The sequence below is a fragment of the Planomonospora parontospora genome, from assembly GCA_014647935.1.
Classification (GTDB): domain Bacteria; phylum Actinomycetota; class Actinomycetes; order Streptosporangiales; family Streptosporangiaceae; genus Planomonospora; species Planomonospora parontospora.
This window is the reverse complement of record BMQD01000010.1, coordinates 56,330-168,458: the sequence shown is the minus strand read 5'-3', so window position 1 is coordinate 168,458 and position 112,129 is coordinate 56,330. Positions and strand designations below refer to the sequence as shown.

Genomic DNA, 112,129 nt, shown 5'->3' with positions numbered 1-112,129 from the left:
CCCAGCCGCTGCTGACGCTGGTGTGGGCCGGGCTCCTGCTCGGCGAGGAGGTGGGGGCGGCGACGGTGGGGGCGGCGCTGGCCGTACTGGCGTGCGTCGCGCTGACGCAGCGGGCCCGCTCCTGAGGCGGCGCGGCGAGGAGGGTCATCCGGGTGCGCGGGTGCCCCGGACGAAGCGGGCGCCCCACTCCTGGACGTGCGCGGCGAACTCCGGTGGCCCCAGGACCTCGAACTCGGCGCCCGCATTGCCCAGCGCCTGGGTCGGCCAGTCGAGGGAGGCCGAGGTCATGGTGAGCCGGCAGCTGTCCTGATCGAGGGGGTCGACCGTGCCCCAGCGGCCGACCGCCTGCCGCACCCGCGAGGCGGGCGCGTGCACGAGGACCTCGACCGTGTACGGGACCGGGGCTCCGCTCGCCGCCTGGACGAAGGCCACGGCGTCCCCGGCCGGGAGCGTCCTCGGCCGGAAGCGCGTGCCGGTCGCCGTCGGCTCGGTCAGCCGGTCGAGACGGAAGCTACGCCAGTCGTGCCGGCCCAGGTCGTAGGCCACCAGGTACCAGCGTCCGCCGAGTGCGACGACGCGGTGCGGCTCGACCTCGCGCTCAGTCGGTGCCGAGCCTCTGGCCGTGTAGCCGAACCGCAGCCGCTCCTCGTCCCGGCAGGCCTGGGCGACCGCGGTGAGCACCCCCGCCGCGACGACCGGCCCGGACGCGGCAGCGGAGAGGGTCATCGCCCGCAGGGCGTCCACCCTCGCCCGCAGCCGGGGCGGCAGGACCCGTACCACTTTGGTGAGGGCGCGCAGCGACGCCTCCTCCATCCCCGCGATCCCGCTCTGCGCCGCGTCGCCGACGCCCACCGCGAGGGCCACCGCCTCCTCGTCGTCCAGCAGCAGCGGCGGCAGGACTGCGCCGGCCGCGAGCTGGTAACCGCCGTCGGTGCCCCGGGCCGCACCGATCGGGTAACCGAGCTCGCGCAGCCGCTCGATGTCGCGGCGCAGTGTCCGCTCGGAGACCCCGAGCCGGTCGGCCAGCTCCAGGCCGGACCAGTGCCGGTGGGTCTGCAGCAGCGAGAGCAGTCTGAGGGTCCGTGCGCTGGTGTTCGCCATACCGGCATCCTGCCTCGACTTCCGGTCGGAAACTGGCCGGAAGCCTTCCTAGAGTCGGTCTCGACGCCGTACCCGAGGTAAGGACAGAAAAATGATCAGCCGTGAGATCCAGCTGACCGCCCAGATCGCCGGCACCCCGACGCTCGGGCATTTCACCGTGGCCGAGACCGAGGTGGACGGCGAGGTCCTGGTGCGCACCGACCAGATCGGGCTCGCCGCGACCTACCTGGAGCTGATGCGGGCCGACTGCACCATCCCGGTCCCGGCCTGGCAGCCGGGGCAGCGGGTGGGAGCGGCCGCCATCGGTACCGTGGTCCGATCCGACAGCCCCGGACTCCAGGCCGGTGACCTGGTCCAGTCGATGACCGGCTGGAGCGAGTACTCGGCCGGTCCGGCCGGCTCGTACCTCAAGCTCGACCGGGGACTCTTCGCCGACCCGGGCTACCACCTCGGCCAGGGGCCGACCGCCTACCACGGGATGGCCGAGGTGGCGGCCGTCGGCGAAGGCGACGTGGTCTTCGTCTCCGGCGCGGCGGGCGGGGTCGGCTCGCTGGCCGGGCAGATCGCCAGGTGCCTCGGCGCGGCGCGGGTGATCGGCAGCGCCGGCAGCCCCGAGAAGGTCGACTACCTGGTGAACGAGCTCGGCTACGACGCCGCCTTCGACTACCACGACGGCTCCACGGCCGACCGGCTGCGGGAGCTCGCGCCCGAGGGCATCTCGGTCTTCTTCGACGTCGTGGGCGGCGAGCAGTACCAGGGCGCACTGCAGGCGGCCCGGCCCGGAGCACGCTTCGCCCTCTGCGGCTCACTGTCCAGCCAGCTCGGTGACGCGGCGGAGCGCTTTCCGCAGCCCGATCGCGCGGCGGCCGAGGCCAGGGGTGTCGAACTGCTGCCGTTCTCCTGCCACCACACGCCCGATCAGCTCGCGGCCTGGCGCGAGCACTTCAGCGGCTGGCTGGACGAGGGCCGCTTCGTCTACCCGCAGACGGTGGTCGAAGGCGGGATCGAGGACGTGCCGCAGGCGTTCCTCTCCCTGCTCCAGGGTTCCTACCGGGGCAACGTCTCGGTGCGCCTGCCGTGACCGCACTCTCCCTCCGGGCCCTGCACCGGGCGCTGCCGGACCGCCGGTTCCTGCCGGAGCGCACCGATCGCACCCCGTTGGAGTGATCGGGCGGCTGGTCGTACCGGAGCCGGTGCCGGGACCGTCCGGCCTGCGCGTGGACGAGGCCTCCGGCGGACGCGCCGAGCCTGGAGAGCGGTCAACCGGCGTCCCCGGCGGTGGCCCGGTCATGCCGTACGGCCTGCAGCCGGGCCGACAGTTCGCGGACGAACTCCCCGGGGCCGTCGGCGTGCAGGCGGACGAGCGAGGCCGTGCCGGTACGGCCCAGCGGCAGGATGACGGGGACGGGCTCGGACAGCTCGACGGTGACCGACGTCCGCGCCGAGACGACCACCTCCAGCCGGTCCCCGCCCAGCCGGACGGTGCCGCCGTCGTGGACGCGCCGGTCCAGCCGGACCCCGGTGATCAGGTGGAGCGGGATCCGCAGGTCGAAGGCGGCGCCGTACCGGACGCGCAGTTCCCCGGTCGAGACCACGTGCGGTCGGGTGACCCCGGCCGCGACGGAGCCCAGGACCTGCGCGACCAGGCAGACGTGCAGTACCAGCACGGCCAGGTGCACGACGGGCCAGGGGATGAGGAACGCCATGGCCGCGCCTTCGAGGACGAGGACGAAGAGCATCGCCAGCATCACCGGGACCTCGCCGCGCAGGTAGCCGAACACGCGGTCGCCCTCGCGCACGCCGTGCCTCCCGCCGGTCGGCCAGAGCAGCAGGCTCGTGATCGTCCGCCTCTGGTGGCGGACCAGCCCGCCCGCGGCGGTCAGGACGGCCTGCCGCGTCCATCGGTGTGTCATGTGGCGCTCCTGTCCGCCAGCAGGGCCATGACCTGGCGGACCACCTCGGCCTGGGCAGGCGGCAGGTCGGCGAGGAACGCCCGCGCGAACGCCTCCTGCTCCCCGGCCGGAGCCTCTCCGTCCGCGCCGCCGTCGGCGTCCGCGGGCCGCAGGGCCGGATCCAGCAGGCCGGAGCGGAGCATCTCCGGAGGTACGGCGTCGGCCAGCCGCTCGGCCAGTCCGGGGACCCGCGGATCACCGGGGTCGGCGTCGGCCAGCGCGTCCAGCTCCCGGTACAGATCCTCCACCTTGCCCATGCGGCCGGCGTCGGGGGCCGTCTCCAGCAGCAGGCGGTGCGTGTCCGGTCCGGCGGCGGTGTCCAGCAGGGCGAGCAGTTCGCGTTCCCTGGCCAGCATGCCCGTCTCCGCCTGCGGCAGGCGGCTCAGCAGGCCGGCCATCCCGGGGGAGACCGGGTCGTCGGGATGGAGGCTGTCCCGGGTGAGCAGTTCGGCCAGGCGGGCGCGTCTGAGCCGGATCCCCTGCTCCTGGCGGGCCAGGTCGGCGTCCAGCTCCGTGAGGATCTCCCGCAGGTCGCGGCCCCGGTCGTCGGCCAGCGCGTCGCCGACCTCGGCCAGGCTGAGGCCCAGCTCGGTCAGGCGCCTGATCCTGGCCAGCGTGACCGCGGCGCGCAGGCCGTACACGCGGTAGCCGTTGGCCCGCCGTTCCGGCTCGGGCAGCAGGCCCAGCCGGTGGTAGTGGCGCACGGTCCTGGTCGAAACGCCCGCCAGGGCGGCCAGCTCTCCGATTCGCATGCGCCCATTAGAGACGTTGACGCTGCGGCAAGGTCAACGTCTACGGACGATCAAGATCAGGCACCCGATGCCCTCGTGGGCGACGGTGAGTCACCGCCGCACGGGGCGGGGGCATCGTCACACCGGGGTGAAGCCGAGTGCCGCGGCCGCCTCGGACTGGGCGGTGCCACGGCTGGCGAAACCGAGCTTGTCTCCCGGACTCTCCAGCAGCGGGACGGCGGCCAGTTCGGCGGTCGCGAGATGGAGCGCGTCGAGGGCCCTCAGCCCGTGGGCGTACACGATCTGGGTGGCTCTGCGCTCCACGGTGTCGCGGGGTGCGGCGACCAGGGTGACCGGACCGTCCTCTCCGAGGTCCGACGCGAGGGTGGCGAGCGTCATGTCCAGCTCCAGTAGCCGATGGCAGCGAGAGGCGCGGACGAGCACTCCGGTCACCTCCACGACGGTCAAGGTGCCGGTGACGAGAAGATGATCGGAGCTCTGAAGCAGGGCTCGTGCCTTGTCGTGCCCGGGTTCGTCGAAGAGGTACGCGCAGGCCAGGATGGAAGAGTCGATATAGGTGAGCATTCGGCTCAGCGGCCTTCGGCCCAGAGGGTGTCGAGGATGGAGCCGAGACCTTTGGAACTGGAGAGCGCACGCTCACGTTCGGCCTCGGTGACCGGAGCGGAGGGAAGGGGATCGGCGAGGACGCCGAGTCGTCGGGCACGCGCGCGAAGCTCCGCCCGGGCGTCCAGCACTTCGTCGGACACGCCGCGGGCGAGGATCTCCCCGGCGGTGGCGTTGATGGAGCGGCCGGTCCGCTGGGCCCGTCGGGTGATGCGCTGGTGGAGATCGTCGTCGATGCGAAGGAGCAACTGCTTCATGGAGAGACGATATCAATAAAAAGAAATAAATGATATCACTTTCCTGGTGGTGATCCGTGTCCGCTCTCCCCGGGAGACCCTGCGGTCGGCGGGATGGACGAGAGCTCCGGGACGCCTCATCAACCGGTGGCCCGGCCGTACCGTCACGCCCCGGTATGCGGTGTCCGTGTGGGTGACGGCGTGACCGCGGCATGGGCGTGGGCGGGGACGAGGACCGGCCGCAGGAGGCGGCCGGTCCGGGACCGGGTCCGGGCGGGCGTTCTCACCCGGTCCGGTTCCTCCGTCTCACCCCGGCAGGAACTCCCTCAGCGCGGGGGCCAGCACCTCCCAGTCCACGTCGTGGCTCTGGCCCTCCAGGACGTGGGAGCGCGCGTCGGGCAGGGCGGCGGTGAGCGCCCGCGCCATCTCGCCGGTCCAGGACCCGGTCCCGGTGCCGTGCAGGACGAGCACCGGGGCCTTGACGGAGGAGACCAGGCCGGGCGGGAGCGTGCCGTCGCCCATGACGGCGGCGTCGTAGGCGAGCGTGTGGGCCAGCGCCTCCAGCTCCGGCCACATCGGCGCCCGGCGCATCGCCTCGACCATCTCCCCGGGCAGGCCCACGGTCGCCATGAACAGCGCCATGGCGTCGCCGCGACGGCCCGCGCCGAGCAGCTCGGCGAGCCGGGAGGCGTACTCCCACTGCCTGCGCGGGGCGTCCGGGTCGAGCATGAACGGCGGCTCCCAGAGCGCCAGCCGGGTGACGGGCAGACCGGCCGCCGCCGCGCGCAGGGCGAGGACCGCGCCGGAGGAGTTGCCGAAGAGCGCAGCCGACCCGCCGGCCGCGCCGATCAGCGCGTCGAGGTCCTCGATCTCCCGCTCGACCGCGTACGGCGCGGTGTCACCGCTCCCGCCCCGCCCCCGGCGGTCGTGGTTCAGCACCGTGAACTCCGCCGCCAGCAGTTCGGCCAGGGGCGCGTGGACCGTCCGGGTGCAGGAGGCGCCGCTCACCAGGACGACCGGGGGCCCGTCTCCCAGCCGGTCGAACGCGATCTCGGTGCCGTCGGCGGAACGTACCTTCTCCATGAGAACCTTCTTCCCTCGTATGCGGGTGTGTCCGACCTGCCGACGAACGGATCGGGGCCGGACGGACAGGTCCGCGGGAGGAATCCTCGGAGATCTCAGGGAGCCCGCGGTCCCGCCACCTCGGCGAGCCGCCGGGCGAGGTAGCGGCGCTCGGCGTCGGTGGGCGCCAGGCCGATCGCCGCGCGGTAGGCGGCCGCCGCCTCGTCCGCGCGGCCCAGGCGGCGCAGCAGGTCGGCGCGGGTGGCGGGCAGCAGGTGGTAGCCGCCCAGCTCTCCGGCCGCCTCCAGTCGCTCCACCAGCGCCAGCCCGGCGGCCGGGCCCTCGGCCATGCCCACGGCGACCGCCCGGTTCAGGCCCACCACCGCGGAGGGGACCAGCCGGGACAGCACGCCGTACAGCGCGGCGATCTGGGCCCAGTCGGTCTCGGCGGCGGTGGTCGCGGTGGCGTGGCACGCGGCGATGGCGGCCTGGACCTGGTAGGGCCCGGGCCGCCGCCGCAGCAGCGCGTCCTCCAGCACCCGCACGCCCTCGGCGATCGCGGCCGCGTCCCACCGCGTGCGGTCCTGCTCTTCCAGGGGCACCGGCTCGCCCGCCGCGTCGAGGCGTGCGGTACGGCGGGCGTCGTGCAGCAGCATCAGCGCGAGCAGGCCGCCGGCCTCGGGCTCGTCCGGCATCAGCCGGGCGAGGAGCCGGGCCAGCCGCACGGCCTCGGCGGTCAGGTCCCGGCGGAGCAGATCGGTGCCGGAGCCGGCCGCGTAGCCCTCGTTGAACAGCAGGTACAGCACACCGAGGACGGAGGCGGTGCGCTCCGGGAGCAGGTGGGCGGGCGGCATCCGGTACGGGACGCCCGCGTTGCGGATCTTGTTCTTGGCTCGGGTCAGCCGCTTGGACATGGTCTCCTCGGAGACCAGGAACGCCCGGGCGATCTCGGCGGTGGTCAGGCCCGCCAGGGTGCGCAGGGTGAGCGCGACCCTGGCCTCGAACGCCAGCGCCGGATGGCAGCAGGTGAACATCAACCGCAGCCGGTCGTCCGGCACGCCGGCGTCCGCCTCCCGGCCCTCCTCGTCCTCGCCGTCGCCGTGCCCGTCGGCCGTGCCGGCTCCGGAGCCCCGCCCGGACGCGGCCTCCAGCAGGGCCGCCTCGCGCAGCTTGGCCGCGCCCGCGGCCTGCCGGCGGAGCAGGTCGACGGCCCGGTTGCGGGCGGTGACGGTCAGCCAGGCCCCGGGGTTGCGCGGCACGCCGTCGTGCGGCCAGCGCTGGAGCGCCCGCGCGAAGGCGTCCTGCGCGCACTCCTCGGCCAGGTCCCAGTCGCCGGTCAGCCCGATGAGGGTCGCGACGATCCGCCCCCACTCCTCCCGGAAGACCCCGGCGACGGCCGCCTCGATCTCGCCGGAACCTCCTCCGGCCGTCACGGGGGACCGCCGGGTCGCGGGGGTCGGCCGGCCGGACAGGGGAGCGCGCTCACGCCGGAAGGAGCGGACGGACCTCGATCGTGCCGTGCCGGGCCACGGGGTGCCGGGCGGCCGCCTCCAGGGCCTCGTCGAGGTCGGCGCACTCGATCAGGGAGAAACCCGCGACGACCTCCTTGGTCTCGGCGAACGGCCCGTCGGTCAGCAGCACCTCGCCGCCGCGCACCCGGACCGTCGTGGCGTCGTCGGGCGGCCGCAGCCCTCCGGTCTCCACCAGCGCGCCGCGCCGCCGCATCTCGTCGGCCCAGGCACGGCAGTCCGGCAGGAAGGACCCGTCGGCCTGCATCGCCTCGTACGCCGGAAGATCACCGCAGACCAGCAGCATGTAACGCATGCCCCTCCTCCAGGACGACCGGACGCCGACCCTACTCGGAACCGAGGACAGAAGAAACGGCGCGGACCGCTCGTCCCCCTTCCCGCCATCGTCGGCATGCCTCTCCCGCTACAGGCCGCTGTTCCCCTCCGGCCACTCGCCGGGCGGGTTCACGTAGGTGCCGCGTTGAGGGACGGTGTAGACCCAGCCCTGCTCCCGCAGGAGTCCGACGGCACGCCGTACCGTTTCCCTGGCCACGCCGTGCCGCTGGACCAGCGCCGTCTCACTCGGGATGGGACGGCGTGGCTTGAGATCACCGCGTGTGATGCGAGTGGTCAGATCGTCGGCGATCTCCCGATACAGAGGAGTCGAGCGGTTCGCACGCCGAGGACCGCCCGGCGGGCCGACGAACGTCCCCTCTCCCGGGATCGCGTGGACGAGACCTTCGTCGCGGAGCACTCGGACGGCTCTCCGGGCTGTGGTGCGGGCGATGCCGAACTCCTTCCGGAGTTTCGACTCGCTGGGTACGGCGGAGCCGGGGCGGATCGCACCGTCGGAGATGCGCCGCCGGATGATCTCGGCCACCTGCAGATAGAGATGGGTGTCGCCTTCGTGGTCCAGCATGAGGTCACTGTAGTGACGGGATCGGATAGAAGCATCCGTCTACCTGACCTATGAATACGTCACTGGACTAGCAGATACTAGTTTGTGGTGATTGATCATTCTTTTGGCCAATCCTCGCGAGGTGAGACATATGTTCCTCGATAGGGCACGGTGAAGACCCATCCCTGATCGCGGAGGAACGCCATGGCCTGGCGCACGGTGGCCTTGGCGACGCCGTACTGCTTGATCAGCTCTTTCTCTCCGGGAATCCGCCGGTTCGGAACCAGCTCGCCACGCACGATGCGCTCCCGGACCTCCGCCGCGATCCGCTGGTAGACCGGAACGCGGTCGTCCGGGCGGGGCGTGCCCGGCTCGCCGACGAAGGTGCCCTCTCCCTGGACCGTATAGACGAGCCCCTGCTCGCGGAGCTCCCTCGCCACTCGGCGCGCCGTCGTGCGGGCGATGTCGTATTCGACCTCGAGTTCGGCCTCGCTCGGCACCGGCTCGCCGGGGCCGAGATCACCGGCCAGGATGCGTCCGCGAATCTCCTCGGCGATCTGTTTGTAGACCGGAACCGGCCCTTCACGGTCAAGCATGTCCGAATGATAGACCAAAAGGCACATGGAGGAATAAATGGTACATGCAGTAAACCATTGGATAGGTGCACTAGACCAGTAGGGGTGGAGTGGCCTATTGTCGGTGTGTGGAGGGCGGGGGAACGGCAGGGGTCATGGTGCTGGGAGAGGAGCTTCACGGTCGTCATGTGGGGGCGTTGCGGGAGAGGCATCAGCGGATCGACTGGCGGCCGGAGGTGCCGCGGGCCGATCGGATCCGAGTGAAGGAGCACACGTGTTGCTGCAAGGCGACGTTCTACGAGCTCTGCCAGGCGGGCGGGCTGATGTTCGTCCGGCGTACGCACCGCTTGGGAGGCGCGGTGGTGGTGCACGAGTCGCCGTGGGTGCGGGTGAAGGAGGCGGAGGAACTGTGGTTCCTGCTGTTGATGGGAAGCGCCCGCTGACGGGCTCGGCCGGGCCGTCCGTACCGAGGTCCGGCCGGTCGGCCGGGGCGACCGCGTTGACGGGCCGGGCCGAGGACCCCGGTCTGAAGACCACCGGGGCTTCCGTGCTGGAGGCGGCCGGTGAGAGGTCCGCGTCGATGGGCCGGTAGGCGCGTCCGGCGGCGCCGAGGGCACCGCCGGCATCGGAGAGCTCCCGGTCCTTCCGTGTGCCAGGGGTCACCGGAAGGGCCGGGCGGTGGCCCCGCGACCTTGAGGGGGGCGCGGGGCCACCGATCGAGAACCCCCGGCAGCAGTCCCTCACATCCCACCTGCTGCCGGGCTCAGGCCTGTCACGTCCCCTTTCGCTCGGTGCAGAGGAGGGCGCCCTTTCCTCGCGCAGAGGAAAGGGAAACCTGCGGCAGGTCCTCGGACGCCCGTCGGTGGAGCACCGGCCCGGCGGGTCCGGTGGCCCGGCCCCGGAGGGGGAGCCGGGCCACCACCATCGATTCCCGGCCGCCGTCGTGTTCCGGGTGCGGCGGCGGCCGGGGAGCACCCCGGCCGGGGCCGACCGCTGCGATCCGGCCGGTGGCGTGTCGACGGGGCGGTCAGTGGGACGGCCGGTGGGACGGCCGGTGGGCGGCGGGGTTACCCGGCGATGCGGCGCCAGGCCGTGTCGGTGACGATCACGTGGTCGAGGAAGCGCAGGCCGACGGTCTCGGCGGCCTCGCGGAGGCGGGCGGTGACGTCGAGGTCGGCGGGGCTGGGGTCGAGGGAGCCGCCGGGATGGTTGTGGGCGAGGCCGAAGGAGGAGCCGCCGGAGGTGAGGACGAGCGTGATGATCTCGCGGACGGGCGCCGGGGCGTGGTCGGCGCCGCCCTCGCTGACGATCGCCCTGCGGGTGACCGCGCCGGCGGAGTCGCAGACCACGGCGACCACCCGCTCGTGGCCGAGGTGCCGCAGGAGCGGGGAGGCGACGGCCGCCAGGTCGGCCGAGCCGGTGACGCGGCGGCGCTCCGGCTCCGACTGCGCCTGCCGTACGAGGTGGAAGGCGGCGATGATCCGGGCGGCCTTGGCCGGGCCGATGCCGCGGATGGTCATCAGCCGGTGCGCGTCGGAGCGGCCGAGGCCGCGCAGGTCGCCGCAGTGGGCGATCAGCTCGGAGGCCAGCTCGACCGCGTTGGTGCCCCGGCCGCCCGAGCCGAGCAGCAGGGCGAGGAGCTCCCGGTCGGCCAGGGCGGTGGCGCCGAGCGAGAGGAGCCGCTCGCGCGGCTGGTCGGTCGGGGGCATGTCCTTGACGCGCAATCGGCACCTCCGGCTCGGGAACCCGGGTCGGTTGTACCAGGCGGCACCGACATTCGTCCTGATCGCGGAGCCTGCGGCCGTGCCCCCCGGAGGCTCCGCGATCAGGCGCCCGCCGCGATCGCCGCGGTCAGGGACCGGTCAGGGGCCCTCCGCCGAGCAGGGCGGCGGCGAGCGCGGTCAGCTCGGCGTCCGTCGCGGCCGAGGCCTCCGCGGCGACGCCCGAGCGGAAGAGCGAGGCCCCCTCGATGAGCATGACGAACGTCTCGGCCCGCGCCCGGCACAGGTGCGGCGGGAGCCCGGGGTCCCGGCTGCGGACGAACTCGGCCACGTGCCCGGTGTAGTCCCGGTAGAAGGCCCGGACCTCGGCGGCGACGGATCCGTCGTGGGCGGCCAGCGCCCAGATCTCGGTGAACAGGCGGACGAGCCGGTCGTCCTCCTGCTGCGCCAGGAGGCTCCGCACCACCGGTTCCACGGCCCCGCCCGCCGAGGCCGTGACGTCGGCCACCTCCCGGAGGGAGCGGGCCAGCACGCGGGCCAGCACGGCCTGGACCAGGTCGGCCCGGGTGCGGAAGTAGTGCTGGAGATGACCCAGGCGCACCCCCGCCTCGGCGGCGACCGTGCGCAGGGACAGCTCCGCGTTCCCGCGCTCCACCAGGACGCGCTCGGTGACGTCGAGCAGTTCCTCCCGGCGGTTGCTCCCCTTGGCGGTCGGCCGTGACGGGCGGTCCGGTCTCGGGGCCGGTGCGGACGGGGCCCCGCGGTCCACTCCGGCCGGATGTTCCGTTCCGGCCGGATGTTCCGTTCCGACCGGGTGTTCCGTTCTGTCCGGGGGCTCGGATCCCGCCGGACGGTCCGTCGGAGGCGTCATGCGGCCCGCCGTGCCGCGGGACCGGCCTCCTCGGCGACGGCGACCCCTGCGGACTCCAGGAAACCGGGCACGTCCAGGGGGCGCGGGGTCGCCTCCGGGAACACCACGCCCTCCGGCGGGGCGGCGCCGTCGGCGCCCAGGATCCTGCGCAGCGCCATCAGCGCCCCGACCGCGGTCAGGTGCGCCTGCCCGCGGGGGTCGGTGACGGTCGCCGTACGGGTCCCGGCCGGGCCGGTGACGTCGATCCGGAGCCGGGCCTCCCCGCCCTCACCGGCGGAGTAGAGCAGGGAGCGGCGGAGCGGCGTCCAGCGCTCGCCGCGCCCCCACCGGAAGAACCCGGACCGCTTGACGGCCAGCAGCGCCGAGGTCAGGGCGGGGGAGCTGAAGCCGATCCGGGTGGCCGCCGTGCCCACGCCGAGGGTGATCGGCAGGGTGAACTGCTCCGGCGTGTCGATCCGCGCCACCCGGGTGCGCGAGGAGCCGATCATGACGGTGCGGGCGTCGGTGAGCGGCATGATCAGGCGTCGCCGCCCGGCCTCCACGATCTCGTACTCCAGACCGAGCCGGTCCATGAACTCCACGGAGTCCGCGCCCGCCCGGTCCCTCAGATCCCAGCGCACCGCGATCTCGACCGTGTCGGCTCCGCCGATCCGGGTGGCCAGCGTCGCGGCCACCAGGGCGCCCACGCCCCCCATCCAGCTGGAGGAGAGCAGCACGGGCGCGGCCGGGCGCAGCGTCGCGGCCACGGTCGCCGCCCGCTGCAGGCGGGCGGTCCACCGGGTGACGTCGGCGTAGGGGATCCCGGCCCGTACGGCGGCGCGCAGCACCCGGTCGTCGGGGTCGTTGACCACACCGACGACGGCGCGCACCGCCGCGGAGAACGGGGCGGGATCGGACAGGTCCCAGCGGCGGATCCCGGCGCCGGTCTCCTCGGCCAGGGACGCTCCTCCGGCAGGGGTGCGGCCGGTCAGCAGCAGGGGCCAGGAGGGCGCGGCGAGCCTGGCCAGCTCGGCGCCGACGACGCCGTACCCGCCCACCAGCAGCACGGGGCCGTCGGGATCGAACCGCAGATCATCATTCATGATTTCAATATAGGTCATATGACCTATAACGCGATCGGAGGGGCCCGCCTACGGGTGGAGCGAGTAGGAGTAGACCAGGCGGAAGCGGTCGCCGGGGATGACGATGTCGCTGGTCTCGACCGGGCGGTCGCCGGCCCAGTGGGTGCGCTCGACGTGCAGGACGTGCACGCCGGCGGGCAGGTCCAGGGCGTCGATCTCGGCGGGTTCGGGGACGCGGGAGGAGACCTGCTCGACGATCTCGGTGATCTTCACGCCGGAGGAGGACAGCCGGGCGATCAGGCCGCGCGGAGGGTCCTCGGGGGTCGTCTCGGCGAACTCGGCGGGCTCGTAGGAGACGGCGAGCTGGACGGGCCGGCCGTCGCCGCGGAAGACGTAGCGGGTGCGGGTGAGCGGGGTCGACTCGGCCAGGTGGAGGCGGTGGGCGATGCCGGCGGTGGCCTCGACCTGCTCGGCCCGCCAGTCCCAGGTGACGCGGGAGCCCTGTGTCTGCAGGTCGGCGCCGAAGGGGGCGGCGTGGTCCGGGAAGCGCCAGCGGTGCAGGGGGGTGAGCGCCGGCCGGGCGCGGACGTAGTGGCCGGAGCCGACCCGGCCGACGATGAGGCCTTCGGCGGCGAGCACGCGCAGCGCGTGGCGGGCGGCGGTCTCTCCGACGTTGTACTTCCGGGTCAGCTGGGCCCGGGAGGGGATCGGGGCGCCGGGGGGCAGCGAACCGTCGACGATCTGGCGGCGGATGTCGGCGACGACGCGCAGGTAGACAGGATCGGAACTTGCCACGTGTCCATCCCTGAGGGGTGAGGCGACGGTCCATCCTGCCGTATTCACCGGACAACTCAGGGTAATGACGGCAATTTGGAGCTCCAACTTTGGAGCACGTCCAAGATCTTTTGAAAGGGCGGAAAGTATCTTGGCGAATCCTGTAACGCTCCTGGGGGTGGGCCCGATTCAACGGTAGAGGTCGTCGATGTGTGTACCCCCGAGCACATATCGGCGGCCTCTTCTTTTCGTGTCCCTTTCGTGTCCCGGCCTCCGGCCGTCCTGGCTGCCTGGACAAAGTGGACATAAATATTATTACCTCCCGTGTGTGGATATTTGGTGCGACCCTTAACGGCTGCTCTCGCGGTCGTCCTCGTCGTCGCGACGGCGGCGGCACCGGCCGGGGCAGGGACCCGGGGGGACGCCCTCCCGGCCGTGGTGCCCGCGCCGGCCGGGTGGGCGGGCGGCGGCGAGGGGTCGTTCCGGCCCGGCCGGGACTCCCGTGTCCTGGCGGGGGCGGAGTCGAGGGAGGAGGCCGAGCGGCTCGCCGCGGACCTGCGCGAGGTGACGGGCCTGCCCGTGCCCGTGGTCGTCGGCGGGACCCCGGAACCGGTGGCCGGTGACGTGGTCCTGACCGGGCGGGACGGTCCCGGTAACCGGCCCGGTGACCGACCCGGTGACCAAGGGGCCGCCGGAGGCCGGCAGAACCCCGAGGGCCCGGAAACCGTCGAAGGCCCGCGGGTCCCCGACGGCCAAGGGACCGCCGAGGACCCGCAGAACCCCGAGGGCCAGGGGAGCGCCGAGGGCCGGCAGAGCTCCGGCGGAGCGGGGGGCGCCGAAGGGCTGGAGAGCGCCGGGGTTCCGGAGGGCTACCGCATGGAGCTCGGCGCACACGTCGAGATCACCGCGTCCACACCGGCCGGGCTCTTCTACGGCGGGCGCACGCTGCTCCAGCTCCTCAGGGCCGGGGGCGAGGCGCCGTACGGCAGGCTCGAGGACCGGCCCGAGGCGGGCAGCCGCATGGTCGTCCTCGACGTGCAGGGCGGGTTCTGGCCCGTCGCGCGGATCGAGGACCTCGTCCGCCGGATGTCCTGGCTGAAGCTGAACACGCTCTATCTGCGGCTCTCCGGGGACGCCGCGCTCCGGTTGCACGACCCCGCCTTCGCCGGGGCGGTCCCCGGGCTGAGGTACACCCGCTCCGACATGGAGGCGGTCCAGGCCACGGCCCGCCGCCACCACGTCACCGTGGTGCCGGAGATCGACGTGCTGGGGGACACGGCGGTGCTCACCCCGTCCCGGCGCTGTGCCGCCGAGCACGTGCCCGACCTGGCGGATCCCGGGGTGAGGCGGCGGCTCACCGCCGTGCTCGACGCCTTCACGGGATGGTTCGACGCGCCGCTCGTCGGCCTCGGCCGGATCGACGCCTGCGACGAGCCGGAGTGGCTGGAGGGGGCGGCCGAGCTGGCCGGGCACGTCGAGACCCCCGGCCGGAGGCCGGTCCTGCGGGTCCGCGACCGCCTCCCGGCGCTGGACGGCAGGCCGGTGATCCTCAACGAGGGCTCGCCGGAGACCGGGGCGATCGTGCGGAACGGTCAGCACGACGTCATCGACGCCTTCCCCGCCGCGGGCTCGCACGCCGGAGACCTCCTGGCGTGGACTCCCGAGGCCGAGGGCTTCGGCCGGGCCCTGATCGCCGACACCGCGGTCTTCGGCGACCCGGGGGCCGCCGAAGCGGTCCTGGCGGGCCTCAGGGCGGAGTTCGCCGAGCGGGCGTGGAACCGCCTGTCGCCCGCGGAGGGTTTCGCGGACAGACTGCACACGGTGGGGGACGCTCCGGGCCTCTCGCCGGAGGAGCCGCTCGTCCGGGCGGAGCACCGCTACACCTTCGACACGCTCCACGTGCCGGAGGGCGACACCCACGTCCCGGCCGCGTGGCGCGACGGACTGCTGGTCACGGCGGCCGACGAGACGGGCGGCGTGCACGCGACCGCCGCGGCGGACGGCGCGCCGCGGTTCCCGGTGCCCGGGCGGGTCGGCGGCGCGGCGCGGTTCGGCGAGGGCCGGCGGTTCGTGCTCGGCGCCGCGTCGAAGAGCCCGCCGTGGGCGGTCTCCATGTGGGTGCGGAGCGAGGACCGGGCACGCGGTGTCCTGCTCGGCCGCCTCGACCGGGCGATCGTCGTCGACGGCGGCGAGGTCGCGGTCTCGGGCGCCAGGGAGTTCTCCTTCGGTCACCGCCTCCCGCTGAACCGCTGGACCCACCTCGTCCTGGTCGCCGATCCCCGCGGCACCACCCTGTACGTGAACGGCCGCCGGACGGGCCGGGTGCCCGAGGTGATCGACCTGCCCACGGGCTCGATGGGCCCCTTCGGGGGCGCGCTGGACGAGGTCGTCATGTCGGGCAGGGCGCTGACGCCCGCACAGGTGGCGGCGGTCTACGCGGCCGTCCCCGACCCGGTGCCGGACCGTTCGGCCGGCTCCGGCCCGGAGCCCGACCGCCCGGCAGCCCCCGACCTGGCGCGGGGCCGCCCGGTGACCGCCTCGGGCGTCGAGGCGGCCGGCCTCGGCCCGGAGAAGGCCGTCGACGGCGACCCGGAGACCCGCTGGGCCTCGGCTCTGAAGGTCGACCCGCAGTGGATCCGGGTCGACCTCGGCGCACCCCGCGACATCGCGCGGGTGGTGCTCCGCTGGGAGCGGGCGTACGGTTCGCGCTACCGGGTCGAGGGCTCCGCCGACGGCGTCTCGTGGACGCGGATCCGCGAGGTCGCCGATGGGAACGGGGAGGTGGACGACCTGAAGGGCCTGTCCGCCACTGCCCGCTACATCCGTGTATACGGTATGAAACGGGGCACCAAATGGGGATATTCGCTCAAGGACCTGGCGGTGTACGGGGGGTGAGAGGGGTGGCGGGGTCCACCGCTTCTCCGGATCCGGGTACCGTTCGGTCTATGGCAGCGCCGACGACAACCTCCGACGCCCCCTTTGGCCGCATGCTGACCGCCATGGTCACGCCGTTCACCGACGACGGCGCGGTCGACTACGAGGGGGCGCAGCGACTGGCCACCTACCTGGTGGACGAGCAGCGCAACGACGGGCTCGTGGTGAGCGGTACGACGGGCGAGTCCCCGACCACCACCGACGAGGAGAAGGAGCGCCTGCTGCGCGCCGTACTGGAGGCGGTCGGCGACCGCGCCGTCGTGGTGGCCGGGGCGGGCACCAACGACACCCGCCACAGCGTCGTGCTGGCCCGCGCCGCCGAGCGCGCCGGGGCCCACGGCCTGCTCGTGGTGACGCCGTACTACAGCAAGCCGCCGCAGGAGGGGCTCTACCGGCACTTCGCGGCGGTGGCGGACGCCACCGGCCTGCCGGTGATGCTCTACGACATCCCCGGCCGCAGCGGCGTGCCGATCCAGATCGAGACCCTGGTCAGGCTGGCGCAGCACGAGCGCATCGTCGCGGTGAAGGACGCCAAGGCGGATCTGTTCACCGGTTCGCAGGTCATGGCCTTCACCGATCTGGTCTTCTACTCGGGTGACGACACGCTGAACCTGCCGTGGCTCTCCGTCGGGGCGGCCGGGTGCGTGAGCGTCGTGGGGCACGTCGTGGGCGCCGACATCGCCGAGATGATGCGGTTGCACCGCTCCGGCGACGTGGCGGGCGCGCTGGAGATCCACCGCAGGCTGCTCCCGGTGGTCTCGGGGATCATGATGCAGGCGGGCGGTGCGATCATGGCCAAGGCGGCGCTGGCGCTGGTGGGGCGCCCCGCGGGCCCCGTGCGTTCGCCCCTGGTGGAGGCCACGGAGCAGCAGGTGGCGAACCTGCGCGCGGAACTGGTCGCGGGCGGCGTGAAGCTGTCCGACTGAGATGTGGTGTGAGAAGGAACGTCGCGATCGGGAGCGGTCGCAGCTTGGAGGAAAACCGGTTTGAAGCAGAGAAGACACCAGGGCACGCAGGGGTCCGGAGCGTTCGGCGAGGGAGCGGTCCCGACGGCCCGCGGGCTGCACGACGCATGTGAGAGAGGTGTGGCCGGATGAGTCACCCCCATCCCGAACTCGGGCCGCCTCCGCCGCTGCCCGAGGGTGCGCTGCGCATCGTGGCGCTGGGCGGTCTCGGTGAGATCGGCCGCAACATGGCGGTGTTCGAGTTCGACGGGCGCCTGCTGGTCGTCGACTGCGGGGTGCTCTTCCCCGAGGCCGAGCAGCCGGGCATCGACCTGATCCTGCCCGACTTCGACTACATCCGGGACCGCCTGGACGACATCGAGGCGGTCATCCTCACGCACGGCCACGAGGACCACATCGGCGCCGTGCCGTACCTCCTGCGCGAGCGCCGGAACATCCCGGTGGTCGGCTCGAAGCTGACGCTGGCGCTGCTGGAGGCCAAGCTGACCGAGCACCGGATCCAGCCGGTCAAGGTCGAGGTGGCCGAGGAGCAGCGGCGCGCGTTCGGGCCGTTCGACTGCGAGTTCCTCGCGGTCAACCACTCGATCCCGGACGCGCTGGCGGTGGCGGTCCGCACGCCCGCGGGCATCGTCCTGCACACCGGCGACTTCCGGATGGACCAGCTGCCCAGCGACGGGCGCCTGACCGACCTGGGCGGCTTCGCCCGGCTCGGCCGCGAGGGCGTCGACCTGCTGATGTCCGACTCCACCAACGCCGAGGTGCCGGGCTTCGTCACCAGCGAGCGGGAGATCGGCCCGGTCATCGACGAGGTGGTCCGCACCTCGTCCAAGCGGGTGATCGTGGCGAGCTTCGCCTCGCACATCCACCGCGTGCAGCAGGTCATCGACGCCGCCGAGCGGCACGGCCGCAAGGTCGCCCTCATCGGCCGCTCCATGGTGCGCAACATGGGCGTGGCGCGCGACCTGGGCTACCTGCGGATCCCGCCGGGGCTGGTCGTCGACTCCAAGGAGATCGAGGGCTGGCCGCCGGACGAGGTGGTGCTGATCTGCACCGGTTCCCAGGGCGAGCCGATGGCGGCGCTGTCGCGCATGGCCAACCGCGACCACCCGATCCGGGTCGCCGAGGGCGACACCGTGCTGCTGGCCTCGTCGCTGGTGCCCGGCAACGAGACCGCGGTCACCAGGGTGATCAACGGGCTGACCCGCTGGGGCGCCCGGGTGGTGCACAAGGGCAACGCCAAGGTGCACGTCTCCGGCCACGCCGCCGCGGGCGAGCTGCTGTACGTGCTCAACCTGACCCGGCCGTCCAACTTCATGCCGGTGCACGGCGAGTGGCGGCACCTGCGGGCGCATGCCAAGCTCGCCGCGCTGACCGGCGTGCCCGACGACCACATCGTGATCGCCGAGGACGGCGTGGTGGTGGACCTGGTCGACGGGCGCGCGCGGATCACCGGCGCGGTCCAGGCCGGCTACGTCTACGTGGACGGCACCTCGGTGGGCGACGTCACCGAGTTCGCCCTCAAGGACCGGCGGATCCTGGGCGAGGAGGGCTTCATCTCGGTGGTCATCGTGGTCGACTCCAACACCGGCAAGGTGACCGCGGGCCCGGAGATCCACGCCCGCGGCTCCGGCATCGACCCCGACCGGTTCGACGAGGTCCTGCCGCAGGTGGAGAAGGCGCTACAGGAGAACGCCGCCGACGGGGTGGTCGACATCCAGCAGATCCGCCGCGTGGTCCGCAGGACCGTGGGGAGCTGGGTGAGCAACACCTACCGCCGCCGCCCGATGATCATCCCGGTGATCGTCGAGGTCTGACCGGTCCGCCGCGGTCCCGCCGTTCGCGACGGCGCCCCTCCCGGCGACACCCTTCCTGACGACGCCGCCTCCCGGTCGATGTACCGGGGGGCGGCGTCGTTGTATGCTCGGAGTGTTCCATATAGCGAATTTTAATTTCATGTAACAGAACAAGGAGGGTCGATGGAGGTACGGCACGCCACGGCGCCCGACCAGATCCCGGGCTCCACCACCGACTGGCTGCGCTCCCGGTTCCTGGTCGAAGACCTGTTCGCCCCCGGGGAGGTCCGCCTGGTCTACTCGCACGAGGACAGGATCGTGGTGGGCGGGGCACTGGGCCGGGCGGCCCTGCCGAACCCGGACGCGCTGCGCGCCGGGTACTTCCTGGAGCGCCGGGAGCTGGGCGCGGTCAACGTGGGGGACGGGCCGGGCACGGTGACCGTGGACGGCACGCCGTACGAGCTGGGGCCGAAGGAATGCCTCTACGTCGGCCGGGGGAGCCGCGAGGTGGCCTTCGACGGGGCCTTCTACCTCGTCTCCACCGCGGCGCACGCCGACCACCCGACGGCGCTGAGCACCCTGGCCGACGCCGAGCCGGTACGGCTGGGCGGTCCGGAGGGCTCCAACGATCGCACCATCTACAAGCACGTCCACGCCAAGGGCGTGCAGAGCTGCCAGCTGGTGCTCGGCGTGACCGTGCTGGAGCCCGGCAGCATGTGGAACACCATGCCCTGCCACACCCACGAGCGCAGGACCGAGGTCTACTTCTACTTCGGCCTCCCGGCCGGCCAGCGGGTGATCCACCTGATGGGCCGTCCCGACGAGACCCGCAACCTGGTGGTGGCCGACCGGCAGGCGGTCGTCTCGCCGCCCTGGTCGGTGCACTGCGGCTTCGGCACGCACGCCTACTCCTTCGTCTGGGCCATGGGCGGGGAGAACCAGGCCTACGACGACATGGAGCCGGTCGCGATCGGCGAGCTGCGCTGATGGCGGCGGCGGAGGGGATGTTCTCGCTGGCGGGCCGGACCGCCCTCGTCACCGGGGCGCGGACCGGCATCGGCCGGGCGGTGGCGCTGGCCCTGGCGGCCGCCGGGGCCGACCTGGTGCTGCACGGCCGCGACGACGACCTCGACGAGGTCGAGGCCGAGGTGCGCAAGACGGGCCGGCAGGCCTCCCGGTGGATCCTCGACCTGTCGGACCCCGCGCGGATCCCCGAGGCGGCGGCGCAGCTGGGCCCGGTCGACGTGCTGGTCAACAACGCCGGGATCATCCGCCGGGCGCCCGCGGCCGAGCACTCCTACGCCGACTTCCGCGGGGTGCTCGGCGTCAACCTCGACGCCGTCTTCCTGCTCAGCCAGGCGGTCGGGGCGGGCATGCTGGCCCGGGGCTCGGGGAAGATCATCATGATCGCCTCCATGCTCTCCTTCCAGGGCGGCGTCAACGTGCCCGGCTACACCGCGGCCAAGCACGGGGTCGCCGGGCTCACCCGGGCGCTGGCGTGCGAGTGGGCGCCGAAGGGGGTGCAGGTCAACGCGATCGCGCCGGGCTACATCGCGACCGCCAACACCGAGCGGCTCCGCGCGGACCCGGTGCGCGAGGCGGAGATCTCCGGGCGCATCCCCGCGGGCCGCTGGGGCGAGCCGGAGGACCTCGCGGGGGCGGCCGTCTTCCTGGCCTCCCGGGCCTCCGACTACGTCAACGGGCACGTGCTGGCGGTCGACGGAGGCTGGTTGGCGCGCTGACCAGTAGGATCACCACGTGGCCAGGGAAGGCAGTTCCATCGACAAGGCGCTGACGGTGCTGGAGGCGATCGCCGAGCACCACCGCGTCACCGACATCGCCGCGGAGACGGGGGTGTCGAAGTCGACCGTCCACCGCATCCTCCAGTCGCTGGTCGAGTGGGGGTTCGCCCGGACGGACGGGAACGGCGGTTACGAACCCGGCCCCCGCATCCTCACCCTGGCCGGCCGGGTCATGAACCGGTTCGACCCGGCCCGCCAGGCCGCCGGCGCGCTGAGCGCGCTGCACGAGCGGATCGGCTACACCACGCACTTCGCCGTCCGCAGCGGCGACGAGGCGGTCTACGTCTCCAAGCTGGAGGGCCGCCGGCCGTACCAGATGCCCTCGCGCGTCGGGATGAGCCTGCGGCTGCACTGCACCGCCATCGGCAAGGCCGTCCTGGCCTGGCTCCCCGCGGACGAGGTCCGCGCGATCTGCGCCCGGACCGGCCTGCCCCGGATGACCCCCGGCACGCTGACCGAGGTGGACGCCCTCCTGGCGCACCTCGCCGAGGTGCGCTCCCGGGGGTACGCGCTGGACGACGAGGAGAACCACCCGGAGGTCCTCTGCGTGGGCGCCCCGGTCTTCGACCACACCGGGCAGGTCCTGGGCGGCATCTCCATCTCCGCGCTCGCGATGGACATGGACCGCGAGGGCCTCGAGCGGCTGGCCCCCGAGGTCGTCGCCGCCGCGCGGGAGGTCTCGCTCGCGCTGGGCGCCCCGCTCCCCGCCGTCCGCGGCTGATGCCGCGGCCGGCGCGATCGGCGGCCGGACGGGCGCCACAGACGCCAGGACGCCCCGGGGGCCTCATACGGCCCGGCGGAACCGCCTGAACACGTCGCCCGCGGTCACCGCGAGCACGCCGAGCGCGGTGACGGTGTAGAAGGCCGGGGCCACCGTCACGTCGGCGAGGAAGGCCGGGTCGAAGAACTCGTGCCGGTACAGGATCCACGCCAGCGGGAGCGCGAAGACCGCGCCGGCGGCGGCGTACGCGGTGGCGAGCCTCAGGCTCCAGCCTCCCGCAGCGACCCGCACCAGCTCGAGCAGCGCCATTCCGGCCAGACCGGCCACGATCGGCCCCATCCAGCCCGACCACAGGAGGACCTCCACCCGCTCACCGCCGTCCGTGCGGTACGGCCTGGCGGTGTGCTGCCAGACGATCAGCGCCACCAGCAGCGCGTTCCAGGCCGCGGAGGCGCAGGCCCCCGCCGTCCCTCCGCCTGACGGCCCGCCGGACGGCGGCAGGTCGTCGGGCGTCCACGGGGCGGCGAGCGCGGCGCTCCGGCGCGACCGCTCGACCAGCGCGAACACCACGGTAGGCCAGGTGACGAGCTGGGCGCCGACGGCGAACAACGTGCCGATACCCGTCCCGATCGCCGAGCCGGCGTCGTCGTGGTCGAGGACGTCCAGCGCCACGGCCGCGGCGACGGTCAACGGCAGCACCGCGGCCAGAAGGACCGCCATCAGCCGCAGGTACGCCGGGTAGAGCTCGGGCCCGATCAGCGTGAGCGGCCGGTCGGCGTAGCGGGCGGCGAGCCTGATCGGATCGCCCATCTCGGCGAGCACGTCACGCTCGGCCTGAGGGGTGCCGCGTGCCTCCACCGTGTCGGCGATCGTGGCGTGCAGTTCGTCGGCCACCTCGGCGCGCTGGTCGCCCGGGATCCGCCGGACGACCTCGTGCACGTAACGTTCGGTGAGCGTGCTCAACGATTCTCCTCGATAAGTCGTCGGACCGTGGTGACGAGGTCCTCCCATTCGCGCGCCAGCAGCGCGCCCGTCCGGGAACCCTCTGCGCTGACCCGGTAGAACTTCCGCGGCCGGGACTCCTCGGTGTTCCACTCGCTGGTGAGCAGACCCTGCTTCTCCAGCCGACGCAGCAGCGGATAGAGGGTGTTGCCGTCGACGGCGATCCCGGCGCCGTTCAACGTCTCCAGCAGGGCGTAGCCGTACTGCGCCTGCCTGAGCAGCATCAGGCAGGCCAGCACGACCGTGCCGCGGCGCAACTCCTGCGCCTGACTCCGGAGCAGGTCTTCATCGGCCATGGTGACACAATAGTGTGTGCTACACAGTATTGTCGACGGCCCGCCCCGGAGGGCGGAAGCGCCGCACCTCGCGGCGGATCCCCTCGGCCCGGTGTCACCGGAGCCGTCCGCGGCGGCACCGGTGCCGGGCGCTGTGGGAGTCTCAGGGCCCGGGCCATGGAGAACGATTCGGGCCTCTGGGGCGCCGCCTGTAGGCAAGCGCTTTCCGTAGTGGTGGTGGATGGCATATTGTTTCATGTAGCGGGACTCAGTCTTATGTCATGCAACAAGGAGGCCGACATGCCCAACATCACCGTCGAACTGCTCTCCGGACGGACCCTCGACCAGCGCCGCGAGTTCGCGGCGGCGGTGACCGAGGCCGCGGTGAACGTCCTCAAGGCCCGCCGTGAGGCGGTGCGCATCCTCTTCACGGAGATCGAGAAGTCCGACGTGGCCAACGGCGGCGTCCTGGAGTCCGACAAGTAACCGCAGGGAGCGGACGTACGGGGAGGGGGCCGGACTGATGTCCGGCCCCCTCCTCCGCGTGGTCGGGCGTCTCCCGCGGGCTCAGGGGCTTCCGCGGGCGCCTCCCGCCGCGCGCTCAGGCGCCGGCGGCGGCCCGCTCGGGCTCCGGGTCGGTGTCGAGCGAGTCGACGAGCGCGTCCCGCTCCGGGGTGCCCTCCGGCTTCAGCAGCCCGATCGCCACGTAGAGGACCAGCGAGGTGACCAGCGGGACGCCGACCACCATCGCGGTGTCCTTGGACTCGAGGATCCACTTGACGTAGGCCCAGACGCCCAGCCCGGCGGCCCACGAGACGATCGCGGCGGTCGGCCCGCTCCGCTTGAACCAGGGGAGCATGCCCAGCATCAGCGGGATCGAGATCGGTCCCATGGTGGCCGCGACCAGGTCGACGACGATCTTCAGCACGACGCCCTGTCCCTCGGTGGAGATCGCGATCACCATGCTGATCAGTACGAAGGTGAACGTGGTCACCCGGGCGAAGGTCAGCTCGGCGTGCGCGGACAGCTCGCGCACCCGCCGGACGACCACCGGGGCGATGTCCCGGGTGATGACCGAGGAGATCACGTTGGCGTCGGAGGCGACCATGGCCATGGTGTGCGAGAAGAAGCCCGCCAGCACCAGCCCGATCAGGCCCTGCGGCAGCAGGGTCTGCGCCAGTTTGACGTAGGCCTCCTCGGCGTTGGCCAGGCCCGGCACGATCAGCGGGGCGGCGAACATCGGGACGAACAGGATCAGCGGCCAGATCAGCCAGAGCACGCTGGACAGCAGCGCCGAGCGCCTGGCCGCCGAGCCCGAGGGGGAGGCCATGTAGCGCTGGGCGAGGTTCCACATGCCGCCGTTGTACTCGAAGGTCTTGATGAACAGCATGGCCAGGAAGAAGGTCGTGGTGTACGGCCCGGCGAACGGGTCGCCGTGGCCCTCGGGGAGCTTGTCCCACATGGTCCAGAGCGTCGCGACGCCGTCCAGGTGGGACATGATCGCGACGAACATGGCGACGCCCGCGACGCCCTGGATGACGAACTGCCCGAAGTCGGTCAGCACGTCCGCCCAGAGGCCGCCGGCGGTGATGTAGACCAGCGTGACGGCCCCGGTGATCAGGATGCCCCAGAGGATGGGGATGCCGGCGAAGCCCTTGAGCAGCACCGCGATCGCCACCCATTTGGCGGCGATGTCCACCACCTTCAGCAGCGCGCCGCTGTAGGCGAGCACCTGCTGGGTGGGGAGGTCGTAGCGGCGGGCGAGGTACTCCAGCGGGGAGGCCACCCCGTGCTTGGAGCGCAGCCGGTTCCACCGGGCGGCCCAGACGAAGGCGCCGATGCCGACGCCGAGGCCGATGGTCAGCGCCCACCAGACGTACATGGCCAGGCCGTAGTTGTAGGCGACCGCCGCGAAGGCCACGAACATGATCGCGCTGTAGCCCGACATGTGATGGGAGATGCCGGACAGCCACCAGGGGATCCGGCCTCCCGCGGTGAAGAAGTCGATCACGTTCCTGATCCGGCTCCTGGACCACACGCCGATGGCGACCATCACAAGGAAGTACGCGCCCAGCACGGACCAGTCGAGTGCGGACATGGTCTCTCCTCCCAACGTCCTGTTTGGTGAGGAGGTTCTACTACATGGAACGTCATGTCAATACATAGGACGGAAGGCGCTTTCCTTAGGGGCTATTCCGTTATGTGGCGGCTACGGAAGGCGAGGAGGGTTCGTGTCGCGGGGCCGGGGCGATCCCTGACTCCCGGAACGGCCGTCGCCGCCGCGCGGGAGAGCGGGCGCCCGGCTCGTCCGGTTGCGGCGAGCCTCCGCGCGATCCGCCCGGTCGATCGTTAACCTCCCTAGCATGGCCACCCGTACGTCAAAAGGCGCCTCAGGCAAAACTCCGGCCAAGGGAGCCTCCAGCCGGTCGAGGTCCACCCCTGCCCGTACGGCTTCCGCCAGACGGCCCGCCGCCCGCCCGAAGGCCGCCGCGGCGCGCAGGCCGGCCTCCTCCCAGCCGGACCCGCTCGGCTGGCTCCTCACCATGGTCGCCAAGCTGTTCGTGGGGATCTGGATGCTCCTCGCGGGCGCCGTCGGCAGCGCGGCGCGCGCGCTGGGGCAGAACGCGCGGGAGCTGGACCCGGTGCACCGCCGCGACGGCCTCGGGCTCGCGGTGTTCTCCGGGGCGATCGTGCTGGCGGCCATGACGTGGCGGGCCCCCACGGGCGCGGTCACCGAGGTGGTCGACGCCGTCATGCGCGGCGTGTTCGGCTCGCTCACCTGGGTGATCCCCGTCATGCTGGCCCTGCTGGCCTGGCGGATCCTGCGCCACCCGGACCAGAGCCCCGACACCGGGCGGATGATGATCGGGTGGTCCGCCCTCATGACCGGGGTGCTCGGCATCGTGCACGTCGCGCACGGCACGCCGTACCCCTCGGGAGGGCCCGCCGACGGCATGGACAAGGTGTCGGCCGCCGGCGGCATGATCGGGTTCGTCATCTCGGCGCCCCCGGCGAGCATCCTGCCCGCGTTCATCACGATCCCGCTGCTGCTGATCCTGTCCGGCTTCGGCGTCCTGGTGATCACCGCGACCCCGGTGCACCGCGTCCCCGAGCGGCTGGGCGAGATCAGGCACATGCTCTTCAACCGGGAGGCCGCCCTGGCCGCCCGGGCGGCGGCACCGCCCAGGACGGCGGCGAAGCGGCCCGCCGGGAAGCGGCAGGGGCGCAGGGCGGACGGCGGGGAGCCGGGCACCGCCGAACCGGGCGACGGCGTCAAGCCGTACGACACGCCGGTGATCGCCGAGACGCCGGGCAGGCTCGCCGGGCACTCGCCGGAGATCGTGCCCGGCCTGGTGGACGACGAGGAGCCGGTGGACCCCGGGGCCGCCGGCGCCCCGGCGGCCCAGGTGACGGCCCTGCTGGAGCCGCCCGCCCCCACCCCGGCGCCGCGCAAGGTGGAGCAGCTGGTGCTCTCCCCGCAGGCCGGGCCGTACACCCTGCCCGACGCGCAGCTCCTGCACCCGGGCACCGCGCCCAAGCCGCAGACCAAGGCCAACACCGTCGTGGTCAACGCGCTGACCAGCGTGCTGGAGCAGTTCGGGATCGACGCCCAGGTGATCGGCTTCACCCGGGGGCCGACGGTGACGCGCTACGAGATCGAGCTCGGCCCCGCGGTCAAGGTCGAGAAGGTCACCGCGCTCACCAAGAACATCGCCTACGCGGTCAAGTCGGCCGACGTCCGGATCCTGTCGCCGATTCCCGGCAAGTCGGCGATCGGCGTGGAGATCCCGAACACCGACAAGGACCTCGTCTCGCTCGGCGACATCCTGCGCTCGCAGGTGGCCCAGGCCGATCACCACCCGATGATCGTGGGCCTCGGCAAGGACGTCGAGGGCCGGACGATAGTGGCCAACCTGGCCAAGATGCCGCACCTGCTCATCGCGGGTGCCACCGGCGCGGGCAAGTCGGTCTGCGTCAACGGCCTGATCTCCTCGATCCTGATGCGCGCCACCCCCGACGAGGTCCGGATGGTGCTGGTCGACCCCAAGCGGGTGGAGCTGTCCGTCTACGAGGGCATTCCGCACCTCATCACGCCGATCATCACCAACCCCAAGAAGGCCGCCGAGGCCCTGGAGTGGGTGGTGGGCGAGATGGACCGCCGCTACGACGACCTGGCCGCCAGCGGCTTCCGGCACGTGGACGACTTCAACAAGGCGGTGCGCGCGGGCAAGCTCGTGCCGCCGCCCGGCAGCGAGCGGGTCTACCAGCCCTACCCCTACCTGCTGGTCATCGTGGACGAGCTCGCCGACCTGATGATGGTGGCCCCGCGCGACGTCGAGGACTCCATCGTGCGCATCACCCAGCTCGCCCGCGCGGCCGGCATCCACCTGGTCATCGCCACCCAGCGCCCCTCGGTGGACGTCGTCACCGGCCTGATCAAGGCCAACGTGCCCTCCCGGCTGGCCTTCGCCACCTCCTCCCTCGCCGACAGCCGGGTCATCCTCGACCAGCCCGGCGCGGAGAAGCTGGTCGGCCAGGGTGACGCGCTCTTCCTGCCGATGGGCGCCAGCAAGCCCATGCGGCTGCAGAACGCCTTCGTCTCCGAGAAGGAGATCGCCGAGGTCGTCGCGCACTGCAAGGCCCAGATGCAGGCCGAGTACCGCCCCGACGTGATGGCCGCGGCCACCGTCAAGAAGGAGATCGACGAGGACATCGGCGACGACCTCGACCTGCTGGTGCAGGCGGCCGAGCTGATCGTGACCACCCAGTTCGGCTCGACCTCGATGCTCCAGCGCAAGCTGCGGGTGGGCTTCGCCAAAGCGGGCCGGCTGATGGACCTGCTGGAGAGCCGGAACGTCGTCGGCCCGAGCGAGGGGTCGAAGGCGCGGGAGGTCATGGTCAAGCCGGACGAGCTGCCCGGGCTCCTGGCCGACCTGCGGGGCCAGTGACCAGCGGCCCGGCGGCCCGGCGGACCGGCGGGCGGCGGTTTCGTGGGCGGCGCGCAGGTCGTCCGGGCGGCCCGCGGAGCTGCGGGACGGACAAGGACCCCGCTGTGTGACACTCTTCTCATCACTGCTTGAATGGGACTCGCTACTCAACGTCAAGAGTGGAGGAGCGTGTACCAGTGAACGAGGGGAACGAGGGGGCCGCCGGGCCGGGCACGGCTGCGGGCACCACCGCGGGGGCGGGCGCCGGAGCCCGGAGCGAGGTGGCGCCATGAGCATCGGAGAGGTCCTGGCCCAGGCCCGCCAGTCGGCGGGCCTGACCGTCGAGCAACTGAGCGCGCGCGCCTGCATCCGCGCGACGCTGATCCACGCCATCGAGCGGGACGACTTCTCGCTGTGCGGGGGCGACTTCTACGCGCGGGGCCACGTCCGCAACCTGGCCAGGATCCTGGGGCTGGACGCCGAGGCCCTGGTCCACGAGTTCGACGAGCTGCACGGCGGCGTGCCGCTGCCGGTGCGCGCGGCCAGCGTGTTCCAGGCGGACCGGCCCATCAAGATCCGCGAGCGCCGCTCGCCCAACTGGACGCTGGCCATGGCCGTCGCACTGACCGTCGTCGTCGTGTTCGGCGTGGTGCGGACGATGGGCGGGGCCGGGGACACCCCGACGGACACCCGGCCGGTGGCGGCGCCCTCGCTGCCCACCCTCCCGCCGCCCTCGGCGCCTCCCGCGCCCGGCGCGCCCGCCGTACCGGGAGCGCCGTCGGCGTCCTCCGCGGCCGTCGACCCGGCGCACGGGGCGGCCTCGGTCCGGCGCGGGGAGGAGGTCGTGCTCAAGGTCAGGGCGGAGCGCTCCTCGCGGCTCAGCGTCAAGGACGCGAAGGGGCGGCGGCTTTTCTCCGGCACGCTCAAGGCCGGCAAGACCGCGCAGTGGAAGGCGAAGGGCGGGATGAAGGTCGTCTTCGACGACGCGGGAGCGGTCCTGCTGCAGGTGAACGGCGAGAAGCTGGGGGCTCCCGGCCGCTCCGGGCAGAGCGTCGAGCGCTCCTACGGCGTTCCCGAGGCCAATCCGCGGTAGATCACCGGAGGCCGGGAATGGGGGAGGTGCATCGGGTAGTGGCCAACTCCCGATACCGTAGTGTTCACCATGTCATCCCGCCGAACCGCATCGCTGATCACACTGGGCTGCGCGCGCAACGAGGTCGACTCCGAGGAGCTCGCCGCGCGTCTTGAGGCTGCCGGCTGGCAGCTGGGCGACGACGACCCCGATGTCATCGTCGTCAACACCTGTGGCTTCATCGACTCAGCGAAAAAGGACTCCATCGACACGCTGCTCGCCGCGGCCGACTCCGGGGCCAAGGTGGTCGCTGCGGGCTGCATGGCCGAGCGGTACGGCGACCAGCTCGCCGACGCCCTGCCCGAAGCGGCCGCCGTCATCTCCTTCGACGACTACACCGAGATCGGCACGCGCCTGGACGACGTGCTGGCGGGCCGGCCGCTCGTCCCGCACAGCCCGCGCGACCGCAGGACGCTGCTGCCCATCTCGCCGGTCGAGCGGGCCGCCGCCCCCAAGACCGGCATCCCGGGCCACGGCGAGCTGCCCGACGGCCTGGCCCCGGCCAGCGGTCCGCGGCCGCTGCGCAGGCGCCTGGGCGACGGGCCGGTGGCCTCGCTGAAGCTCGCCTCCGGCTGCGACCGGCGCTGCACGTTCTGCGCCATCCCGGCCTTCCGCGGCTCCTACGTCTCGCGCGCTCCCGAGGAGCTCCTCGGCGAGGCCGCCTGGCTGGCCGAGCAGGGGGTCAAGGAGCTCGTGCTGGTCAGCGAGAACTCCACCTCCTACGGCAAGGACCTCGGAGACCTGCGGGCGCTGGAGAAGCTGCTGCCGCTGATCGCCGCGGTCGAGGGCATCGAGCGGGTCCGGGTCAGCTACCTGCAGCCCGCCGAGCTCCGCCCCGGCCTGCTGGAGGCGATCGCCGGGACCGACGGCGTCGCGCCGTACTTCGACCTGTCCTTCCAGCACGCGTCCGGTCCCGTGCTGCGCCGGATGCGGCGCTTCGGGGACCCCCGGCGGTTCCTGGACCTGCTGGAGGCCGTCCGGGCCGCCGCGCCCGAGGCGGGCGTGCGCTCCAACTTCATCGTGGGCTTCCCCGGCGAGACCGAGGAGGAGTTCGGCGAGCTGGTCGACTTCCTGCAGGAGGCCAGGCTCGACGTGATCGGCGTCTTCGGCTATTCCGACGAGGAGGGCACCGAGGCGGCGGACCTGCCCGGGAAACTGGACCAGGAGACCGTCGACGCCCGCGTGGCCGCCCTCACCGAGCTGGCCGAGGAGCTCATGGCCCAGCGGGCCGAGGAGCGGATCGGCACCGAGGTGGACGTCCTCATCGAGGAGGACCTCGGTGACGGCGGCTACGAGGGCCGGGCCGCGCACCAGGGCCCCGAGGTCGACGGCTGCGTCACGGTCCAGGGCATCGGCCTGGTCCCGGGGCAGATCGTCCGGGCCGTCGTGGTCGACTCCGAGGGGGTCGACCTGATCGCCCGCATCAAGGCCGCCCCGTGAGCGCGCCGCCGGGCCGGGAGAGCGTATGACCAACACGCCAGAGACCGGTACCGAAGCGACGTCGGCACCCGTGGGCCCCAGGAAGGTGAGCCTGTGGAACATCGCCAACGTCGTGACGGTGCTACGACTGGCGATGGTGCCGTTATTCGTGGTCTGCCTCTTCCTGAACGGCACCGGCTGGAGGATCACCGCGCTGGCGGTGTTCCTGGTGGCCTCGCTCACCGACCTGCTCGACGGCGAGCTGGCCCGCCGCTACGGGCTGGTCACCGACTTCGGGAAGATCGCCGACCCCATCGCCGACAAGGCGCTGACCGGGGCCGCGCTGGTCAGCCTCTCGATCCTGGGCGAGCTGCCCTGGTGGGTCACCGCGGTGATCCTGGGGCGGGAGGCCGGTGTCACCCTGCTGCGCTTCGCGGTCCTGCGGCACGGCGTCATCCCCGCCAGCTACGGCGGCAAGGTGAAGACGGCCCTGCAGATGCTCGCCATCACCTGCTACATCCTGCCGGGCGTGCCGGGGGCGGCCCGCTGGGCGGTCATGGGCGCGGCGGTCGTGGTGACCGTCGGGACAGGCCTGGACTACGTGATCAGGGCGGTCAAGCTCCGGCAGGTGGCCAAGCGGGCGAGGGCCTCCTCGTGACGGCCCCGGCGAGGCCTCCGGGGGCGGCTCCCGCGCGGTCCGCGGGAAAGTCTCCCGAGGCGTCCACGGCGTCCCCCGCGGCGCCGGAGCCGGCACTCTCCGCAGCAGCGGCGCCCGCGCCCGCGGCCCGGGTGATCGCACTGCTCGCCGGCCGGGGGGAGACGGTCGCGGTGGCCGAGTCCCTGACGGCGGGCCTGATCGGCGCCGCCCTGACGACTCCGCCCGGCGCCTCCGCCGCCTTCACCGGCGGGGTCCTGTCCTACGCCACCGAGCTCAAGCGGCGCCTGCTGGGCGTCCCCTCCGACCTGCTGGAACGCGAGGGGGCCGTGCATCCCGGGGTCGCGGCCGCCATGGCCGCCGGGGTGCGCGAGCTCACCGGTGCCACCTACGGGCTGGCCGCCACCGGCGTGGCCGGCCCCGACCCGCAGGACGGAAAGCCGGTCGGCACCGTCCACCTGGCTGTTAGCGGCCCCGCTGGGCGGGTATGGCACCGGGACCTGCACCTGAACGGGACGCGTGAGGAGATCCGGCGATGCACCGCGAACGAGGCCGTGGACCTGCTCAGGGCGGCGCTGGAGCCGAGCCCGGAGGAACATTCCGGGTGATTACCGTGTTACGTCCCCAGCGAACATGCTCACCGCGGTCTGCCGCGATGTCGGCCGATACGGGTACGGTGGAGCTGTGACTGAGGGCAGCGTCAAGCGATGACGACGGCGAGGCGAATGTACGAAGGGTCGCGTTCGAAGAACGAGCGGCACGAACCGATCGCGCGGAGCGTCGTGAAGACGTCCGCGCCGGGGAGGGAGCGACAGATGGTCCTGCTGCGTCAGCTGCTCGGTGACGTGCTGCGGCGGCTGCGGGTGCGGCAGGGTCGCACCTTGCGTGAGGTCTCCACACTGGCTCGGGTCTCCCTCGGCTATCTGTCCGAGGTGGAGCGCGGTCAGAAGGAGGCCTCCTCCGAGCTGCTCGCGTCGATCTGCGGCGCCCTCGGCGTGCCGCTCTCCCAGGTGCTCCGCGAGGTCTCCGACCAGTTCGCGCTGGCCGAGCTCCAGCACGCCCCGGTGCTCGCCGACGTTCCCGAGCGGGAGCGCCTGCCGATCCCCGAGACCGTGCCGGCCTCTCTGCCGGAGGACGCGTTCGAAGGCTTCCGGGCGGTCGTCCCGCCCATCGAGCACACTCCCGACGTGAAGGACATGGTCGCCGCCTAGGCGCGGCCGCCGGCCGGTTCAGTCCGGCTGGCAGCGCCGGCACCAGTAGATCAGCCGTTCCTGGGGCTGCGCCCCCATCTCTCCCCGGCTGATCCGGTTCCCGCAGCGCAGGCATGCCCGGCCCGCCCTGCCGTAGACCCACATGCCCCGTCCCGGACGGAGATCCCCGGTGGTCACCCGGTCCGCCCGGTCCCTGTTCGCGTCCATCAGCCTCTGCGCGATCTCCACGATCCCCGGCACGTCGCCGAGCGCACCCACCGGCTGCCACGGTGAGACCCCGGCGAGGAACAGCGTCTCCGCCCGGTAGATGGTGCCGATCCCGGCCAGGTTCCGCTGGTCGAGGAGGGCCTCGCCGATGCTCCGGTCAGGCTGCTCCGCCAGCCGCCGCGCCGCCTCCTGCGGATCCCAGCCGGGTCCGAGCGGGTCCGGGCCGAGGTGCCCGACGACCCGGTGCTCGGTCTCGGTCCTCAGCAGGTCCACCACGCCGAGCCGCACTCCCACGGCCTGCCAGTCGGCGTTGGCCAGCACCAGGCGGACCCGGTCTCCCGGAGGCGTCCGGCGACCGGCGGGGGAGACGAGCCACTCGCCGTCCATCCGCAGGTGGGTGTGGACGGTCAGGCCGCCCTCGACACGGGTGAGCAGGTGCTTGCCCCGGGCGGCGGTCTCCAGCACGGTCCTGCCGGTGAGGTCGGCCGTGGCGTGCCGGGGCACGCGGAAGTCGGAACGGGTCAGGACCCGGCCGTCGAGGGCCCGGCCGAGCCGCCCCGCGGCCCGGTGGACGACGTCGCCTTCGGGCATGGGCCCAGCGTATCCGCGCGGCGGGCGGCGGCGGAGACGGGAAGGCGCGTGACGCCATCCGGCCCCGTGGAGGCGTGCGGCCCGGCCCCGTACCGCGCCGCGCCGGTCTCGCGCGGGGTCGGGTCAGTCCCAGGCGGCGGGGTCGGCGGCGAGCTTGCGGACCCGCTCGGGGAGGGCGCCCGTGGCCACGCTCTCCAGCGTGACCTCCTCCAGGATGGCCCGCTCGCTGGCCCGCAGCGCGATCCAGACCTGCTGCAGCGACTCGGCGGGCCCGCGGTAGTCGACGTGCTCGGGGCGCTCGCCCCGCACGTTGGCCAGCGGGCCGTCCACCGCGCGGATCACGTCGGCGAGGGTGATCTCGGTGGCCGGGCGGGCCAGCACGTAGCCGCCCTCCGGGCCGCGCTGGCCCCGGACGAGCCCGGCCCGGCGCATCTGGAGGAGGATGTTCTCCAGATACTTGGGCGGCATTTCCTGCTCCTTGGCGAGCTCGCCCACGGTGGTTGGCCCCTCACCGGCGGCGGCGAGTTCGGCGGCGGCACGCAGGGCATAGTCGACACGAGCGGAAAGGCGCATGCGATCGATTATCCCGCCTGCGGAGGACCACTCATGCGTGAGGTCCCACGGAGCGGGCGCCGGCTGTGCCGGGGAGCGCTCCCACCTGTCGCCCTCCGGGACCGGCCCGCACGCTAAACTCTCGGAAGTCTCATTGACAACCGAATCCCCGTTCTCGCCGGCCGGAACAGCGACGGGAAACGCCGAAACAGAGAGCATGCGTATGGAGCGACGTCCTGGCGTGCCCAGGCTGCTGAGGGAGATCAACGACCGGGCCGCCCTGGAACTGCTGCTCACCTCCGGTCCGCTGACGCGCGGGCAGATCGGGGAGCTCACCGGGCTCTCCAAGGTGACGGCGTCGCAGACGCTCGCCCGCCTGGAGGAGCGCGGGCTGGTCGAGGTGGCCGGGGAGCAGGCCGGCGGGCGGGGGCCGAACGCGACGCTCTACGGGATCGTGCCCTCCTCCGCCTACGTCGCGGGCCTGGACGTCGGGCCGGAGTCCGTCACCACCGCCGTCGCCGACATCCGGGGCCGGATCGTCGGCGAGGTGACGGTGGCCCTCGAGGGGCGCGACGACCCGGTGGCGCTCGTGCACGAGGCGGTGGTCAAGGCGTGCCGCTCGGCGAAGGTGGCGCTCTCCCGGCTGCGGGCGGTGGTGATCGGCACCCCGGGTGTCGTCGATCCGCGCACCGGTGACGTGCGCTTCTCCTTCGACCTGCCCGACTGGCACGAGGGCGTCCACGAGGCGCTCGCCCGCGACCTGCGCCGCGAGGTGAAGATAGAGAACGACGTGAACCTCGTGGCCGTCGCCGAGCGCACCCTGGGCGCCGCCCGGGGCGTCGACGACTTCGTGCTGCTCTGGGTGGGCCGCGGCATCGGCCTGGGCGTCGTGCTCAACGGGCGGCTGCACCGGGGCCGTTCCGGCAGCGCGGGCGAGATCGGTTACCTGCCGGTGCCGGGCGTGCCGCTGGCCGCCGACGTGCGGGCGGTGCCCGGACGGCTGCCGTCGCTCGCGGGGGGCCTGCAGTCGCTGGTGAGCGCCGAGACGGTGGTCGGGCTGGCCGCCTCGTACGGCTTCGCCGGGCGGAGCGCGGCCGAGTGCGTGGCGGCGGCGGTCGGGGCGGGCGAGCGCGGGACGGCCCTGCTGGACGACATCGCCGGGCGGCTGGCGCTGGGCGTGGCGTCGGTGTGCGTCGTGCTGGATCCCGGCCTGGTGGTGATCGCGGGCGAGGTCGGCCAGGCCGGAGGGGACGCGCTCACCACGCGGATCGAGGAGGCGGTGGCCCGGATCTGCCCGGTCCGGCCGCAGGTGGCGGCCAGCGAGGTGGAGGGGAACCCGGTCCTGCGCGGGGCAGTGCTGGAGGCCCTGGAACAGGCCCGGGAGGAGATCTTCAGCGCCTGACGGAAGGATGCCGGGGCGGGAGACCCTGCCGGTGGTGGGAGGCCCTGCCGTGACGGAGCGCTGCCGGTGGCGGGAGACTCGGCCGGAGGCCGGCGGCAAGGCCGTTGGAAGAACGTGCGGCCCGCGTCCCGGGGGTCCGCCGGGGCGCGGGCCGCACGCGTGCGCGGCGGGACCGTGCGGGCAGGCCGGGGCCGGGCACGGCGGGGTGGAGCGGGTCCGGGCGAGGTCAGACCCCGAGCAGTTCGGCCGCGGCCTGCGCGTTGGCCCGGGCGGCCCCGTAGGTGGCCAGGTAGGTGACGCCCTCGGGCCGCCAGATCGGCAGGCCCATCTCCACCATGGTGGCGTCGGGGCGGGCGGCGAGCAGGGCGGAGACCACCGACCGGCTGGTCTCGTAGCGGTGCGCGTCCTTGACGACGACGATCAACGAGCGGTGGGCGGCGCTCTCCAGGAGGGCGGGGACGTCCGCGCTCTCCGGCTTCACCCGCACGACCTCGGCCTGCGACAGCCAGGGGTGGAAGCCCCAGGGCACCTCGCCGACCGCGATGGTGGGCGGGGTGTCGACCTCGACCACCAGCGGGTCGACCAGTTCCGGGGCGGGGCCGGTCAGCCTGACCGCGCGCCGGGCGGCGGTCAGGCCGATGGTGCTCTGCCCGGCCGCGGCCCGGCGGGGTTCACCGGACCAGGAGCGCAGGCGGGCCACCCGCTCGGCCGCCTCCTCCAGGCGGGCGACCGGCAGCCGCCCGTCCCCGGTCGCGGCGACGATCTCAGAGATGATCTTCTGGATGTCGGGCTCGGTGGGGATGGGGCCGAGGCAGAGCAGGTCGGAGCCGGCCGCCAGGGAGAGCACCGCGCCGCCGGCCAGGCCGTAGGCGTCGGTGATGGCCTTCATGTCGAGGGCGTCGGAGATCACCACACCGTCGTAGCCGAGCTCGCCGCGGAGCAGGCCGGTCAGCGCGGCCGGGGAGATCGTCGAGGGCAGCCCGCCGGTGAGCGCGGGGACCTGGACGTGCGCGGTCATGATGGACTTCGTCCCGGCCTCGATGGCGGCGCGGAAGGGGACCAGCTCGCGCTCGTGCAGCAGCTCCAGGGAGGCGTCGACGAGCGGGATCTCCAGGTGGGAGTCCTGGCGGGTGGCTCCGTGGCCGGGGAAGTGCTTGACGCAGGCGGCCACGCCCGCCGACTGCAGGCCGTGCACCGCGGCGACGGTGTGCCGGGCGACGAGCGCGGCGTCCGAACCGAACGAGCGGGTGCCGATCACCGGGTTGTCGTCGGCGGTGTTGACGTCGGCGTCCGGGGCCATGTCCAGGGTGACGCCGCAGCGGGCCAGGTCGTCGCCGATGGCGCGGTAGACGTCGCAGGTCAGCTCGACGTCGTCCACGGCCCCCAGGGCGGCGTTGCCGGGGTAGGGGCTGCCCACGTGGTAGGCGAGCCGGGTGACGTCGCCGCCCTCCTCGTCCAGGGAGACGACGGGGTCGCCGGCCGCGCGCAGGCGCTCGCTCAGCGCGCACAGCTGTTCGTGGTCGGCGACGTTGAAGCCGAAGAGGGTCACGCCGCCGAGGCCGTTCTCCAGCTCCCGGAGCACCCACTCCGGAGCGGTGGTCCCCTGGAAGGCGACGAGCAGGGTGCCTGCCGCGAGGCGGTACAGCCCCTGGTCTCTGGGACCCGCGATGAAGTCGGACATGGCGGTGGAAGACTCCTTGCCTGAGGTGGGGAGGTCACGTGGGGGCCGGTACGGCGCGGGCCCTGTCGTCGGGCGCGGGCCGTACCGGCGCTCTGCTGGGTGCGGGGCTGGGCGCGGAGATCAGCCCTTGACGGCGCCCGCGACGAGGCCGGAGACCATCCGCCGCTGCACCAGGAGGAAGAAGACGACGACCGGGATGGTCATCATCGTGGAACCGGCCATGATCGCTCCCCAGTCGGTGCCGCGCTGCCCGAAGAAGAACTGCAGGGCGACGGGCATGGTGTAGCCGGAGGAGTCCGACATGAGGATGAGGGCGAAGATCAGCTCGTTCCAGGCGGTGATGAACGAGAAGATGCTCGTCGCCACCAGGCCGGGGGCCACCAGCGGGAACAGGACCTTCCAGAAGGTCGTGAACCGGCTCGCGCCGTCGATCCAGGCGGCCTCCTCCAGGGACTTGGGCACCGCCGCGACGAACGTGCGCAGCATCCAGATGCCGAACGGGAGGGTCAGGCCGACGTTGATCACGATCAGGCCGAGCAGCTGGTCGTAGAGGCCGAGCCGCTTGACGTTGAGGAAGAGCGGGATGAGCAGCGCCTCGGCCGGGATCATCTGGACGATGAGCAGCAGGACCAGGAACGAGGTGCGGCCCCGGAAGCGGAACCGGGAGATGGCGGTGGCCGCCAGCAGGGCCAGGACGGCTCCGATCAGCACGGTGCCCAGGGCCACGATCGCGCTGTTGCGCATGTAGACCCAGATGGAGTTCCCGGCCACGCCCTCGGTGAGGATCCGCTCCACGTGGTCGAAGGTGATCTCCGTGGGGATCGGGATGAAGTCCGTGGTGAAGATCTGGTCGTTCGTCTTGAGGGCGGTGGACACCATCCAGTACACGGGGAACACCGCGAACAGGAAGACCAGCACGCCGGCGGCGTTGAGGCCCGCCCGGCCGAGCTGCCTGCGCCGCTTGAGCCTCCTGGCCTGCCCGGTCCGCCCGTCGAGCGGGGCGGGCGGGGCGGGCGTCTTCAGCGCGGTCATCACATCTCCTCCGTCTTGACGATCTGCCGGACGTAGAGGGACGTGACGACGAGCAGGAGCAGGGTCAGCACGACGGCGATGGCCGCGCCGGTGCCCATCTTCGGCGGGCTGCGGAACGCCTCGGCGAAGGAGAACATCGACAGGTTGAAGGCCTCGCGGTTGGTCGGTCCGTTCATGAGCACGTAGAGCTGGCTGAAGACCTTGAAGTTCCAGATGATCGACAGGATCGTCAGCACCGCGAAGACGGGCTTGAGCAGCGGGAACGTGATCTTCCTGAAGGTCCGCCAGGCGCTGGAGCCGTCCACCCGGGCCGCCTCGTACAGCTCGGCGGGGATGCCCTTGAGGCCGGCCAGCACCGAGACGGCGATGAACGGGAAGGACGCCCAGACGACGGTGATGATCAGCACCAGGTAGGTGGAGAGCGCGTCGTTCAGCCAGGGCTCCCCGGTCCAGTCGGCCCGGCCGAACAGCAGCCGGGAGAACCAGTCGGGCAGCAGGTTGAGCCCCCAGTTGATCATTCCGGCGTCGGCGTCGAAGAGCCAGCGCCAGATGACGCCCTGCGCGACCGGCGGCACCGCCCAGGCGGACATGATGCCGACGACCACGAACGTGGACATCCGCTTGCTGAGCCGGTTGAGCAGGGTGCCCACCGCGGTGCCCAGGATCAGGGTGAGGCTCACCGTGACGACGGCGAACCCGACGGTGTTGCGGAGCGAGGACCAGAAGATCTCGTTGTCGAAGATCTGGGTGTAGTTGTCCCAGCCCACCCACTCGGCGGGCACGCCGCGGATCTGGCGCAGCCCCACCTTCTGGAAGGACATGACGACCATCTGGAACAGCGGGTAGAGCAGCAGCGCGGCGATGACCAGCAGGCCGGGGACGAGCAGGACGTACGGCACGACCCAGGCGGGCAGCCCGCTCGCCTTGGCCGGGCGCTGGGAACTCTGGCGGCGCCGCCCCGGGGCGGGGGAGGCTCCCCCGCCCCGGGCGATCGTAGACGTGTTCGTCATGGTTACTGCTGGTTCAGAATCGCTTCGAGCTCGCCGTTGGCCTTGGCGAGGGCCTCGTCGATGCCGGCCTTGCCCTCGATGACGGACCGGGCGGCGTTCTGCAGCACGGCCTTGGTCTCACCGGCCTCGGTCCAGTTGGGGTCGGCGGGCAGGGCCTTGGCCTTGGCGAAGGCCTCGGCGAACGGGGCCTGGGCCGGGTCCTCGCTCAGCTTGGCCAGCGCGTCGGGGTAGACCGGCAGCAGGCCGCCCTCTGTGGCGTACCTGGTGGCCCACTCCTTGTTGGTGGCCAGCTTCACGAACTCGGTCGCGAGCTCCTTGTTCTTGGCGTCGTTCCAGACGGCGATGTCGTTGCCGCCGAAGAAGGACGGGGTGGCGCCGCCGGCCTTGGCGGGCAGCGCGAAGAACCCGAGCTTGTCGCCCTTGAGCTTGCCCTTGCTGTCCTCCTCGATCCCGGGGAGGTCCCAGCCGGCGGTCAGGTACATGCCGACCTTGTCGTTGGCGAAGCGCCGGCGGATGTCGACCGTGTTCTGGGTCAGGCGGGACTTGCCGGACAGGCCCTCGGTGACCAGGCCGGTGTAGGTGGTGAAGCCGTTCTTGAAGGCCGGTTCGGTCAGCTTGCCGACCCACTTGTCGCCCTCCTTGAGGGCATACTCGCCACCCTCGGACCAGGCGAGCGCCGCCAGCAGGTGGTTGGCGTCGGAGCCGCCGTTGAAGGCGAAGCCGTCGACGTCCTTGCCCTTCTCCGCCTGGATCTTCTTGGCGGCGGCGACGACCTCGTCCCAGGTCTTCGGGATCTCGATGCCCAGGTCGGCGAACCAGTCCTTGCGGTAGAGCACCGCGCGGGAGCCGGCGCCCCACGGCACGGCGTAGATCTCGTTGTCGATGGTCTCCAGGCCGAACAGGTTCTTCGGGATCTGCGCCTGGTCGCCGGTGCCGACGATCGGGGTGATCGGGTGCAGGGCGTCCTGGCTCTGCCAGAGCGGCACCTGGTCGTTGCCGATCTCGGTGACGTCCGGGCCCGCGCCGCCCGCGGCGGCCGCGGTGAACTTGTCGTTCACCTGGGGCCAAGGGATCCACTCCACCTTGACCTTGGCGCCGGTCTGCTGCTCGAAGGCGGCGACCAGCGCGTCGGTGTACTTCTGAGCGGCCGGGTTGCTGTCTCCGAGGCGCCACATGGTGAGCGTCTCGCCGGCGAACTTGGGACCCGCGGCGGAGGCCCCGGCCGTCGGGTCGGCGCTCTTGGCGGGCTCGCTGGAGCTACACGCGGCAAGGCCCAGGGCCAGGGCGGCGGTGGTGGCCGTCGTAACGGCGATCTTCATGATCTTCACTTGGGGGTTCTCCCTTCCCGGCTTCGCGTCGGGGTCGCGCTTCGGGCGGCGGCGCGGTCCCCATGCCGTGCCGTACCTGGTCGAAGACGCCCTCCATACGGTCGGCGCTCTGGCATCCCGAGGCGTTCTCCTGCACTTGCCTGCGGGCTGACTGCGGCTAAACTAACAAGAAACTTTCTTAAAAGAAACGATCGTTAGCGGATCGTGACGGGGGAGGCAGACCGTGCCCAGACGTCCGGGGACACCCCGGTTGCTGCGCCAGCTCAACGACCGGGCGGCACTCGAACTCCTGCTGTCCGGCGGTCCGCTCACCCGTGCCGAGCTGGGGGAGCGGACCGGCCTGTCCAAGGTGACCGCGGGCCAGCTGCTCTCCCGGCTCCAGGAGCGGGAGCTGGTCTCGGTGGTCGGCGAGCAGGCCGGGGGACGCGGCCCCAATGCCGCACTGTACGGCGTGGTGCCCTCGTGTGCCTACGTGGCCGGCCTGGACGTGCTGCCCGACCGGATCAGCGCGGGGATCGCCGACATCACCGGTGAGCTCGTCGCCGAGGTGACCGTGGACCTCCCCGGGGAGCCCGGCGGGGAGCAGGACCCGGTCCGGCTGGTGCGCGGCGCCGTCCGCAGGGCCTGCGCGGCGGCGGGCATCACCCGCTCCCGGCTGCGCTCCTTCGTGATCGGCACCAGGGGCGTCGTCGACCCGCGCAGCGGTGACGTGAGCTTCTCCCTCGACCTGCCGTCCTGGCACGGCGGCGTGCTCACCGAGCTTCGCCGGGGGCTGGGCATCCCGGTGGCGATCGAGAACGACGTGAACCTGGCCGCCCTGGCCGAGCGCGAGTGCGGCGCGGCCTTCGGGGTGGACGACTTCGTCCTGGTCTGGGCCGGGGTCGGGCAGGGCCTCGGCGTCATGCTCGGCGGGCGGCTGCACCGCGGCTTCACCGGGGGCGCCGGTGAGATCGGCTGGCTCCCGGTCCCCGGCGAGCCGCTCCCGACCGACGTGAGCGAGCCCCAGTCGGGCTCCTTCCAGCGCCTGGTCGGCGGGGACGCCATCACCGGCCTGGCGGGCGCGTACGGCCTCGACGGCGGCGGGGACGGCGGGGACGGCGGGAACTCGGTCGGCGGGTACGTCCGCACGGCCGTCGCCGAGGGGGCGGAGGGCTTCCTCGACGAGCTGGCGGGCCGGCTCGCGGTGGGCGTGGCGGCGGTGGCGGTGGTTCTGGATCCCGGCCTGATCGTGCTGGGCGGCGACGTCGGCAGGGCGGGCGGGCCGGCCCTGGCCTCACGGGTGGAGGAGGCCGTGGGCCGGGTCTGCCCGACCCGGCCCAGCGTCGTGGTGACGGAGGTCGAGGGCAACCCGGTGCTCCGCGGTGCCCTGGTCTCCGCTCTCCACCAGGCCCGCGAGGAGGTGTTCTCCGACACCGTCTGAACCCGGCCTGCGGCCTGTCCGCCTCCGGACGCCTGCCAGGCGCCCGCCGGATGATCGGCGGGTGTCCGGCGGACGATCAACGGGCGCCCGGCGGGCGATCGACGGGTGTCGGGCAGGCGATCGAGTCGCAGGCCCTCCCGGCCGGGGCCGGGGAAGCCGCTGCTCAGCCGAGGACGGGGAAGTTGCTGCGGAAGGTGCCGTGCGGGTCGTGGCGGCGCTTGACGTCGCGCAGGCGGTCCAGCGCGGCCGGGGCGAAGGCGTCGGCCGCGGTCTCGCCGGGGCAGAGGAAGGTGAAGGGCTTGCGGCCGCTCACCGGGAGGGCGCCGGAGAGCTCTCGCTGCCGGGCGGTGACCGCCCCGGCCGTCGCCGGGTCGGCCGGCACGCCGAACAGGTAGAGCGCGTACGGTTCGGTCAGCGGGCCGTGCGGGCTGTCGGACGGGCGGGCGAACGCGCCGCCCAGGTGGCGCAGTTGCACGCTCATCAACGGGGCGATGGGACCGGCCAGCAGCGTCTTGGCCGCCGCGTCGTCCAGGCCGGTGAGCAGTTCGCCGCGGGAGGAGCCCGCACCGGGGTCGGTGGGCTCGGCGGTGATGGTGCCGAGTTCGGCGACGGTCATCGTCCGCCTGCCGTCGGCGAGCGGGCGGGGGAGGCGGTCCAGCGGGCTCAGCAGGGCGCGGGCCTCGGCGGCCGCGCCGAGGTGGGCGGCGTCCACCGCGATCATCGGGTCGGAGCCGGGGAAGTGCAGCAGGTCCAGCCAGAGGGTCAGCTCGTCGGGGGCGGTGGCGGTGATCTGCCGGTACGCCTCCAGCACGGCCTCGCCGTGCTCGATCCGCCACAGGATCCGCCCGCCGTACAGGTCCGGCGCGCGGTGCAGGGAGAGCTCCGCGGCGGTGACGAGCGCGAAGTCGCCGCCGCCGCCCCGCATCGCCCAGAACAGGTCGGGATCGGCGCCGGCGGTGACGCGCCGCTCCCGTCCCTCGGCGTCCACGATGTCGAACGCGGTGACGCTGTCGGCGACCCAGCCGTGGGCGCGGCCGAACCAGCTCAGCCCGCCGCCGAGGGCGACGCCGGTGACGCTGACGACCGGCGAGCTGCCGGGCAGGCCGGTCAGTCCGTACGGCGCGGCGGCCGCCTGGAGGCGGCCCGAGGACAGCCCCGCGCCGACGCGGGCGCGCCGGGCCTCCGGGTCGATCTCCAGGGAGTCCAGCCGGCGGGTGCGCAGCAGGATCGCGCCGTCCAGGTCTCCGGTGGCGCCATGGCCGTTGGGCTGGGCCGAGACGGTCAGGCCGCGCGCACGGGCGAAGCGGACCAGCGCCGCGACGTCGGCGGCGTCGGCGGCCTCGACCACGGCGGGGACGGACTGCTCGACGGCCAGGTTCCAGGGGCGCCGGGCCTGGTCGAAGCCGTCGTCCCCGGGCAGCAGGACCCGTCCGCGGACCTGGGTGCGCAGGTCGCTCAGCTTGTCGATCATTTCTCTCCGATCCGGGTGGTGGGTTCGGGACGGCGGGCAGGTGCGGGCCTGGGCCGAACCGGTACAGCGTGTCCAGGAGCTCGGCGCGGTCCCGCGGCTCCCGGACGACCGCGTCCGCCTCGGCGGCCGGAGCGGCCGGGGCGTACTCGCCGGTGACGTGCGTCGCCGCTTCCGTTCGGGTCGCAGGGGGTCCGAGCGGTTCCACCATCCTCCGGGGCGACCGGCCGATCAATGGAGGCCTGTGCAAGGATCGTGAAGCCTGAATTAACGATCCGGAGGGGCGCATGCTGGAGCGGCACGAGGTGGAGGCGTTCCTCACCCTCGCCGAGGAACTGCACTTCGGCCGTACCGCCGACCGCCTGCACGTGTCCACCGCCCGGATCAGCCAGATCATCGCCAGGCTGGAACGCCGCATCGGGGTTCCGCTGTTCAACCGCACCAGCCGCCGGGTGGAGCTGACCGCGGTGGGACGGCGGCTGCACGAGGAGGTCCGCCCGGCCTGGGACCGGATCACCACCGCGTTCGAGCGCGCGGTCGAGACCGGCCGCGGCCTGACCGGGACCCTCCGGGTCGCCTTCGTCGGCGCGGCGGGCGGGCAGCTCCTGGCCGGGGCCGCGGAACTGTTCCGCCGGCGCCGCCCCGACTGCGACGTCCTGCTCCGCGAGGCGCAGATGGCCGATCTCATGCCCTGGCTGCGCGATGGGCGCGTCGACCTCGCGCTCGGCACCTTCCCCATCGACGAACCGGACATCGCCACCGGACCGGTCCTGGTCTCCGAGCCCCGCATGCTCGCCGTGCCCGCCCGGCACCCCTTCGCCCGCCGCGCGTCGGTCTCCCTCGAAGACCTGGCCGCGGTGAAGCTGCTCCAGCTGCCGGACACCCTGCCCGGCTCGCTGCGCGCGGACCGCACCCCGCGCACCACCCCCGGGGGGCGGCCGATCGAGCCCGGTCCGTCGGCCTCGACGTTCACCGAGATGCTCACCCTCATCGGCGCCGGCCACGGCGTCTTCCCGGTCGGCGCCCACGCCAGGCGCTACTACGCCCGCCCCGACGTCGCCTACGTCCCCATCGGCGACGCCCCGCCGCTGCGCTGGGGGCTGCTGTGGCGGGCCGACGGCGCCACCGCCCGCGTCCGCGCCTTCGCCCAGGCCGCGCAGGACCTGGTCGACGGGACCGCGGCCGCGACCTGACCGGTGGCCGCGGGGCCGCCGGACGGTCTGTCGACGGCGCACCGGTCGAAGATCGGGAAAGGGCGGCCGGGCGGCCTCCCGGCGGCGGCGCACGGGTCGAAGATCGAGAAGGAGTGGATGGGAGAATCGCGGCTATGCGCGACATCGTTCTGATCTCCGACTCCCGCGTCGCCGCGATCCCGGTCGAGGAGATCGGCGAGCCGCTGGTTGACGTGCGAGGGCGGCTGCTGGTCGACGGGCGGCCCGTCGATCCGGACGGGGCCTTCGCCCACCTCCGGCGGGGGCTGCTGCTCCGGCTGGAGGAGGCGCAGGCGCAGCTGCCCGCGGGCCACCGCCTGCTGGTGGTGGAGGGGTACCGGCCGATCGCGGCGCAGCGACGGATCTTCGAGGACTACTCGGCATTCCTTGAGATGAAATTTCCGGATATGTCGCCTGGGTGGATCCGATCCGCGGCGAGCCGCTACGTCTCACCGGTGGAGGTCGCCCCGCACACCGCGGGCGCGGCGGTGGACCTGACCCTGTGCACCGAGGACGGCGTCGAGCTCGACCTGGGCACACCGCTCAACGCCACCCCGGAGCAGAGCGACGGGGCGTGCTACACCGAGGCCCCCGGCCTGTCCGCCGAGGCCCGCCACCACCGCAAGCTGCTCGGCGCCGCGCTGGAGTCGGCGGGTCTGGTCAACTACCCCACCGAGTGGTGGCACTGGTCCTACGGCGACCGCTACTGGGCGATGGCGACCGGCGCCCGCGCCGCCCTCTACGGCCCCCGGCCGCTCTGAGCCGCCGGGCCCGCACCGGGACCCGCGCGGCCGCTCCTCTCCCGCGCGGATCAGCCCGGCCGGGGAGCCCGGTTCAGCCGGGGAGCGCGGCGCGCCAGCGCAGGGGGAGGTCGGGGGCGGCGGCGACCAGCCGGCCGGCGTGCGCCGCCAGCGCGGTGGCCCCGCCGGAATCGCACAGGTCGGTCCACTCGGCGGGGGCCGCGAACGGCAGGCGGGTGCGGATCCGGCCGTCCGCGCAGGCGGCGTAGAGGCGGCCGTTCATGCCGGTGAGGGCGACGACGCCGGGTGCGGGGCCGACGGGCCGCCAGGAGCCGCCGTCGGCGGGACCCGAGTGCCACAGGAGCTCCGCGGCGGCCGTGAACAGGCCGCCGTTCACCATGGCCAGGCCGACCGCGCCGGCGGGCGCCCCGCCGAGCGCGGTCCACGAGCCGTCGGGCTCGCGCCGGACGAGGCGGTCGCCCGAGGCCAGGCCGTACAGGGCGATGGGATGGGCGGCGGTCGCCTCGCGGGGGACGGCCAGGGCGGTCACCCCGGGCGCGGGGCCGGCCTCGCGCCAGCGGAGGTTCTGGCCGCAGACGTCCCGGGTGAGCAGCGAGCCGTCCGGCGCGACGCCGTACAGCGCCGGGCCGGCGCCGTACACCGGCGAGCCGGCGGCGGTCAGCGCGCGCAGCGAGCGGGCCGGGCCGATCGCCTCCCAGCCGCCCGCCGGCCCCGACAGCCGGTCCAGCACGTTGCGGGTGATGCGCTCCACGACGGGATCGTGCAGGGTGTTGCCCCAGTTCACGGTGGCGGCGGTGAACACCGTGCCCGCGCCCAGGCGCAGGGCGCCCATGGTGGCCATGCCACCCTGGCCGTACCGGGCCCAGTGGCGCAGGTCCGCGGTGGCCAGGACGACGAAGGAGGGCGGTGTGCCGTCCCGGCCGGTCGCCAGCGGCACCCCGTCGACCTCGGTGAAGTCGCACGCGTCGGTCTCGTAGCCGATCGCGCCCTGGCCGAACTTGTCGCCCTCGCCCAGGCCCGTCCCCTCGAACGCCCAGTGCTCGGGGAACCGGACGGTGTAGGACTCGTCGTGCATCCGCTGCATGTACGGCCCCCAGGTCCCGGCGCCGCGCCGGAAGCTGACGCCGATCAGGGCGTTCTCCGGCCGGCCGACCGGGTCGGCGGACCACTCGACCGTGGTCAGGGCGGGGTCCGTCGCGGCCACCGGGTCGGTCACGGCGTCGCGGTGGCAGACCATGGTCCGCCCGCCGTCCTCCAGCCGGAACTGCCACCAGCAGGTGTTGCCGGAGAACACCGCGAGGTTGCCGCCGCGCCGGACGAACTCCTCGACGCTGTCGCGCATGCCCGCCGACCAGTACTCGTCGTGGCCGCTGACCACCAGCAGGCGGTAGCCGGACAGCAGGTCGCCGCCGTCGTGCAGGTCGAGCGCCGAGCAGTAGTCCACGTCGTACCCGGCGGGCCCGAGCCAGCGGATCATGCCCTCCTCCCAGCGCTCGGGCGGCGGGCCGCCGCCCGGCCGGTCGAAGGAGACGCGCGCGGCGCGGGCCGGCTCCTCGGCCCAGTAGAGCGACTCGCCGGGGATCCCGGCCCGGTTGTAGGCCTGCCAGGTCGGGAACGGGATCGACAGCAGGATCGGTGAGCGCGGCCGGGCGGCCCGGACCGCGAAGTACACCTCGGACTCGCCCTCCCCGGTGGTGAAGACGGCCCGGTAGAGCGAGCTCGCCCAGCCGGCCGGCACCTCGAGGGTCCAGTGCGGGCCGTCGAACGCCCCGTCGAGCACGTTCCGGCCGGAGGCGGTGTCCTCGACGGACACCGAACCGCGCAGCGGCGCCCGCGAGGTGTGGGACAGGTGGAAGCGGAGCCGCTCGCCCTGGGCGCGGGAGGTGGACTCGGCGTAGGCGCAGATCGTCATCCGACGGGCTCCAGGACGTCGCGGAAGGCCGCCTCCACCAGCAGCGACTCCAGGCCGAGCAGGTAGCGCTCCATCGCCGGGCGGGGCAGGAAGCGGGTGTCGGCGGTGAGCGAGACGCCCAGCCCGCCGGGCTCGTCGGTCACGTGCAGGCAGAACCGGCAGTTGAGCCGCTCCTGGCGCAGCGGCCAGGACAGCGCCGTGTCGGCGAGCGCCCGCCGTACCTCCGCCTCGCCGGGGGAGGCGTCCGGCCGGTCGGCGAAGCGCAGGTCGTTGAAGCAGCAGTAGGGGTGGACCGGCGTGCCGCGCTCCCGGCTCGCCTCGGCCGTCAGGCGGTCGCGGTCGCGCGGGTCGTGGTAGGCCGAGCGGTAGGCGCGCAGCGCGGCGGGCCCGGCCGCCCTCAGCAGCTCGGTGAAGGGGCCCCGGTCCAGGTCGAGCACGAACAGTCCCTCCTGGGAGAGGGTGGTGACCGCGTTCACGGTGTCGCCGCGGAAGCGGTTGCCCACGATCGGCAGCATCGCGCAGACGCCGTGCCCGGTCACCGCGCCGACCATCGCGGACGCGGCGGCCAGCAGCACGGTCGAGGTGCTCGCGGAGTGCACGGCCGCGATCCGCCGGGCGGCCAGGTCCATCGCCCGGGAGACGATCTGCGCCCGCCAGATCGGCGGGTCGGCGGCGTCACCGGCCGGGCGGCCGAACATGGTCGGCGGGACGCGCCGGTACTCCTGCTCCCAGTGCCCGGCCGCGATCCCGGCGACCCGCCGCCCGGCCCCGGACTCCTGCCAGCGGGCCAGGTCCAGCGGCTGCGGCGGGGGAGGTCCGGGGACCGAGCCGCGGAGCAGCAGCAGCCGCAGGTCGCGCAGGACCACCTCGGCGCCGAGCCCGTCGGCGGCCAGGTGGCAGAAGACCAGCACGATGTGGGTCACCTCGCCGCCGTCGACGACGAGCCCGGCCCGGAGCGGCCACTCGGCGGCGTAGTCGAACGCGGTGGCCGCCAGCTCGTCGAGGAACCGGTCGGGGTCGCCGGCCGCCACCGCGACCGGGAGCACGCCCGCCGCCTCCAGCACCTGGTACGGCCCGGCCGCCCGGGACGGGTCACCGTGCTCTCCCGCCGGGTGCGGTCCGGCGGTCCGGTACGGTTCCGCGGATCCTCCGGCGGCGTGCGAGGGCGGCCCGGATCGGCCCGGCCCGGTCTCGTCCCCGCCCAGGCGGGTCCGCAGCGACTCGTGCCGGGCCACCAGCGCGCCGAGCGCTCCGGCCGCCCGCGCGGGGGTGAGCGGCCGGGCCCGCCCGGGGACCGCGAGCACCCGGCCGAAGTTGAAGTAGCGGTCGTCCGGGGCGGTCTTCACGATCGTGTCCCAGATGGCCCGCTGGCCCCAGGTGAGCGGAGCCGTCCCCGCCCGGCCCCCCGCGAACCGGATCTCCATCAGCGGATCCCGGCGAGGTGGCGCTCCAGCGCGTCCAGGTCGTCCAGCGCGCCGATCCCGGCGGAGGACAGGTCGAACTCGATGCCGAACTCGCTCTCCACCGCGTCGATGAGCCGCATCTGCGCCAGGGAGGTGAAGCCGAGCGCGGTCAGCGGCACCTCGGCGGCCAGCGCCTCCCCGGCGGTGATCGCGCCGTCGGAGGCCGAGGCCACCATCTCGGCCAGGCGCTCCCTGGTCACGCCGGTCACGCGCCGCGCCGTCGTGCGGTCGTCCGCCACGGCGTCGTCCGTCGTGCCGTCACCGGTCACGCGCCGCGCCGTCGTGCCGTCACCGGTCACGGCGTCGTGGGCCGTGCGGCCGTCGTCCACCGTCCGGGTCGTCTCCTCAGGCACCGCCGGCTCCTCTCACGCTGAGCGGTCGCAGGTCCGTCCAGACCCGCTCGATGTGGGCCAGGCACTCCTCCCGGTCACCGGAGAAGCCCTCCGCACGCCAGCCGTCCGGCAGCTCCCGGCCGGACGGCCAGATCGAATACTGTTCCTCGTGGTTGACCACGACGAGATGACTCATGCCTGGTTCCCCGCTTCCATGAGGCGTCGCGCCTCCTCTTCCGGCAGTGCGGCCAGCTCGGCGACCAGCAGCTCCTCCACCTCGGCGGCGAGCCCGTCCACCGTGCTCCGCGCGAACAGCGTGCGGATCGGCACGTCCACCTCGGCGAGCGCGCGGATCCTGGAGACGACCCGGGCGGCGCTCAGCGAGTGGCCGCCCAGGGCGAAGAAGTCGTCGAAGGCGCCGATCCCGGTGACGCCCAGGACCTCGGCGAAGACCTCGGCCACCAGCTCCTCGGCGTCGCCGCGCGGGGCGACGTGCTCGCGGACCGGGGCGGGCGGCTCGGGCAGCGCGGAGCGGTCGACCTTCCCATTGGGCGTCAGCGGGAGCGCGTCCACCACCGTGAGCACGCCGGGCACCATGTAGCCGGGCAGTTCCCGGGCCAGGCGCTCCCGGAGGAGGTCCGGCAGGTCCCGGTACGGGTCCGCGGCGTCCGCGGCGTCCGAGGTCTCCGCGGCGTGCCCGGTCGCCCCGGTGCCCGCGGCGGCTCCGGCTCCGGGGGCTGAGATGGTCCCGGCGTGCCCGGCGTGCCCGGCGGCTCGGGCGGTCCCGGCACCGGCGCCGGCGCCGCCCCCGTCTCCGGTGCCCGGCACCGGGACCACGTACGCGACCAGGAGGTCGCCGCGGACGGCCACGACGGACTGCCGGACCCCCGGGCAGGAGTCCAGCACGGCCTCGATCTCGCCCGGCTCGATCCGGTGGCCGCGCAACTTGACCTGGTGGTCGGTGCGCCCGAGGAACTCCAGGGTCCCGTCGCGGAGCAGCCGGACCCGGTCGCCCGTCCGGTAGCGGCGGGAGCCGCCCGGGCCGGGGACGAACCGCTCGGCGGTCAGCGCGGGGCGGCCCAGGTAGCCGGTCGCCACCCCGGCGCCGCCGATGAGCAGCTCGCCCGGGGACCCGATCGGGACCGTCTCGCCGGCCGCGTCCACGACGTGGACCGTGGTGTTGGCGATCGGCCGGCCGATCACGATCCCGCCGGGGTCGGCGGGCACCTCCCAGGCTGTGGACCAGACCGTCGTCTCCGTCGGGCCGTACACGTTGACCAGGCGCTCCACGCGCGGGCGCAGCTCGCGGGCGAGCCGGGGCGGCAGCGGCTCGCCGCCGGTGAGCGCCGTCACCCGGGGCAGGTCGCCGGTCAGCAGCACCCGCCAGCCCGACGGCGTCGCCTGCACGTGGGTGACCCCGGTCTCGCGGACCAGCCGGGCGGCCTCCGCGCCGTCGACGGCGGTCCCGGCGTCCGCGACCACCACCCGGCCGCCGGTGACCAGCGGCAGGTACAGCTCCAGGGCGGAGATGTCGAACGAGAGGGAGGTCAGCGCGAGCCACACGTCGCGCGGGGTGGAACCGACCAGGGAGCGCATCGCCAGCAGGAAGTTCACCAGCGCCCGGTGCGGGACCGCCACTCCCTTCGGCCGCCCGGTGGACCCCGAGGTGTACAGCACGTACGCGGTGTCGCCGGGGCGGGGCGGGTCGGCCGCCCCGGGGGCGGCCGGAGCGGGGGGCAGGTCGTCCAGGGAGGTCAGCACCAGGGCGGCGGCCGAGTCCTCGAGCACGTACGCGATGCGGGCCTCGGGATAGCCGGGGTCGACCGGCAGGTAGGCCGCGCCGCTCATCGCCGTGCCCAGCAGGGCGGGGAGCAGGTCCGGGCCGCGCTCCATCCGGATCGCGACCAGGGAGCCTCGGCCGACGCCCGCGGCGGCCAGCCGGGCGGCGACCCGCGCCGCCCGCGCGGTCAGCTCCGCGTAGGTCAGCGTCTGCGCGCCGCAGACGACCGCCACCGCGCCGGGGGTGGCCTCGGCCTGCGCCAGCACCAGGTCCGCCAGCGTCGCCTCGGGCAGCTCCGCGCCGGTCGCGTTCCAGGCGTCCAGCAGGCCCAGCTCCGCCTCCGGCAGCATGCGCAGCGCGCCCACCGGCAGGTCGGGCTCGGCGATGGCCGACGCGAGCAGCTCCTGGAAACGCTCGACGAGCATGACCACGGTCCCGCGGTCGAACAGCTCGGTGCTGTAGATGACGGTGCCGTCGAGGGCCCCGTCGGGGGTGGGGGCGATGTCCACCGACAGGTCGTGGCGCGCCGGGTGCCAGCCGTTCGGGAACGGGACCGCCGCCAGGCCGGGCAGCGGGTCGGCGTCCTCGCCGTGGGTGTGCAGGGCGAACATCGTCTGGAAGACCGGGGTGCGGCCGAGGTCGCGCGGCACGTCCAGCTCGCTCACCAGGCGCTCGAACGGCACGTCCTGGCGGGCGAGTGCGTCCAGCACCGAGCGCCGGGTGCGCCGGAGCAGCTCGGTGAAGGAGGGGCCGCCGGACAGGTCGCAGCGGACGGGCAGCGTGCTCGACAGGAAGCCGATCATGGGTTCCAGCTCGACGCGGTCGCGGCCGGCCGACGGGGTGCCCACGCAGAAGTCGTCCTGCCCGGTGTGCCGGGCCAGGAGCACCTGGTAGGCGGCGAACAGCACCATGTACGGCGTGCAGCGCGCCCGCCGGGCCAGCGCGGCGATCGCGGCGGCCCGCTCCGGGGCGATCCGGAAGCCGAGCGCGTCCCCCGCCCAGGAGCGCCGGGCCGGGCGCGGCCGGTCGGTGGGCAGGTCGAGCGGGGGGACCCCGGCCAGGCGGGCGGTCCACCAGCGCAGGTCGTCGTCCGTCCAGCGCCGTTCGCGGGCGTGCTCGCCGTACTGCAGGGGGAGGGCGGGCAGCGGTGCGGCGCCGCGGCTGCCGTAGTGGGCGGCGACCTCGGCGCGCAGCACGTTGAGCGACCAGCCGTCGCTGTTGATGTGGTGCACGACCACGCAGAGCACGTGGTCGTCCGGGCCCAGTTCGATCAGCGTGACCCGGAACGGCGGCGCGGCGGTCAGGTCGAAGGCGGTGTTGGTCAGCGAGGCCACCAGGTCGCGGGCCTCCTGCTCGTCCCGGGCGGCCAGGCGGTGGACCGCCACGGGCGCGGGCGGGTCGACGACCGCCACCGGCTCCCCGTCCACCTCGCGGAAGCGGGTGCGCAGGCTCTCGTGCCGGGCCGCGACCGCGGTGAACGCGGCGGCCAGAGCGCCCTTGTCAAGAAAACCTTTCAGACGGTAAACATAGGAGGTGTTGTAGCTCGGATCGCCGGGATCGAACCGGTGCAGGAACCAGAGCCGTTGCTGGCCGTGCGAGAGCGGACGCTCCGCGGCCGGTTCGGCGGAGAGGTCGCCGGGGGAGGCGGTCTCTGGCTGGGGCACGGGGGGCTCCTTCGGCGAAGTCGGGCTCGCGTCCGCCCGGGTGCGTGGAGGAGCGGGAACGCTGACGCCCGCTCTGCGGCTGTTTGCCCAGTTCTCCTGGGTTACCGGCGGGTCACCTTTTGGAAAGAAACTTTCCGGTTAGATATGGCTCGCCAGTTTTACACCTCCGTTCCGGGTCCGCAAGACCCTCCGGGGCAAGGGTTCGCGGTTTCGCGGGCACTCCGGAGATGGGGTCTTGTGCGGCCCTCCCGATCATGTAAGACTGTCGCCCGGATTTAAATAGTAAAGATTCTTTTCTGTTGTGGCCGCGACGTTGGTGCGCATCTGGGTCACACACATCCGACCTTTATGGGGAGGTTCACATGGTGAACCTGACCGTCACCCAGCTGCTCGGAGACCGGGCGCTGGCCGACCCCGACGGGGTCGCGCTGATCGTCCAGGGCTCGGCGCCGCTGACCTACGGGCAGTGGCACGAACGGTCCACCGCCGTCGCGAACGGCCTGGTGGAGCGCGGCGTGGCCCGCGGCGACCGGGTGGGGCTGGTCTTCGGGAACGCCGACTGGGCCGACTACGCCGTGGCGTTCTTCGGCGTGCTCAAGGCCGGGGCCGCGGCCGTGCCGCTGTCCGACCGGTCCGCCGCCGCCGACCTGCGCTTCATGCTCGGGCACTGCGGCGCGGCCGGAGTGGTCCACGCGGAGGGGGCCGAGGTCCCCGGCGACGGCCGCTGGACCGTGACACTGGACGGCCTGCGCGCGCAGACATCCCACGAGTCGGCGGACTCCGCCTCCGGCGGTCCCGTCCCGGCGCTCCCCGGGCCGCCGGGTTCCTCGCCCGGCGGCCCCGCGCGGACCCGCGGCCGGCTCCCCGAGCCCGAGCCCGGCGACCTCGCGCAGATCCTCTACACCTCGGGCACCACCGGCCGGCCCAAGGGCGTCTCGGCCACCCACGCCAACCTGGCGCACGGCTGCGGCGCGAGACGCCGTTCGTTCGCGCACTCCCGCCACCTGGCGCACGCCTTCCCGATCGGCACCAACGCCGGCCAGACCATGCTGGTCAACGCGCTGGACGCCTGCCCGGCCGTGGTGACCCCGCCCCGCTTCACCCCCGCCCGCTTCGCCGCGCTGATCGAGGAGTACCGGGCCGGGACGGTCTTCCTCGTCCCGGCGATGGCGATCGAGCTGCTCAACGCGGGCGTCGCGGAGCGGTACGACCTGTCCAGCGTGCTGCTGCTCGGCTCCGCCGCCGCACCGCTGCCCGCGGCGGTAGCCGAGGCGCTGACCCGGGCCTTCCCCAAGGCGGCGATCGCCAACTACTACACCTCCACCGAGGCGGCCCCGGCGCAGACGATCATGATGTTCGACCCGGAGCGGCCCGGCAGCGTGGGCCGGGCGGTGGCCGGGGGACGGGTCAGGATCGCCACCCCGGACGGGGAGCCGCTCCCGCAGGGCGAGACCGGCGAGGTGTGGATGCGCTCCGCGGCGGCCCCGCGCTCCTACTACGGGGACCCGGGCAGTGGGACCTTCCGCGACGGCTGGATCCGGATGGGCGACCTCGGGCGCCTGGACCCGGACGGCTACCTCTACCTCGTCGACCGGGAGGGCGACGTGGTGAAGTCCGGCGCCTACAAGGTCTCCACGATCCACGTCGAGGAGGCGGTGTTCGGACACCCGGCCGTGGTCGAGGCGGCCGCATTCGGGGTGCCGCACCCGGTCCTGGGAACCGTCGTCGCCGTCGCCGTGGTGGTCCGCGAGCCCCTGACCGCCGGAGAGCTGCGCCTCTTCCTCGCCGACCGGCTCGCACCGCAGGAACTGCCCGCCCACGTGGCCGAGGTCGCCGCGCTGCCCCGCAACGCGGGCGGCAAGGTCGACAAGCGGGCGCTGCGCGAGAGCCTGGGGTTCGCGGAACGGGCCCCCGCGTGAGCGCCGCCCGGCCGGACCCGCCGCCCCGGACCGCACCGGGGGAAGCCGAGGCCACCTTCCTCCAGCAGGGCATGTGGGTGACCGAGCAGACCACGGGGGCGGGCACGGCCTACCACATGCCGCTCCTCGTCCACCTCCGCGGCGACCTGGACGCGGACGCCCTCACGGCGGCCTGCGCCGCGGTCGTGGAGCGGCACCCGGCGCTGGGCTCCGTCGTGGCCGAGACGGGCGGCGGGCTCCGGCTCGTCCCCGGCGCCCCGGTGCCGGTACGGCGCCGGCCCGCGGACGGGCCGATCGAAGGGGAACCGGACGACTGGCCCGAGGCCGTACGCGAGGAGGTCTTCGCCCCGTTCGACGTGGACGGCGGGCCGCTGGCCCGTTTCACCCTGTACCGGACCGGCCCCGGACGGCACACCCTGGCGTTCGTCGCCCACCACCTGGTCTTCGACGGGCACTCCAAGGACGTCCTGGCAGCCGATCTCGCCGCGCTGTACAACGGCGGGCGCCCCGCGCCGCCGCCCGCGCTCGACCACGGCCGGGCCGAACGCGAGCGGGTCGCCGCGGAGCTGCCGGCCGCCCGGGAGTTCTGGGCCGGGCACTGGCGCGAGCCCGGTGAGACGGTGGTGCGCGGCCGGGCGCTGCGCTCCCGGCGGGCGGCCGCGGGCCGTACGCTCCGCTTCCGCGCGGACCTCGCGCCCGTCGCCGGGCTGACCCGGTTCGAGACGCTGCTCGCCGCGCTGCACACCCTGCTGGCCGGGTACGGCAACGACGGCGTCACCACGGCGGTCGACCTGTCCACCCGGCCCGCCGAGGCCGCCGGGCACGTCGGCGTGTTCGTCAACGAGCTGCCGGTCGCCTCGCGGCCGGGACCGGAGGAGACCTTCGGCGGGTTCGCCGCAAGGCTGCGCGCCGGGCTGCGGGAGGTCTACCGGTTCCGCCGGGTCCCGCTGAGCCGGGCCCTGCCCCGCCTGCGGCCGCACGCCGCGCTGGCGCCGGTCTCGGTCAGCTACCGCGCCCGGACCCTCCCGGACCCGGTCTTCGCCGGCCTGGACTGCGCGGTGGACCGGACGGTCCCCAACGGCTCCGTCCGGGGGGCGCTCCACCTGCAGTGCGCGGACGGGCCGGACGGCCTGGCCGTCGCCCTGCGCCACGACCCCGCAGAGCTGCCGGAGGCCCGCCCGGTCGCCGACGACCTGCGCCTGCTGCTGGAACGGGCCGGCCGCGACCCCGGCCTGCGCCTGCGCGACCTGGCGGCCCCCCGCTGAACGCCCGCCGCCGACCCCCGCGCCCCGCCGGACCGCCGGCGGGGCGCCGTACGACCACCTGGAGAACGAGATGGCTTCCGTCACCACCCTCAACGAGCAGATCCGGGAGATCTGGGAGGAGGTCCTGGGCATCTCGCCGATCGACGACCACGACGACGTCTTCGACCTCGGCGGGCACTCCCTGACCATCACCCAGATCATCGTCCGGATGCGCAAGCGCCTCGGCGTCGACGTCGAGCTGGACGACTTCTTCGACAACCCCACCATCGCCGGGATCGTCGCGATCCTCGGCGGCGACCGAGACCGATGACCGGGACCGATGACTGAGACCGATGACTGAGACCCTCGCCCCCGCCCCGGCGACGAGCCCGGCACGGCTCTCCCGGCTGGCCGACGACGACCTCGCGCTGCTCCTGCTGATCCGGCACTTCGAGCTGGAGCTGCTCCGGCTGTACGGCGCCGGCGAGCTGAACGGCACCACCCACACCTGCCTGGGCCAGGAGTACGTGCCGGTGGCGCTGCGCCCCCTGCTGGGACCCGGCGACTTCGTGTTCAGCAACCACCGCGGCCACGGCCACTACCTGGCCCGGTTCGGCGACGCGCACGGGCTGCTGGCGGAGATCATGGGCAGGGAGGGCGCGGTCTGCGGCGGCGTGGGCGGCAGCCAGCACCTGCACCGCGACCGCTACCTGTCCACGGGCGTGCAGGGGGAGAGCCTGCCGGTCGCCGCCGGGGTGGCCCTGCACCTGCGGCGCACCGAGCCGGGGACGCTGGCCTGCGTCCACATCGGCGACGGCACCTGGGGCGAGGGCGCGGTCTACGAGGCGCTGAACCTGGCCGCGCTCTGGGACCTGCCGCTGCTGGTGGTGGTGGAGAACAACGGCATCGCCCAGTCCACGCCCACCGGCGCGCAGCTCGCCGGGACCATCGCCGGGCGGGCCGCGGCGTTCGGGATCGGCCACCACCTGGTCGTCTCCGCCGACGTCAACGAGATCCGCCCCGCCCTGGAGCCGCTGGTCGCCGGAGTGCGGAGCGGCCGGCCGCTGGTGGTGGAGTTCCGTACCCACCGGCTCGGCCCGCACAGCAAGGGCGACGACACCCGCCCGCCCGAGGCGGTCCGCGCGGCCCGGGAGCACGACTGGTACGACCGCTACGCCCACGACCATCCCGACCACTTCCACCCGCTCGACGCCCGCGCCAGGGCGCTGGTCGAGGGCGTCGTCGCGGAGGTCTCCGCCCGGCCGCCGTCGAGGTGGTCGCCGTGCGCGTAGCCGAGAACCTCAACGCCGCCCTGCACGGGCTGCTCGCCGACGATCCCGCGGCGTACGTGCTGGGCGAGGACGTCCTCGACCCGTACGGCGGCGCCTTCAAGATCACCAAAGGTCTGTCCACCCGCTTCCCCGGCAGGGTGATCACCACCCCGATCAGCGAGGGCGCGCTCACCGGCGTCGCGGCCGGGCTCGCGCTGACCGGCAACACCGCGGTGGCCGAGATCATGTTCGGTGACTTCGCCGCGCTCGCCTTCGACCAGCTGTGCAACTTCGCCGCCAAGTCGGTGTCGATGTACGGCTCGCGCCTGCCGCTGCGGATGGTCGTGCGCTGCCCCACCGGCGGCGGCCGGGGCTACGGCCCCACGCACAGCCAGAGCCTGCAGAAGCACTTCGTCGGCATGCCGGGCCTGGCGCTGTACGAGATGTCGCCCTTCCACGACAACCGCGAGGTGCTCGCGGCCATGGTGGACCGGGGCGAACCGTGCCTGTTCTTCGAGGACAAGATCCTCTACACCCGCCCGACGGGACTGGCCGACCCGCTGTTCCGGGTGCGCCGCGACGGCGACCTGGCCGTGGTGGACCCGGACGTGCCCGAACTCGCCGCCCGCCCCGACTGCGTGATCGTCGCGCCGGGCGGGACGGCGCACCGGGCGCTGGGGGCGATGCGGTCGCTGCTGCTGGAGGAGGAGGTCTCCTGCCGGCTGCTGGTGCCGTCCCGGCTGTACCCGCTGGACGTCGAGGCGCTGCTGCCGCACCTCGGCGGGGTCGTGCTGGTCGCCGAGGAGGGCACCGCCGGCGGCACCTGGGGGAGCGAGGTCGCCCACCTGGTCCACCAGCGGGTCTGGGACCGGCTGCGGGGACCCGTCCGGCTGGTCTGCTCCCGGGCCTCGGTGATCCCCACCGCCGCCCACCTGGAGCGGGAGGTCCTGCTCAGCGAGTCCGCGATCCACCGCGCCGTACGGGAGGCCCTGCGTGGCTGACGTCCTCGTTCCCAAGCTGAACAACCAGGACACCGAGTACCTGGTCGTGGAGTGGCTCGTCGGCGACGGCGAGCCGGTGCGCGCCGGTGAGGCGGTGGCGGTGCTGGAGACCTCCAAGGCCGCCGACGAGATCGAGGCGGCCGTCTCCGGTCGGCTGGTCCACGTCGCGGCCAAGGACGCCTGGGTCGCCCCGGGCGCCGTGCTGGCCCGCGTCGTCTCTGGGGATCCGGCGGGAACCGGCGGGTCCCCATCTGCGCCGTCCGCCGGGACCGCCGGATCCTCGTCTGCGCCGTCCGCCGGGACCGCGGAGACCCCCGCCGTGCCGGGGGCGGCCGGTGTCGCGGTCGGGGCGTTCGCGGGCTCTCCGGCCGGGGACGGGCCGCCGGGTACGGTCGCCGCCTCCCTGATCACCGGCCCGGCCCGGGCCGCCATGGAGGAACTGGGCGTCCCCGAGGAACAGGTGCTGGCGCTGGGACTGCCCCTGGTCCGCCGGGTGGACGTCGAACGCCTCGCCGGTACGCGTGATCCCGGGGACGGGAAGGACACCGGGGACGCCCGTGATCGCGCGGAGGGGAAGGACACCGGGAACACGCGTGCTCCCGGGGACGGGAACGTCCCGGGCACCGCGCGCCCCGGTGGGGAGGAGGACGCGGCCGGGCGGCACGAGCTGTCGAAGGTGCAGCGGGCCGTGGCGCGCGCCGTCACCCTCTCCCACCGGACGGTCCCGGCCGCGTACACCGTGATGCGCTTCGACGTCGGCCGGGCCCTGGAGCGGGCGGGCGCGCTCACCCGCGAGGTGCGCAGGCCGGTCGGGCTGCCCGAGCTGTTCGTGCAGGCGGTGGCCGGGCTGCACGGGAGGTTCCCGCTGCTGTTCGCCTCGGTGGACGACACGGCCGAGAACGCCGGAGGCACGGCCGGGGGCCCGCCCGGCCCGGCGGGGCCGGTCGTCCGGCTCTCCGCCGCCCCCCGCGTCGGGGTCACCTTCGACCTGGGCGAGGGCCTGTACGTGCCGGTCGTCCGTGAGACCGGCACCCTGCGGGAGATCGCCGCGACGCTGATGCGCCACCGGCTGGCCGCCGCGTCCGGCGGCTTCCGGGAGCAGGACCTGACCGGGGCGAACATCACGGTCACCCTGCACACCGACGCCGACGTGATCCTCGCCGTCCCGATCGTCCTGCCCGGCACGTCCGCCGCCCTCGCGGTGACCTCCCCGCGGCCGGAGACCGTCCTGGCCGCCGACGGCTCGGTGACGGTGCGGACCGTCGCCGACATCGGCCTGGCCTATGACCACCGCCTCGTCAACGGCCGGGACGCCGCACTGTTCCTGGCCGCCCTCCGCCGGGAGATCGAATGACCGAGACCACCTCGACCACGCCGGCCGCATCGGCCCCGACACCGTCCGCGCAGGCCGTACCGGCTCCGTCCGTGCAGGCCGTACCGGCCCCGGCACCGCCTGCGCCCGCCGCGCCGCCTGTGCCCTCCGCGCCGTCCGCGCCACCGGAACTGTCGGACGCCAAGCGGGTGCTGCTCGCCCGGCGGCTGCGGCGGCGGGAGGAGACCCGCGCCGTCGTCCCGCGCCCGCCCGGCACGGTCCCGCCGCTCTCCCACGCCCAGGAGCGCCTGTGGTTCCTGGAGCAGTACCGGCCGGGCCTGACCGCCTACACCGTCCCCGCCGTGGTGCGGCTGCGCTGCGCGCTGGACGAAGCGGCCCTGCGCCGGGCCCTGGCGGCGGTCGCCGCCCGCCACGAGGCGCTGCGGATGCGCTTCCCCACCACCGAGGACGGCGTCCCCGAGCTGGTGATCGACGACTCCGGTCCGGTCCGGCTGGACGTCGCCGAGGTCGCGGACCAGGACGCGGCGCTGGAGCTGTTCGACGCCGAGCTGGCCGTGCCGTTCGACCTGGAGCGCGGTCCGCTGCTCCGCGCGGTCCTGGCCCGGATCGCCCCGGACGACCACGTGCTGCTGGTGGCCGCGCACCACGCGGTCGTCGACGGCTGGTCCTACGACATCGTCCTCCGGGAACTGCTCGCCCTGTACGACGGCGAGGCCCTCCCGCCCCCGCCGGTCGGCTACGGCGACTACGCCGTCTGGCAGCGCGGGCGGGACCTGCGCCGCGAGACCGACCACTGGCGCGAGCGGCTGGCCGGGCTGCCCGCGCTCGACCTGCCGACCGACCGGCCGCGCCCGGCCGAGCAGGGCCACGACGGCGCCTCGCTCGCGGTCCGGATCGACGCCGAGCTCACCCGCCGCCTCGCCGACGTGGGCCGGGAGGCGAACGCGACGCCGTACATGACGCTGCTGGCGGCCTTCCAGGTGCTGCTGGCCCGCCACTCGGGGCAGACGGACTTCGGGGTCGGCTCCCCGGTGGCCGGGCGGAGCCTGCCCGAGCTGGAGGGCGTCGTCGGCATGTTCGTCAACACGCTGGTGCTCCGCGCGGACCTGGACGGCGACCCGCCGTTCACCGCGTTCCTGGGCCGCGTCAGGGAGCGTGCGCTGGACGCGTTCGCCCACGCCGAGCTGCCGTTCGACCGCCTGGTCACCGAGCTGAACGTGGAGCGCGACGTCAGCCGCGCCCCGCTGGCCCAGGTCGCCTTCGCCCTGCAGAACTACGCCGACGGAGTGGACGACCCGCGGCTGTCCTACCTGTCCCCGCCGGTCAGGACCACCCGCCACGACCTGGCGCTGTACCTGTTCGAGACCCCCGAGGGGCTGGCCGGGCACTTCACCTACAGCACCGCGCTGTTCGACGCGGAGACCGTGGAACGGCTGGCCGCCCGGTTCGAGACGCTGCTGCGCTCGATCGTCGCGGCCCCGGACACCCCGGTGGGGGAGCTGTCGCTGCTCTCGGACGCCGAGCGGGACCTCGTGCTGGGCTTCGGGTCGGCCGCGGACCCGGAGCCGGCCGGCCACCGCCTGCTCGGCGACATCGTGGCCGCGCAGGCCGTGCTGACCCCGGACGCGACCGCCGTGGTCTGCGCACCGGCCGCCGGCAGCGCACCGGCCGGCGGCGGCACTCCGGCCGCGGCTCCGGACGGTTCCCCGGGCGGGGTCCCGCCGGGCGGGGACGCCCCCGGCTCCCTCACCTACGCAGAGCTGGACCACCGGTCGAGGGCGATCGCCGCGCTGCTGCGCGGGCGGTACGGCGTCGGCCCCGACGTCCGGGTGGGCGTCCTGCTCGACCGCTCCACCGACCTGGCCGCCGCCGTCCTCGGCGTGCTGGCCGCGGGCGGCGCCTACGTCCCGCTCGACCCCAAGCAGCCGCGCGACCGGCTGGCCCACATGCTCGCCGACTCCGGGGCGGTCGCCGTCCTGACCTCCTCGGCCGGGCGCGGTCTGGTCCCGGACGGCCACCCGGTGGTCTGCCTGGACGCCGAGGAGCTGACGGAGACCGCGTTCGACGACCCCGGCACCACCCCCGACCACCTGGCCTACGTGATCTACACCTCGGGCACCACCGGGCGGCCCAAGGGCGTCGGGGTGCAGCACCGGCAGGTGCTGAACTACCTGGCCGGGGTCCGGGAGCGCTTCGCCGTCGAGCCCGGGTCGGTCTTCACCCTGCTCCAGTCGCTCTCCTTCGACTTCGGCGTGACGGTCTTCTACCTGTCGCTGCTCACCGGGGGAGAGCTGCACCTGCTCGACCCGCAGGCCCCGGTCGAGGAGCTCGCCGGGACGCTGGGCCGTACCGACTACCTGAAGATGACCCCCTCCCACCTCGCCTCCCTGCTCGCCGGAGCCGACCCCCGCGAGCTGCTCCCGCGCAGGCTGCTCATCCTCGGCGGCGAGGCCTCCACCTGGTCGTGGGCCAGGGAGCTGGCCGGGCACACCGAGGTGGCCAACCACTACGGGCCCACCGAGGCCACCGTCGGCGTGGCCACGTACGCCGTCGCCGCCGCTTCCGGGACAGCCTCAGGGACCGCGCTGGCCCTGCCGGTCGGCGGGCCGCTGCCCGGCGTCCGGCTGTACGTGCTGGACGAGCACCTGCGCCCGGTCCCGCCCGGCATGACCGGGGAGATCCACATCGGCGGCGACCGCCTGGCCCGCGGCTACCTCGGGCAGCCGGGCCTGACCGCCGACCGCTTCCTGCCCGACCCGTACGGCGCGCCCGGCGCCCGCATGTACCGCACCGGCGACCTCGGCCGCTGGCTGCCCACGGGGGAGCTGTGCTTCCTGGGCCGCCGCGACCTGCAGGTCAAGGTCCGCGGCTACCGCGTGGAGCTGCCGGAGATCGAATCCGTCCTCACCGGCCTGGCGGGGATCGAGCAGGCCGTCGTGGAGCTGCGCGCAGACCGGCTGGTCGGCTATCTCGTCGGGGAGCGGACCCCCGTCGGGGAGCTGCGCGCCCGGCTCGCCGACCGCCTCCCCGAGTACATGGTCCCGGGGCGCTTCGTCTGGCTGGACGAGCTGCCGCTGAAGTCGCACGGCAAGGTCGACCGGGCCCTGCTCCCCGATCCCGGCGACGAGCGCCCGGACCAGGAGGGCGGGTTCACGCCGCCGCAGACCCCGCTGGAGGAGGGCATCGCGCAGGTGTGGGCCGAGGTCCTGGGGCTGACCCGGGTCGGCGCGCTGGACGACTTCTTCGACCTGGGCGGGCACTCGCTGCTCGCCGCCCAGGTGGTCGCCCGCCTGCGCCGGGTCCTGCCCGACGGCGGGCGCCGCATCGGCATCCTCGACCTGTTCAAGCACCGGACCGTCCGCGGGCTGGCCGGGCTCGCCGAGACCGCCGCCGGCGGGCCGCGGGCCCTCCTGCACCGCCTCACCCCGGCCCGGAACGCCACCACGACGCTGGTCTGCGTGCCGTACAACGGCGGGAGCGCGGCCGTCTACCAGCCGCTGGCCGACGCGCTGCCGCAGGACTGGGCGCTGCACGCGGTGGCCGTCCCGGGTCAGGAGCTGGGGCTCGCCGAGGAGACCAGGCCGGTCGCCGAGGTGGCCGAGGGCTGCGCGGCGGAGATCCTCGCCGGGATCCGGGGCCCGGTCGTGCTGTACGGCCACTGCGGGCTCGGCGTCATGCTCACCGTGGAGATCGCCCGGCGGCTGGAGGCCGCGGGGCGGCCCGTCGAGGCCGTCTACCTGGGCGGGATCTTCCCCTTCGCCCGGCCCTCCTCCCTGCTGGGCCGGATCACCGACCTGGCCGACCGGTTCCGCAGCGACCAGGCGTGGGCCAACGCGCTGCGGGCCGCCGGGCTCGACGTCGACGAGCTCAGCCGCGAAGAGCTCAAAATGATCATCGACAACCGGCGGGAGGGCACCCGGGAGACCGAGCGCTACTTCACCCGGCTCCTCGCCGAGGGCGTCGAACCGCTCCGGGCGCCGATCGTCTCCGTCGTGGGCGAACGCGACCCGGCGACGGAGTTCTACCAGGAGCGCTACCCCGAGTGGCACCTGCTGTCCGGCTCCGCCGCGCTGGTCGTCCTCGACGAGGCGGGGCACTTCTACCTGAAGTACCGCGCCGGAGAGCTGGCCGCCATCGTCACCGCCGTCCACCCGGCGGTCGCCTCCGGCGACACCGCGGCGCTGGGCCGTACCGACCACTCGACCTGGTGGCTGGAGGGCGTCTCCCGGCGGTCCCCGGTCGTCCCGGACGGTCCGATCGCCTCGGCTTCCCCGGCCGTCTCGGCCGGTTCGGCGCCGAGCATGAAGCGGTTCGGCGCGGTGGCCGCCGGACAGCTCGTGTCGATCATCGGATCCTCGCTGACCGAGTTCGCGGTCCCGCTGTGGATCTACGTCACCACCGGGTCGCTCGTGGACTTCGCGCTCTTCTCGGTCCTGGCGCTGCTGCCCGGCATGCTGGTCTCCCCGCTCGCGGGCGCGCTCGTCGACCGCCACGACCGGCGGCGCGTCATGCTCGCCGGGGACGTCGGCGCGTTCGGCACGCAGCTCGCCCTCGGTGTGCTGCTGTGGACCGGCAACCTGCAGATATGGCACGTCTACCCGCTGCTGGCGGTGCTCTCCGTCGCGCTCGCCTTCCAGCGGCTGGCCTACAACTCGGCCATCCCGCAGCTCGTCCCCAAGCGCTTCCTCGGCCACGCCAACGGCGTGGTCCAGATGGTCACCGGTACGGCGCAGCTCGTCGTCCCGCTGGTCGCGGTCGGGCTGATGGCGGTGATCGGCCTGGAGGGCATCCTCGTCGTGGACGTCGTCTCCTACGTGTTCGCGATCACGGTCCTGCTCCTGGTCCGCTTCCCGAAGACGATGGCGTGGCGGCGCCGCGAGTCGCTGACCGCCGAGATGGTCGAGGGCTGGCGCTTCTCCTGGGGGAACCCGTGGTTCCGCGGGATGCTCCTCTTCTTCGTGGTGCTGAACGTCTTCCTGTCCCCGCTGTTCCTGCTCGTCTCACCGCTCGTGCTGGGCTTCGCCACCCTCGACGACGTGGGGCGCGTCGCGTTCTGCGGCGGGCTGGGCGTGCTGCTCGGCGGCCTGGTGATGACGGTGTGGGGCGGCCCGCGCCGCCTGCGGATGCGCGGCGTCCTGCTGGCCACCCTCGCCCTCGGCGCCTTCTGCCTGCTCACCGGTGTGCGGGAGGATCTGGTGGTCATCGCGGTGGGCGCGTTCGGCATGTCGTTCTGGCTGACCGTGCTCAACGGCGTCTACGCCACGATCGTCCAGGTCAAGGTGCCGCAGCGGTTCCACGGCCGGGTCATGGCGCTCAACCAGCTCGTCGCCTGGTCCACGCTGCCGATCGGCTTCGGCTTGGTCGCGCCGTACGGCACCGCCCTGTTCGAACCGCTGCTGCTGCCCGGCGGTCCGCTGGCCGGCACCGTCGGCGCGGTCATCGGTACCGGTGAGGGCCGCGGCATCGGCCTGATGTACGTCCTGTTCGCGGTCGCGATCGCGGTCACCGCGCTGGTCGCCATGCGGACCCGGACCCTGTCCCGGTTCGACTCCGACATGCCGGACGCGCTCCCGGACGACCTGGTCGGCCTCCAGGCGGTCCGGGGGCGGGTGGAGCCTGCCGGCGCGGTGGAACCCGCGGAGCGCGCTCCGGCGGTGAGCGCGCTCCGGCGGTGAGCGCGCTCCGGCGGTGAGCCCGCCGCTCAGGTGAGCCCACCCCGGGACGATCACGCCCCGGGGTGGTCACGTCCCGGGGTGATCACGCACCGGGGCGGTCGTGTCCCGGGACGGCCGTGCCCGAGGTGGGCCCGCCGCGGAGGTGGGCACGCCTTGGCGGTCCGCGGGCGGAGGCGGACGATCACCGGGACGTTCCGAGGACCCCGTCCGCCAGCCGGGCCAGGGCGGATGCGATCTGCTCGGCGGTCAGACCGCGGTCGTGGCGCTGGAAGCCGTACACCTCGGGGGCGAGCGGGGCCAGGAGGGGCTCCACCAGCGCGTCGGGGTCCGGCGCGTCCGCGGCGACGAGCAGGGACCTCACGTGCGCACGCCAGAAGCCGTACGCCCCCGTCGTGAACCGCGAGCGGCCGGTCTCGGCGCCGAGGACCAGATGGGCGTGGTCCTCCAGCAGCCGCACCATGGCGGCGTAGAACGCGGCCAGCCGGGCCGCCGGCGGTGCGCCCGGCCCCAGCGGGGGATCGCCGCGCAGCAGTTCCTCCTGCAGGGCGCGTTCGTGCTCGTCGAGAAGGGCCAGGGCGATCGCCGCCCGGTCCGGGTAGCGCCGGTAGAGGGTTCCGCGGCCCACCCCGGCGGCGCGGGCGATGTCGTCCATGGTGACGTTCGGCGCGCCCTCGGCGGCGAACAGGCGCCCGGCCGCTTCCAGGATCCGGGCGCGGTTGCGTGCGGCGTCGGCTCTCTCCATGACCCCGAGCATATTTGGACACGATGTCCACTTCCTTGGTAGCGTCAAATGGACACGATGTCCACTTATTGGAGTGATCATGGCTCGCCTGCTGCATCTGGACGCCGCCGCCCGGCGCCGCTCGATCTCCCGGGAGCTCTCCGCGGCGTTCGCCCGGGCCTGGCGCGCGGCGCACCCGGACGGCGGTTACACCTACCGAGACCTGGCGGCCGATCCCGTCCCGCACATCGGCGAGGCGTGGACCGAGCTCTGCGACCACGTGCTGGCGCACGGCATCACCGACGTCCGCCGCTACCGGGAGGCCGTGCGGACCCCCCGGCAGGAGGAGGCCTGGGCGACCCTCGCCCCGCTGCTGGACGAGCTGGTGGCCGCCGACGTGGTGCTCATCGGCACGCCGATGTACAACTACTCGATCCCCTCGGCGCTCAAGGCCTGGATCGACCAGGTGACCTTCCCGAGGATGTCGCTGTCCGGGCGCCGGTTCGTGGTGACCGGCGCCCGCGGCGGCGCCTACGGCCCCGGCACCCCGCGCGAGCCGGTCGACCACCAGGAGCGCTACCTGCGGGACTTCTTCAAGGGGCACTTCGGCGTCGAGGACGTCGCGTTCGTCCACGCCGAGCTGACCAACGCCCTGGTCGACCCGGTCCTGGCGCACCTGCGCGATGCGCAGGAGGCCTCGCACGCCGAGGCCCGCGTGCGGATCCTCGCGGAGGCCCGGAGATGAGCTGGGTCCTCCTGCTGCTCGCCGGGCTGGTGGAGATCGCCTGGTCGCAGAGCATCAGACCGACGGAGAACTTCACCCGGCCGGTGCCGACCCTGGTCTGCTTCGCCCTGGCCGCCGGCGCCGTCTGGCTGCTGTCCAAGGCGATGGACGACATCCCGGTCGGTACGGCCTACGCGGTCTTCACCGGCATCGGAGCGGTCGGTGCGATCACCTTGGGCGTCGTGCTGAACGGCGACCCGCTCGGCGCGGGCCGCGTCACCGCTCTCGCCCTGATCGTCGGCGGCATCGTCCTCGCCAGGCTCGCCTGACGCGCCGCCGGCGGTCCGCAGGACCGGAGCGTGCCCCGGCCCGCAGACCGTCCGGACGAACGAGTCCGAGGCGTGGCCGCGGAGTCAGGCCAGGATGCTCGGGGACGTCGTAGCCTGAGCGGGTGGGGCGTTTGCGCGGCGACGGCGGTGAGGCGGGCGGCGACGGGCTGCGGCGCCACCTGGCCGGGGGGACGGGCGGTCACCGGCTGAGGTTCGGTTCCGGCGCCGCGGGGATCGAGCGTCTGGAGGCGTCGCTGATCGGCGAGGGGTTCGCGCCGCACCGGCACGACACCTACGCGATCGGGGTGACCCTGGCGGGCGTGCAGACGTTCCGCTACCGGGGCGAGCTGCGGCACTGCCTGCCCGGCGACTGGCACGTCCTGCACCCCGACGAGGTGCACGACGGCATGCCGGGCACGGACGAGGGCTTCGGCTACCGGATCCTCTACGTCGATCCGTTCCTCGTGCAGCAGGCGCTGGGCGGGCGGCCGCTGCCGTTCGTCGCCGACCCGGTCGTGCGGCGCCGCGACGTGCGCCCGCCGCTGTCGGCGTGCCTGCGGCGCATCGACGAGCCGCTCGACGACCTCGAGAGACTCGACGTGGCGCTGCTGGTCGCGGACCTGCTGGAAAGGCACTCCGCCCCCCGTCCGGGCGGGCGGGCCGGGCTGGCGCTGGAAGCGCTGTCGCGCGTGCGCGAGCTGATCACCGAAGATCCGGCGACCAGGCGTTCCGTGGAGGAGCTCGAGCGGATCTCGGGGCTGGACCGGTGGACGCTCGCCCGCCAGTTCCGCGCCGCGTTCGGCACCAGCCCGACCCGCTTCCGCACGATGCGGCAGCTGGACCGGGTGCGCCGGCTGCTGCGCGGCGGCATGCCGCCCCGCGAGGCCGCGCTGGAGGCGGGCTTCGCCGACCAGAGCCACATGACCAGGATGTTCAAGCGGGCGTACGGCATGACGCCGGGGGCGTGGACCGCGGCGCTCGTCGGGCTGTGATCCCGGGGGCGTGGACCGCGGTGTTCGCCGGGCCGTCCCCGCTCGGCGGGCTCCCGCGAGCCGGGCCGGGGCGGCGCCGGACAGGGCGGCCGTCACCGTGCCCCTTCCGCCTCCGGTCCCTCCGTCCGGGAGGTCCTGGCCTCGATGGCATGGATGACGGCTGCCATGTCCGATCCGCCGTGTCCCAGCGTGAGCGTCTCACCGAACAGGGCCAGGCAGACGTCCAGCAGGGGCGAGGCCGTCCCCGAACCGCGGGCGGCCTCCGCGATCAGCCGGTTGTTCTTCAGCACGTCGGCGATCGCCGCCTGAGGGCTGAAATCGCGTCCGGCGAGCTTGGCGGCCTTCGTCCGGGAGACGGTGCTGGCCATCGGCCCGGAGCCGAGCACGTGCAGGAACACCTCCGGGTCGAGGTCGTGCCGGTCGGCGAAGTGCACGGCTTCGGCGAGGCCGGTCACCATCGTGATCAGGAACAGGTTGACCGCGAGCTTCATCAGCGACGCCGACGGGACGGCGCCGCACACGACCGTCTCGTGGCACATCGGCCGGAGCAGCGGCCGGACCTCCCCGACGGCGTCCGGTTCGCCGGCGAGCATCGCCACCAGCCGCCCGGCCTCGGCGGGTCCGCGCGACCCCGAGACCGGAGCCTCGACGTAGTCCCCTCCGGCGGCGCGGACGTCGGCCTCCAGCGCGGCCGAGTAGCCGGGCGCGGTCGTTCCCATGTGGACGACGACGTGCCCGGCGACCTTCGCCGCGAACCGGGGCGTCCCGCGCTCCAGCACGGCGTCGATCGCAGCCTCGTCCGCCAGCATCAGCACCACCACGCGGGCCCGTTCGAACACCTCGGCAGGGCTCGCCGCCACTCCCGCGCCGGCTGCGCGCAGGACGTCGCACCGGCCGGGGGAGCGGTTCCAGACGACGAGGCGCGTGCCCGCGCGGACCAGATTGAGCGCCATGGGCCGGCCCATGAGCCCGAGACCGAGGAAACCCACGTCCATCCACGTACACCTCCGCCGCGCCCCGCGGCGGGGCGCCGACGGGAACAGTTGTAGCGGAGGGCGGCGGCACCGGTCTTGAACGGTTGTGCAGACATTCCCTTCCGCGACCGCGCCCGCCGGGGGACCGGAACACGCGCCGCCCGCCGGTGCGTCACGGCGGAATCGCCTCGACGGTCCGCCGCAGGCGGTGCAGGACGGACGCGAGCTCGTCCAGCGGCGGAGTGCCCAGCGCCAGCCGGAGTGCCCGGGGACGGCGAGGGCCGGTGGCGAACGCATCGGAGGTGGACACCAGGATCCCCTCCTCCGCGAGCGCGGCGGCGACGTGATCGGGACGCTGGTGGGGTTCCAGGCCGAGCCACACGATGTAGGACGCCGGGTGCGCCACGACGTCCATGCCGGCGAGCGCGTTCCGGGCGATGTCCTGCCGGGCGGCGGCGTCCTCGCGGCGCGCCCGCTCCAGCTGCTCGACCGTGCCGTCGGTGATCCAGCCGGTGGCGAGCGCGGCGACGAGGGCGGGCACGCTCCAGGCCGCCGCGCGCAGGCTCCTGGTGACGGCTCGGACGTGCCGGTCGGGGACCACGGCGAAGCCGAACCGGAGCCCGGTCGCCACGTTCTTGGACAGGCCGGCGACGTAGCAGGTGCGTTCGGGGGCCAGGGCCTGGAGCGGCGGGGGCGGTGCGGCCTCGAGGAAGGCGTACGTGCCGTCCTCGACGATCACGCAGTCGGCGGCGCGGGCGACGGCGGCGAGGCCGGCGCGCCGCTCCCGGTCGAGCACCCAGCCGAGCGGGTTGTGCACGGTGGGGATCGTGTAGATCGCACGGACCGGCCGGGTACGGCACAGCCGATCGAGGGCGGCGAGGTCGGGGCCGGCCGCGGTCACCGGGACCGGGGCGAGGTCGAGGCCCTGCGCCGCGGCGAGGAGCCTGATGCCGGGGTAGCTGAGCGCGTCGACGGCCAGGACGTCGCCGGGCCGGGTGAGGGCCCGCAGCGTGACGTCGAGCGCCTGCTGGGTGCCGCCCGTCAGCAGGACGTTCGCCGGCGCGACGTCGATCCCGCGGCCGAGCAGGTAGGCGGCCACGACCGCGCGGTCGCCGCTGCGCCCGCCCGGTGGGTGCTGGCGCAGCAGCGACTCGACCTCACCCGACGTGGAGAGGGTCCGCAGGGCCGTACGCAACCGGTCGCCCTGGTCCGGGGCCAGGGGCTGGTTGAACGACAGGTCGGCCACCCGCGGCACCGGCAGGGCACGCGACGGCTCCGGCCCGTCGTAGCCGGACCGGTGCCGGACGAACGTCCCGCGTCCCGGCTCTCCCGTGACCAGCCCCATCGCGGCCAGCTCGGCGTAGACCCGGGTGGCCGTGGCCAGGGCGATCCGGCGCTCGCGGGCGAGGCCGCGGTGTGTCGGGAGCCGGGTGCCCGCCGGGATCGCGCCGGTGCGGATCGCCGCGGCGAGCTCGTCGGCGATGCGCCGGTAGGAAGGTGGCCGCATGCCGGACCTTGTATCTAGGACGATTAATGGATCGTCCTAGATTACGCCTCCTAGGCTCGGTGCGACTCGCCTCACCGAACGGAGCGCCGGGCATGACCGTCCACATCGACCGGAACGACCACCTGATCACGATCACCATCGATCGGGAGCGGAAACTCAACGCGCTCGACTACCCGACGATCGACGCGCTGCTCGCCGCACTCGACCGCATCGACTCCGACGACTCGGCCCGCGCGGTCATCGTGACCGGCGCCGGCTGCAGGGCGTTCAGCGCGGGCGCGGACATCCCGTCCGTCGCGGCGAGCATCGCGGGCGGGACCGAGCGCGCCCTGCGCGAGGTGGTCCGGCGGGGCCACGCGCTGACCCGGAGGATCGAGGAGTTCCCGAAGCCGGTGATCGTCGCCGTCAACGGTCTCGCCTACGGCGGCGGCTGCGAGATCGCCGAGGCCGCCCCGCTCGCGATCGCCGCCGAGCACGCGACGTTCGCCAAGCCGGAGATCGCCCTCGGCTTCCCCCCGCCGTTCGGCGGCTCCCAGCGGCTGCCGCGCCACGTCGGCCGCAAGCGAGGCCTCGAGATGATCCTGACCGGGGACCCGATCCCCGCCGCGCGGGCCGCCGACATCGGCCTGGTCAACGCCGTCGTACCGGCCGACGACCTCCTCGACGCCGCGCGGGACCTGGCCGCCCGGATCGTACGGCATGCGCCGACGGCCGTGGCGGCCTGCCTGCGCGCGGTCACGCGCGGCGTCAACCTGCCGATCGACGAAGGACTGGCCGTCGAGGCCGGCTGCTTCGCCGGCACCGTGCCCACCGACGGCGTGCGGGACGGCCTGCGGCGGTTCCTCGGCCGCTCGGCCGCCTCCGCCTGAAGCCTGTCCTGCGGAGCCCTGCGGATCCTCCTCCATGAGCCACGGGACAGGCCTCAGGAACGCAGGCGCAGCCCGCGGGGGGTCGGGTGGAATCCGGCGGCCTCCAGCGCGGCGGCCAGCGGGGAGTCGTTGATCGCGGCCCCGTCGGCGCGCTCCACCGTGAGCCTGCCGAGCGCGCCGTCCCGTACGGCCAGCGCCAGGGCGTCGACGGCGGGCCGGACGCGGTCGTCGTCGGCGAACGACAGCAGGGTCTTGCCGCCGCGCTCGACGTAGAGCACCAGGTGCCCGTCGACCAGCACCACCAGGGCGCCCGCCTTCCGCCCGGGCTTGTGGGACACGTCCCCCGGATGCGCGGGCCACGGCAGCGCCGCGCCGTAGGGGTTGGCCGGATCGGCGGCGGAGAGCACCACGGCCCGCCGCCCGTCACCGTCACCGCCGCCGTCGCGGCGGGAGGGGGCGGCCCACGGGACGGGCCCGGGCCCGCGCGGGGCGGAGGCATCCCATGGACCGGCCGCTCCCCGCCCGCGGTCGGCGGGCGGACCGGGGACGCTCCACGGATCGGTCGTCCCCGGCGGCGCGGGCGCGTCCCAGGGCGCCGGAGGCGGCGGGGCGGAGGCCGCGCGCATGCGGTCGACGGCCCCCGGCAGGGCGAACTGGGCGCCGCCCAGGCCCTCGACGAAGTAGCCGCGGCGGCACCGGCCGCTCTCCTCGAACGCGCGCAGCACCTGGTAGACCGCGGAGAACCCGCCCGGCAGGCGCTCGGCCGCGACCGCTCCCCGGGTCACCACGCCGTGCCGTTCCAGCAGCACCTCCGCCTGGGCGTGCGCCCGCTGGGTGCCGTCCTCGGCCGGGGCGGGCAGCAGCCACCAGCGCCCGCCCACGGTCGGCGGGCCGCTCCGGGTGGGCAGCACCGCCCGCCGCCTGCGGGTGGCCGCCGGACGGTGCGCGGGCCGCCCGGTGCCGAGCACCGCCCGCAACGGGGCCAGGGTGTCGCCGGTGACCCGTCCCGCCCACACCAGGTCCCACACCGCCGCCACCAGGGCCCTGTCGTCGGGGATCTCCCCGGACAGGGTGCCGGTCCGGCCCGCCAGCTCGCGGAAGAACAGCGCGCCCCCGCCGGCGAGGACCTCCAGGACCGCCTCGTGCAGCGGGGTCGTGGTGATCTCCAGAGGGGAGGGGAGCAGCAGCGGGGCGGTGTCGGCGAAGTAGAGGGAGACCCAGCCGTCCCCGCCGGGCAGCGAGCCCTGCCCGGCCCAGACCACCTCGCCAGAGGAGGTCAGCCCGTCCAGCAGGGACGGGTCGTAACCCGGCACCCGGGAGGGCAGGACCAGCGTCTCCAGCGCCGAGGCGGGCACCGCCGCGCCCTGGAGCCGCTCTATGGCGTCCACCAGCGCGTCGACCGGCGGCCTGCCCCGGCGCGCGGCGCCGGTGATCCCGTGCCAGGCGGGGGAGAACGCGGCCAGCGCCTCCGGCGGGACCGGCTCGACCTCCTTGCGGAGCCGCGCCAGCGACCTGCGGCGCAGCATGCGCAGCACGCCCGCGTCGCACCACTCCTCGCCCCGGCCGCCGGGCCGGAACTCGCCGCTCACCACGCGGCTGGCGGCCGCCAGGCGGCGCAGCGCGTCGGCGACGACGGCCGGGCCCAGCCCGAACCTGGCCGCGGCCGCGGCGGCGGAGAAGGGTGCGCGCGTGCGGGCGTGCCGGGACAGGAGGTCGCCGAGCGGGTCGTCCACCGGCTCCAGGAAGGCGTGCGGCAGGCCCACCGGGAGCGGCGTGCCGAGCGCGTCGCGCAGCCGGGCGGCGTCCTCGACCGCGGCCCACTGCTCCTGCCCCGCCACCCGTACCCGGATCGCCCGCCGGGCCGCCTCCAGACCGTCCAGCCAGGCCGGGTCGCCCCCGCGCAGGCTCACGTCGGCGGAGAGCAGGGGACCGTGGGAGCGGAGCAGGTCGGCGACGTCCTCGGCGTCGCGGAGCGGCCGGTCCAGCCGGGCCAGCTCGCGCTCGGTGTCGGCGATCACGTCGGGGTCGAGCAGCTCGCGCAGGTCGGCCTGGCCGAGCAGCTCGGCCAGCAGGCTCGTGTCGAGCGCGAGCGCCTGCGCGCGGCGCTCGGCCAGCGGGGCGTCCCCCTCGTACATGAACGCGCCGACGTAATTGAAGAGCAGGGACGCCGCGAACGGCGACGCCTGGGACGTCTCCACCTCGACCAGGCGCACCCGCCGTGCCGCGACGTCCCGCATGAGGCGGACCAGCCCCGGCACGTCGAACACGTCCTGCAGGCACTCGCGCATGGTCTCCAGCACGACCGGGAACGAGCCGTAGCGGCCGGCCACGCCCAGCAGGTGGGAGGCCCGCTGCCGCTGCTGCCAGAGCGGGGTCCGCCTCCCCGGGCTGCGGCGCGGCAGCAGCAGGGACCGCCCGGCGCACTCGCGGAACCGGGAGGCGAACAGCGCCGAGCCGCCGAGCTCCTCGGTGACGATCCGCTCGATCTCCTCGGGGTCGAAGACCGCGACGTCCGAGGGCGGATCGGAGAGCGTGTCGGGGATGCGCAGCACGATCCCGTCGTCGGAGTGCACGGCCTGCACGTCGACTCCGTATCGCTCGCGCAGCCGCCGCCCGATCGCCAGCGCCCACGGGGCGTGCACCCGCGCGCCGTACGGCGAGTGCACCACCACGCGCCAGTCGCCCAGCTCGTCGTGGAACCGCTCGACCACGAGGGTGCGGTCGTCCGGCACGTATCCGGTGGCCTCGCGCTGCTCGGCCAGGTAGGACAGCAGGTTGGCCGCGGCGAAGGCGTCCAGGCCGGCCGCCCTGACCCGGGCCGGCGCGGCCTCGGCGTCCGCCGCGGACAGCTCGCGCAGGAAGGCGCCGATCGCCCGGCCCAGCTCGGCCGGGCGGCCCGGGGTGTCGCCGTGCCAGAAGGGCAGCTTGCCGGGCTGCCCGGGGGCGGGGGAGACCAGCACCCGGTCGGCCGTGATGTCCTCGATCCGCCAGGAGGTCGCGCCCAGCACGAAGACGTCACCCGCCCGGGACTCGTAGACCATCTCCTCGTCCAGCTCACCCACCCGGGAGGCCTTCTCCCCGACGAGGAACACGCCGTACAGGCCCCGGTCGGGGATCGTGCCGCCGCTGGTGACGGCCAGCCGCTGGGCGCCGGGCCGCCCCTGCAGGACGCCGGTGACCCGGTCCCAGACGACGCGCGGGCGCAGCTCGGCGAACTCCTCGCTGGGGTAGCGCCCGGCGAGCATGTCGAGCGTCGCCTCCAGCGCGCTGCGGGGCAGCGTCCGGTACGGCGCGGCGCGGCGGACCACCGCCTCCAGCTCGTCGACGGTCCACTCCTCCAGCGCGGTCATCGCGACGATCTGCTGGGCGAGCACGTCGAGCGGGTTGCGCGGGTAGCGCAGCTCCTCGATCTCGCCCCGCTTCATCCGCTCGGCGACCACGGCCGTCTGGACCAGGTCGCCGCGGTACTTGGGGAAGATCACCCCGCGTGAGACCGCGCCCACCTGGTGCCCGGCCCGGCCGATGCGCTGCAGGCCGCTCGCCACGCTCGGCGGCGCCTCCACGCACGCGACCAGGTCGACCGAGCCCATGTCGATGCCGAGCTCCAGGCTGGAGGTCGCCACCACGGCGGGCAGCCGCCCGGACTTGAGCGCCTCCTCGATCTGGGCGCGCTCCTCCTTCGACACCGAGCCGTGGTGGGCCCGCACGATCTCCGGCGGCGCTCCCGCGCCCGCCCCGGCCTGGGCCATCATCTCGGCCGGGGTGGAGATCGGGGCAGGGGGCCGGGGGAAGCCCGCGGACCAGTGGACCGGCTCCTGGCCGGGCGTCCGCCCGCCGGGATCCTCGGCGGGACGCCGGGCGGGACCGGGACCTCCGGGGAGGCCTTCGGCGGCACGCCCGGCGGGGCCTCCGGGGTGGTGATCGGCGGGACGCCCGGCGGAGCCGTCCGGGGAGCGCCCCGCGGCGGCGTCCGCCGGACCGGCGGGGGAGGCGTCGCTCCCGGCGGCGGACCGCTCGGCGGCCAGTTCGTTGAGACGGGCGCAGAGCCGTTCGGCGAGCCGGCGGGAGTTGGCGAACACGATCGTCGAGCGGTGACCGCCGATCAGATCGAGGAGCCGCTCCTCGACGTGCGGCCAGATCGTCCGCCGGGCCGGTCGCCGCTCCGGCCACGCGTCGTCGCCGGCGTCCGGCCGGGGCGCGGTGTCGAGCTCGGTCATGTCCTCGACCGGGACGACGACCTCGACCTCGACGACCTTCTCCGAAGGCGGCTGCACCACGGTCGCGGGGCGGGGCCCGCCGAGGAACGCGGCCACCTCGCTCACCGGCCGCACGGTGGCCGACAGGCCGATGCGCTGCGCGGGGCGCCGGAGCAGGGCGTCGAGCCGCTCCAGGCTGAGGGCCAGGTGCGCGCCGCGTTTGGTGGCCGCCACCGCGTGGACCTCGTCGACGATGACGGTCTCCACACCGCGCAGCGCCTCGCGGGCTTGGCTCGTCAGCAGCAGGAACAGCGACTCCGGGGTGGTGATGAGGATGTCGGAGGGCCTGGCCGCGAACCTGCGGCGCTCCTCGGCGGAGGTGTCGCCGGACCGGATCGCCACCGAGATCTCCGGCACCGGCAGGCCGAGCCGCCGGGCGGTCTGCTCGAGCCCGGCCAGCGGCGCGCGCAGGTTGCGCTCGACGTCCACCGCCAGGGCCTTGAGCGGCGAGACGTAGAGCACCCGGCACCGCGGGGGAGCCCCGTCGTCCTCCGCCGCGCCTTTCGCGCCACCGGCCTTCGCCCGGGAGCGCCGCCGCCCGGCCGGGGCGGTCGCCGTCTCCCCGGCTGCGGCGTCCCGAGCGGCGGCCGGGGTCTCCGCGCCGATCGCGGCCCGCCGGCCCGCCGGGGCCTGTGGATCGGCCGGGGCCTGTGCGCGCGGGCCCGCCGTGCGCTCGACGGCCAGGCGGTCGAGGGACCACAGGAACGCGGCGAGGGTCTTGCCGGACCCGGTCGGCGCGACCACCAGCGTGTTGTCCCCCCGGGCGATCGACTCCCACGCCCCCTGCTGGGCGGCGGTCGGCGCGGCGAAGGCCCCGGCGAACCATTCCCTGGTCACCTGGGTGAAGTGGTCGAGCGCTGATCCGGTCACGTTCCCATACTGCCGGGCGGCACCGACAGAACCGACGCCGCCCGGCAACCGTACGAGACGGAGAAAAACCCCTGTTGCGGTGTCCATAATGGCTATTGGTTGTTTTAACTGTTTTGTCTCCATACTTCTCGGGTGCACAGCTACGACGAGCGCCTGACGAACCTGGTCTTCGACTACATGAGGGACCGGCTCTCCCTCGATCCCGTCCCCCTCGACCACCCCGGGATCAAGGACAAGCTCGACGCGGCGCTGGACGGGATCATCACCGCCGCGGGCACCGACCCCGAGAAGGTCCTGGACGTCTACGCCACGCAGCTGGCCCCGGCGGTCATCTCCGCCGACAGCCCGCGCTTCCTGTCCTTCATCCCGGCCGCGCCGACCAAGGCCGCGCTCCTGTTCGACATGGTCGTCTCCTGCGCCTCGCTGCAGGGCATCTCCTGGCTGGAGGCCTCCGGCGCGATCGCCGCGGAGAACCAGGTCCTGCGCCTGCTCGCGGACCGGGCCGGGATGCCCGCCGGAGCGGGCGGCTGCTTCGTCTCCGGCGGCTCGGCGGGCAACCTCTCCGCCCTCGTCGTGGCCCGCGACACCGCCCGGCGCACCCGTCCCGGAGGACGCCTGCGCGTCGCCGTCAGCGACCAGGCGCACTCCTCGATCTCCAACACCCTGCGCATCATCGACGTGGACGCCCTCGTCGTCCCCTCCCTCGACCACCGTCTGACCGGCGACGCCCTGCGCGCCGCCCTGGCCGCCGATCCCGACCCGTCGGACGTGATGGCCGTGGTCGCCACCTCCGGCACCACCAACGCCGGGATCATCGACGACCTCGCCGGGGTCGCCGAGGTCGCCCGCGAGCGCGGTCTCTGGTTCCACGTGGACGGCGCGTACGGCGGCGCGGGCCTGTTCGCCCCCTCCGTCCGCCACCGCTACGCCGGGATCGAGCACGCCGACTCCTTCGTCGTGGACCCGCACAAGTGGCTGTTCGCGCCCTTCGACTGCGCGGCGCTGCTCTACCGCGAGCCCCGCCTGGCCCGCGCCGTGCACACCCAGGACGCCTCCTACCTCGACGTCCTGCACACCGGGGGCGACGAGTGGAACCCGACCGACTACGCCTACCACCTGACGCGCCGCGCCCGGGGCCTGCCGCTCTGGTTCTCCCTGGCCGTCAACGGCACGGACGCCTACACCGAGGCCGTCGAGAAGGGCCTCTCCCTGGCCCGCGAGACCGCGCGGCTGATCGGCGGGACCCCGTGCCTGGAACTGATCCGCGAACCGGAGCTGTCGGCGGTGCTGTTCCGCCGGACCGGGTGGACCGCGCGGGACTACCACGAGTGGTCCGAGCGGCTGCTCGCCGGGCAGATCGGCTTCGTGACCCCGACCGGCTGGGAGGGCGAGACCGTCGCCCGGTTCGCGTTCCTGCACCCGGGAACGTCCATGGAGATCGTGCAGGAGATCCTCGCCACCATGGCGTGACGGCGTGACGGCGTGACGGCGTGACGGCGTGACGGCGTGACGGCCTGCGGCGCGACGGCCTGCGGCGCGACGGGCGGACGGGCGCGGGGCCGGACGGGCGGCGGCCCGCGCGGTGTGACGGCCGGGATCCGCCGGGACGGGACGGCCCGGAGTGACGGGCGGGAGTGACGGTGGCATGACGGTCCGGAAAGGTTGAGTCACTCCCGGCACGGAGAGATAGCTCAGACACGGCACGCGGGCAACCGGCACACGGAGATGATGGGTCAGGCGATGAGCATCGACTATCCGGCCATCGAGACGGCGCGCGAGCGGATCAGGGCCGAGCACCTGCGGGCGCACCGCCCGCCCAGCAGCGCCCGGGGGCTGCACCACTTCGCCCTGATCTGCTCCGACATCGAGCGGACGATCGCCTTCTACCAGGACCTCCTGGAGTTCCCCCTCACCGAGATATTCGAGAACCGCGACTACCGGGGTTCCAACCACTTCTTCTTCGACGTCGGCAACGGCAACCTGCTGGCCTTCTTCGACTTCCCCGGCCTGGACCTCGCCCCCTACGCCGAGGTCCTCGGCGGCCTCCACCACATCGCGATCTCGGTCGACCCGTCGACCTGGGAGCGGCTGCGGGGCAGGCTGGAGGCCGCGGGCGTGCCGCACCAGATAGAGAGCGGCGCCTCGATCTACTTCCGCGACCCCGACGGGACGCGCCTGGAACTGCTCGCCGACCCCCTCGGCGAGATGTACGGCTCCCACGTCATCTGAGAGCGGATCGTCCGAGGGATCCGAGAGCGGATCATCTGAGGGCGGATCCCGTCGCAGCCCGGTCACGTTCCCCGGGGACCCATACTGGAGGGATGCGCCTGTCGGATTTCTGGAACCGGATGAAGCTGCACTTCGGCGATCCCTACGCCGAGTCGTGGGCCCGCGACTACGTCATCGCGGAGCTGGGCGGCCGGACGGTGACCCAGGCGCTGGCCGACGGCATCGCGGCCAAGGAGGTCTGGCACGCGGTCTGCGGAGTGGTGAGCGTCGACTCCCGGCTGCGGTAGGGCGACGGCACATCCCCGTCCGCACCCGCAGCCACGGGATCACCGCCTCCGAGCATGCGGCCGACCAGGCCCCGTCCGGGAGGCTCCGCGGCCGGGGACCCGAGGCGGGCCGGGCGTCGCCGGCTGGACGCATCCGTCAGGCGGAGCACCTTCCGGCCCGGTTCCGCTCCAGGATTCCCCCAGGTCGGCCGGGTCGCAACAGGTCTGACGGAATGCCCGGGAACGTCACCGGAGGGAGCGGGCGGCCGCGCGGCGGGGGATCGCGGCCCGGTGGCACGGGTGATGCGGTTGATCCTCGATCGAACAGCCGTTCGGCTATATTGGACGGGTCAGCCCTAGTGGCGTGCTCTCCGGAAAATGTCGGTGGCACCCCGTAGCTTTCTGGCAACACCGATCCGACCCACAACCCTCCAGGGGGCTCCCAGTGGCAGCTAACGACCGCGAGAAGGCGCTCGAGACCGCGCTCGCTCAGATCGAGCGGCAGTTCGGCAAGGGCTCCGTCATGCGTCTCGGCGACGAGACCCGCGCACCCATCGAAGTGATCCCGACCGGGTCCATCTCCCTCGACGTCGCCCTCGGCATCGGCGGGCTCCCGCGCGGTCGCATCGTCGAGATCTACGGCCCGGAGTCCTCCGGTAAGACCACCGTCGCGCTGCACGCGGTGGCCAACGCCCAGCGCGCGGGCGGCATCGCCGCGTTCATCGACGCCGAGCACGCCCTCGACCCGGAATACGCCAAGAAGCTGGGCGTCGACACCGACGCGCTGCTCGTCTCCCAGCCCGACACCGGTGAGCAGGCGCTGGAGATCGCCGACATGCTGATCCGTTCGGGCGCCGTCGACCTGCTGGTCATCGACTCGGTCGCGGCCCTGGTGCCGAAGGCCGAGATCGAGGGCGAGATGGGTGACAGCCACGTCGGCCTCCAGGCCCGCCTGATGTCGCAGGCCCTGCGCAAGGTCGCCGGCGCGCTCAACAGCACCGGCACCACCGCGATCTTCATCAACCAGCTCCGCGAGAAGATCGGCGTCATGTTCGGCTCGCCCGAGACCACGACCGGTGGAAAGGCGCTGAAGTTCTACGCCTCGGTCCGTCTCGACATCCGCCGCATCGAGACGCTGAAGGACGGCACCGAGGCGGTCGGCAACCGCACCCGGGTGAAGGTCGTCAAGAACAAGATGGCCCCGCCCTTCCGGGTGGCCGACTTCGACATCCTGTACGGCGTCGGCATCTCCCGCGAGGGCGGCCTGATCGACATGGGCGTCGAGCACGGCTTCGTCCGCAAGTCCGGCGCCTGGTACACCTACGAGGGCGACCAGCTCGGTCAGGGCAAGGAGAACGCCCGCAACTTCCTGCGCAACCACCCCGACACGGCGAACGAGATCGAGAAGAAGATCAAGGAGAAGCTCGGCGTCGGCCCGCGGGTGGACGCCCCCGCCACCCCGCCGCCCGCCGCCCCCGCGGCTCCCGCCGCCTCCGGCCGGGGCTCCAAGGCGGCCGCCGCGGCCAAGCCCGGTGACGCCTGATCCGGGCCGAGGGATGGTCAAGGATCCCGGTCTGAAGACCGGAGCCGCCACGCTGGAGGCGTTCGGTGACGGGACCTGACCCCGGTCCGGCCGGTGAGACCGGACCGGGAGACTGGGGAGCCTGGCCTGACCGGCCCGAGCCCGGTCCCGCCCGGACGGGCCGGCGCGGCGGCCGGAGGCGGCGCGGCGTGCCGGAGGGCGGCGGGGGGAGCGGGGCCCGGGACGAAGGCAGAGGGTTCCCCCCCGACGGCCCCGCCGAGGGCTCTCCGGAGGGTCAGGGGCCTCCGGCGGATCCACAGGCGGTGGCGCGGGCGATCTGCCTGCGCCTGCTGACCATGGCGCCGCGCACCCGGGCGCAGCTCGCGGAGGCCCTGCGCAAACGCGAGGTCCCCGAGGACGCGGCCGAGGCCGTGCTGGAGAGGTTCTCCGAGGTCGGCCTCATCGACGACGAGGCGTTCGCGGCGGCGTGGGTGAGCTCGCGCCACACCGGGCGGGGGCTGGCCCGGCGCGCACTGGCCTCGGAGCTCCGGCACCGCGGGGTGGACGAGGACACCGTCAAGGAGGCGGTCGAGCAGCTCGACCCCGAGCAGGAGGCCGAGACCGCCCGCCGTCTCGTGGCGCGCAAGCTCCGCGCCACCCGGGGGCTGGAGCCCGCCGTCCGGACGCGGCGGCTGGCGGGCATGCTCGCCCGCAAGGGATACGGCCCCGGTCTGGCCTTCCGTGTCATCCGGGAGGTGCTGGAGAGCGAGGAGGCGGATGATCCGGTCGTTCCCGACGATCCGGATCTTCCGTTCGCGTGAGGAGAACACGCGGGCCAGCGGGTCTTTGCTTGCCCGTTACCTCTTCGACGCTTAATCTCGACTCCAGTGAGGAGTTACTCCGCGCAGTGCGGATTGTCATAACGGTGAACTACGGACGTGTGAGCTTGACGGCACGGGCGGGCGAGGTGTCGGCGAGAGGAGCCGGCGCGGTGCCGGTCCTGGGTTGATACCTGTCCTGGTGGCTGTACCGCTGGGCTCTCCGTGCCGTGCGTGTGACCCCTCGTGTGCTTGGCTGAAGCGAGGAGGGCGGGGCGCGCATGGAGCCAGTTGTGGTCGTCATGTTGGCGGGGACGCTTGTGGTTCTTGCCGGGGCGACGATAACCCTGCTGGTCCTGCTGCTCCGCCGCACCGGGGCCGGGTTCGGCAAGGCGGCGGGGCCCTCTCCCGAGCAGCTCGAGGAGGTCCACGCCGAGCTGGAGGAGGTCCGGCGCGAGGCGGAGGAGCTCCGCAGCCGGGCCGAGCGGGAGGCCGGGGAGATCCTCCGCCGCTCCGAGGCGGCGGCCGAGAGCGCCTCCCAGATGCGCAGGGAGGTCGAGGCCGAGACCAAGGTGCTCAAGTTCGAGCTCAAGGAGCTCCGCGCCGACCTGGAGCGCAGGGAGAACCGCCTGGCGGAGCGGGAGCAGCGGCTCGACGAGGAGGCCAGGCGCCAGGCCGAGCGGGCCCGCAAGCTCGCCGAGACGGAGACCGAGCTGGCCGACCGCCGTGCGGATCTCGACAGGGTCGCCGAGGAGCGCAGGGCGGTCCTGGAGCGGGTGGCCGGGCTGACCGGCGCGCAGGCGAAGGCCGAGCTGGTCATGGAGATCGAGAACCAGGCCAAGCGCGAGGCCGCGCTGATCGTCCGGGAGATCGAGAGCGAGGCGCGCAGGGAGGGCGAGAAGCGCGCCACCAAGATCGTCACCCTGGCGGTCCAGCGGGTGGCCACCGAGCAGACCGCCGAGTCCGTGGTGAGCGTGCTGCACCTGCCCGGCGACGAGATGAAGGGCCGCATCATCGGCCGCGAGGGCCGCAACATCCGCGCCTTCGAGTCGACCACCGGCGTCAATCTGATCATCGACGACACGCCCGAGGCGGTGCTGCTGTCCTGCTTCGACCCGGTGCGGCGGGAGACGGCCCGGCTCACGCTGGAGAAGCTCGTGCTGGACGGGCGCATCCACCCCCAGCGCATCGAGGACGCCTACGAGCGCAGCCGGGCGGAGGTGCAGGAGCTGTGCGTGCGCGCGGGCGAGGACGCCCTGGTGGAGCTCGGCATCACCGACATGCACCCCGAGCTGGTCACCCTGCTCGGCCAGCTGCGCTACCGCACCTCCTACGGGCAGAACGTCCTCGGCCATCTCGTCGAGTCCGCCCACATCGCCGGGATCATGGCCGCCGAGCTCAAGCTGGACCAGATGCTGCTCAAGCGCTGCACGGTGCTGCACGACATCGGCAAGGCCCTCACCCACGAGGTCGAGGGCAGCCACGCGCTGATCGGCGCGGAGATCGCCCGCCGGTACGGCGAGCACGAGGACGTCGTCCACGCCATCGAGGCGCACCACAACGAGGTCGAGGTCCGCACGGTCGAGGCGGTCCTGACGCAGGCCGCCGACGCGATCAGCGGCGGCCGTCCGGGTGCGCGGCGCGAGTCGCTGGAGGCCTACGTCAAGCGGCTGGAGCGGCTGGAGGAGATCGCCCAGTCCTACGAGGGCGTGGAGAAGGTCTTCGCCATGCAGGCGGGCCGGGAGATCCGGGTCATGGTCAAGCCGGACGCGGTGGACGACATCCAGGCGTCGGTCATCGCCCGGGACGTGGCCAAGCAGATCGAGGAGGAGCTGACCTACCCGGGGCAGATCCGCATCACCGTGGTCCGCGAGTCCCGGGCGACCGAGTTCGCCCGCTGACGTCCCGCTCCACCGGGTCCGCCCGTCGGAGACGCGCCGTGGGGGAGGAGCGGTCGGGCCCCTCCCCGCTAGCGGTTGCGCAGCGGCACGTCGCGGATGATCGCCCAGGTCGCCGCGAGGCCGAACACGAAGACGCCCAGGCCCACGCCGAGTGCCAGGCCCGTCGACTGTGGCAGATCCGCGGAGAGGCCGGAGAGGCGGTCCCCGATGAAAGGCAGCCGCAGTTCCTTGCCGATCGCTCCTTCGACGAGGATCCACAGGCCGACGCCGACCGGGATCAGCAGCAGCCCGCCGCCCTGCCAGCGGTAGAAGCCGGCCGCGATGAAGGCGCCGGCCACGATCCAGGCGACGAACTCGACCAGGTACTCGGCGAAGACGAGCGGCACCTGGGTCGGCTCGGTGAACAGGTGAACCCGGTCGATCACCTGCGGGCGGCCGGCCAGGCCGTAGAGCAGGGTCTCCAGCAGGTAGCCGACCGTGATCAGGGCGGACAGGAACGGGGCGAACAGGGCGATGGTGACGGCGGCCTGCGCGCCGAACTGGCGGCGCGTCTGCCCGTGCGCGAGGTAGAGCGGCAGGTACTCCCGGATCAGGGCCACCCCGACGAACAGGGCATACCACCGGGGCAGCTGGACGGCGGCCTCCCATGCGCTCCGGTTGAGCGTGCCGAAGACGTCGACGCCGACCGCGATCACGGCGACGACCACGACGTAGGCGGCGAACAGCAGCAGGGCGAAGTAGGAGTGGGCGGCGAGGAGCCGGGTGGGGAATCTCATCGGGTCTCTCCGGTGCGGAGCTCTGCGGCGGGGGGTGCTTCGGCCCCGGAGGTTCCGGAGCCTCCGGTCAGGTGGATGAACAGGTCCTGCAGGTCGATCGGGCCGAGCTCGAGCCCGGACGCGGCGGCCTCCCCGCGCCGGGCGTCGTCGAGGTCGCCGTAGAGCATCGCCGACTTCGTCGGCCCGAGCTGCCTGGCGCCGAGCACGGTCAGCCCGGCGGTGAAGGCGTCGACCTGCGCGGTGGGCCCGGTCACGGCCGTCCCCCTGGAGAGCAGGGCCTGGCTCTCCTCGTGCACGACCAGCCGGCCCCTGTCGATGATCACGACTTCCTCGAAGAGCGAGCTCACCTCCTCGATGAGGTGGGTGGAGAGGACGATCGTGCGGGGGTGGGCGATGTAGTCGGCGAGCAGCGCGTCGTAGAACGCCTGCCGGGAGGGGGCGTCCATGCCCAGGTAGGACTCGTCGAACATGGTCAGCGGCGCCCGGCCGGCCAGGCCGATCACCACGCCCACCGCCGAGCGCTGCCCCTTGGACATCTCCTTGACGTTCTTCTTCGGGTCGATCCCGAACAGGTCCAGCAGCGAGCGGGCGTAATCGCCGTCCCAGTCCGGGCGGAGCCACTCGGCGAAGAAGATCGCGTCTTCGGCGCTGCCGATGTCGACGGTCTCGCCGGTGTCCCGGATCAGGCTGATCCGGCCGGTGACGGACCCGTTCTCGAACACCGGCCGCCCGTCGATCCGCACGTCGCCCGCCGTCTGCCTGCGGAAGCCGGCCAGCACCGAGAGCAGGCTCGTCTTGCCCGAGCCGTTGCGGCCGAGCAGCCCGTAGATCTTCCCGGGTTCCAGGCTGAGCGTCAGCCCGTCCAGCGCCGTGACGTCGCCGTAGCGCAGCACCAGGCCCTCGACGTCGATCCTCATCGCTCCTCCAGCTGCTTGATGCGCTCGATCACGTCGCCGAGCGGGATGCCGACGGTCTTGGCCTGGGCGACCATCGGGTCGACCACGTCGGTGAAGAAGTTCTCCCTGCGCTCTGCCCTGAGCGCGTCCCGGGCGTCCGGGCTGACGAACATGCCGATACCTCGTTTCTTGTAGAGGACGCCTTCCTCGACCAGTTGCTGGAACGCCTTGGCCGCCGTGGCCGGGTTGATCCGGTAGAAGGCGGCGTACTGGTTGGTGGACATGACCTGCTCGTCGCCCTTGAGCGCCTCGCTCAGCACGTCCGCCTTGATGCGGTCGGCTATCTGCCGATAGATCGGGCTCCGGTCATCGAACATGGCACCTGCTTCTATGGTTCATTACTTCACTAATGAACCATAGAAGGCATGCGGGAACGAGTCAACCGCCCCGGGCGCCGGGGCGGTGTGCGGAGGGGCCGCCCCGACGTGACCGCCGCAGGACCGTTCGGGCGGAAGGGCTGGGGGCGGCTCAGGTGGTAAGGCTTCGGGGCCGTCCGGATGAAGAGGGTCGGGGCGGCTCAGGCGGGGAGACTCCGGGGCCGTCCGGGTGGAGAGGCCCGGGACGGGACCGGAGCGGGGATCGGGTGGAGGGTGGAAGGGGCCGGAGCGGGGATCGGGTGGAGGGTGGAAGGGGTCGGGGGAGTCAAGGAGGCGAGGGCCGTCAGGCGAAGAAGATCTGCTGGTAGAAGGCCAGCTCGGCGGCGAGCGCCGCACTGCGGGTCTCGGCGCGGCGGAAGCCGTGGGACTCGCCTTCGAAGGTGAGGTACGTGCAGGGCACCCCGCGTTCGGCGAGGGCGTCGGCGAACGCCTCCGACTGGGCCGGCGGGACCACGGGATCGGAGAGGCCCTGCAGCAGCAGCATGGGGCAGGTCACCCCGGCGACCTGCCCCAGGGGCTCGCGGGAGCCGTACAGGGCGGGGTCGGAGGGGCCGACCAGCCACTCGATGTAGCGGGACTCGAAGTCGTGGGTGGTCTCAGCGAACGGGCCGAGGGCGCTCACCCCGTAGTATGAGACGCCCCCGGCGAAGGCGCCGGAGCGCGCGCAGGCCGCCATGACCGTCCAGCCGCCCGCGCTGCCGCCCCGGATCGCGATGCGCGCCGGATCCGCCAGGCCCTCCTCGGCCAGCCACTCGGCCGCCGCGATCGCGTCCTCCACGTCGACCACGCCCCACTGGCCGCGCAGCCGCTCGCGGTAGGCGCGGCCGTACCCTGTGGAGCCGCCGTAGTTGACGTCGATGACGCCGATGCCGCGGCTGGTGAAGAACGCCTTCTTCAGGTCGAGCGCCGTCGAGCCGTAACCCGTGGGGCCGCCGTGGACGAACACGACGTACGGCGGCGGGCCGTCGCCGCGGGCCTCCGGGTTGGACGGCGGGTAGACGTGGGCGTGCACCCGGCGGCCGAACCGCCCCTCGATCTCCACGGTGCGCGGGACCGGCAGGTAGGCGATGTCGGGCAGTTCGTCGACGTCGCGCCGGAGCCCCTCCACCCGACCGGTCACGGTGTCCACCCGGACGACCGACTGGGGAATCGCCGGGCCGTACCCGATCCCGGCGAGCGTGCGCCCGTCGGCGGCCAGGGCGGGCAGCCAGCCGTCGTAGGGCACGTCGAGGTCGGTCAGCGTGCCGTCGGCCGGGTCGAGGAGGCCCAGCCGCAGCTCCCCCTGTCCGTGCAGGACCGCGAGCCGCCCGTCGTCCAGCACGGCGTACGGCGAGCCGCCGAGCTGCCACAGCGGTCCGGCGAACTCCTCCTCGGCGGGGTGGATCGCCTGCGGGGAGGTGCCGAATATCCCGACCTGGTAGAGATTCCACCAGCCCGACCAGTCGGAAACCAGGTAGAGGTGCCGGTCGTCGCGCCACTGCGGGGCGAGCACGGACTCGGTGACACCGCCCTTGACGGTCCAGGAGGCGCCGTCGGCCAGCCGGGTGATCCGCAGCTCGGTGCCGTTCCACGGCATGAGCGGGTGGTTCCAGCAGATGTAGGCCAGGTGCTCGCCGTCGGGGGACAGCACGGGGGAGGCGTAGAAGTCGCTCCCGGAGACCCGCTCGCGGGGCTCGGCGCCGCCGTGCAGCGGGACGGAGACGATCGACCGGCTGACCTTGCCGTCGCCGTCACCGCTGTCGGAGCCGCCGTCGTGCCGTTCCTGGACGCACCACACCTGCCCGTCGCGGACGGTCAGGTCGGCGTAGCGCAGCCCCGCCTCCCGCTCCGGCTCCGGCGTGATCGGCCGCGGCTCGGCGCCGGGGGTCAGCAGGTAGAGGCGCTGGTCGGCCAGGTTGGCGAAGACGACGCTCCGGCCTGTGCCTTCACCGGGGTCCCCGCCGGGGCCCTCGCCGGGGACCACCGCGTAGGACCGCCCGCCGTACTCGTGGACGCGGGTCCTGGCGCTCCACGGCGCGGGCAGCAGCTCCCGGCGGACGCCGTCGGCGCCCCGGTGCATGATCGTGGTCCGCCCGCCCTCGGCGGGGCGGTCCTCGGTCCACCACACCTCGTCACCGAGCACGGCGGGGAAGGCGAGCTGCAGCCCGGAGCGGGCGACGTCGGCGGTGGAGACGGGGGAGGGCCAGGCGGCGTACGGCAGGAGATCACGCTCTGCGGGCATGCCGTAATCCTGCCCGATAACACGTCGCGTGTCGCCGGTATGACGTTCGGACGTTCCCGGATCCGCCGTCCCGTCCGGATGGGGAGCCGGAGGCGAGGGGCGGAAGACCGCGGGGAGAGGCGGGACGCGTCCGGGCCGGAGATCGCGGTGAGGCGGGACGCGTCCGGATGGGGAGCCGGAGGCGAGGGGGCGGCGGAGACCGCGGGGAGGCGTCCGACCGGAGGCGGGGGGCGGGCGGCCTGATCGGCCGCCCGCCCTCGGCCGGGTCAGTCCACCGCGGAGACGCCGCCTCCGGGCACGCCCACCGCGCCGGGCGGGGCGACCGGGGCGGCGGAGGTCTTCCGGCTGCGCCGGCTGCGCTTCTCCAGCCAGGTCGCCAGGGCGCTGAGCGCCATGTTGAGCCCGACGTAGATGACCCCGACGACGATCGCCGCGGGGATGAGGGACCCGAAGAAGACCGCCGGAAGGATCTTGAAGCCCGTGTTGAGCAGGTCCACGTAGGCGATGATGTAGCCCAGCGCGGTGTCCTTGAGCAGCACGACGAGCTGGCTCACGATCGCCGGCATCATCGCGGTCACCGCCTGGGGCAGCAGGACCATCCGCATGACCTGGTTCTTGCGCAGGCCGATGGCGTAGGCCGCCTCGGACTGGCCCCGGGGCACCGACAGCACGCCCGCCCTGACCACCTCGGCCAGCACCGACCCGTTGTAGAGGGTGAGTCCGGCGACCACCGCCATGAAGGCGTAGTCGCCGCCGCCCATCACGCTGGGCGCCAGGTAGAAGATGAAGAAGATCAGCAGCAGCAGCGGGATGGCCCGGAAGACCTCCACGACCACGCCCGCGGGGATCCTGATCCATGCGTGGTCGGAGAGCCGGGCCAGGCCGAACACGGCGCCGAAGACGAGCGCGAGGACCGCTGCCAGCCCCGCCGCCTTCAACGTGCCGAGCAGGCCCGGCAGGATGTGCGTCGTCCAGGTCTCCGGCCGCAGGAATGGCTCCCAGATCCTGCCCTCCCACTGGCCCTTCTCGTCGAACTTGGCGTAGACGAAGTACAGCAGCGCGGCGATCGCGGCCAGGGCGGCGACCGTGTAGACGGCGTTGCGCGCGCGGGCCCGGGGGCCCGGCACGTCGAAGAGGACCGAGGTGCTCATCGGGCCACCGCCAGCCGCCGGCCCAGCCAGCCGGTCAGGAAGCCGATCGGCAGGGTGAACGCCATGAAGGCCACCGCGAGGCCGAGGAAGATGGGGATCGACGCTCCGGTGTCGTCGAAGGTGTCCTTCATGACGAACGCCGACTCGGCAAGGTAGCCTCCCGCGACCGCGACCGTGGTGTTCTTGATCATGGCGATGATCACGCTGCCGAGCGGGGCGATCACCGTGCGGAACGCCTGCGGCAGGATGATCAGCCGGAGCGACTGCAGGAAGGTGAGCCCGATGGCGCGCGCCGCCTCGGCCTGCCCGAGCGGGACCGTGTTGATGCCCGAGCGCAGCGCCTCGCAGACGAATGAGGCGGTGTAGATCGACAGGCCCAGCACGACCAGCCAGAACGAGTTGGTGCTAGGCGTCTGGGAGAGGGTCAGCCCCAGGGTGTCGCTGAGCCCGAGCGCGGAGAAGGCCAGCACGAGGGTGAGCGGGGTGTTCCGCACGATGTTGACGTAGAGGGTCCCGGCCGCGCGCAGGACGGGCGTCGGTGAGACGCGCATCGACACCAGGACCGTGCCGAGGATGAGCGAGAGGACCCCGCACATCACGGAGAGCTTCACGTTCTCCAGGAAGCCCTCGGCGAGGGCCGGGCCGTACTTGATCAGGTCATTCATGGTGCTCCACAGCGAAGACGGCGGCGGCCGGTGCCCCCAGCGGGGTCACCGGCCGCCACGTGAGGCCGGACTACGCGCAGGGCTCGAACTGCGGGGCGGCCGTCGGGGGCTTGAGGCCCTGGGCTCCCGCGAACCACTTGTCGAACAGCTTCTGCGCGGTGCCGTCCTGGTACATCTTGGTGATCGCCGCGTTGACGGCCTCACACGTCTTGGTGTCGCCCTTCTTCAGGCCGACGCCGTACTTCTCGTCGGTGAACGGCTGGCCGAGGATCTTGAAGCCGCCGCCGGCCTGCTTGGCGAAGCCCGCCAGGATCAGGTCGTCGGTCGTCACCGCGTCCAGGTTGTTGCCGCCGAGCTTCTGCACGCACTCGGAATAGGTCGCGGCGCCCACCAGCTGGGCGTCCAGGTCCAGCTCGCCGTCCGGCGGCGGGTCGGTGATCCGCTTGTAGGAGTTGGAGCCGGCCGCCTGGCAGATGCGCTTGCCCGCCAGGTCCTGCGGCTTGGTGATCTTGGTGTCGTCGGCGCGGACCATGACGTCCTGGTGGGCCACGATGTACGGCCCGCCGAAGGTCACCTTCTCCTTGCGGCTGTCGGTGATCGAGTAGGTCGCGAAGATGATGTCCACGGTGCCGTTGGCGAGGAAGGCCTCGCGGTTGGACGACGCGGACTCCTTCCACTCGATCTCGACGTCGGCGCCGCCCGCGAGCTCCTTGACGACGTACTTGGCGACCTCGACGTCGAAGCCCTCCGGCTCGGCGCCGGTCTTCAGGCCCAGGCTCGGCTGGTCCCACTTGGTGCCGACGACCAGCTTCTTGGCGCCCTTGGCCTTGTCGACGACCGTGGTGTAGGCCGTGGTGTCGCCACCGCCGCCGCCGCTGTCGCTCCCGCAGGCCGCGAGGCCCAGGGTGAGCGCACCCGCCGCGGCGATCGCCGCACCGATACGCATTACTCGCATGTTCCGTTTCCTCTTCTTCGTCGTCGTCGGAATGAACAGCCTGCCCGGGAGACGGTCAGTGCGTCAGGATCTTGGAGAGGAAGTCCTTGGCCCGGTCGGTCCTGGGGGCGGTGAAGAACTCGTCGGGGGTGTTCTCCTCGACGATCTGCCCCTCGGCCATGAACACCACGCGGTTGGCCGCGCGCCGCGCGAAGCCCATCTCGTGGGTGACGACCATCATCGTCATGCCGTCACGGGCGAGGCCGACCATGACGTCGAGCACCTCCTGGACCATCTCCGGGTCCAGCGCCGAGGTCGGCTCGTCGAACAGGATCATCTTGGGGTCCATGGCCAGCGCGCGGGCGATGGCCACGCGCTGCTGCTGGCCGCCGGACAGCTGCGCCGGGTACTTCGACGCCTGGCTGCCGATGCCGACCCGCTCCAGCAGCTCCATGCCGCGCTGCTCGGCCTGCGCCCTGGCGACGCCCCGGACCCGGATCGGCCCGAGCGTGACGTTCTCCAGGATCGTCTTGTGGGCGAACAGGTTGAAGGACTGGAACACCATGCCGACCTCGGAGCGGAGCCTGGCCAGCGCCTTCCCCTCGGCGGGCAGCGGCTGCCCGTCGAACGTGATCGTCCCGCCGTCGACGGTCTCCAGCCGGTTGATCGCCCGGCACAGCGTGGACTTGCCCCCTCCGGAGGGGCCGATGACGACCAGCACCTCGCCGCGCGAGATCGTGAGGTTGATGTCACGCAGCACGTGGAGGCTGCCGAAGTGCTTGTTGACCCCTTCGAGCACGACAAGAGGAGTCGCGTCCCCGTTCTCCGTCATGGAGGACAACGTAATTCGGTGAAGGGCACCCCGTGCTAACCCTGCGGTACCGATCCGGTCACGACCTGCCCGAACACCCCCGCGAGACGGGTGGAGCGGGCATGATCGGGGGCTCCGCGAGGTCGGAGAAGCGCCTACCCTTGTGTATTGAGATGACTGTCACCGTGGAGAGCGCCCGCACGTACGAGGTTCGTACCTACGGGTGCCAGATGAACGTGCACGACTCCGAGCGCCTGTCGGGCCTGCTGGAGGACGCGGGATACGTCCCCGCGGCCGAGGGGGAGACGGCCGACGTGGTCGTGTTCAACACCTGCGCCGTCCGGGAGAACGCCGACAACCGCCTCTACGGCAACCTCGGCCACCTGCGACCGGCGAAGACCGACAACCCCGGCATGCAGATCGCCGTGGGCGGCTGCCTGGCGCAGAAGGACCAAGGCGAGATCGTCCGCCGGGCGCCCTGGGTCGACGTGGTGTTCGGCACGCACAACATCGGCTCGCTGCCGGTCCTCCTCGAGCGCGCGCGCATCGCGCAGGAGGCCCAGGTCGAGATCAAGGAGTCCCTGGAGACCTTCCCGAGCACGCTGCCGACCAAGCGCGAGTCCGCCTACGCCGCCTGGGTCTCGGTCTCGGTCGGGTGCAACAACACCTGCACCTTCTGCATCGTGCCCTCGCTGCGCGGCAAGGAGAAGGACCGCCGTCCCGGAGACGTCCTGGCCGAGGTCCGGACCCTGGTCGGCCAGGGCGTCCTGGAGATCACCCTGCTGGGCCAGAACGTCAACACCTACGGCGTCGAGTTCGGCGACCGGCTCGCCTTCGGCAAGCTCCTGCGGGCCTGCGGCGACGTCGAGGGCCTGGAGCGGGTCCGCTTCACCAGCCCGCACCCGGCGGCCTTCACCGACGACGTCATCGCGGCCATGGCCGAGACGCCCAACGTGATGCACCAGCTGCACATGCCGCTGCAGTCCGGCTCCGACCGGGTCCTGAAGGCGATGCGCCGCTCCTACCGGGCCGAGCGCTACCTGGGCATCATCGAGCGGGTGCGCGCGGCCATGCCGGACGCGGCCATCTCCACCGACATCATCGTGGGCTTCCCCGGCGAGACCGAGGAGGACTTCCAGGCCACGCTGGACGTGGTGCGGGAGTCGCGCTTCGCCAACGCCTTCACCTTCCAGTACTCCATCCGGCCGGGCACGCCCGCCGCCACGATGGACGGCCAGATCCCCAAGGAGGTCGTGCAGGAGCGCTACGACCGGCTGGTCGAGCTGCAGAACGAGATCTCCTGGGCGGAGAACAAGAAGCAGGTCGGCCGGACTCTCGAGGTGCTGGTGGCCGAGGGCGAGGGCCGCAAGGACGAGGCGACCCGCCGCCTGTCCGGCCGGGCCCCCGACAACCGCCTGGTGCACTTCGTCCCGGGTGACGAGGTCCCGCGCCCGGGTGACATGGTCCGCGTCGAGGTCACCTATGCCGCACCGCACCACCTGGTGGCCGACGGGCCCGCGCTGAGCCTCCGCCGGACCCGCGCGGGCGACGCCTGGGAGGCCCGCCGGTCCGCGCCCGCGGGCGCCGCCTCCGGCGTCATGCTGGGCATGCCGTCGATCGGTCGGCCCGCCCCCGTCGCGCAGGAGACCCCGGGCTGCTCCATCGGCTCCTGAGGCTGTACGGGCCCGCCTTCGCCTCCCGTGGGCCGGTACGGCCCCGGTTCCGGGAGCGGAGGTGCGGGCCCGCCTCCGCCTCCCAGGGGCCGGTACGGGTCCGCCTCGCGGGCGGGTTCGGGCGGGTCCGCGGAAAAGATGACAAGTCGTGATCATTGTGTGGTTGCGGCGCGAGCATTTCCCTGCTGTGGCTAGTGTGATTCGGCACCCGCGGAAGCCGTGGAGGTTTCCCCGAGAACCGCAGGGAGTTGTCGAATGCACGTCCCCTCCACCCCCGACCGTCCCGAACAGCGGGAGGAAGCGGAGACCCTCACCGGTCCCGGCCGCGGATCCCGGCGCGGATCCGGCCGCGGACGGGCCCCGGCCCCCGGGGGGAGGCGCGGCCTGGCCATAGCCGCCGCCTCCGCCGCGGCCGTGCTCCTGGTGGGCGGCGTCGCCGCCTACACCTTCGCCTCCTCCGGCGACGAGGGCGGCTCCGTCTCGGTGCCGCAGTCGCCCGGGGCCGGAAAGGACGAGCGGCAGGAGCCCGCCGGCGAGGACGGCGCGCCGGCCGGTGAGGACCAGGACCAGAACGCCTCCGGCGGATCGGAGGAGGACGCCTCCGGTGGGACGGAGGAGGACGCCTCCGGCGGATCGTCCGGCGGGTCCTCCGGTGATTCCTCCGCCGGCTCCGCCGGGTCGGGCTCGGGCGGCTCGACCGCGAGCACCTCCGGCGGGGACTCCGGCGCCTCGCGCGCCAAGCCCTCCACCCCGGCCCGGGAGAAGCAGAGCGGCACGCCGTCCCAGCAGGGCGAGGAGGGCTACACCGACCCGCGCTCCGACGGCGCCCCCGGCTTCGTCGCCCCGCAGGGCCCCACGGGCTGAACCGGCGCGGGTCCCGCGGGCGATCAGGTGCGCGCTCCGCGGGCTGGACCGGCGCGGATCCCGCCGGTCGCGCCCTGCGGGGCTCAACGGGCGAACCGCTGTGGGCTAGTCTGGCGGCGTGCTCGTCGCCGCCGCCGTCTGCCCGCACCCCCCGCTGCTGGTCCCCGAACTGGCCGGGGCCGCCGCCGGTGAGCTGGACGGGCTCCGGGAGGCCTGCGCGGTCGCCGTGGACGGCCTGCGGGACGCGCGGCCCGACGCCGTCGTGGTCGTCGGCGGAGCCGACGAGGCCGCGGACCACGGGCCCGACGCCGCCGGGGGCCTCGCCCCCTGGGGAGTGGACGTCCGGACCGGTGCGGGCGAGCCGGTCCTGCCGCTCTCGCTGACGATCGGCCGCCGGCTGCTGGAGGCGGGCGGCCTGGCCGCCGCCGCGTTCCACGCGGTGCCCTTCGACGCCTCCCGCCAGGAGTGCGCGGCCCTGGGCAGGCGTCTGGCGGACCGGGCCGGGCGAGTGGCGATGCTGGTCATGGGCGACGGCTCGGCCCGCCTGACCGAGAAGTCGCCGGGCTACCTCGACACCCGCGCGCGGCCGTACGACGAGGAGATCGCCGGCGCGTTCGCCCGGGGAGAGGCGCCGGACCTCGACCCCGCCGAGGCCGCGGAGCTCTGGGTCGCGGGCCGGGCGGCCTTCCACGTCCTCGCCGCCGCAGCCGGGACAGGGGGCCCGTTCAGCGGGGAGGTCCTCTACCACGACGCCCCCTACGGCGTCGGTTACATCGTGGCCGGGCTCCGGTCGCGGGGCGCCTGACGCCCGGCGCCGGACGGGAGGGTCAGGCGCGCCCGGGCACGGGCACCCGCAGCAGGTCGTGGGCCAGGACGACGTCACCGCCGAAGGCCGCGCGGGCCTCGTCCAGGAAACGGGGTTCGTCGTCCGTGCCGTAGCGCTCGGAGACATGGGTCAGGACCAGGCGGCGGACCCCGCACTCGGCCGCCACCCGGCCGGCCTGCCCGGCGGTGAGGTGGCCGTACCGCGCGGCCAGCTCCGACTCCGCCGACAGGAACGTCGACTCGATCACCAGCAGGTCCGTCCCCTCGGCGAGCGCGAACACCCCGTCGCACAGGCGGGTGTCCATGACGAACGCGGCGCTCTGCCCGCGGCGGACCTCGCTGCACTCATCCAGCCGCACGGTGGAGCCGTCCGGCGCGGTCACCGCACCGGTTCTCTGGAGCTCGCCGACGGCGGGGCCGTGGACGCCCCGCTCCCGCAGCCGCTCGGGGAGCATCCGGCGGCCGTCCGGCTCGTCGACGCGGTAGCCGTACGACTCGACGGGATGGGAGAGCGGGCGCGCGGTGAGGGTGACCGGGCCCGCGTCGAAGGACGCGGACGGTCCGGAGACGGGACGCTCGGCGATCACGGAGGTGTCGGCGAAGACGGCGGCGTGGCGCAGCCGGCGCCAGTAGGTCTCTCCGCTCGCCGGGTAGGCGGCCTGGACGGGATGCTCGACGCCGTCCCTGGCGATGCGCTGGACGATCCCGGGCACGCCCAGGCAGTGGTCGCCGTGGAAGTGGGTGACGCAGATCCAGGTGATGTCGTGGGCGCTCGTGCCCGCGTGGAGCATCTGGCGCTGGGTGCCCTCGCCGGGGTCGAACAGGAAGCCCTGGCCGTCCCAGCGCAGCAGGTAGCCGTTGTGGTTACGGTGTCGGGTGGGGACCGCGCTGGAGGTGCCGAGGACGACGAGCTCGCGAAGGGACATGATCTCAATGCTAGGAACCGTGGCCTTCGGAAGCGCGCCGACCCCGCTCGGCGAGATGTCCGTCGCCGTCACCGGGGACGGCGTGGCGGGTGTGTGCTGGGGCGACGACGGCCGGCTCAGGGCGCGGTTGCTGGACCGGCCCGGCCTGACCGAGGCGGACGACCCGGAGCGGACCGCTCCCGTGCTCGGTGAGCTGGCCGCCTACTACGCGGGGGAGCTGCGGGTCTTCGCCGCCCGCGTCGACTGGCGGCTGACCACCCCCGTGCAGCGCGCGGTCCTCGGCACGCTGCACGAGACGGTGCCGTACGGCCGCGCGGTGACGTACGGCGAGCTGGCCGCGCGCAGCGGGACGGGCGTGCCGGCCCGGGCCATCGGATCGATCATGGGCGCCAACCCGGTCCCGGTCATCGTGCCCTGTCACCGGGTGGTGGCGGGCAACGGACTGGGCGGGTTCAGCGGGGGAGAGGGCGTGGAGTCCAAGCGGTGGCTGCTGACCCTGGAGGGCTACCTGCAGCCGACGCTCGACTGGGACTGAGCACTCGGAGGGCCGGGAGCCGGGTGACGGCCCGGGCCGGGGGCCGGCAGACCGGAGCGGGGGTGCGGGGAGCCCGGAGCCCGGAGGCCGGAGCGAGGGCGCGGGGAGCCCGGAGCCGGGCGCGGGGCCGTCCGGGGCGCGCCCGGACGGCCCCGCCGGAGGTCAGCCGTTCTGCCCGGCCTCCGGTGCGTTCCGGGCGTCCGGAGCCGGGTCGGTCCGGCCGTCGATGCCCTCGGCCATCTCCCTGGCCTTGTCGGCGGCCATGCCGACATGCTCCTCGTGCCCGGCGAACCTCTGCCCGGCGGCCTGCTCACCCTTGTCGATGCCCTGCTCGGCGAGTTCCTCGATCTTGTCCGAGTGCTCGCCCATCAGGTCCTTGCCACGGTCGAAGACGGACATGGCGATCCCCCTGTGACTGCTGGTCGGATGCGGCGGTGCGCCGTCGCGGGCGCCGCCATCCGCAGACCCTTCCCGGTGTTGGGACACTTATCCCGTGCCTCAGCTACCCGTCATCGCCGTCGTCGGTCCCACGGCGGCCGGAAAGTCCGATCTCGCCGTCGATCTCGCCCTGGAACTGGGGGGCGAAGTGATCAACGCCGACTCCATGCAGCTCTACCGGGGCATGGACATCGGCACGGCGAAACTGACGATGGAGGAGCGGCGCGGGGTCCCGCACCACCTGCTGGACGTCTGGGACGTGCGGCGCACGGCGAGCGTGGCGGAGTACCAGGAGCGGGTGCGGCCGCTGATGGACGACCTGCTGGCCCGGGGGGTGGTGCCGATCCTGGTCGGCGGGTCCGGGCTCTACGTGCGGGCCGCCCTCGACGACCTGGAGTTCCCCGGCACCGATCCGGGGATCCGGGCCCGGCTGGAGGCCGAGCTGGAGGCGCACGGCCCGGCTCCGCTGCACGAGCGGCTGCGCGGCCTGGACCCGGAGGCGGCCGGGGCGATCCTGCCGAGCAACGGCCGCAGGATCGTCCGCGCGCTGGAGGTCGTCGAGCTGACCGGGAGGCCGTTCTCCGCCTCGATGCCCTCCTACGACGCGGTCTACGACAGCGTGCAGCTCGGCGTCGAGGTGCCCAGGCCCGTGCTGGACGAGCGGGTCGCGCTCCGGGTGGACCGCATGTGGCGGGCCGGGCTGGTGGAGGAGGTCCGGGAGCTGGCGGGGCGGGGCCTGGCCGAGGGCCGGACCGCCGGTCGTGCGCTCGGCTACGCCCAGGTGCTGCGCTTCCTGGCCGGGGAGTGGACCGAGGAGCAGGCCAGGGAGGAGACGGTCCGGGCGACGCGCCGGTTCGTCCGCCGGCAGGAGTCGTGGTTCCGCCGCGACCCCCGGGTGGTCTGGCTCCCCCAGCAGGCCCCCGATCTCCTGGAACGGGCCCTGGCGCAGGTCCGCCGGTGAGCGGCGGGACCGGTGGGGCGCGCCCCGGGTCCGGCTTCCGGTCCCGGTCCCGGTCCCGGTCCCGGTCCCGGTCCCGGTTCCTGGCCCTGGCCCTGGCTCGGTCCCGACCCGGTCCCGACCCGGTCCCGGTTCCGGTCCCAGGCCCGGTTGCGGGACCGGCGGAGCCCGTCGGGGCGGGGTTCGGGGCGTGGATAGGGTGAGGGCATGCGCTTCGTGAAGGGCCACGGCACCGAGAACGACTTCGTCATCCTCCCCGACCCGGAGGGCGAGCTGGATCTGTCCGGCTCCCTCGTGGCGGCGATCTGCGACCGCAGGGCGGGGATCGGCGCCGACGGGGTGCTGCGGGTGGTGCGCACCAAGCTCAGCCCGGAGGTGGCCGACCAGGCGGACGAGGCGGAGTGGTTCATGGACTACCGCAACGCCGACGGCAGCCTGGCCGAGATGTGCGGCAACGGTACGCGGGTCTTCGCCCGCTACCTGGTCGACGCCGGTCTGGCGGAGGCCGGCGAGTTCGCCGTGGCCACCCGGGCGGGCGTCAGGCGGGTGCGGCTGGCGGAGACCGGTGACGTGGCGGTGGACATGGGCCCGCCCCGGGTGCTGGGTGAGAGCCGGGCGACCGTGGCCGGGCGGGAGTACGGCGGGCTCCGCGTCGACATGGGCAACCCCCACCTGGCCTGCGTCATCGGCGACCCGGTGGCCGGTCTCGACCTGACCCGCCGGCCCGGGTTCGACCCCGGGGCCTTCCCGCACGGGGTGAACGTCGAGCTGATCAACGCGGTGGGCCCGCGCCGGATCGTGATGCGGGTCTTCGAACGCGGCTCGGGGGAGACGCGGTCCTGCGGGACCGGCGCGGTCGCCTCGGCGGTGGCCGCCGCGCATTTGGCAGGGGAGAGCACGGGCAGCTGGGAGGTCGAGGTGCTCGGCGGCACGGTCACCGTCACCCTCGACGGGCGGACCAGCCATCTGGCCGGTCCCGCCGTCCTCGTGGCCTCCGGAGAGCTCTCCTTCTGATCGGGACTTGCCGAGTGTTGTTCTGGTGAGTCATCCTGGGTTCCTTCGATGAACCCAGGAGGGGTGCCATGGTGGACTCACAGGCGACGGCGGCGGCGGCCAAGGCGGCGATCGGGAAGCTCGGCGGCGGCTTCATGATCTCGCGCGAGGCCAAGGCGGTGAGCGAGCGGGCCGGGCTGGCCGGGCGGGCCATGTACTTCCGCGGCCGGTGCGGCGTGCTCGGCGAGGTGGACGCGGACGTGGTCCGCTCCGCCGTGGCCTTCTTCCCCGCCGGGCACGTCCGGGCCAACTGGGAGGCCGGGCGGTCGCTGCCGGTGGACAAGGCGGTGGAGCTCTACGCGGAGGCCTGCCACGCCTGGGGCCGCCGCCGGCTCGGCTCCTTCGACGGAGCCGCCCGCCTGGCGGAGCTGCTGGAGCGGGTGGCCGCCGAGGCGGAGGTGGCGGGCGCCCCGCTCTTCGCCGGGTGGCGGGCCGTGCCCCTGCCGGACGACGCCCCGGCCCGGGCGACCCAGCTCATGCACGTGCTCCGCGAACTGCGCGGCGGTCTGCACGCGGTGGCGGTGCTGGCCGAGGGGCTGACCCCGCTGCAGGCCATGCTGCTCGAATCGCACGAGTCCCCGCTGGGCGACATGCCGGGGGAGGCCATGGCGCGCTTCTTCGAGTGGCCGGAGCCGTACCCGGTGCCCGGCCCGGAGCTCGCCGGGGCCCGGGCACGGGCCGAGGAGCTCACCGACCGGCTGATGGCGCCCGCCTTCGCGGTGCTGGACGAGGCGGAGTCGGCGGAGCTGACCGATCTGCTCGGTGAGGCCCGGGCGGTCGCGGGATAGCCGCCGATCCGCTCGGCGAGACCGGAACGGTCGCGGGACGGCCGCCGGCCTGTTCGGCGAGGCCAGGACGGTCGCGGGACGGTCGCGGGATGGCCGCCGGGCGGCCGGTTCGTTTGGGTCATCCCCCCCGAGCTGGCAGACTGACGTCCCATGGACGTGGACATCTGGGCCTGGGTGGGCGACACCCAGCGGCAACTGCACGAAGCCGGTAACACCGGTCTGGCCATGGCGATCGGCAGCGTGCCCGCGCAGGCGCTGGAGGGCCGGTACGGGCAGCTCGACGTGCTGGCGCCGGCCATCGCGCAGGAGGCGGAGAAGCTGGAGCTGCCCTGGCTCGAGTTCTACGCCCGCTACTGGCACCTGATCGGCCGCATCGGAAACCGCGCGCAGGGCGTGGTCGCGCTCGACGACGCGCGGACCCTGGTGGAGTTCGCCCGCCGCGAGGACGTCCGCGACTGCCCGGCCGCCCCCGGCGCGGTCGAGGCGCTGGTGATCGCGCAGGCCAACACCGACGGCGCCGGACACGCGGCCGAGCGGCTGGAGGCCCTGGCCGCCGCCGAGGTCGAGCCCGGATCGCTCGCCTTCGCCGCCCTCTCCGAGCAGTACGTCGCGGCCCTGGTGGACGACGGGCGCGCGGTGGAGGCCGTGGCCCACGCGGAGGCGGCGGTGGAGCGGCTGGGCTCCGCCGGTCGCGAGGCGAGCTGGGAGCTGGGGGCGGCCTCCGTGCGGGCGCTGCTCGCCGCCGGCCGCCCGCAGGACGCGCTGACCGCCCTGGACGCCGCCACCGGATTCAAGCCCGACGACCCGGTCGCCAAGGCGCACCGCGAAGGCGTGCTGCGCGCGCTGGTGCTCGCCACCCTGGGCCGGGAGGCGGAGGCCGTGCAGGCCCTGCCCGACCTCGACGTGGTCGGCGACCACCCCCGGGTCTGGGTCGAGTGGTCGCGTGCCGTGCTCCTGCTCGCGGGCTCCGCGCAGATCACCAACACCTGGCAGCTCGGTCGGGTCCTCAAGCAGTGGATCGACTACTTCGCGGTGATGGGCGCCTACCGGTCCCGGATCGAACTGGCCCTGGTCGCCGGTGACCTGGCCGTGGCCCGGCAGGGCGTCTGGCAGGCCCGGATGCTCGCCGACCTGGCCGAGTCCGCCGCCGCCGAGCTGAAGGACCCGTCGGCCGTCGCCGACCGGATCGCCGCGCTGCGCGCCGCGGCCGACGCGGTGACCCCGCTCCCGGCCCCCGGTCCGCAGGACGAGCTCGTCGGCTACTTCGACGCCGCCGACGGCTTCAACGCCGACCCCGAGCGCTGGGTGGGCTGGCTGGCCCCGCTCTCCGGCCGCGACCTGGAGGCCACCCGCCGGCACACCACCACCATCGGCTTCCTCGGCTACCCGGCCAGGGGCGCGGACATCTACTGGGACATGCTGGTCGAGTCCGGCGACATCCAGACCGCCGACGAGCAGGACGTCTCCTTCATCACCGGCCTGCTGGTCGAGGCCCGCCAGGACGAGCGCCTGGAGCAGATGGCCGAGCGGCTCCCGGCCGCCCAGCGCCATCTGGCCCTGGCCCGGCTGCACCGCGCGCGGGAGCGCTGGGAGCAGGCGGCAACCGAGGGCGAGGCGGCCGTGGCGGCCGGTGCGGGCATCGAGGCGCGCCGCCTGTGGGCCTCCGCCGTGCAGCAGCTCGACGACAACGCCAAGGGCGCCCGGATCCTGCGGGAGATCCTCGACTCCGAGGAGATCGAGGCCGAGGACGTCTGGCGCATGATCACCATGGCGACCGCCGCCGAGGACTGGGAGACCGTCCGCGCCGGCGCCGCGAAGATCGGCATGCCGCTGAAGTCCACCGAGGGGCCGATCGAGGAGGAGATGGGCCTGGTGCGCATCGTCCTGCCCGCCCCCGACGGCAGCCAGCGCGCGGTCGTCAGCGTGCGCACCGGACCCGCGACGGCCCGCCTGGCGATGCCGCAGCCCCCGGGGCTGGAGTACAACGCCGGTGACCTGGTCGTCTTCGACCCGGCGCTGCTGGAGCCCGTGCCGGAGAGCCCGGAGGAGCAGGAGAGCTTCATCCCGCCGTTCGCGGCGGTCGGCATGCTCCGCCCCGGCGGCTACACCAGCTGGTTCTTCGACGGCGCGGCCCCCACCGAGGCCGAGTGGACCGAGTTCAACGAGGTCATGGCCGAGCGCGGCTGGCCGATGTGGGTCTACAGCGACGAGGACTACACCGTGACCCACCCGAGCACGGGTGAGCCCCTGCCCGGGGTGTTCGGCTGGATCGCGATCCCGCCGAACGTCACCCCGGTCGAGCTGGACGCGGTGCTCGACGACGCCACCGAGCGCTGGACGCACCCGCTGGCCTGGCTGGACCTCGCCAGGGAGGTCGGCGTCGAGGCCGAGCGCCACGAGCGCATCACCCGGGAGTACGGCCTGTAGGCGTTCCGCGGGAGAAGACGGTGTGCCGCCCGCGAGGGGCTCCCTCGCGGGCGGTATGCTTCTCCAGCTCCAGAACATCATTCGGTGTCGTGTTCCGCAGGTCAGGAGGATCGAATGCTCGACCGGTTCCGGCTGGACGGCAAGGTCGCCGTCGTCACGGGGGCCTCCTCCGGGCTGGGCGTCGCGTTCGCGCGCGGCCTGGCCGAGGCGGGCGCCGACATCGCGATCGGCGCGCGCCGCAAGGACCGCCTGGAGGAGACCCGGCGCCTGGTCGAGGAGACCGGCCGCCGGTGCGTGGCGGTCGCCACCGACGTGACCAGGCCCGAGGACTGCCGGGCCCTCGTCGAGGCGGCGGTCGCCGAACTGGGCGCGGTGGACGTCCTGATCAACAACGCCGGCGTCGGTACGGCGGTGCCCGCGCTGAAGGAGACGCCCGAGCAGTTCCGCCAGGTGGTGGACATCAACCTGCACGGCACCTACTGGATGGCGCAGGCCTGCGCCCGGGTGATGCGGCCCGGGTCCTCGATCGTCAACATCGGCAGCATCCTCGGGGAGACCACGGCCGGCCTGCCGCAGGCCGCCTACAGCGCCTCCAAGGCCGCGGTCGTCGGGCTCACCCGGGACCTGGCCCAGCAGTGGACCTCGCGGCGCGGCATCCGCGTCAACTGCCTGGAGCCGGGGTTCTTCGCCTCGGAGATGACCGAGCAGTACGCCGAGGGCTATCTGGCCTGGCAGCTGGAGCACCGCGTCCTGATGAAGCGCGCGGGGGACCCCGCCGAGCTGGTGGCCGCGGCGGTGTTCCTGGCGAGCGACGCCGGGTCGTACGTCACCGGAGCGGTGATCCCCGTGGACGGCGGGATCCTCACCACCTGAGCCGGGAGGCGTCCCGGCGGGGGGCGGTCCGGCCAGAGATCTTCCGGTGGCGGGCCGCCTGGGCCGGAGATCCATTCGGGCGGAAAGCCCTTACTCTTAATCATCCGGTTGCGTGAACACCGCTCATCCGTCACGGACGCGTGCGAGAGTTCTTGTGACGAGACGGAGCGGACGGAGGACATCTTGCTGGAAGTCGACAGGCTCGGAGCGGTCGTGCGGGACGAGCGTCCCTGGGGTGGATTCGAGCGCTACACGCTCAACGAGCCGACCACGGTGAAGATCATCGATGTGGCGCCCGGCCAGCGGCTCAGCCTGCAGCGGCACGAGCACCGGGACGAGCTCTGGGTCGCCCTGGACCCGGGCGCGGTCTTCGAGATCGACGGGGAGCGGATCACCCCCTCGGTCGGTGACCGGGTGCTCATCCGGGCGGGCCAGACCCACCGTCTCAGCTCCTCGGGACCGGCCATCCGCATCCTGGAGATCGCCTTCGGCCACTTCGACGAGGACGACATCGAGCGGCTCGAGGACTCCTACGGCCGCGTCTGAACGGACACGGCGGCGTCCGAAGGTCGCGGCGGTGCCTGAACGGACTGACCGCCCGGACGGCGGCACGCGGCCCGGACCCCGGTTCCGGGCCGGCCGGACGGCCGGATGGGGGATCCGTCCGGTCACGTGTGGATCCGTCCGTCTGTTCATGGAACCGTCCGATTGTATGCGGAGCCGTACGCCGAGGGTGGGACAAGGCTTTTGCGCTGGCATTGAGTAGATTTGCCACTTCGGGGTAGCCGTACCCCGTGAGAGGTGGCGACAGGATGCGGGCAGGGCTGGGTCGGAGCGCCACGGGTGTGGTGGTCGCGGCGGTCGCACTGACGCTGGCGGGCTGCGGGCCCGCCGGCGACACCCTCGGCGACCCGTCCCCGGCCGGAGGCGGGAAGCCGGCCTCCGAGGCCCTGGCGGACCTGAAGAAGCTCGAGGTCAAGGGCCGCGCCCCGATGACCGGCTTCGACCGGGACGAGTTCGGGCCCGCCTGGGCGGACGTCGACCACAACGGGTGCGACACCCGTAACGACATCCTCAAGCGCGACCTCGAAGGGGAGACCTTCAAGAAGGGCACCCAGGACTGCATCGTGCTCACCGGGACCCTCCGCGACCCCTACAGCGGCAGGACCATCGAGTTCGAGCGCGGGCAGAAGACCAGCATGGCGGTGCAGATCGACCACGTGGTCGCGCTCGCCGACGCCTGGCAGAAGGGTGCCCGGCAGCTGAGCAAGGAAGAGCGCAGGCAACTGGCCAACGACCCGCTGAACCTGCTGGCGGTGGACGGCCCGTTGAACGGCCAGAAGAGCGCCGCGGACGCGGCGACCTGGCTGCCGCCGCGCCGCGCCTACCGGTGCCCCTACGTCACGCGCCAGATCCAGGTGAAGGTCAAGTACGAGCTCTGGGTGACCCCCGCGGAGAAGGACGCGATGGAGCGGGTGCTGAAGGCCTGCTGACCTCCCGCACCCGCCGGCCCGTCGTCAGTCGTCCCATTCCCGCTTGAACTTGACGATCTTCCCGGTCCGCTGGGAGACGTAGACGTCGTACTCCCAGCGGCCCTTCTCCAGCTCCACCTTGCAGACGCGGTGGCTGTGCTCCCACTCCCGCTCCACCTCGCTGACGCGGGCGCCGGGGACGCGCTTCTTCGCGATCCTGACGGCCTTGGCGCACGAGACGGGGGCGGCGGGGGCCACGGCCGCGGGGGCGGCGGCCGTCGCGATTCCTGCGGCGGTGGCGGTGGTGGTGGTGGCGCCCGAGGCGAGGGCGGTGCCGGCGACGGTGCCCAGCAGGGCGGCGGTTCCGGCGGCGGCGAGGGTGATCCTGGCGATCAGGTGTGTCTTCTTCATGGCTCCAGACTTCCGCGGCCTCGGATAGGGCCGCGCTAAGAACCGGCTAAAGGTCCGCTTCCGGCCAGGAACAGGGTGACGCGCGCACCGCCCGCGGGGGAGGCGCCGAGGTCGAGCGCACCGCCCGACGACTCGGCGGTACGGCGTGCGATGTCCAGACCCAGGCCGGTCGACCCGGCTCCGCTCTCGCCGCGCCCCAGCGGGTCGGCCGTGCCGAACCCCGGTCCGGCGTCGTCGACGGTCAGCAGGGCGCCGCCCGGCGCCGGCGCCAGCCGTACGCCGAAGGGGGTCTCCTCGTCGGTGTGCGCGAACACGTTGCCGAGCAGGGCGTCCACGCAGGCGGCCAGGTCACCGGCGGAGACCGCGACGGTGCGCGGGCCGGGGCACAGGTCCAGCTCCACGGTGCGGCCCTGGTCCTCGGCGAGCACCGACCAGAACGCCACCCGGTCCCCGACCACCGCGACCGCGTCGCACTCCGCGCGGTCCCGCGACCGCCGCCGGGCCTCTTCGATCACCGCGGTGACCGCCCGCTCCAGCGCGTCCACCCGGGCCTCGACCCTGGCCGCCTCGTCCGGATCGGAGAGCGACTCGGCCTCCAGCCGCAGCCCGGTGAGCGGCGTGCGGAGCCGGTGGGACAGGTCGGCCGCGTTCTCCCGCTCCTCGGCGAGCAGCCCGGTGATGCGCTCGGCGAGATGGTTGAGCGCGAGGCCGACCGCGCGGACCTCGGGAGGACCACCGGGGACGGCCCGGGCGGCGAGGTCGCCGGCGGCGAGCCGGTGGGACACCCCCGCCAGGGACGAGACCGGCCGGGTCATCGCGCGGGCCAGCCGGTCGGCGACCAGCATGCCCAGCCCGACCAGCGCCAGCCCGAGCACCAGCAGGCCCGCCTGCACCCGGGCGACGCCCCCGGTCAGCTCGTCGTCGCGGAGGAGGACCCGGACCACCGCCGTGCCGCCGGGCGCGCCCTGGACCGCGACCAGGATCTCCCGGCCCCCCGGAACCGCGGCGGTGACGCTGCGCCCGCGGGCGGCCAGCTCGACGGCGGCGGACCTCTCCGCGCGGGCGCCGAGGACGCGGCCGTCACCGAGGAAGACCGTGGTCGGGTGCGCGGCCCGCTCCGCGGTCAGGTGGAGGGTCTCGGCATCGACGGTGCCCGCCGCACCCGCCGTGCCGACGGCGACGGCCATCGACTCGGCCTCGCCGCTCGCCCGGGCCACGGCACCGCTCTCGGCGGCCGTCCGCACCAGCAGCAGGAGGGGGACCAGCAGGGCGAAGAGGACGAGCGAGGTGGTCGCGGCCGCCAGCAGCGCCAGCCAGCGCCTCATGGCCGCCCCACCGCTGCTCCGGCGGCGGTTCCGCTTCCCGGGACGGTCCGCGCGGCGGTCCTCATGGGGGTGCGGGTCCTGATGGCGGTGCGGGCCCTCATGACGGCGCGGCCAGCCGTACGCCCACGCCGCGCACGGTCTGCAGGTAGCGGGGCGCGGCGGACGTCTCGCCCAGCTTGCGGCGGAGCCAGGACAGGTGGACGTCCACCGTCTTGTCCGCCCCTCCGTAGGGGACCTGCCAGACGTGGGTGAGCAGCTCGCGCTTGGTGATCACCTCGCCCGGCCGGGCCGCCAGGTAGTGGAGCAGGTCGAACTCCCGGGGGCTGAGGTCCAGCGGCGCGCCGTCCAGGGTCGCCTCCCGGGTGCGCGGGTCCATCCGCAGCCCGCCGACGGTCACCGAGCCGTCCGTACGGCTCTCGCCCGACCTGCGGAGCACGGCTCGGATCCGGGCGTCCAGCTGGGTCGCGGTGAACGGCTTGACCACGTAGTCGTCGGCGCCCGCGTCCAGCAGCCTGACCATCTCGGCGTCACCGTCCCGGGCGGTGGCGACGATCACCGGGACACGGCTGACCGCGCGGAGCATGCGCAGCAGGTCCAGGCCGTCGAGGTCGGGGAGGCCCAGGTCGAGCACGATGAGGTCGGGGCGCTCCTCGACGGCCAGACGGAGGCCGTCCAGGGCGGCGGGAGCGGACAGTACGGCGTGGCCGCGCTCCCGCAGACCTCGGGCGAGGGAGGTGCGGATCGCGGCGTCGTCCTCGATGAGCAGCACGTTCGGCATTTGCCGTCACGTTAGCCGGGCCGGAGCGGTGCCGGAACCGCGTTATCGGTCCCTTAACCATGCCTTAGCGCCGGAGGCGGGACGGGGTGGGAAGGTGGGGGAATGCGCAGCAGGCTCCCCCTCGTCATGGCCGGATGGCTGGTCACCGGTGCCCTCGCGACCGGGGCGGGGGTGGCGGCGGTCACCTTCCTGGGCGAGCCGCTGACCGCCTCGGCGCACCGCCCGCTCTCCTCCGCCGAGGTCGAGGAGGCGCTCGCCCGAGCCCTCCCCCCGGAGACCGTTCCGTCGGCCGCGGCCGGTCCGGACGCCGCCGTCCCGTCCGGCGGCGCCGGCCCGGAGCCGGGGAGCACCTCCGCTCCCGAGACCGGGTCCACTCCCTCGGACACCTCCTCCGCTCCCGTGACCGGGTCCACTCCCTCCGGCACCCCCTCGGCCACTCCCGTGGGGGACGCGTCCGCGCCTCCGGCCACGGGGCCGGGGAACGGCCGGAGCCGGGCGATCACCACGGCGGGCGGGAACGTGATCGCCCGATGCGACGGCGGCCTCGTCGTGCTGCGGGCGTGGAGTCCCGCGCAGGGCTTCCAGGTGGACGACGTGGAGCGCGGCCCCGCCGCCCGGGCGCGTGTCGAGTTCGAGTCGGACGAGGCCGACGTCAAGGTCGAGGTGCGCTGCGGGGCGGGTGGTCTGCCGGCCCACCGCGTGCACGACTGACGACGGTCAGTAACCGTAGTTGATCTTGATTCTGACGACCCTGCCGCTGCGGACCGAGACGAAGAGGTCGTACCTCCACGGAGCCTTCACCAGCTCCACCCGCCAGTTCCAGATGCCCTGGTCCCACACGCGCCTGACCCTGGTGACGCGGGCGCCGGGCACTTTCCCCCTGGCGATCTGCGCAGCCTGCCGCGAGGAGACTCCCGCCGCGGGGAGTGAGGCGGTGCCGACCGTGGTGGGCCGGGCGCTCGCGGCTCCCGGAGCGCTCTCGATGCGGGTCGCGGAGGCAGCGCCCCCGGAGGAGAGGAGGATGGCGGTCCCGGCGGTGGCGAGGGCGATCCTGACGAACATGCTGCGCTGTCTCATGGATCATGCCTTCCCGGACGGCGCCGCGGGACTGCCGGGCCTTCATTAAAAACTTCGGCCGGGATGCCCGGCCGCCTCCGTCCGTTCCCGCCCGCCGGAGGGGCCGGCGGGCGGGACCGCGATCACCCGGCGCGATGATGGCCTCCGTACGCGCCGGGCGAGCTCCGGATCAGCCGCAGCCGGCGGCCTCCTCCTCGACCCGGGGCGCCTCGTCGACCACGGTGACCGAGAGCTGCGCGGTGGAGGCGACGAGGCTGCCCGCGGGGGACTGGGCCCGCTTCTCGTCCACGACGATGCCGCGCTCGCCCAGGAGCTCGAAGGTCCCCGGGTGGAAGACCAAGTCCTCGCGGACCCCGTCCGGGCCGACCCGGCCCACGCCGATGCCCTTGCGGCCCGCGGCGTCCTCGGCGTCGCCGACGGCGTCCACCCCGGGGATCGTCGCCGCCGCCTCGAACAGCGCGGCCCGCTGCGCGGCGGGCACGTAGTTCTCCCGCAACAGGTCGCCCACCCGCGTCCACGCGGCCTCGTCCCTGGAGTCGCCGCCCCGGTCCCCGGTGTAGAGGTGGGCGCGCATCCCCTCGGCGTCGGCCGGCAGCCGCCTGACCGCCGCGTGGTCGGTGCGCAGGTGGCCGGGGACCGGATCGCAGACCGGGAGCCGGTGCAGGTCGACGGTGCCGGCCTCCTCGTACGCGCTCTCCGGGATCGGCCAGCCGGGGTAGGCCTTCGGCTCCAGGTGCTCGATCCGGAGCGAGCCCTCCCTGGTGCCGTCGGCGGACTGCCAGATCACCCGCCTCGTCCGGTAGAGGTGGCGCGACTCCTCGCCCTTCCCCTCCCCGGCGACGGTGAACGCGCCGTACATGGTCTCCGACTCGACCTTGACGAACTGGTCGTCACGCGGTTCCAGATCGGTCCGGGCGGCGGCGCGCGCGGCCCTGCCCAGCACCTCGCTCGCCGACATGGGAGCGAGCCGCGGCAGCGCCACCACGACCTCCTGCACCGGGCCCCGCTCCGGGCCCGTACCGCCGGTCAGCACGGTGGCGGTGACGCCCACCGCCAGCGCCAGCGCTCCGGCCGGCAGCGCCACCCAGGGTCTGCGCCACAGGGAGCGCACGGGCGTCCGTCCGGCGGACGCCGCGGCCAGCCCCCGCCGGGCCGCGGCCTTCGCCGCCGGGTCGTACGGCGCCGTGTCCGGCCGGATGCGGGCCACCAGCTGGATCTCGTCCTCGTTCATGCGTGCGGCTCCAGGGAGTCCAGGAAACGGCGGATCTTGGTCCGGGTCCGGGAGAGCCGTGAGCGCACGGTCCCGACCGGGATCCCGAGGGCCTCGGCGGCCTCCTCGTAGGTCAGCTCGGCCCAGGCCACCAGCAGCAGCAGGTCGCGCTCGGCGGAGCTCAGCCGGGCCAGCGCGGCGGCCAGGGCGGGCCGGAGCCGGTCGGCGGTCACCCGTTCCGCGCTGCGCTCCTCGAAGCCGGCGGCCTGCTCCGGGGCGTGCCGGAAGGAACGGGCGAGCGCCTTGAGCCTGCGGGTCTCGGCCCTGCGGTGGCCGGAGATCAGGTTCGAGGCGATGCCGTACAGCCAGGGCCGGGCGTCGGCCCTGGACAGGTCGTACCGGGCGCGTTTGCGGAAGGCGACCAGGAACGTCTCCGCGGTCACGTCGTCGGCCGTGGAGGCGTCGTCCAGCCGCCGGGCGGCGTACCGGTGGATCTCGTCGGCGTGCCGGTCGAAGAGCCCGGCGAACCCGTCGGGATCGGCCAGTGACCCTTCGATCAGCGCCGCGTCGGAGGCGGGCCCGTCGAGCCCGTCGGATCCGGGGGCGCCGGAGGGCGGGACGGGTGTCCCGGCCCGCTGGAAGAGCGCCAGCGCCATCACCCGTTTCGTCCAGTCATGTGGAAGGGGTCCTTTCCCGGGGCGCGTCCGCGCCCTCATCCCCTACTCCGCCACTGGACGCTATCCGGTTCCCGGAACACCGCTGCGGTCCGAAGGATGGGAGCAATAGGATCCGCTGCAGGCAAAGCAGGCATAAAGGACGTGCTGATGGGCGCGGGGAAGGCCGGCGGGGGACGGGCGGACCGCGGCGCACGCGGACCCGAGGACCCCCGGAGCGGAACGGGGGCGTCCGCGAGCGGGCCGCTCTTCGACAGGCGGAGGATCGAGGAGATCATGATGAGCGACAGGGCGCGGGGCGGGTCCGGCGGGCGCCGGCTGCTGCTGAAGGGCTTCCTGCTGGCCGTCGGTGCACTGGTGGTGCTCGGCGCCGTGCTCAGCGGCTGCTCCAGGGTGAGCACCCGGCCCGACGAGATCGTCCTGCACTACGCGGGCGGGACCTTCGAGGCGATCAAGTTCGAGCGGTGCATCAACCCGTCCAGCGGAGCCACCATGCTCGGCCCCGGTGACACGGCCTACTCCTACCCGTTCGGCCAGCGGACCTTCGACTTCTCCGGGGCGGAGGACGCCGAGTCCCAGCCGCTCTCGGTGGTCAGCAAGGACAACGTGGAGATGAAGGTCTCGGGAGTGGCCACCTTCACCCTGAACACCGACTGCAGGACCCTGAGGCAGTTCCACGAGAAGATCGGCCTGAAGTTCCGCGCCTACTTCGAGGAGGAGGGGGAGTCGTCGGACGGCTGGCGGCGGATGCTCGGCATCTACATGCGCGTGCCGCTGGACCGGGCGCTGGACGCCGCCTCGCAGGAGTTCGAGTGGCGAGGACTGTTCAACGACCCGAAGGTCAAGCAGCAGTGGGAGGCCCGGGTCGGGCAGCTCGCCCGGGAGTTCATCAAGGAGGCGGCGGGAGCGGGCTACTTCTGCGGCCAGAACTACGCCGGCAGCGGTGAGTGCGGCGACATCTCGCTCACCATCCAGAAGCCCGAACCGCCGGAGAACCTGGTCGCCGCGCTCTCCGCGGAGCAGGCCGCGAAGGCGGAGAACGCCGCGCAGGCCCAGCGCAACGCCAAGGTCCGCACCGAGATCGAGTCCATCAAGGACCTCGTCAAGGTCCTCGGCCCGAACGGCGCCGTGCTCTGGCAGGCCATCCAGAAGGGTCAGGTCACCGTGGTCCCGGTCCCGCAGGGCAGCGACCTGGACCTCACCCCGTCGGCCGGGGGCCGCTGACGGGGCCGCTGACGGGGCCGTCCGGCTCCCGCTCCCGCAGGCCCGCCTCGGCGGCGAGGTCCTCCCGGGCGGCCTCGGCCTGGCGGCGGATCCGCTCCAGCACGGCGGGCCGCAGGCGCTTGGCCTCGAAGGTGCGGACCATCCGGTCGAGCGTGCCGGAGGCCCGCTCCAGGTCGCCCTGTTTCGCCTGGGCGGAGGCGAGGCGGCGCATCACCATGTTGAGGGTGATGTTGTCGACCCCGCCGTCGCCCGCCGAGGCCTCCGCCACCGCGGACAGCTGGCGGATGCTCTCCTCGGCGTCGGGCGGGCGGACCGTCAGCCGGCGGGCGTCCGCGGCGAGGTCCTTGAACCCCCGCTCGGCGTTGACGCCCCGCACCATGCGCGCGTACACCGCCAGGGGATGCCCACCGTACCTGGTGATGACCTCGCACAGGGCGTCGTTGCCGGCGGCGAGGGCGGGGGAGTCGGAGCCGAGCAGGGACAGCAGCGCGCCGGCCTGCTCGCCCAGCATCAGCTCGGCGACCTCCTGGTCGGCCCGGGCGACGGGGTGGCGGACCCGGACGGACAGCACCGGGGAGACGATCCGCGACCCGTCCGCGGCGAGGTACTGCGCCCGGACGCGGTACTCACCGGGCTCGGCGAAGTAGTGCCCGTCGGCGCCGTGCCCGATGTAGGCGCTGCGGTAGATCGCCGGGTCGTCCGCGTCGAGCCGCACCTCGGCGGTGTCGGCGGTGTCGTCCACGCAGTGGCGCATCACCGGCCGGTAGAGCACGGTCCGGCCGGAGGGCCGGGTGATCGCGACGTGCGTGAAGTCGGTGGCCGGGTGGAGGTGGCCGTGCGTGGTACGGCCGCGCAGGTCGGTGGTGCGGAGCTTGAGCTCCACGACCACCGGTTCGCCGAACTCGAAGGCGTCCTTGGCGCGCAGTTCCAGGGCGAGCCCGGACCGGTCCTCGACCGGCTCGTCGAAGAGCTCCGGAGAGATCTCGGCGGCGCCCCGCCCGAAGGGGTTCGCCCCCATGACGACGTCGCGGTGGTGGCCGTGCCGGAGGTGGACCAGCTCGTCGTCGGTGAACTGGAAGGGGAAGGCGGCCCAGTAGGCGGCCTCGCCGCCGGCCCCGGACAGGGGCCGGTAGTGCTGGACGTAGTTCATCCAGCTCAGGTCCCCGAAGCCGTGGTTGGGGCCGAGGGGCCGGGGCGGGTCGGCCAGGTTCTTCTGCCAGGAGTGCAGCAGGTTGAAGGCGTGGCCGAGCTCGTGCACGTAGGTGCGGAGCTGGGCGCGCAGCGCCTGCGGGGTCGAGCCCTTGACGGCGTCGTGGAAGACCGCGGCGCCCTGGCGCTGGCAGGCGTCGCCGTAGTCGAACATGATCCCCCGGTAGCCGCCGACGTGCGCGCTGGCCAGGAGCATCCACACCCTCCACTGCGGCGCGTCCGCGTGCAGGCTGAAGTGCCGCACCATCGCGTTGTGCAGCTCGGCGTCGTCCCAGACCAGGTCGGTCCCGGCGGCGTCGGCCGCGATGACGTCCGCGGCGGCCGACAGCTGCAGCTCGATGCCGGCCTCCGCGTAGGCCCGCACGACCGTCAGCTCGCGCGGCGGAACCGCCGCGGGACCGGGCAGCGAGGCGGTGTCGTAGGAGGTGAACGGCACCGTGCCGGCCACCGAGTCCTGCTCCAGCAGCACGCTGCGGAAGTACGGCGAGACGAAGGGGCACAGGTAGGCGGCGCCGGGCCTGCCACCGGGCGTGGAGAAGCGCACGGTCGCCTCGCCCGGCGGCTCGGGGGCCGGGCGGAGCGGGATGCTCACCCGCACCTGCGAGGCCGCCGCGGTGAAGGTGAAGGCGCCCGTGCCGGTGATCACGACCTGGCCGCCGGAGACGTCGACCGCGGGGGAGTCCACGACGAAGGAGCCGGTGTAGGAGACCGTCTCCCCGGCGGTGGTGAAGAAGTCGCCGCTGACCCGGTGCTGCGGGCGGACGCCGTCGACGTCCACGCGCAGCTCCAGCAGGTGGCCCGGGCCCCCGCTCCGGTAGCGCCCCCGCGTCAGCGGCGCCTCCCGGGCGGCGGGCCCGGCCTCCGGCGCGGGGACGTCCCCGGCCAGGTGCTGCTCCGGCGCGGCCGTGCCGGAGGAGGGCGCGGGGGCGGTGGGGTCGGTTGGAGCGGACATGCGGTCTCTCCGTTCGCTCGGCACGCGGCGGGCGGGGCGCCGCCGGGGACCGCCGGCTCCCCGGTCCTGCGGTTCCCGGTTCCGGGCTCCCCGGTCCTGCGGTTCCCGGTTCCCCGGGTGGCGTGCCGCCGGGATCCGCGGCGCGGGCCCCGGCGACGCGTCCTACCCGGACCCTTCCTCCCGCCCGGGCATCCGTCAACGAGGACCCGCCGACGGACATCCGTCAGCGCCTCCCCACCGATGGAGGCCCGCCGACGGGGATGCGTCAGCGCGGACCCGCCGACGGAGATCCGCCGACGGGCGGTCCTACAGGGAGCCGCCGAGCTCGGCGCCGAAGTCGCCCGCGATCCGCCGCATGCC

Annotated in this window: 101 protein-coding genes (2 of these 101 cut by a window edge); 50 read left to right on the top strand and 51 right to left on the bottom strand. The window is 73.7% G+C overall.

Translation table 11 applies throughout. From position 1 onward, the window contains the following. Nucleotides 1-125: the end of a DMT family transporter gene (locus IEZ07_RS17450; protein ID WP_239320080.1), read on the top strand. Its footprint begins 817 nt before the window's first position; only the last 125 of its 942 coding nucleotides appear in the window; its start codon lies beyond the left edge, outside the window; it ends in the stop codon at nucleotides 123-125. Nucleotides 126-144: 19 nt separating this feature from the next. Here IEZ07_RS17450 and IEZ07_RS17445 read toward each other — a convergent pair whose 3' ends face one another. Then, the gene (locus tag IEZ07_RS17445) at nucleotides 145-1,101 is read right to left on the bottom strand and encodes a helix-turn-helix transcriptional regulator (RefSeq protein WP_191895716.1); all 957 of its coding nucleotides are present in this window, start codon (nucleotides 1,099-1,101) and stop codon (nucleotides 145-147) included. A 91-nt stretch (nucleotides 1,102-1,192) separates the two neighbouring features. Between IEZ07_RS17445 and IEZ07_RS17440 the strand changes: the two genes are divergently transcribed. Then, nucleotides 1,193-2,182, top strand: a complete 990-nt coding sequence (locus IEZ07_RS17440; RefSeq protein WP_191895715.1) for an MDR family NADP-dependent oxidoreductase — start codon at nucleotides 1,193-1,195, stop codon at nucleotides 2,180-2,182. A gap of 178 nt (nucleotides 2,183-2,360) precedes the next feature. Here IEZ07_RS17440 and IEZ07_RS17435 read toward each other — a convergent pair whose 3' ends face one another. The 9 genes from IEZ07_RS17435 to IEZ07_RS17395 form a co-directional block, all read right to left on the bottom strand. After that, complete coding sequence (locus IEZ07_RS17435; protein ID WP_191895714.1) at nucleotides 2,361-3,014, bottom strand: hypothetical protein; 654 nt, start codon at nucleotides 3,012-3,014, stop codon at nucleotides 2,361-2,363. After that, on the bottom strand, nucleotides 3,011-3,805 hold the full coding sequence (locus IEZ07_RS17430) for a MerR family transcriptional regulator (protein ID WP_191895713.1): 795 nt from the start codon (nucleotides 3,803-3,805) through the stop codon (nucleotides 3,011-3,013). The genes IEZ07_RS17435 and IEZ07_RS17430 overlap by 4 nt, the downstream gene beginning before the upstream one ends. A gap of 117 nt (nucleotides 3,806-3,922) precedes the next feature. Next, nucleotides 3,923-4,369, bottom strand: coding sequence for a type II toxin-antitoxin system VapC family toxin (locus IEZ07_RS17425; protein WP_191895712.1), 447 nt, complete (start codon nucleotides 4,367-4,369; stop codon nucleotides 3,923-3,925). A gap of 5 nt (nucleotides 4,370-4,374) precedes the next feature. Then, nucleotides 4,375-4,665 carry a FitA-like ribbon-helix-helix domain-containing protein gene (locus IEZ07_RS17420; RefSeq protein ID WP_191895711.1) on the bottom strand — a complete coding sequence of 97 codons (291 nt, stop codon included), beginning with the start codon at nucleotides 4,663-4,665 and terminating at the stop codon, nucleotides 4,375-4,377. A gap of 285 nt (nucleotides 4,666-4,950) precedes the next feature. Beyond that, nucleotides 4,951-5,727, bottom strand: a complete 777-nt coding sequence (locus IEZ07_RS17415) for an alpha/beta fold hydrolase (RefSeq protein WP_191895710.1) — start codon at nucleotides 5,725-5,727, stop codon at nucleotides 4,951-4,953. A gap of 95 nt (nucleotides 5,728-5,822) precedes the next feature. Beyond that, entirely contained in the window at nucleotides 5,823-7,139 is a 1,317-nt protein-coding gene (locus tag IEZ07_RS17410; protein WP_191895709.1) for an RNA polymerase sigma factor, read from the bottom strand. Between the two features lie 49 nt (nucleotides 7,140-7,188). Next, nucleotides 7,189-7,530, bottom strand: coding sequence for a YciI family protein (locus tag IEZ07_RS17405; protein ID WP_068896974.1), 342 nt, complete (start codon nucleotides 7,528-7,530; stop codon nucleotides 7,189-7,191). Nucleotides 7,531-7,638: 108 nt separating this feature from the next. Further along, nucleotides 7,639-8,133, bottom strand: coding sequence for a GntR family transcriptional regulator (locus tag IEZ07_RS17400; protein ID WP_191895708.1), 495 nt, complete (start codon nucleotides 8,131-8,133; stop codon nucleotides 7,639-7,641). 95 nt (nucleotides 8,134-8,228) lie between these two features. Beyond that, on the bottom strand, nucleotides 8,229-8,708 hold the full coding sequence (locus tag IEZ07_RS17395; RefSeq protein ID WP_191895707.1) for a GntR family transcriptional regulator: 480 nt from the start codon (nucleotides 8,706-8,708) through the stop codon (nucleotides 8,229-8,231). A gap of 239 nt (nucleotides 8,709-8,947) precedes the next feature. On the opposite strand from IEZ07_RS17395, the gene IEZ07_RS35735 reads away from it, so the two are divergent. Continuing rightward, nucleotides 8,948-9,130, top strand: coding sequence for a hypothetical protein (locus tag IEZ07_RS35735; RefSeq protein WP_239320078.1), 183 nt, complete (start codon nucleotides 8,948-8,950; stop codon nucleotides 9,128-9,130). A 624-nt stretch (nucleotides 9,131-9,754) separates the two neighbouring features. On the opposite strand, the gene IEZ07_RS17385 is transcribed toward IEZ07_RS35735, so the two are convergent. From IEZ07_RS17385 to IEZ07_RS17370, 4 genes are all read right to left on the bottom strand, one after another. Next, nucleotides 9,755-10,411: a JAB domain-containing protein gene (locus IEZ07_RS17385; RefSeq protein ID WP_068896970.1), complete on the bottom strand. Its 657-nt coding sequence runs from the start codon at nucleotides 10,409-10,411 to the stop codon at nucleotides 9,755-9,757. A gap of 127 nt (nucleotides 10,412-10,538) precedes the next feature. After that, a complete protein-coding gene (locus IEZ07_RS17380) occupies nucleotides 10,539-11,177 on the bottom strand; it encodes a TetR/AcrR family transcriptional regulator (RefSeq protein ID WP_239320075.1) in 639 nt (212 codons plus the stop codon). Between the two features lie 98 nt (nucleotides 11,178-11,275). Beyond that, nucleotides 11,276-12,361, bottom strand: coding sequence for a saccharopine dehydrogenase family protein (locus tag IEZ07_RS17375; RefSeq protein WP_191895704.1), 1,086 nt, complete (start codon nucleotides 12,359-12,361; stop codon nucleotides 11,276-11,278). 48 nt (nucleotides 12,362-12,409) lie between these two features. Next, entirely contained in the window at nucleotides 12,410-13,135 is a 726-nt protein-coding gene (locus IEZ07_RS17370; protein ID WP_191895703.1) for a GntR family transcriptional regulator, read from the bottom strand. Between the two features lie 318 nt (nucleotides 13,136-13,453). Here IEZ07_RS17370 and IEZ07_RS17365 point away from each other — a divergent pair, with 318 nt between their 5' ends. The 6 genes from IEZ07_RS17365 (at nucleotide 13,454) to IEZ07_RS17340 (ending at nucleotide 21,329) form a co-directional block, all read left to right on the top strand. After that, nucleotides 13,454-16,009: a discoidin domain-containing protein gene (locus IEZ07_RS17365; protein ID WP_191895702.1), complete on the top strand. Its 2,556-nt coding sequence runs from the start codon at nucleotides 13,454-13,456 to the stop codon at nucleotides 16,007-16,009. Between the two features lie 50 nt (nucleotides 16,010-16,059). Then, nucleotides 16,060-16,974, top strand: coding sequence for a 4-hydroxy-tetrahydrodipicolinate synthase (gene dapA / locus IEZ07_RS17360; protein WP_191895701.1), 915 nt, complete (start codon nucleotides 16,060-16,062; stop codon nucleotides 16,972-16,974). Between the two features lie 167 nt (nucleotides 16,975-17,141). After that, nucleotides 17,142-18,827, top strand: a complete 1,686-nt coding sequence (locus IEZ07_RS17355; protein ID WP_191895700.1) for a ribonuclease J — start codon at nucleotides 17,142-17,144, stop codon at nucleotides 18,825-18,827. Between the two features lie 162 nt (nucleotides 18,828-18,989). Beyond that, a complete protein-coding gene (gene kduI / locus IEZ07_RS17350) occupies nucleotides 18,990-19,793 on the top strand; it encodes a 5-dehydro-4-deoxy-D-glucuronate isomerase (RefSeq protein WP_191895699.1) in 804 nt (267 codons plus the stop codon). Further along, nucleotides 19,793-20,548 carry an SDR family oxidoreductase gene (locus tag IEZ07_RS17345; RefSeq protein WP_191895698.1) on the top strand — a complete coding sequence of 252 codons (756 nt, stop codon included), beginning with the start codon at nucleotides 19,793-19,795 and terminating at the stop codon, nucleotides 20,546-20,548. Before kduI ends, IEZ07_RS17345 begins: the two co-directional genes overlap by 1 nt. Before the next feature lie 16 nt (nucleotides 20,549-20,564). Continuing rightward, nucleotides 20,565-21,329, top strand: coding sequence for an IclR family transcriptional regulator (locus IEZ07_RS17340; protein WP_191895697.1), 765 nt, complete (start codon nucleotides 20,565-20,567; stop codon nucleotides 21,327-21,329). 63 nt (nucleotides 21,330-21,392) lie between these two features. On the opposite strand, the gene IEZ07_RS17335 is transcribed toward IEZ07_RS17340, so the two are convergent. Further along, complete coding sequence (locus tag IEZ07_RS17335) at nucleotides 21,393-22,292, bottom strand: HAAS signaling domain-containing protein (RefSeq protein ID WP_239320072.1); 900 nt, start codon at nucleotides 22,290-22,292, stop codon at nucleotides 21,393-21,395. Beyond that, nucleotides 22,289-22,627 (bottom strand): PadR family transcriptional regulator, encoded by a 339-nt coding sequence (locus IEZ07_RS17330; RefSeq protein WP_191895695.1) that lies wholly within the window; start codon nucleotides 22,625-22,627, stop codon nucleotides 22,289-22,291. The genes IEZ07_RS17335 and IEZ07_RS17330 overlap by 4 nt, the downstream gene beginning before the upstream one ends. A 279-nt stretch (nucleotides 22,628-22,906) precedes the next feature. Between IEZ07_RS17330 and IEZ07_RS17325 the strand changes: the two genes are divergently transcribed. Continuing rightward, nucleotides 22,907-23,092 (top strand): tautomerase family protein, encoded by a 186-nt coding sequence (locus IEZ07_RS17325; RefSeq protein ID WP_191895694.1) that lies wholly within the window; start codon nucleotides 22,907-22,909, stop codon nucleotides 23,090-23,092. Nucleotides 23,093-23,207: 115 nt separating this feature from the next. Here IEZ07_RS17325 and IEZ07_RS17320 read toward each other — a convergent pair whose 3' ends face one another. Beyond that, nucleotides 23,208-24,704 (bottom strand): sodium:solute symporter family protein, encoded by a 1,497-nt coding sequence (locus tag IEZ07_RS17320; RefSeq protein ID WP_191895693.1) that lies wholly within the window; start codon nucleotides 24,702-24,704, stop codon nucleotides 23,208-23,210. A 265-nt stretch (nucleotides 24,705-24,969) separates the two neighbouring features. Between IEZ07_RS17320 and IEZ07_RS17315 the strand changes: the two genes are divergently transcribed. From IEZ07_RS17315 to IEZ07_RS17290, 6 genes are all read left to right on the top strand, one after another. After that, on the top strand, nucleotides 24,970-27,555 hold the full coding sequence (locus IEZ07_RS17315; RefSeq protein WP_191895692.1) for an FtsK/SpoIIIE family DNA translocase: 2,586 nt from the start codon (nucleotides 24,970-24,972) through the stop codon (nucleotides 27,553-27,555). A gap of 268 nt (nucleotides 27,556-27,823) precedes the next feature. Continuing rightward, entirely contained in the window at nucleotides 27,824-28,627 is an 804-nt protein-coding gene (locus tag IEZ07_RS17310) for a helix-turn-helix domain-containing protein (RefSeq protein WP_191895691.1), read from the top strand. 69 nt (nucleotides 28,628-28,696) lie between these two features. Beyond that, a complete protein-coding gene (gene rimO, locus IEZ07_RS17305; protein ID WP_191895690.1) occupies nucleotides 28,697-30,106 on the top strand; it encodes a 30S ribosomal protein S12 methylthiotransferase RimO in 1,410 nt (469 codons plus the stop codon). A 25-nt stretch (nucleotides 30,107-30,131) separates the two neighbouring features. Continuing rightward, nucleotides 30,132-30,743, top strand: coding sequence for a CDP-diacylglycerol--glycerol-3-phosphate 3-phosphatidyltransferase (gene pgsA, locus IEZ07_RS17300; protein WP_191895689.1), 612 nt, complete (start codon nucleotides 30,132-30,134; stop codon nucleotides 30,741-30,743). A 131-nt stretch (nucleotides 30,744-30,874) separates the two neighbouring features. Further along, nucleotides 30,875-31,348: a CinA family protein gene (locus IEZ07_RS17295; protein ID WP_191895688.1), complete on the top strand. Its 474-nt coding sequence runs from the start codon at nucleotides 30,875-30,877 to the stop codon at nucleotides 31,346-31,348. 207 nt (nucleotides 31,349-31,555) lie between these two features. Next, the gene (locus tag IEZ07_RS17290) at nucleotides 31,556-31,951 is read left to right on the top strand and encodes a helix-turn-helix domain-containing protein (protein WP_068897105.1); all 396 of its coding nucleotides are present in this window, start codon (nucleotides 31,556-31,558) and stop codon (nucleotides 31,949-31,951) included. 18 nt (nucleotides 31,952-31,969) lie between these two features. Here the strand turns inward: IEZ07_RS17290 and IEZ07_RS17285 are convergent, their stop codons facing one another. Next, entirely contained in the window at nucleotides 31,970-32,749 is a 780-nt protein-coding gene (locus IEZ07_RS17285) for an Fpg/Nei family DNA glycosylase (protein ID WP_191895687.1), read from the bottom strand. Between the two features lie 123 nt (nucleotides 32,750-32,872). Then, the gene (locus tag IEZ07_RS17280; RefSeq protein WP_068896958.1) at nucleotides 32,873-33,322 is read right to left on the bottom strand and encodes an RrF2 family transcriptional regulator; all 450 of its coding nucleotides are present in this window, start codon (nucleotides 33,320-33,322) and stop codon (nucleotides 32,873-32,875) included. Between the two features lie 202 nt (nucleotides 33,323-33,524). Here IEZ07_RS17280 and IEZ07_RS17275 point away from each other — a divergent pair, with 202 nt between their 5' ends. Further along, nucleotides 33,525-34,703, top strand: coding sequence for an ROK family transcriptional regulator (locus IEZ07_RS17275; RefSeq protein ID WP_191895686.1), 1,179 nt, complete (start codon nucleotides 33,525-33,527; stop codon nucleotides 34,701-34,703). A gap of 226 nt (nucleotides 34,704-34,929) precedes the next feature. On the opposite strand, the gene IEZ07_RS17270 is transcribed toward IEZ07_RS17275, so the two are convergent. The 4 genes from IEZ07_RS17270 to IEZ07_RS17255 all read right to left on the bottom strand — a co-directional run bounded on the left by IEZ07_RS17270 (nucleotide 34,930) and on the right by IEZ07_RS17255 (nucleotide 39,745). After that, complete coding sequence (locus tag IEZ07_RS17270) at nucleotides 34,930-36,384, bottom strand: glycoside hydrolase family 3 protein (RefSeq protein WP_191895685.1); 1,455 nt, start codon at nucleotides 36,382-36,384, stop codon at nucleotides 34,930-34,932. A gap of 120 nt (nucleotides 36,385-36,504) precedes the next feature. Then, nucleotides 36,505-37,416, bottom strand: coding sequence for a carbohydrate ABC transporter permease (locus tag IEZ07_RS17265; protein WP_239320066.1), 912 nt, complete (start codon nucleotides 37,414-37,416; stop codon nucleotides 36,505-36,507). Then, nucleotides 37,416-38,426 carry a carbohydrate ABC transporter permease gene (locus IEZ07_RS17260; RefSeq protein WP_189236832.1) on the bottom strand — a complete coding sequence of 337 codons (1,011 nt, stop codon included), beginning with the start codon at nucleotides 38,424-38,426 and terminating at the stop codon, nucleotides 37,416-37,418. Before IEZ07_RS17260 ends, IEZ07_RS17265 begins: the two co-directional genes overlap by 1 nt. A gap of 2 nt (nucleotides 38,427-38,428) precedes the next feature. Then, nucleotides 38,429-39,745, bottom strand: coding sequence for an extracellular solute-binding protein (locus IEZ07_RS17255; protein ID WP_239320063.1), 1,317 nt, complete (start codon nucleotides 39,743-39,745; stop codon nucleotides 38,429-38,431). A 232-nt stretch (nucleotides 39,746-39,977) separates the two neighbouring features. Between IEZ07_RS17255 and IEZ07_RS17250 the strand changes: the two genes are divergently transcribed. After that, on the top strand, nucleotides 39,978-41,174 hold the full coding sequence (locus tag IEZ07_RS17250; RefSeq protein WP_191895683.1) for an ROK family transcriptional regulator: 1,197 nt from the start codon (nucleotides 39,978-39,980) through the stop codon (nucleotides 41,172-41,174). Between the two features lie 163 nt (nucleotides 41,175-41,337). Here the strand turns inward: IEZ07_RS17250 and IEZ07_RS17245 are convergent, their stop codons facing one another. Beyond that, entirely contained in the window at nucleotides 41,338-42,645 is a 1,308-nt protein-coding gene (locus tag IEZ07_RS17245) for an FAD-binding oxidoreductase (RefSeq protein ID WP_191895682.1), read from the bottom strand. 284 nt (nucleotides 42,646-42,929) lie between these two features. Here IEZ07_RS17245 and IEZ07_RS17240 point away from each other — a divergent pair, with 284 nt between their 5' ends. Further along, nucleotides 42,930-43,835, top strand: coding sequence for a LysR family transcriptional regulator (locus IEZ07_RS17240; protein ID WP_191895681.1), 906 nt, complete (start codon nucleotides 42,930-42,932; stop codon nucleotides 43,833-43,835). A 134-nt stretch (nucleotides 43,836-43,969) separates the two neighbouring features. Further along, complete coding sequence (locus tag IEZ07_RS17235) at nucleotides 43,970-44,614, top strand: M15 family metallopeptidase (RefSeq protein ID WP_191895680.1); 645 nt, start codon at nucleotides 43,970-43,972, stop codon at nucleotides 44,612-44,614. Nucleotides 44,615-44,687: 73 nt separating this feature from the next. Here IEZ07_RS17235 and IEZ07_RS17230 read toward each other — a convergent pair whose 3' ends face one another. From IEZ07_RS17230 to IEZ07_RS17210, 5 genes are read right to left on the bottom strand one after another with little or no spacing between them, the layout of a single operon-like run. Then, nucleotides 44,688-46,526: a N,N-dimethylformamidase beta subunit family domain-containing protein gene (locus tag IEZ07_RS17230; protein WP_191895679.1), complete on the bottom strand. Its 1,839-nt coding sequence runs from the start codon at nucleotides 46,524-46,526 to the stop codon at nucleotides 44,688-44,690. Next, entirely contained in the window at nucleotides 46,523-47,950 is a 1,428-nt protein-coding gene (locus IEZ07_RS17225; protein ID WP_191895678.1) for a condensation domain-containing protein, read from the bottom strand. The genes IEZ07_RS17230 and IEZ07_RS17225 overlap by 4 nt, the downstream gene beginning before the upstream one ends. Then, complete coding sequence (locus tag IEZ07_RS35730; protein WP_239320060.1) at nucleotides 47,950-48,342, bottom strand: acyl carrier protein; 393 nt, start codon at nucleotides 48,340-48,342, stop codon at nucleotides 47,950-47,952. Before IEZ07_RS35730 ends, IEZ07_RS17225 begins: the two co-directional genes overlap by 1 nt. Then, nucleotides 48,335-48,517 (bottom strand): MbtH family protein, encoded by a 183-nt coding sequence (locus tag IEZ07_RS17215; protein WP_068896942.1) that lies wholly within the window; start codon nucleotides 48,515-48,517, stop codon nucleotides 48,335-48,337. Before IEZ07_RS17215 ends, IEZ07_RS35730 begins: the two co-directional genes overlap by 8 nt. Continuing rightward, nucleotides 48,514-51,765, bottom strand: a complete 3,252-nt coding sequence (locus IEZ07_RS17210; RefSeq protein ID WP_191895677.1) for a non-ribosomal peptide synthetase — start codon at nucleotides 51,763-51,765, stop codon at nucleotides 48,514-48,516. Before IEZ07_RS17210 ends, IEZ07_RS17215 begins: the two co-directional genes overlap by 4 nt. A gap of 362 nt (nucleotides 51,766-52,127) precedes the next feature. Here IEZ07_RS17210 and IEZ07_RS17205 point away from each other — a divergent pair, with 362 nt between their 5' ends. From IEZ07_RS17205 to IEZ07_RS17175, 7 genes are all read left to right on the top strand, one after another. Beyond that, nucleotides 52,128-53,684, top strand: coding sequence for a class I adenylate-forming enzyme family protein (locus IEZ07_RS17205; protein ID WP_191895676.1), 1,557 nt, complete (start codon nucleotides 52,128-52,130; stop codon nucleotides 53,682-53,684). Beyond that, a complete protein-coding gene (locus IEZ07_RS17200) occupies nucleotides 53,681-54,949 on the top strand; it encodes a condensation domain-containing protein (protein ID WP_191895675.1) in 1,269 nt (422 codons plus the stop codon). The genes IEZ07_RS17205 and IEZ07_RS17200 overlap by 4 nt, the downstream gene beginning before the upstream one ends. A gap of 70 nt (nucleotides 54,950-55,019) precedes the next feature. After that, entirely contained in the window at nucleotides 55,020-55,259 is a 240-nt protein-coding gene (locus IEZ07_RS17195; RefSeq protein WP_068896938.1) for a phosphopantetheine-binding protein, read from the top strand. A 22-nt stretch (nucleotides 55,260-55,281) separates the two neighbouring features. After that, the gene (locus IEZ07_RS17190; protein WP_191895674.1) at nucleotides 55,282-56,220 is read left to right on the top strand and encodes a thiamine pyrophosphate-dependent dehydrogenase E1 component subunit alpha; all 939 of its coding nucleotides are present in this window, start codon (nucleotides 55,282-55,284) and stop codon (nucleotides 56,218-56,220) included. Next, nucleotides 56,211-57,200, top strand: a complete 990-nt coding sequence (locus IEZ07_RS17185; RefSeq protein ID WP_068897102.1) for an alpha-ketoacid dehydrogenase subunit beta — start codon at nucleotides 56,211-56,213, stop codon at nucleotides 57,198-57,200. The genes IEZ07_RS17190 and IEZ07_RS17185 overlap by 10 nt, the downstream gene beginning before the upstream one ends. Next, nucleotides 57,193-58,554 carry a 2-oxo acid dehydrogenase subunit E2 gene (locus IEZ07_RS17180; RefSeq protein ID WP_191895673.1) on the top strand — a complete coding sequence of 454 codons (1,362 nt, stop codon included), beginning with the start codon at nucleotides 57,193-57,195 and terminating at the stop codon, nucleotides 58,552-58,554. Before IEZ07_RS17185 ends, IEZ07_RS17180 begins: the two co-directional genes overlap by 8 nt. Next, a complete protein-coding gene (locus IEZ07_RS17175) occupies nucleotides 58,551-64,208 on the top strand; it encodes a non-ribosomal peptide synthetase/MFS transporter (protein ID WP_191895672.1) in 5,658 nt (1,885 codons plus the stop codon). Before IEZ07_RS17180 ends, IEZ07_RS17175 begins: the two co-directional genes overlap by 4 nt. 181 nt (nucleotides 64,209-64,389) lie before the next feature. Here the strand turns inward: IEZ07_RS17175 and IEZ07_RS17170 are convergent, their stop codons facing one another. Then, complete coding sequence (locus IEZ07_RS17170; protein WP_191895671.1) at nucleotides 64,390-64,950, bottom strand: TetR/AcrR family transcriptional regulator; 561 nt, start codon at nucleotides 64,948-64,950, stop codon at nucleotides 64,390-64,392. 79 nt (nucleotides 64,951-65,029) lie between these two features. Between IEZ07_RS17170 and IEZ07_RS17165 the strand changes: the two genes are divergently transcribed. The 3 genes from IEZ07_RS17165 (at nucleotide 65,030) to IEZ07_RS17155 (ending at nucleotide 66,974) form a co-directional block, all read left to right on the top strand. Then, complete coding sequence (locus IEZ07_RS17165) at nucleotides 65,030-65,674, top strand: FMN-dependent NADH-azoreductase (protein ID WP_191895670.1); 645 nt, start codon at nucleotides 65,030-65,032, stop codon at nucleotides 65,672-65,674. Then, nucleotides 65,671-65,982 (top strand): DMT family transporter, encoded by a 312-nt coding sequence (locus tag IEZ07_RS17160; RefSeq protein WP_191895669.1) that lies wholly within the window; start codon nucleotides 65,671-65,673, stop codon nucleotides 65,980-65,982. Before IEZ07_RS17165 ends, IEZ07_RS17160 begins: the two co-directional genes overlap by 4 nt. Before the next feature lie 122 nt (nucleotides 65,983-66,104). Beyond that, nucleotides 66,105-66,974, top strand: coding sequence for an AraC family transcriptional regulator (locus IEZ07_RS17155; protein WP_239320057.1), 870 nt, complete (start codon nucleotides 66,105-66,107; stop codon nucleotides 66,972-66,974). A gap of 92 nt (nucleotides 66,975-67,066) precedes the next feature. Here the strand turns inward: IEZ07_RS17155 and IEZ07_RS17150 are convergent, their stop codons facing one another. Together IEZ07_RS17150 and IEZ07_RS17145 are read right to left on the bottom strand one after the other, a co-directional pair. Then, a complete protein-coding gene (locus IEZ07_RS17150; RefSeq protein ID WP_191895668.1) occupies nucleotides 67,067-67,969 on the bottom strand; it encodes an NAD(P)-dependent oxidoreductase in 903 nt (300 codons plus the stop codon). A 151-nt stretch (nucleotides 67,970-68,120) separates the two neighbouring features. Next, nucleotides 68,121-69,455 (bottom strand): aminotransferase-like domain-containing protein, encoded by a 1,335-nt coding sequence (locus IEZ07_RS17145; protein ID WP_191895667.1) that lies wholly within the window; start codon nucleotides 69,453-69,455, stop codon nucleotides 68,121-68,123. A gap of 92 nt (nucleotides 69,456-69,547) precedes the next feature. Between IEZ07_RS17145 and IEZ07_RS17140 the strand changes: the two genes are divergently transcribed. Continuing rightward, nucleotides 69,548-70,324, top strand: coding sequence for an enoyl-CoA hydratase-related protein (locus tag IEZ07_RS17140; protein WP_191895666.1), 777 nt, complete (start codon nucleotides 69,548-69,550; stop codon nucleotides 70,322-70,324). Between the two features lie 53 nt (nucleotides 70,325-70,377). On the opposite strand, the gene IEZ07_RS17135 is transcribed toward IEZ07_RS17140, so the two are convergent. Beyond that, on the bottom strand, nucleotides 70,378-75,450 hold the full coding sequence (locus IEZ07_RS17135) for an Lhr family helicase (RefSeq protein WP_204054395.1): 5,073 nt from the start codon (nucleotides 75,448-75,450) through the stop codon (nucleotides 70,378-70,380). Between the two features lie 132 nt (nucleotides 75,451-75,582). On the opposite strand from IEZ07_RS17135, the gene IEZ07_RS17130 reads away from it, so the two are divergent. The 6 genes from IEZ07_RS17130 (at nucleotide 75,583) to rny (ending at nucleotide 82,186) form a co-directional block, all read left to right on the top strand. Continuing rightward, complete coding sequence (locus IEZ07_RS17130) at nucleotides 75,583-76,920, top strand: pyridoxal phosphate-dependent decarboxylase family protein (protein WP_204054394.1); 1,338 nt, start codon at nucleotides 75,583-75,585, stop codon at nucleotides 76,918-76,920. 270 nt (nucleotides 76,921-77,190) lie between these two features. Next, nucleotides 77,191-77,679, top strand: coding sequence for a VOC family protein (locus IEZ07_RS17125; protein ID WP_191895664.1), 489 nt, complete (start codon nucleotides 77,191-77,193; stop codon nucleotides 77,677-77,679). A gap of 92 nt (nucleotides 77,680-77,771) precedes the next feature. Continuing rightward, nucleotides 77,772-77,966, top strand: coding sequence for a DUF3046 domain-containing protein (locus IEZ07_RS17120; RefSeq protein WP_068896930.1), 195 nt, complete (start codon nucleotides 77,772-77,774; stop codon nucleotides 77,964-77,966). Between the two features lie 424 nt (nucleotides 77,967-78,390). Further along, nucleotides 78,391-79,488, top strand: a complete 1,098-nt coding sequence (gene recA, locus IEZ07_RS17115) for a recombinase RecA (RefSeq protein ID WP_068896929.1) — start codon at nucleotides 78,391-78,393, stop codon at nucleotides 79,486-79,488. Between the two features lie 65 nt (nucleotides 79,489-79,553). Continuing rightward, nucleotides 79,554-80,288, top strand: a complete 735-nt coding sequence (recX, locus tag IEZ07_RS17110) for a recombination regulator RecX (RefSeq protein WP_191895663.1) — start codon at nucleotides 79,554-79,556, stop codon at nucleotides 80,286-80,288. 278 nt (nucleotides 80,289-80,566) lie between these two features. Further along, the gene (rny, locus tag IEZ07_RS17105) at nucleotides 80,567-82,186 is read left to right on the top strand and encodes a ribonuclease Y (protein ID WP_191895662.1); all 1,620 of its coding nucleotides are present in this window, start codon (nucleotides 80,567-80,569) and stop codon (nucleotides 82,184-82,186) included. A 68-nt stretch (nucleotides 82,187-82,254) separates the two neighbouring features. Here rny and IEZ07_RS17100 read toward each other — a convergent pair whose 3' ends face one another. The 8 genes from IEZ07_RS17100 to IEZ07_RS17065 all read right to left on the bottom strand — a co-directional run bounded on the left by IEZ07_RS17100 (nucleotide 82,255) and on the right by IEZ07_RS17065 (nucleotide 90,098). Then, nucleotides 82,255-82,962, bottom strand: a complete 708-nt coding sequence (locus IEZ07_RS17100) for a hypothetical protein (RefSeq protein WP_191895661.1) — start codon at nucleotides 82,960-82,962, stop codon at nucleotides 82,255-82,257. Then, nucleotides 82,959-83,879 (bottom strand): ATP-binding cassette domain-containing protein, encoded by a 921-nt coding sequence (locus IEZ07_RS17095; protein ID WP_191895660.1) that lies wholly within the window; start codon nucleotides 83,877-83,879, stop codon nucleotides 82,959-82,961. The genes IEZ07_RS17100 and IEZ07_RS17095 overlap by 4 nt, the downstream gene beginning before the upstream one ends. Further along, nucleotides 83,876-84,235, bottom strand: coding sequence for a GntR family transcriptional regulator (locus IEZ07_RS17090; protein ID WP_068896924.1), 360 nt, complete (start codon nucleotides 84,233-84,235; stop codon nucleotides 83,876-83,878). The genes IEZ07_RS17095 and IEZ07_RS17090 overlap by 4 nt, the downstream gene beginning before the upstream one ends. Nucleotides 84,236-84,578: 343 nt before the next feature. Then, entirely contained in the window at nucleotides 84,579-86,516 is a 1,938-nt protein-coding gene (locus IEZ07_RS17085) for a S9 family peptidase (RefSeq protein WP_191895659.1), read from the bottom strand. A gap of 266 nt (nucleotides 86,517-86,782) precedes the next feature. Further along, nucleotides 86,783-87,667 carry an amino acid ABC transporter permease gene (locus IEZ07_RS17080; protein WP_191895658.1) on the bottom strand — a complete coding sequence of 295 codons (885 nt, stop codon included), beginning with the start codon at nucleotides 87,665-87,667 and terminating at the stop codon, nucleotides 86,783-86,785. Then, the gene (locus IEZ07_RS17075) at nucleotides 87,664-88,332 is read right to left on the bottom strand and encodes an amino acid ABC transporter permease (protein ID WP_191895657.1); all 669 of its coding nucleotides are present in this window, start codon (nucleotides 88,330-88,332) and stop codon (nucleotides 87,664-87,666) included. The genes IEZ07_RS17080 and IEZ07_RS17075 overlap by 4 nt, the downstream gene beginning before the upstream one ends. Nucleotides 88,333-88,402: 70 nt before the next feature. Beyond that, nucleotides 88,403-89,287: a glutamate ABC transporter substrate-binding protein gene (locus IEZ07_RS17070; RefSeq protein WP_191895656.1), complete on the bottom strand. Its 885-nt coding sequence runs from the start codon at nucleotides 89,285-89,287 to the stop codon at nucleotides 88,403-88,405. Between the two features lie 55 nt (nucleotides 89,288-89,342). Then, nucleotides 89,343-90,098, bottom strand: coding sequence for an amino acid ABC transporter ATP-binding protein (locus tag IEZ07_RS17065; protein ID WP_191895655.1), 756 nt, complete (start codon nucleotides 90,096-90,098; stop codon nucleotides 89,343-89,345). Nucleotides 90,099-90,250: 152 nt separating this feature from the next. Here IEZ07_RS17065 and miaB point away from each other — a divergent pair, with 152 nt between their 5' ends. From miaB to IEZ07_RS17050, 3 genes are all read left to right on the top strand, one after another. Next, nucleotides 90,251-91,750 (top strand): tRNA (N6-isopentenyl adenosine(37)-C2)-methylthiotransferase MiaB, encoded by a 1,500-nt coding sequence (miaB, locus tag IEZ07_RS17060; protein ID WP_068896918.1) that lies wholly within the window; start codon nucleotides 90,251-90,253, stop codon nucleotides 91,748-91,750. A 255-nt stretch (nucleotides 91,751-92,005) separates the two neighbouring features. Further along, complete coding sequence (locus IEZ07_RS17055) at nucleotides 92,006-92,614, top strand: hypothetical protein (RefSeq protein ID WP_191895654.1); 609 nt, start codon at nucleotides 92,006-92,008, stop codon at nucleotides 92,612-92,614. Nucleotides 92,615-92,732: 118 nt separating this feature from the next. Further along, nucleotides 92,733-93,419 (top strand): class III extradiol ring-cleavage dioxygenase family protein, encoded by a 687-nt coding sequence (locus IEZ07_RS17050; protein WP_191895653.1) that lies wholly within the window; start codon nucleotides 92,733-92,735, stop codon nucleotides 93,417-93,419. 22 nt (nucleotides 93,420-93,441) lie between these two features. Here the strand turns inward: IEZ07_RS17050 and IEZ07_RS17045 are convergent, their stop codons facing one another. Beyond that, nucleotides 93,442-94,365, bottom strand: coding sequence for a ribonuclease Z (locus IEZ07_RS17045; protein ID WP_191895652.1), 924 nt, complete (start codon nucleotides 94,363-94,365; stop codon nucleotides 93,442-93,444). A 19-nt stretch (nucleotides 94,366-94,384) separates the two neighbouring features. Between IEZ07_RS17045 and IEZ07_RS17040 the strand changes: the two genes are divergently transcribed. Next, nucleotides 94,385-94,900: a methylated-DNA--[protein]-cysteine S-methyltransferase gene (locus IEZ07_RS17040; RefSeq protein ID WP_239320053.1), complete on the top strand. Its 516-nt coding sequence runs from the start codon at nucleotides 94,385-94,387 to the stop codon at nucleotides 94,898-94,900. Between the two features lie 162 nt (nucleotides 94,901-95,062). Here IEZ07_RS17040 and IEZ07_RS17035 read toward each other — a convergent pair whose 3' ends face one another. Further along, complete coding sequence (locus tag IEZ07_RS17035; protein ID WP_068896913.1) at nucleotides 95,063-95,299, bottom strand: antitoxin; 237 nt, start codon at nucleotides 95,297-95,299, stop codon at nucleotides 95,063-95,065. Nucleotides 95,300-95,393: 94 nt separating this feature from the next. On the opposite strand from IEZ07_RS17035, the gene miaA reads away from it, so the two are divergent. From miaA to IEZ07_RS17000, 7 genes are all read left to right on the top strand, one after another. Further along, complete coding sequence (gene miaA, locus IEZ07_RS17030) at nucleotides 95,394-96,299, top strand: tRNA (adenosine(37)-N6)-dimethylallyltransferase MiaA (RefSeq protein ID WP_068896912.1); 906 nt, start codon at nucleotides 95,394-95,396, stop codon at nucleotides 96,297-96,299. 204 nt (nucleotides 96,300-96,503) lie between these two features. Next, the gene (gene dapF / locus IEZ07_RS17025) at nucleotides 96,504-97,310 is read left to right on the top strand and encodes a diaminopimelate epimerase (protein ID WP_191895650.1); all 807 of its coding nucleotides are present in this window, start codon (nucleotides 96,504-96,506) and stop codon (nucleotides 97,308-97,310) included. A gap of 68 nt (nucleotides 97,311-97,378) precedes the next feature. Continuing rightward, nucleotides 97,379-98,137: an SCO6745 family protein gene (locus IEZ07_RS17020; RefSeq protein ID WP_239320050.1), complete on the top strand. Its 759-nt coding sequence runs from the start codon at nucleotides 97,379-97,381 to the stop codon at nucleotides 98,135-98,137. A 150-nt stretch (nucleotides 98,138-98,287) separates the two neighbouring features. Continuing rightward, nucleotides 98,288-100,564 (top strand): tetratricopeptide repeat protein, encoded by a 2,277-nt coding sequence (locus tag IEZ07_RS17015; protein WP_191895649.1) that lies wholly within the window; start codon nucleotides 98,288-98,290, stop codon nucleotides 100,562-100,564. A gap of 114 nt (nucleotides 100,565-100,678) precedes the next feature. Continuing rightward, entirely contained in the window at nucleotides 100,679-101,437 is a 759-nt protein-coding gene (locus IEZ07_RS17010; protein WP_068896908.1) for an SDR family NAD(P)-dependent oxidoreductase, read from the top strand. 183 nt (nucleotides 101,438-101,620) lie between these two features. Next, nucleotides 101,621-101,983, top strand: coding sequence for a phosphomannose isomerase type II C-terminal cupin domain (locus tag IEZ07_RS17005; RefSeq protein WP_229798036.1), 363 nt, complete (start codon nucleotides 101,621-101,623; stop codon nucleotides 101,981-101,983). 266 nt (nucleotides 101,984-102,249) lie between these two features. Continuing rightward, entirely contained in the window at nucleotides 102,250-102,930 is a 681-nt protein-coding gene (locus IEZ07_RS17000; RefSeq protein WP_191895648.1) for an HNH endonuclease family protein, read from the top strand. Nucleotides 102,931-102,954: 24 nt separating this feature from the next. Here IEZ07_RS17000 and IEZ07_RS16995 read toward each other — a convergent pair whose 3' ends face one another. The 3 genes from IEZ07_RS16995 to IEZ07_RS16985 all read right to left on the bottom strand — a co-directional run bounded on the left by IEZ07_RS16995 (nucleotide 102,955) and on the right by IEZ07_RS16985 (nucleotide 105,423). Beyond that, nucleotides 102,955-103,320, bottom strand: a complete 366-nt coding sequence (locus IEZ07_RS16995; protein WP_191895647.1) for a PepSY domain-containing protein — start codon at nucleotides 103,318-103,320, stop codon at nucleotides 102,955-102,957. Between the two features lie 35 nt (nucleotides 103,321-103,355). Beyond that, nucleotides 103,356-104,645: a sensor histidine kinase gene (locus IEZ07_RS16990; protein WP_191895646.1), complete on the bottom strand. Its 1,290-nt coding sequence runs from the start codon at nucleotides 104,643-104,645 to the stop codon at nucleotides 103,356-103,358. A 97-nt stretch (nucleotides 104,646-104,742) separates the two neighbouring features. Beyond that, entirely contained in the window at nucleotides 104,743-105,423 is a 681-nt protein-coding gene (locus IEZ07_RS16985) for a response regulator transcription factor (protein WP_068896905.1), read from the bottom strand. Nucleotides 105,424-105,525: 102 nt separating this feature from the next. Here IEZ07_RS16985 and IEZ07_RS16980 point away from each other — a divergent pair, with 102 nt between their 5' ends. Next, nucleotides 105,526-106,134, top strand: a complete 609-nt coding sequence (locus IEZ07_RS16980; RefSeq protein ID WP_191895645.1) for a hypothetical protein — start codon at nucleotides 105,526-105,528, stop codon at nucleotides 106,132-106,134. 6 nt (nucleotides 106,135-106,140) lie between these two features. Here IEZ07_RS16980 and IEZ07_RS16975 read toward each other — a convergent pair whose 3' ends face one another. The 3 genes from IEZ07_RS16975 to IEZ07_RS16965 all read right to left on the bottom strand — a co-directional run bounded on the left by IEZ07_RS16975 (nucleotide 106,141) and on the right by IEZ07_RS16965 (nucleotide 108,366). Beyond that, the gene (locus IEZ07_RS16975) at nucleotides 106,141-106,500 is read right to left on the bottom strand and encodes a PepSY domain-containing protein (RefSeq protein ID WP_239320047.1); all 360 of its coding nucleotides are present in this window, start codon (nucleotides 106,498-106,500) and stop codon (nucleotides 106,141-106,143) included. 169 nt (nucleotides 106,501-106,669) lie between these two features. Then, nucleotides 106,670-107,731, bottom strand: a complete 1,062-nt coding sequence (locus IEZ07_RS16970) for a CU044_5270 family protein (protein WP_191895644.1) — start codon at nucleotides 107,729-107,731, stop codon at nucleotides 106,670-106,672. Further along, nucleotides 107,728-108,366, bottom strand: coding sequence for an RNA polymerase sigma factor (locus IEZ07_RS16965; protein ID WP_084008265.1), 639 nt, complete (start codon nucleotides 108,364-108,366; stop codon nucleotides 107,728-107,730). Before IEZ07_RS16965 ends, IEZ07_RS16970 begins: the two co-directional genes overlap by 4 nt. Nucleotides 108,367-108,663: 297 nt before the next feature. On the opposite strand from IEZ07_RS16965, the gene IEZ07_RS16960 reads away from it, so the two are divergent. Then, nucleotides 108,664-109,608: an SPFH domain-containing protein gene (locus IEZ07_RS16960; RefSeq protein WP_191895643.1), complete on the top strand. Its 945-nt coding sequence runs from the start codon at nucleotides 108,664-108,666 to the stop codon at nucleotides 109,606-109,608. On the opposite strand, the gene IEZ07_RS16955 is transcribed toward IEZ07_RS16960, so the two are convergent. Further along, nucleotides 109,583-111,769, bottom strand: a complete 2,187-nt coding sequence (locus IEZ07_RS16955; protein WP_191895642.1) for a hypothetical protein — start codon at nucleotides 111,767-111,769, stop codon at nucleotides 109,583-109,585. The genes IEZ07_RS16960 and IEZ07_RS16955 overlap by 26 nt on opposite strands. A 306-nt stretch (nucleotides 111,770-112,075) precedes the next feature. Then, nucleotides 112,076-112,129 carry the final stretch of an IclR family transcriptional regulator gene (locus tag IEZ07_RS16950; protein ID WP_275413819.1) on the bottom strand. 714 nt of this gene lie beyond the right edge of the window, so the window shows 54 of its 768 coding nt (coding positions 715-768); its start codon lies off the right edge, out of view; it ends in the stop codon at nucleotides 112,076-112,078.

Bases quoted from the DNA above. Each gene is read 5' to 3' on its own strand.
- IEZ07_RS17245 (WP_191895682.1), bottom strand. From the start codon at position 42,645: ATGATCGACAAGCTGAGCGACCTGCGCACCCAGGTCCGCGGACGGGTC.
- IEZ07_RS17085 (WP_191895659.1), bottom strand. From the start codon at position 86,516: ATGCCCGCAGAGCGTGATCTCCTGCCGTACGCCGCCTGGCCCTCCCCC.
- IEZ07_RS17290 (WP_068897105.1), top strand. From the start codon at position 31,556: ATGGTCCTGCTGCGTCAGCTGCTCGGTGACGTGCTGCGGCGGCTGCGG.
- IEZ07_RS17280 (WP_068896958.1), bottom strand. From the start codon at position 33,322: ATGCGCCTTTCCGCTCGTGTCGACTATGCCCTGCGTGCCGCCGCCGAA.
- IEZ07_RS17405 (WP_068896974.1), bottom strand. From the start codon at position 7,530: ATGCGTTACATGCTGCTGGTCTGCGGTGATCTTCCGGCGTACGAGGCG.
- IEZ07_RS16980 (WP_191895645.1), top strand. From the start codon at position 105,526: ATGCGCAGCAGGCTCCCCCTCGTCATGGCCGGATGGCTGGTCACCGGT.
- IEZ07_RS17395 (WP_191895707.1), bottom strand. From the start codon at position 8,708: ATGCTTGACCGTGAAGGGCCGGTTCCGGTCTACAAACAGATCGCCGAG.
- IEZ07_RS17190 (WP_191895674.1), top strand. From the start codon at position 55,282: ATGACTGAGACCCTCGCCCCCGCCCCGGCGACGAGCCCGGCACGGCTC.
- IEZ07_RS17320 (WP_191895693.1), bottom strand. From the start codon at position 24,704: ATGTCCGCACTCGACTGGTCCGTGCTGGGCGCGTACTTCCTTGTGATG.
- IEZ07_RS17120 (WP_068896930.1), top strand. From the start codon at position 77,772: ATGCGCCTGTCGGATTTCTGGAACCGGATGAAGCTGCACTTCGGCGAT.
- IEZ07_RS17070 (WP_191895656.1), bottom strand. From the start codon at position 89,287: ATGCGAGTAATGCGTATCGGTGCGGCGATCGCCGCGGCGGGTGCGCTC.
- IEZ07_RS17125 (WP_191895664.1), top strand. From the start codon at position 77,191: ATGAGCATCGACTATCCGGCCATCGAGACGGCGCGCGAGCGGATCAGG.
- IEZ07_RS17175 (WP_191895672.1), top strand. From the start codon at position 58,551: ATGACCGAGACCACCTCGACCACGCCGGCCGCATCGGCCCCGACACCG.
- rny (WP_191895662.1), top strand. From the start codon at position 80,567: ATGGAGCCAGTTGTGGTCGTCATGTTGGCGGGGACGCTTGTGGTTCTT.
- IEZ07_RS17010 (WP_068896908.1), top strand. From the start codon at position 100,679: ATGCTCGACCGGTTCCGGCTGGACGGCAAGGTCGCCGTCGTCACGGGG.
- IEZ07_RS16990 (WP_191895646.1), bottom strand. From the start codon at position 104,645: ATGAGGCGCTGGCTGGCGCTGCTGGCGGCCGCGACCACCTCGCTCGTC.
- IEZ07_RS17055 (WP_191895654.1), top strand. From the start codon at position 92,006: ATGCACGTCCCCTCCACCCCCGACCGTCCCGAACAGCGGGAGGAAGCG.
- IEZ07_RS17345 (WP_191895698.1), top strand. From the start codon at position 19,793: ATGGCGGCGGCGGAGGGGATGTTCTCGCTGGCGGGCCGGACCGCCCTC.
- IEZ07_RS17145 (WP_191895667.1), bottom strand. From the start codon at position 69,455: ATGCGGCCACCTTCCTACCGGCGCATCGCCGACGAGCTCGCCGCGGCG.
- IEZ07_RS17095 (WP_191895660.1), bottom strand. From the start codon at position 83,879: ATGAGGATCGACGTCGAGGGCCTGGTGCTGCGCTACGGCGACGTCACG.
- IEZ07_RS17325 (WP_191895694.1), top strand. From the start codon at position 22,907: ATGCCCAACATCACCGTCGAACTGCTCTCCGGACGGACCCTCGACCAG.
- IEZ07_RS16960 (WP_191895643.1), top strand. From the start codon at position 108,664: ATGAGCGACAGGGCGCGGGGCGGGTCCGGCGGGCGCCGGCTGCTGCTG.
- IEZ07_RS17170 (WP_191895671.1), bottom strand. From the start codon at position 64,950: ATGGAGAGAGCCGACGCCGCACGCAACCGCGCCCGGATCCTGGAAGCG.
- IEZ07_RS17205 (WP_191895676.1), top strand. From the start codon at position 52,128: ATGGTGAACCTGACCGTCACCCAGCTGCTCGGAGACCGGGCGCTGGCC.
- IEZ07_RS17355 (WP_191895700.1), top strand. From the start codon at position 17,142: ATGAGTCACCCCCATCCCGAACTCGGGCCGCCTCCGCCGCTGCCCGAG.
- IEZ07_RS17285 (WP_191895687.1), bottom strand. From the start codon at position 32,749: ATGCCCGAAGGCGACGTCGTCCACCGGGCCGCGGGGCGGCTCGGCCGG.
- IEZ07_RS17195 (WP_068896938.1), top strand. From the start codon at position 55,020: ATGGCTTCCGTCACCACCCTCAACGAGCAGATCCGGGAGATCTGGGAG.
- IEZ07_RS17100 (WP_191895661.1), bottom strand. From the start codon at position 82,962: ATGAGATTCCCCACCCGGCTCCTCGCCGCCCACTCCTACTTCGCCCTG.
- IEZ07_RS17440 (WP_191895715.1), top strand. From the start codon at position 1,193: ATGATCAGCCGTGAGATCCAGCTGACCGCCCAGATCGCCGGCACCCCG.
- IEZ07_RS17235 (WP_191895680.1), top strand. From the start codon at position 43,970: ATGCGCGACATCGTTCTGATCTCCGACTCCCGCGTCGCCGCGATCCCG.
- IEZ07_RS17265 (WP_239320066.1), bottom strand. From the start codon at position 37,416: ATGACCGCGCTGAAGACGCCCGCCCCGCCCGCCCCGCTCGACGGGCGG.
- IEZ07_RS17375 (WP_191895704.1), bottom strand. From the start codon at position 12,361: ATGAATGATGATCTGCGGTTCGATCCCGACGGCCCCGTGCTGCTGGTG.
- IEZ07_RS16955 (WP_191895642.1), bottom strand. From the start codon at position 111,769: ATGTCCGCTCCAACCGACCCCACCGCCCCCGCGCCCTCCTCCGGCACG.
- IEZ07_RS17045 (WP_191895652.1), bottom strand. From the start codon at position 94,365: ATGTCCCTTCGCGAGCTCGTCGTCCTCGGCACCTCCAGCGCGGTCCCC.
- IEZ07_RS17020 (WP_239320050.1), top strand. From the start codon at position 97,379: ATGGTGGACTCACAGGCGACGGCGGCGGCGGCCAAGGCGGCGATCGGG.
- IEZ07_RS17415 (WP_191895710.1), bottom strand. From the start codon at position 5,727: ATGGAGAAGGTACGTTCCGCCGACGGCACCGAGATCGCGTTCGACCGG.
- IEZ07_RS16965 (WP_084008265.1), bottom strand. From the start codon at position 108,366: ATGGCGCTGGCGCTCTTCCAGCGGGCCGGGACACCCGTCCCGCCCTCC.
- IEZ07_RS17225 (WP_191895678.1), bottom strand. From the start codon at position 47,950: ATGGAGATCCGGTTCGCGGGGGGCCGGGCGGGGACGGCTCCGCTCACC.
- IEZ07_RS17400 (WP_191895708.1), bottom strand. From the start codon at position 8,133: ATGCTGGACCACGAAGGCGACACCCATCTCTATCTGCAGGTGGCCGAG.
- IEZ07_RS17315 (WP_191895692.1), top strand. From the start codon at position 24,970: ATGGCCACCCGTACGTCAAAAGGCGCCTCAGGCAAAACTCCGGCCAAG.
- IEZ07_RS17150 (WP_191895668.1), bottom strand. From the start codon at position 67,969: ATGGACGTGGGTTTCCTCGGTCTCGGGCTCATGGGCCGGCCCATGGCG.
- IEZ07_RS17215 (WP_068896942.1), bottom strand. From the start codon at position 48,517: ATGAGTCATCTCGTCGTGGTCAACCACGAGGAACAGTATTCGATCTGG.
- IEZ07_RS17255 (WP_239320063.1), bottom strand. From the start codon at position 39,745: ATGAAGATCGCCGTTACGACGGCCACCACCGCCGCCCTGGCCCTGGGC.
- IEZ07_RS17140 (WP_191895666.1), top strand. From the start codon at position 69,548: ATGACCGTCCACATCGACCGGAACGACCACCTGATCACGATCACCATC.
- dapF (WP_191895650.1), top strand. From the start codon at position 96,504: ATGCGCTTCGTGAAGGGCCACGGCACCGAGAACGACTTCGTCATCCTC.
- IEZ07_RS17310 (WP_191895691.1), top strand. From the start codon at position 27,824: ATGAGCATCGGAGAGGTCCTGGCCCAGGCCCGCCAGTCGGCGGGCCTG.
- IEZ07_RS17445 (WP_191895716.1), bottom strand. From the start codon at position 1,101: ATGGCGAACACCAGCGCACGGACCCTCAGACTGCTCTCGCTGCTGCAG.
- IEZ07_RS17075 (WP_191895657.1), bottom strand. From the start codon at position 88,332: ATGAATGACCTGATCAAGTACGGCCCGGCCCTCGCCGAGGGCTTCCTG.
- miaB (WP_068896918.1), top strand. From the start codon at position 90,251: ATGACTGTCACCGTGGAGAGCGCCCGCACGTACGAGGTTCGTACCTAC.
- IEZ07_RS17090 (WP_068896924.1), bottom strand. From the start codon at position 84,235: ATGTTCGATGACCGGAGCCCGATCTATCGGCAGATAGCCGACCGCATC.
- dapA (WP_191895701.1), top strand. From the start codon at position 16,060: ATGGCAGCGCCGACGACAACCTCCGACGCCCCCTTTGGCCGCATGCTG.
- IEZ07_RS17270 (WP_191895685.1), bottom strand. From the start codon at position 36,384: ATGTCCGACTTCATCGCGGGTCCCAGAGACCAGGGGCTGTACCGCCTC.
- IEZ07_RS17260 (WP_189236832.1), bottom strand. From the start codon at position 38,426: ATGACGAACACGTCTACGATCGCCCGGGGCGGGGGAGCCTCCCCCGCC.
- IEZ07_RS17425 (WP_191895712.1), bottom strand. From the start codon at position 4,369: ATGCTCACCTATATCGACTCTTCCATCCTGGCCTGCGCGTACCTCTTC.
- IEZ07_RS16975 (WP_239320047.1), bottom strand. From the start codon at position 106,500: ATGAGACAGCGCAGCATGTTCGTCAGGATCGCCCTCGCCACCGCCGGG.
- IEZ07_RS16985 (WP_068896905.1), bottom strand. From the start codon at position 105,423: ATGCCGAACGTGCTGCTCATCGAGGACGACGCCGCGATCCGCACCTCC.
- IEZ07_RS17160 (WP_191895669.1), top strand. From the start codon at position 65,671: ATGAGCTGGGTCCTCCTGCTGCTCGCCGGGCTGGTGGAGATCGCCTGG.
- IEZ07_RS17035 (WP_068896913.1), bottom strand. From the start codon at position 95,299: ATGTCCGTCTTCGACCGTGGCAAGGACCTGATGGGCGAGCACTCGGAC.
- IEZ07_RS17000 (WP_191895648.1), top strand. From the start codon at position 102,250: ATGCGGGCAGGGCTGGGTCGGAGCGCCACGGGTGTGGTGGTCGCGGCG.
- IEZ07_RS16995 (WP_191895647.1), bottom strand. From the start codon at position 103,320: ATGAAGAAGACACACCTGATCGCCAGGATCACCCTCGCCGCCGCCGGA.
- pgsA (WP_191895689.1), top strand. From the start codon at position 30,132: ATGACCAACACGCCAGAGACCGGTACCGAAGCGACGTCGGCACCCGTG.
- IEZ07_RS17430 (WP_191895713.1), bottom strand. From the start codon at position 3,805: ATGCGAATCGGAGAGCTGGCCGCCCTGGCGGGCGTTTCGACCAGGACC.
- IEZ07_RS17015 (WP_191895649.1), top strand. From the start codon at position 98,288: ATGGACGTGGACATCTGGGCCTGGGTGGGCGACACCCAGCGGCAACTG.
- IEZ07_RS17420 (WP_191895711.1), bottom strand. From the start codon at position 4,665: ATGAAGCAGTTGCTCCTTCGCATCGACGACGATCTCCACCAGCGCATC.
- IEZ07_RS16970 (WP_191895644.1), bottom strand. From the start codon at position 107,731: ATGAACGAGGACGAGATCCAGCTGGTGGCCCGCATCCGGCCGGACACG.
- IEZ07_RS17435 (WP_191895714.1), bottom strand. From the start codon at position 3,014: ATGACACACCGATGGACGCGGCAGGCCGTCCTGACCGCCGCGGGCGGG.
- IEZ07_RS17165 (WP_191895670.1), top strand. From the start codon at position 65,030: ATGGCTCGCCTGCTGCATCTGGACGCCGCCGCCCGGCGCCGCTCGATC.
- IEZ07_RS17080 (WP_191895658.1), bottom strand. From the start codon at position 87,667: ATGAGCACCTCGGTCCTCTTCGACGTGCCGGGCCCCCGGGCCCGCGCG.
- IEZ07_RS17240 (WP_191895681.1), top strand. From the start codon at position 42,930: ATGCTGGAGCGGCACGAGGTGGAGGCGTTCCTCACCCTCGCCGAGGAA.
- IEZ07_RS17065 (WP_191895655.1), bottom strand. From the start codon at position 90,098: ATGACGGAGAACGGGGACGCGACTCCTCTTGTCGTGCTCGAAGGGGTC.
- rimO (WP_191895690.1), top strand. From the start codon at position 28,697: ATGTCATCCCGCCGAACCGCATCGCTGATCACACTGGGCTGCGCGCGC.
- IEZ07_RS17230 (WP_191895679.1), bottom strand. From the start codon at position 46,526: ATGACGATCTGCGCCTACGCCGAGTCCACCTCCCGCGCCCAGGGCGAG.
- IEZ07_RS17330 (WP_191895695.1), bottom strand. From the start codon at position 22,627: ATGGCCGATGAAGACCTGCTCCGGAGTCAGGCGCAGGAGTTGCGCCGC.
- IEZ07_RS17275 (WP_191895686.1), top strand. From the start codon at position 33,525: ATGGAGCGACGTCCTGGCGTGCCCAGGCTGCTGAGGGAGATCAACGAC.
- kduI (WP_191895699.1), top strand. From the start codon at position 18,990: ATGGAGGTACGGCACGCCACGGCGCCCGACCAGATCCCGGGCTCCACC.